Source organism: Anaeromyxobacter soli, assembly GCF_022808855.1.
GTDB classification, from domain to species: Bacteria; Myxococcota; Myxococcia; order Myxococcales; family Anaeromyxobacteraceae; genus Anaeromyxobacter; species Anaeromyxobacter soli.
In genome coordinates, this window is the sequence record NZ_JAKZLF010000006.1 from 54758 (window position 1) to 170100 (window position 115343).

Here is a 115343-nt window from a genome sequence, read left to right on the forward strand (position 1 = left end):
GTGGGACGAGAAGCACGGCGCCCTCTCCTGCCCGGTGCCGCACCGGGCGCGGGCGAAGTGAGCGCAGCCCGCGGAGGCCCCGCGACGCCGTCCCCGCGCCGCGCTACCGGACTGGGGGCCGCCCGTGGCGGGCGGCGCCACCGTCACACGCCTGCGAACCACTCGTAGCCCTGGTCTTCCCAGTACCCGCCGGTCCGCACCGGGAGGAAGCTCACCTCGGTGAGGTACTTCACCATCTTGTAGCCGAGCTTCACGGCGGAGTAGAGGCGCAAGGGCGCGCCGTGCTCCCGCTGCAGCGGCGCGCCGTTCATCCCGTACGCGAGGATCGTCTGCGGGTGGAGCGCGCTCTCGAGGTCCCAGGACGACCAGTACCCGGAGTCGAAGGAACGGAACTCGACGTAGCGCGCCCGCCGGTCGACGCCGGCGAGCCGGGCGAGCTCGGCGAGGCGGACGCCGTCCCAGGAGGCGACCGCGGACCACCCCTCTACGCAGTGGTGGCGAACGCGCGTGCGCGTGGCCGGGAGGCGCCGGAGCTCCGCGACGGACAGGGTGAGCGGGCGCGCGACGAGTCCCCGCACCGCGAGCGCCCAGCCGGCGGGCGCGACGGGGAGCTCCCTCGAGATCTTGTACGCCGGGAAGTCCTCGGGGGCGCTCTCCTCCCCCTCGGAGAGCTCGGGGGCGAGCCGGCCCGGATCGAACAGCGCGCGCTGGAAGCGCTCGTTGACGTTCTCCATCAGGCCGAGGAACCCCGCGTGCGGGCGATCGCCGTCGCACGCGAGCCCGCCGAGCGCGAGGAGCCCGGCCGAGCGGAGCCCACCCGAGAGGAAGTTCCGTCGCGTCGAGCTCATGGCGCCTCCTCCGGGAGCCGCGTCTCCCGCGGAGCCCGGCGCTCCTCCGGGCCGAGGTCCCGCCCGACCGTCATGCCGGCGAGCGTCCGCGGGTGAAGCACCACCTGGACCACGTGGACGACGGTGAAGAGCGCGAGCCCCGCGAGCACGAGCAGGTGAATGGCGCGGGCGGCGTCGTAACCGCCGAGGAGCGCGGTGAGGAGCGAGAGCTGCACCGGCTTGTACATGGCGAGGCCCGAGAGGACGAGGAGCGGAGCGGCCGCGAGGACCCCCGTGTACGTGAGCCGCTGCATGCCGTTGTAGAGGCCGACCGGCGGCGGAGCCTCCCTGCGCAGCCGCAGATCGTGGAGGAGGGTGCCCCACGCGTTCCGCGCGTCGCGGCGCGGGGAGAAGAGCCGCCGCCGCCACTCGCCGCTCGCGAAGAGATACACGCCGTAGACGAGCGCGTTCGCGACGAAGAGCCAGGCGAAGGCGAAGTGCCAGTGTCGCGCCCCGGCGAGCCACCCGCCGATCGTCAGGGCGTCGGGCGGGCGCATGCCCTGCAGCAGATACCAGCCGTAGTCCCGGCCGCGCTCGCCGAGGAAGGGGTACGCGGCCAGGATGCGGAGCCCGCTCCCGGCCATGACGACGAGGAAGACGAGGTTGGCCCAGTGGGTGGTCCGGATGAGCCAGGGCTGCTTGGAGCGAGGCATCGCTTCGGGAGGTACGAGGGAGGCGGGGTTTCGTTACGCGCCGGGCGGGGGTGCGGCGTACGGCGGGCCGCCAGAGCCCATCGGCTAGAATCCTCTAATGCCATCAACTCCCCGCGGCGCCCCGGGAGCGCCGATGCGAACGCTCGAGCGCGTGGTGATCTGCGGCGCGGGGGCGGTGGGCAGCGCCTACGCCGAGCGCTTCCAGGACACGGACGGCGCGGACCTCTCCGTCGTCGCGGGCGGTGAGCGCCGCGAGCGCCTCCTGCGGGAGGGACTCACCGTGAATGGACGGCGCATCGACGTGCGGGTGATCGCGCCCGGCGAGCCGGGTCCGCCCGCGGACCTCCTGCTCGTCGCGGTGAAGCACCCCCAGCTCGCCGCCGCCATCGAGGACGTTCGCTCCCGGGTGGGCGAGAGGACGATCATCCTCCCGCTCCTGAACGGCATCACGAGCGAGGCGGCCCTCGCGCGCGCGTTCGGGGCCGAGAAGGTGCTGCACGCCTTCGTGGTCGGCAACGACGTGGTCCGGGAAGGGACCCACGTCCGCTACGCGAACATCGGCCGGCTCGTCTTCGGCGCGCCCTCCAACGACCGGGGCGATCCGCGCGTGGTCGCGGTCGAGGCGCTCCTCGCGCGCGCCGGCATCCCCGCCGTGGTCCCCGCCGACATCCTCCGCGAGCAGTGGTGGAAGTTCATGCTCAACGTGGGGGTGAACCAGGTCTCGGCCGTCCTGCGGGTCCCCTATCGCGCGTTCGGCGCCGTCCCGGAGATCCGCGAGCTCACGCGCGCCGCGGCGCTGGAGGTGGTGGCGCTCTCCGCGCGCGAGGGGATCGCGCTCGGCCCCGAGGACGTGGAGCGCATCTTCCCCATCCTCGCGACCCTCGCGCCGGGCGGGAAGACCTCCATGCTCCAGGACGTGGAGGCCGGGCGGAAGACCGAGGTCGAGATCTTCGCCGGCGCGGTCGTCGAGCTCGGCCGGCGACACGGGATCGCGACGCCCGTGAACGCGCTCCTCGGCACGATGATCGCGGCGCTCGAGCGGCTCGCCGGGATCCCGGGCTGAGGCGCTCCGAGGCGCGCAAAGGCCCGGACCGGCCGGGCCGCGCGAGGTGCGCGGCCGGCCGGACCGGGGGAGCCCGCTCCGGGGGGAGGCGTGGCGGGCTCTCTCCCGTTGCGGCCGCTCGTGCTCAGGACGCCGCGTGGGACGCAGGCTTCGCGAGCCCCGCGAGGGCCGGGGCGACCACCGCGGTCCGGCCCCGGGCCGCGCGCAGCGCCTCGGCCGCCGTGTACACCGACGCGCCGAGCAGGACGAGGTCCTTCACGAGGAAGCCGAACGCGGGGCCCTGCGGCGACAGCCCTCCTGGCGTCGTGAAGAGGAACGAGAGCGTGGTCGCGAAGATGACGGTCGCGAGCGCGCTGCCGATCGCCGACGCCACGGGCGAGAAGCGCCGCGAGGCGAGGAGGAGCCCCGCCGCGAGCTCGATGACGCCGACGAGGTTCGAGACGCCCTGGACGCTCAGGATCGCGTACAGCCAGCTCATGAACGGGCTGTTCGAGACGAGCGGCTGGATCGCCTTCGCCTCGAACCCGGCGAACTTCAGCCCGCCGAACGCGAGGAGCAGGAACACGACTCCATAGCGCAGGATGGCGGTGCCTGCGGCCTCGATCTTCGCGATGCGGTGCTCGACGTCTGCTGGGTTTCGCTTGTCCATCTGGTCCTCCGAGGGTTCGGGATCGCGGGCGCTGCCCGGGTCATGGCGTCGGGTGTCTCCGGCCGCGGGATCCGTTACGTCGCGGGCGAGCGCCGCCCGGACACGGCGGACACGGATCGGGAAGCGACCTGCTCCGCCGAGGTCGTGCGCGAGCGGGCCGGGCGGGTGACAATGATCGGCGGTGATCGTGGGATGGGTTCACCCGGGCCAGCAGGCCCTTGCTCGAGGCGCGCCATGATCGAACGGGTCGAGCTCGAGGAGCACGTCGGGCTCGACGACTACACCCGGTTCCTGCATCTCGCCGAAGGCGTGCGGCAGCTTCGGTCCGAGGCCCAGCCGTGCGTCCCGAAGCTCGCCGGGCGAAGGGTCTGGATGCTGAGCTCGACGCGGCAGGGCGGCGGCGTCGCGGAGATGATGCCCCGGCTCATCTCCATCATGCGAGAGCTGGGGGTCGCCACCGAGTGGGTGGTGATGCGGACGGACCGCCCGGAGTTCTTCGCGCTCACGAAGCGCCTCCACGCGCTCCTCCACGGAGAGGGCGACCCGCGCCTCGGTCCCTCGGAGCGGGAGCTCTACGAGAGCGTGAGCAGCGAGTGCGCCCACGCGTTGCGTCCGCTCCTCGCCGCCGGGCGACATCCTCGTCGTGCACGATCCGCAGCCGCTCGGGGCGGGCGCGCTCCTGAAGGCGATGCCGGGGCTGCACGCGATCTGGCGCTGCCACATCGGCCTCGAGGTGGAGTCGCCCATCGCGAGCGCCGCGTGGACCTTCCTCCGGCCGTACGCCGAACGTCACGATCACGCGATCTTCTCGGCCCCCGAGTACGTCCCCGGGTTCCTCGCAGCGCGCGCCTCGGTGATGCGCCCCACCATCGACCCGCTCGGCCACAAGAACCGCGAGCTCTCCCCCCACAAGCTCGTGGGTGTCCTCTGCAACTCCGCGCTCGTCGCCGGCGCCCACCCCGTGCTGACCCCGCCGTTCGCGCACCCGGCGCTCCGGCTCCGGTCCGACGGCACGTTCGCGCCGGCGGATCAGCCGAGCGACATCGGGCTCCTGTTCCGCCCCGTGGTGACCCAGGTCTCCCGCTGGGATCGGCTGAAGGGGTTCCGGCCGCTGCTCGACGGGTTCCTCGCCCTGAAGCGCCGCGCGGGCGACGGGGCTCACCCTCCGAGGCACCGGCGCCGCCTGGAGATCGTGCGTCTCGTGCTCGCTGGGCCGGACCCCGCGGCGATCCAGGACGATCCCGAGGCGCGCGAGGTGCTGGCCGAGCTGACCGCCGCGTACCGGGCCCTCGAGCCGGGCGCGCAGGCGGACGTGGCCGTCCTGACGCTGCCGATGGCCTCGGTGAAGGAGAACGCGCTCATGGTGAACGCCCTCCAGCGCTGCTCCACGGTCGTGGTGCAGAACTCGCTGCGCGAGGGCTTCGGGCTCACGGCCACCGAGGCGATGTGGAAGGCGGTGCCGGTCCTGGGGACGCAGGCCTGGGGGCTGCGCCAGCAGATCCGCGACGGCGTGGACGGCCGGCTCGTCACGCACCCGGACGACCCCGAGGAGCTCGCGCAGGTCCTGGACGAGATGCTGGCGGACCCGAAGCAGCGCTTCGTCTGGGGGCAGAACGGGCAGCGCCGCGTCCACGACGCGTTCCTCGTGTTCGGGCAGGTGTCGGAGTGGCTGCGGGTGCTCGGCGAGTGCGACGGCCCGGCGCGGGCCGCCGCGAGCGACGCGGTCAGACCCGCCCGCGGACCGCGATGACGCGCGCGGGCAGCGAGAACGGCGCGGTCGGCGCGCCGAGGAGCTCGCGGTACGCCTCGCGGATCGCGGCGCGCCGCTCCTCGCGCTGGGCCACGAGGTAGCCGCCGGCCGGCCCGATCCCGAAGGCGAACGGCGCCCAGAGATCGTCGAAGTCGGCGTAGCGCTCCTCGAGATCGATGTGGCCGGTCGTGACGTCGCGGAGGCCGGCGCGCTCCCACAGCGCGACGAGCTCCGGCATGCGGCGGAAGGGGAGCCGGGCGTCGTCGGGTGCGTTCGGGTCGAAGCGCCTCGCGGCCTCCCAGAACGTCCGGACGAGGGCGAAGCCCTCCGCCTGGAACGTACAGGCCGCCGCGACGCCGCCGGGACGGACCACCCGGCGCAGCTCGGCCGCCATCCGGTCCGGCTCCTTGACGAAGGTCAGCACGAGCTGCGACAGGGCCGCCTCGAACGTGCCGTCGGCGAAGGGGAGCGCCTCGGCGGACGCGAGGCGGACGTAGGCGCCCGGGACGCGCGTGCGGCACGCGGCGACGAACGACTCGGAGAGATCGACCGCCGCGACCTTCACCGCCCCGAAGCGCTGCGCCATCACGGCGGTGAGCCCGCCCGGCCCGCACCCCACGTCGAGCACCGGCCCCGCCTGCACGCCCGCGAAGTCGAGGAAGCGCGGCGCGAGCTCGCGCGAGTAACGCCCGATGTACCGGTCGTACGCGTCGGCCGCGACTGCGAAGGTCATGGACCCGGAGTTGAGCGCCCCCGCGCGAACGCGTCAAGGCGTGACCCCCGGAAGAGCCCCGTCGCCGAGGCGCGGTCGATCAGCGTGGTCTTGCCTGGCCGGAGCGCAGCACGTCGGCGACCCTGCGACGCAGCTCTCCCGGATCGCCCTTCGGCACCCAGCCGTCGATCGCGAGCCTCGCCGCGACCTTCCTGAGCGCCTGCTCGTCGTTGGACGAGTGGAGGAGGATGCGCACGCCGCGCGTCTTCTCCCGCCCCCGGAGGACCGCCACGAGCCCCTCGCCGGAGAGCGCCGGCATGTTCACGTCCACGAGGACCAGGTCGGGCGCGTTCAGGAGCACCTGCTGCGTGGCGCCGAACGCGCCCACGTGGACGAGGACCTCGTAGCCCTCCGCCTCCAGCAGCTCCTTCGTGCAGACGAGGTGCATCTCGTCGTCGTCCACGACGAGGATCCTGGCTCGGCTCATGGCGCTCTCCTCGGGGGCGGGGTGCCCGGCAGGTGAACGGTGAACGTGCTGCCCTCGCCTCGCCGGCTCGCGACCTCGACCCGGCCGCCGAGGAGCTCCGCGAGGGAGCGGGTGATGACGAGGCCGAGCCCCGTCCCCGGGTGCGACTTCGTGGCCGCGTCCTCGAGCTGGCCGAACGGGACGAACAGGCGCGGGAGATCCGCCTCGGCGATGCCGCACCCGGTGTCGGCGACGGACACCGCGGCGCCGCCCCCCTCCCCCCTCCCGACCCTCACGCGGATCGCGCCGCGGTCGGTGAACTTCGCCGCGTTCGACACGAGGTTCACGAGGATCTGGCGGACCTTCTGCGCGTCCGAGGCGACGACGGGCGCCCCGGCGGCCTCGACCTCCACCCTCACCGGCTTCTCGCCCAGGAGCAGCCGCGCCGTGGCCGCCACCTCCGCCACGAGCTCGGCGAGGTCCACCGGGCCGATCGACACGTCCATCCGCCCCGCCTCCACCTTCGAGAGGTCGAGGATGTTGTTGACGGTGCCGCGGAGCGTGGCGGCCGCGCGGAGCAGCATCGGCAGCTTCGCCCGCACCTGCTCGAGGTTCTCCCGCTCGCAGGCCATCCGCACCAGCTCCGCGAGCGCCACGATGGCGTTCACCGGCGACCGGAGCTCGTGGGTGGCGTGGGCGAGGAACCGGGACCGGAGCTCATCCACCTTCTCGAGATCGCTCGCGCGCGCCACCGCCGCCTCGCGCTCGAGCGCGGTGCGCTCGAGGGCCGCGCCCTGCTCCTGCACCAGCTCGCGAACGGAGGAGTACCCGAGGTACCGGCCCAGCGCGTCCACGACGATCACCTCGTCGTAGACCGACGCCGCGTCGCGCTCGAGCGCGCGCTCGACCGCGGTGGCGAGCGGGACGTCGTGGGGCAGCACGAGCGGGGCGAGGTCGGCGATGCGGGTCACCGGCTTCTTCGCGTACAGCTCGTGGCCGAAGTTGCGCGCGAGCTTCACGAGGAGCCGGCCGCGCGTGAGGAGCCCCACGGGGCGCTCGTCGGCGACGAGGGCGACGGCCTCCAGCTCCGGCCGTCCGAAGAAGAGCTGCGCCACGTCCTGCACCCGCTCCTCGGGCGCGACCCACGCGTCCCCGGTGAGGAGCCGACCGAGTGACGGCGGCGACCCGTCGCGCTCGGCGTCGGGGGTCCCGTCGGCGCGCTCCGGCGGGCGACCCGCGGCGCCCAGGCTCAGCGGCTGCGAGGAGGCGAGGCTCACGCGCGCACCGCCGTCTCGCACTCGACCGCGGCGAGGGTCGCGGGCTCGATGCGGGTGCCGCGCCGCACGACGAGGCGCGTGCCCCGCCAGGCCACGTCGCGGCGGAGGAGTCCCCACATCCAGGCCCCACCGATGACGAGGTCCTTCGCCGGGACGAGCGCGAGCTCGCGCACCCGGAAGCCGCACGGCCTGAGCGCCCGCGCCGACGCCCCGTCGAGCGCGGCCTTCGCCGCGCAGGTCGTCGCGAGGAGCCCGAGCGAGGCCGGCGTGCGCTCGAGCAGGGCGGCCGCCGAGGCGAGCAGCACCGGGTTCAGGAGCGCCTGCGCGGAGTACACGAACGGTCCCACTGCCTGCCGCTGGAGCACGCTCCACCGTGCGTAGCGCGCCGCGAAGTCCCGGACCGTCCGGCGCTCGCTCACGTTCTGGATCGGCCGCTGCCCGACGGCGACGCGCTTCCCGAGCGCGCGGCCCACGAGGAGCCCGAGCACGTAGTCCTCGGCGAGGACGTCCTTCACCGCCTCGAAGCCCCCGAGCGCCTCGAGGTCGCGCCGCCTGAACGCCATCGACTTCCCCACCACGATGTCGCGACCGACGAGCCGCTTCGCGGCCACCACCCCCGGCGCGACCGAGCCGGCGAGGTGCAGGTGATCGAGGAGCGAGCCGACGCGCGCCTCGCCCACGCCGGCGATGGGGTGCGTCACGAGCCCGACGGCCTCGTCCTCGAGCAGGGCCGCGATGCCGGCGAGGTAGCCGGGCTCGACGCGCACGTTGGAGTCGGACACCACGAGCACGCCGTGCCGCGCGGCCCGCGCGAGCGTGACGAGCTGGTTCACCTTGGGGTTCAGGCCCGGCTCACCGCGCTGGAAGACGATCCGGAAGCGGCCCGGGAAGCGCTGCGCCGCCTCGCGCGCGGGCCCGAGGGCGAGGTCCTCGACGCTCCGGAGGCCGAGGAGCACCTCGTAGTCCGGGTAGTCGAGCGCGGCGAACGAGGCGAGGTTCGCGGCGAGGCCGTCGTCGAGCCCGCAGAGCGGCTTCAGGATGGAGATCGGCGGGGTGTGGCGCGGCGTCCGGGCCGGCTCCCGCAGGTGCCGCCGCAGGGCCACGCACTGCACCGAGAGGAAGACGAGGCCCACCGCCGCGGCCGCGAAGAGAGCGAGGGTCGGATGGCTCGGCAAGGAGGTCTCCCGTTCCGCGAACGCCGCGCGCGGGCGTCGCACCGGAAGATCCTGGACGGCCGGCGTGGCTCCGCCGCGACGGGCAGGTGACGGTTCAGCGTTGCTCGCCTGGGCGTGCCCGTCGCGCGCGGGCAGCGCCAGCGCCATCAGGCAGCGGCCGGCAGCGGCCGGGCGGCCGGCGCCGCGCTCGGGCGGTCGAGCTCGAGCCGGCGCTCGGCGACGATCCGGCCGTGCGCGTGGACGAGCACGCGGCAGGAGCAGAGCTCGGGCGTGCTCCCCGCGTTCATGACGTGGAGCGGCCGACCGGCGCGGGACGGCAGCACGACGGAGGACGCCGCGTGCCGGTGACCGTGGGCGACGAGATCGCAGCGGCCGGCGAGCGCCTCGAGCAGGTCCCGCCCGCGGGCGAGCTCCGCCGCGTTGGGCCAGCCGAGCCAGCTCGCGAGCCGCTCCGAGAGGTGATCCTCCGGGAGCGGGAGCAGGTGGTGGTGCAGCATGAGGGCGACGAGCGTGCCCGGCGGCGCCGCACGCACCGCGGAATCGACCGCGGCGATGTCGCCGTCCGAGAGCTCGCCATGAGCCGAGAGGAGCGCCCGGTTGTGGGGGGCCGTGGAGTCGAGCCGGACCACGTGCAGCCCGGGCCGCGCCTCGACGGCCACCCTGACGGGCGGCATGAGGCGGCGCGCGACGTCCTCGCCGAGCCGGTCGTGGTTGCCCGGCACGACGACGGTCCGGTCGCGGAGCGGCGCGAAGATCGCCTCGAAGGCGGCCAGCTCGGCGCGGCGTCCACGGTGGGTGACGTCGCCCGTCACGAGCACCGCGTCCACCTCGGCCTCGCGGAGGGCCACCGCCAGCCGGGCCACGTTCGCGTCCGTCCGCCGGTCGCGGCCGAGGTGCAGATCCGAGATGTGCGCGAGCGTTCGCTCCACCGGTCCTCCTGCCCCGGCAGCTCACTCCGCGCAGGTGACGCGCCGGTGGCGGGACGATCACGCCCTCGTGAATTCGCGCGCCGCGGACGGGTTCACGTCCCCGTCGCGTGCCCGTCCCGCTCTTTTCACGGAGCCCGCCTACCGTTCGCGCTCCCCCCCTGGAGGATCTCCATGACCGAACGCCGTATCCGACCCCTGCGGTCCCACGACTTCGCCGAGCTGATGCGCCTCGAGGAGGAGGTCTTCGGCGGGCACGGCGAGTCGGTGCTCGGGCCGTACTACGTGCGGCTCTGCTGCGAGTTCTTCGCGGACACCTGCTTCGTCGCCGAGGAGAAGGGGCGCGCGGTCGGCTACGTCCTCTGCTTCGTGCGCGGGCGCGAGGCGTACTGCACGACCCTGGCGATCGCCCCCGACCTGCAGGGGTCTCGCGTCGCCGTCCAGCTCCTCCGCGCGCTCGTCGCCGAGCTGGGGACGCGCGTCGACGCGTGCTGGTTCACGGTGAAGGAGGACAACGTCGCCGCGCGCGCGCTCCACGCCGCGCTGGGCGCCCGCGACGTCGAGATCCGGGAGGACTTCTACGGACCGGGCGACCGGCGGATCGTGTCGCGCATCGAGCGGGCCGCGTTCGAGCGCCTCGAGACGCGCATGCGCAGGCTCGGGATCGTGGAGCGCCAGGCGGTGATCGCGGGGGCGGCATGAGCGAGCTCGTCCGGCTCGCTCCCGCCGCCCGGGACCCCGCCTCCCGGCGCGTCGCGCGCGCGGGGGCGCGCCTCGCCGGGCTCGGCCTCACCACCCTCGAGACGGCCGGCCGGGTCCGCGGGCTCCCGAGCGTCGCATCGCAGGACGGCGCCCGAGAGCGCGCGCTCGTCCTCCGGGACGCGGCGCGCCGCGTGCTCGACCTCCACGGCATCGAGGTGGAGGCGGACGGTCCGCTGCCGTTCGGGCCGGTGATCCTCGCCGCGAACCACGTGAGCTGGCTCGATCCGCTGGTGGTCGCGAGCCTGCTGCCCTGCGCGCCCGTCTCCAAGCTCGACGTCGCGAGCTGGCCGGTGATCGGCACGATCGCGCGCGAGCTCGGGGTGGTCTTCGTCTGCCGGAGCGATCCGGCGAGCGGCGCGCGCGCCCTCGTCACCGCGGCGGAGACGCTCGCGCACGGGGTGAGCGTGCTCAACTTCCCCGAGGGCACGACGACGGACGGCACGGACGTGCTGCCGTTCCGGCCGGGGATGTTCGGGCTCGCCCTTCGCGCCCGCGTGCCCGTCGTCCCCGTGGCGCTCGCCTACGATCCCCCCAGCCTGGCGTGGGTCGGAGACGCCACGTTCCTCCCGCACTACCTGACGGTCGCGTCGCGCCGCCGCGCGCGCGCCGTCGTCCGACTCGGCACGTCGATCCTCCCCACCTCCGGCGATCGCGCCCGGGACCTCGCGCAGGCGGTCCATGCGGAGGTCGTACGTCTCCTGAAGGAGCCCTGATGCCACAGGCATCCGCGTTCGAGTACCTGAGCGGCGGGCAGATCCCGTTCTTCCGGCTGCCCACCGCTTCCGCCGCGAAGGTCCCGCCGGGGACGGCGGCGGTCCTCCTCGGCGTCTCGTTCGACGGCGGCACCACCTACCAGCCCGGCGCGCGGCTCGCCCCCTTCGCGGTGCGGCGCGTGAGCGCGCTCGTCCAGGGATACCACCCCGGCCACGAGCTGCAGGTGTTCGACGCGCTCCCCGCGGTGGACGGCGGCAACGTGGTGTTCCCGCCGTTCGACGCGGCGGCGATGCGCGAGGCGGTGCAGGCCTCCGTCGCGGGCGTGCTCGCGGCGGGCTGCGTGCCGTTCCTCGTGGGCGGAGATCACTCCATCGCCCTCCCCGCCCTGCGCGCCGTCGCCGCGCGCCACGGTCCCGTGGCGGTGGTCCACGTCGACGCGCACCTCGACACCTCCGGGCCCGAGACCTGGGGCGAGCGCTTCCACCACGGGACGCCGTTCCGACACGCGCTCGACGAGGGGCTCGTGGCGGAGGGGCAGCTCCACCAGATCGGGATCCGGGGGAGCTGGGGCGGCGCGGAGGATGCACACCCCGGGCGCTCGCGCGGCGCGCGCCTCCACCCCGTGGAGGTGATCTCCGAGCGTGGCGTCCGCCGGCTCGCCGAGGAGCTCCGCCTCGCGATCGGGGAGCGGCCAGCCTATGTGTCCTTCGACGTCGACGCGGTCGATCCCGCGTTCGCCCCCGGCACCGGCACGCCGGTACCCGGTGGGCTGTCCTCGCGCGAGGCCCTGGGGCTGCTCCGCGCGCTCGCGGGGCTGCGCCTCGTCGGCATGGACGTGGTGGAGGTCTGTCCGCCGCTCGATCACGCGGACCTGACGAGCCACCTCGCCAGCCACCTCCTCTTCGAGGGGCTGGCGCTCGCGGCGATCGCCCGGGCGGCCCGCCGCACCGCGACCGCGGAGGCCGGCCGGTCGGCGGCCCGCTGAGGAGCCACGTCGGGGAGCGCCCCGACCCGGCGGCGCGCGCGGAGCGCCGGCGTACTACACCCCGGGTGCACAGGAACGGAGGCGAACATGCCGGATCTGGGCTGGAAGAGGCTGCTCTGCCCGGTGGACTTCTCGCCGACCTCGGAGTCCGCGCTGCGCGTCGCCTCGGCGTTCGCGCGCGAGCTGGGCGCGGAGCTGACGCTGCTCCACGTGCGCAACGTTCCGGGCTCGTCGATCCCCGAGGGGATGCTCGAGCCCACCGGCGAGCTCGCGCACGACCTCTCTGCGCCCGCCGACCGGCCGCTCGAGGCGTGGAAGACCGCCGCCGAGGAGCTCGGCGTACGGCGGGTCGAGGCGGTCACCTCGGTGGGCGAGCCGGCCGTGGAGATCACGGAGCTCGCCCGCCGCGCCGCGTTCGACGCGATCGTGATCGCGACGCACGCGCGGTCCGGCCTGAAGCACGCGATCCTCGGCTCCGTCGCCGAGAAGGTGGTCCGGCTCGCGCCCTGCGTGGTGATCAGCGTGACGCCCGAGGCGGCGAGCCGGCAGGGCTGACCTCCGCGCCCCGCGACGCCGAGCCCTCCGCCCCGTACTGCTTCAGCTTCCGCTTGAGCGTGGCGAGCCCGATCCCGAGCTCCGCGGCGGCGCGCGTCCGGTTCCCGCCCGCCCCCTCCACCGCCGCGAGGATGTACTCGCGCTCGACGTCCTCGAGCGGGCGCGTTCGTCCCGCCGGCCTCGGCCGCGGCATCGCCGCCCGCAGCTCCTCCGGGAGATCCTCGACGTCCACGCGGCTGCCCCCGCTGAGCGCGACCGCGTGCTCGATCGCGTTCTGGACCTCCCGGACGTTCCCGGGCCAGTCGTGGCGGAGGAGCTGATCGGCGGCGCGCGGCGTGAACCCGGTGAGCCTCCGCTTCATGCGACGCGCGGTCTCCGCGAGGAACACCCGCGCGAGCGGCAGGACGTCCTCCGGCCGCTCGCGCAGCGGCGGCACTCGCAGCTCGATCACGCGCAGCCGGTAGAAGAGGTCCTGGCGGAACCGGCCGGCCGCCACCTCGTCGGCGAGGTTGCGGTTCGTGGCCGCCACGACCCGCGCGTCCACCGCGCGCGAGCGGGTCTCTCCCACGCGCCGGATCTCCCTCTCCTGCAGGGCCCGCAGCAGCTTCACCTGCATGCCCGGCGAGACCTCCCCGATCTCGTCGAGGAAGAGCGTCCCGCCGTTCGCCGCCTCGAAGAGCCCCGCGCGATCGCGGTCCGCGCCCGTGAAGGCGCCCCGGGCGTGGCCGAACAGCTCGCTCTCGAGCAGGGTCTCGGTGACCGCGCCGCAGTTCACCGCCACGAAGGGGCGGCCGGCCCGGGGCGACTCCTCGTGGATGAGCCGGGCGATCCGCTCCTTGCCCACCCCGCTCTCGCCCGTGATGAGCGCGGTGGACTCGACCTTCGCCACGCGCAGCGCGAGGTCGAGGACGCGGTGCATGGCCTCGCTCCGCACGACGAGGCCGGAGCGCTCCTCCGCGCCCGGGGCGAGGCGCGAGAGCTCCTGCCGGCGGGCGCGCAGCCGCCGCTCGGCGCTGCGCAGCGCGGCGCTGACGCCCTCGAGCGCGCGGTCCACCGACGCCTTGTCGTAGAACTCGAGGTCGGGCTCGATCGCCGCTCCCCACTCCTCGCGCGAGCGGCCGACGAGGTGGCAGGCCGGCGCCCCCGCGCCGCGGCAGCGATCCTCGACGCAGTAGATCGCGCGGCCGTTCGCGAACGAGAGGTAGCCGCTCGCGAACCCGGCGAGCGTCCAGCAGACGGGCGCGTCGGCCTGGCCGAGGTGGAGGAGGTGCTGCTCCGCCTCGTACGACTCGTGCCAGATCGCCTCTGCGAAGGGCGCGGGGCCGTCGGAGGCGGATCGGACCGGCTGCTCGATCACCACGAGCCCCTGCAGCATGTGGAGCCGCCCGCCGGCGATCTGCCACTCGCGCTCGCTCTCCCACGGGAACTCCGAGCGCAGGCTCTCCGCCGTGCGCCAGCCGTGGGCGTAGCCGAAGCGCGTGAGGATGCCGCGCGCCGCGGTGAGGCCGAGGGTGTCGATGAGCTCCTTGCGCAGGATGCCGAGCGCCACCGCGTCGAGCAGGAGCGCGCGCTGCCCGGCGAACCGGATGATCCCTCCCGCGGGATCGAAGGTGAGCAGCTCCCTGAGATCGAGGTCCATCGCGCGCATCGGCCGTCTCCCGCCCTGATCGAAGTGAGCCGGATCGTATCATTCTGAGCCGGTTCACGATCCCGGCCCTTCCGTGATCGCCAGTGTTTCCGACAGTTTACTGCCCCGGGGCCGTGGGCCCGCCAGGTGCAATCTCCTATCCCCGGACAACGAGCCCGGAAGGGCGACAGGAGAAAAGATGGCTCAGGAGAACTGGCAGGTCGACGGCGCGCACTCGGGCATCCACTTCACGGTCCGGCACATGGTGATCTCCAAGGTGCGCGGCAAGTTCACGCGCTGGAACGCGAGGCTCGCGCTCGACCCCGCGGACCTCTCCCGCTCGACGGTCGAGGCCGAGATCGAGGCGGCGAGCATCGACACCGGCGTCGCCGACCGCGACACCCACCTGCGCTCCGGGGACTTCCTCGACGCGCAGAAGCACCCCGCGCTGAAGTACCGGAGCCGCCGCGTCGAGGTGCTCTCGCCGGAGCGGCTGCGCGTCACGGGCGACCTCACGATCCGCGACACCACGCGCGAGGTCGTCCTCGACGTGGAGTACGGCGGCCGCGGCAAGGATCCGTGGGGCAACGAGCGGAGCGGCTTCACCGCGACCACCTCCCTCAACCGCAAGGACTTCGGCCTCACGTGGAACCAGGCCCTCGAGACCGGCGGCGTCCTCGTCGCGGATCGCGTGGACGTCGAGATCGAGCTGCAGGCCGTCAAGCAGGCCGCTGCGAAGGTCGGCTAGCGTCGTGACGCTCTGCCCCGAGCTGCGCCGCCTCGCCGGCGAGCACGCCCGCTGGCTCGCCAAGATCGCGGACCTGGGCGCGGCCGACGCGACGAGGAGCGCCGAGCGGCTCCTCGACCTGTGGGACGCGGAGATCCTGCCGCACTGCCGCGGCGAGGAGGACGTGCTCCTGCCCGAGCTGGCGCGGCGCGTCTCCGAGGCGGACGCCGTCATCGTGTTCACGCTCGGCGACCACGTGGTGCTGCGCCGTCTCGCGCGCGAGCTGCGCGCGGCGGCCGGGCCGGCGCGAGGGGCGGTCGCCGCGAGCCTCGCGCGCAAGCTCGAGGAGCACGCCGCCTTCGAGGAGCGGACGCTCTTCCCCGCCCTGCAGGAGACGCTCGGGTGCGCGCGCCTGGCGGAGCTCGCCGCGGAGCTCGCGCGCCGGGCAGGGAGCGCGGGCCCCCGGCGCGCGGCTAGATGAAAGGCTCGAGAGCCATGCACGACCCCACCCACCATGCGACCGGGCGCATGCCCGTCCTCTTCGTGGGCCACGGCAATCCCATGAACGCGATCGAGGACAACGCGTGGAGCCGCGGCTTCCGGGCGCTCGCAGCGGAGCTCCCCCGGCCGAAGGCGATCCTCTCGATCTCCGCGCACTGGTACGTGGACGGCACCTACACCACCGCGAACGACCGCCCCGAGACCCTCCACGACTTCGGCGGCTTCCCCGAGGAGCTCTACCGCGTCCGCTACCCGGCGCCCGGCGACGTCGCGCTGGCGCGGCACGTGGTCGGGCTCGTGGGCGAGCGGCGGTCGTCGCCGAGCCTGGAGTGGGGGCTCGATCACGGGACCTGGAGCGTGCTCGTGCACCTCCGGCCCGAGGCGGACCTCCCCGTCGTCCAGCTCAGCGTCGACGGCCGGCTCGCTCCGAACGAGCACCTCGCCATCGGACGCGCCCTCGCGCCGCTTCGCGACGAGGGGGTGCTCGTCATGGGCAGCGGCAACGTCGTCCACAACCTGCGTCACGCGTTCTCGGCGTGGTCCCGCGGAGACACGACGACGCCGGACTGGGCGCGCGCGTTCGACGCCGAGGTCGCGGACGCCGTGTCGCGCCACGATCGGACGGCCCTCGCCGGCCTGCTCGAGAGCGACCTCGGGCAGGCGGCGCATCCCACCCCCGACCACTACCTCCCGCTCCTGTACGCGGTCGGCGCGAGCGACCCCGGGGAGCCGGTGCGCTTCCCCATCGTGGGGTTCGACATGGCGTCGCTGTCGATGCGGTCGGTGGTGCTCGGCTGAGGATCGCTTCCCTTCCCCATCCTGCCCTCCTGCGTGACCGCGCCGGTCACAGTGTGGCCGGCCGCTCCCCTCCGCTGCGGCCGCCGCCCGGGGAATACGGGCCCGTTCGCGCGAATTTGGTCGGCACGCCTCCTGCTATCAGCCCCTCCGAACCGCGTCCGCCCAGGCGAACGCACATCCGACTGGAGAAGTCCCCGATGACCACCAAGTCCTTCCTCCTGCCCGTCGCGGCCGCGTTCGCCTTCGCGGCGGCGCCGGCGCTCGCCCAGCACGATCACGGCTCCATGCACGGCTCCATGCACGAAGGCGCGGCGCCCGCGAGCGCGGCGCAGGGCATCGCCGAGGGCACGGTCGCGAACGGCGTCCGCACGGTGAACCTCACCGTCACGGACAACGGCTTCGAGCCGTCGAAGGTGAAGGCGAAGAAGGGCGAGAAGCTGCGCCTCGTCGTGACGCGCAAGACGAACAGCACGTGCGCGAAGGAGATCGTCATCAAGGACCACGGCATCAACCAGCCGCTGCCGCTCGACAAGGCGGTCACGGTCGAGCTCGTGCCGGCGAAGTCGGGCGAGATCCGCTTCGCGTGCGGCATGGACCACGTCAGCGGCGTGGTCTTCGTCCCGTAACGCTCCGATCGGCCCGGCGCGGAGGTCTCGCGCCGGGCCGTCGTCTTCTCTCCGAGCTGCCGCGGCCCGACCTCCTCGCCGGCCGCGAGCGCCGCCTACTTCGCTTCCTTGCCGCGCAGCCGGTGGTAATCGGCCATCGTCTTCGCGTCCGCCGCCAGCTTGTCCGCGTCCTTGGCGAGCTGCGCGCAGTGCTTCTCCATCGTCGCGACGTCCTTGGGATCGCCCCGAGACTTCTTGTACTCCGCCGCCATCTTCCGGTGGATGTCGGCTTCCTTCCGCCACTCCGCCGCGTTCTCGTCGTAGATCTTCGCGAGCGCCGCGTGATCGGCCGGCGTCTCCGGCAACTTCATCATGCGGTCCTCGCGCGTGGGGTCGGCCGCAAGCCCCACGCTCGTCGAGATCAGGGCTGCCAGGAGCCCTGCCAGCATCACTGCCACGAGTCTCATGACTTCCTCCTGTTCCGGCGCGATCGCCTCCCCGCCGCTCCGCCTCACCCCGCGCCGCTCCTACCGGTACACCAGGGCGATCCCGATCTCTTTCCTGCATCAAGCGGGCGACACGGCGCCACTCCCGGTGGATTCCCCCGGGCGGCCGAGCCACGCGGAGCTTGCGGTCGCGACACCGAGACAGCCGGGGTGAGGGGCCTCACGCCGGCCGTCGGCCCGACCTCCGAGGCGTGATCCGCCGGGTTACGGTGTGGCCGCGCTGGCCGGGGCGACCGGCCCCGGGGCGCCTCCGGCCGCGCGGAGGGCCGCCGTTTCGCGCGATCCGCGCTCGGCCGGCCATGGCATGCCAGGTGCTAAAGGGGGCAGCGACCATGCAACCACACGATCCGACGGGCCACCCGCGACGACTTCTCGTGCGAGCGATGGCCGCCCTGCTCCTCCTCGCGCCTCAGGCGCGCGCGGACGCGCCGGCCGGGGCGGGCGCAGGCCTCGTGCTCCCGAGCGATCCGGTGCTCGCGGGCCTCCTCGAGCAGAGCCTCGCGGCTCGCCCCGAGCTCCGCCAGGCCGACGCCGCCGCGCGCGCCGAGCGAGAGCGCATCCCCCAGGCCGGCGCGCTGCCCGATCCCGTGCTGACCCTCGGGATCCAGAACGACGGCTTCGGCGAGATCATGGTCGGGAAGATGGAGACGAGCTTCTACCAGGTGATGGTGAGCCAGGGCCTCCCCTGGCCCGGCAAGCGCGGCCTGCGCACCGACGTCGCGCGCCTCGCCGCCGACGAGGCCGGCGCCTCGCTCTCCCGCGCCCGCCTGACGACGGAGGCCGACGTCCGCCGCGCCTACCTCGACCTCCTGCTCGCGCGGGATCGGCTGGACCTGCTCGCGCGCCTCGAGGGGATCTGGACCACGTCGGCCGGCTTCGCGCGGTCGCGCTACGAGTCCGGCGAGGGCGCCCAGTCCGACGTGCTCCGCGCCCAGCTCGAGCTGAACCGGCTGCGCCAGCGGCGCTTCGGCCTCGAGGCGCAGGAGCGGACCGCGGTCCAGACGTTGAACCGGCTGCGCGGCAGCCCCGTCGACGAGCCCATCCCGACCTCGACGAGCGTGCGCGACCTCACGCTCCCGGAGCTCCCTGCCGTCGACGCCGCGCTCGCGGACGCGCTCGCGCGCAGCCCGGAGCTGGCCCAGGCGAGGCTCGGGTCGGCGCGGGCGGAGAAGTCCGTCGCGCTCGCGCGGCGCGAGCGGTTCCCCGATCTGAGCGTGAACGCCGGCGTCATGCCGCGCGGGCAGCTCGAGCCGATGTGGCTGGCGAGCGTCTCCATCGGGTTGCCGGTGTGGTCGCACCGGAAGCAGAACCGCGCGGTCGCCGAGAGCGCGGCGCGGGCCGAGGCCGGCGCGAGCGCCGCCCAGGCGATCGAGCAGGTCCTCCGGCTGCGCGTCGCCGAGCGCCGCACGGCCTACGCGGCGGTCGCGGACACCGCCCGCCTCTTCCGCGAGGGCCTGCTCGTCCAGTCGCGCGCGACCGCCGAGAGCACGCTCGCGCAGTACCGCGTCGGCAAGGTCACCTTCGCCTCCGTGCTCGAGGCGAACGCCGGCTACGTCGCGGACGAGGACGGGTTCCTCGGGGCGGTCGCCGAAGCGCAGCGGATCGCCATCGGCGAGGCGGAGGTGAGCCTGGATCCGGTGGGCGCCCCGGGCGCCGGCGGAGCGATGGCGACGGGCGGGGTGCCCGGGGCGGGCGCCGCGGGCGGCGGAGGCGCGGGGGTGGCGAGCGCGGCGGCCGCGCCCTCCGCGGCGGCGGCCTCCTCGTCCGGCTCGATGACCTCAGGGATGTGAGACACGGAGAAACGATGAACACCGAGACGAACCACCCGAGCCCCGCTCACCGCCGCACCTTCGGCCTGCCTGCGCTCGTGCTCGCCGTCCTCGCCACCGCGGCGGTCGCCGGCGGCGCCGGCTTCTTCGTGGCGACGCGCGGGACCGGCGACGGCCACGCCCACGCCGGCGCGGCCACGGCGGCGAAGGAGCAGTGGCAGTGCCCCATGCACCCGAGCATCGTCCAGGACCACCCCGGCGACTGCCCGATCTGCGGCATGAAGCTCGTCAAGGTCGAGGCGGCCGGGGCCGGCGCCGCGCCGAAGAGCAGCGCGCCCACCGCCCCGCAGAAGGACCAGTGGCAGTGCCCCATGCACCCGAGCATCGTCCAGGACCACCCCGGCGACTGCCCGATCTGCGGCATGAAGCTCGTGAAGGTGGAGGGGACCGGCGCCGGCGCCGGTGAGCCGGACGAGCCCGCACCCGAGGGGCTCTCGGCGGTCACCATCGACGCCGCGCGCCAGCAGCTCATCGGGCTCAGGGTGGCGCACGCCGAGCGCGGAGCCGTGGGCGGGTCGTGGCGCACGAGCGGCCGGGTGGCGGTCGACGAGACCCGCGTGCACCACGTGAACGTGAAGTTCTCCGGCTTCATGGAGAAGGTCTACGCGGACTTCATCGGGCGCCCCGTGAAGGCGGGGGAGCCCCTCTACTCGATCTACAGCCCCGAGCTCCTCGCCGCGCAGCAGGAGTACCTCCTCGCGCTCGACACGCGGAAGCGGCTCGCGGCGTCGGGCGGCATGAGCACGGACGGCGACGCCCTCGTCGCCGCCGCGCGCCGCAAGCTCGAGCTGTGGGACGTGCCGCGCTCGGAGATCGCCCGCATCGAGCGCACCGGCGAAGCCACGCGCACCCTCACGTTCTACTCGCCGGCCGGGGGCGTCCTGACCAAGAAGGACGTGGTCCCGGGGATGCGGGTGAACGCGGGCGACATGCCCTTCGAGATCGTGGATCTCTCGCGCGTGTGGGTGCTCGCCGACGCGTACGAGTCCGACCTCCGGCACGTGAAGGTCGGCACGCCCGCCACGCTCGCGTTGAAGGCGTTCCCGAACCGCACCTTCAACGGGCGCGTGGCGTTCATCGACCCGCTCCTCGATCCGAAGAGCCGCACGGCGAAGGTGCGGGTGGAGGTCCCGAACCCCAAGGGCGAGCTCAAGCCGGAGATGTTCGGGGAGGTGGTGTTCCAGGGGACGAGCCGCGAGGGCGTGCGGATCCCCGCGGACGCCGTCATCCACTCGGGGACGAAGAGCGTCGTCTTCGTCGCGCGCGGGGACGGCAAGTTCCAGCCGCGCGAGGTGCAGCTCGGCGACGGCGACGCCGCGTTCGTCGAGGTGGTCTCCGGGGTCGAGGCGGGCGAGGGGGTCGTGACCCGCGCCAACTTCCTCGTCGACTCGGAGTCCCGCCTGCGCGCGTCGCTCGCGGCCCTCGCGTCCCCGGACGCGGCCGCGCCCGCGAGCGCCGGGCACGCGGGCCACGGCGGCGCCACGGCCGCGCCGCCCCCCTCCAGCCCGGCGCCGGCCGCCGCCGAACCCGCGGCGCCCGCCGCGAACCCGCACGCGGGACACGGACGGTAGCGCCCCATGATCAAGCGAATCATCCGCTTCTCGGCGGAGAACCGGTACCTCGTCATCGCCGCCACGATCGTCGCCCTCATGGGCTCGGTCTGGGCGATGCGGAACATCCCGCTCGACGCGCTGCCGGATCTCTCCGACACCCAGGTGATCGTCTACTCGCGCTGGGACCGGAGCCCGGACATCATCGAGGACCAGGTCACCTATCCCATCACCACCGCGCTCCTCGGCGCGCCGAAGGTGAAGGCGATCCGCGGCTTCTCGGACTTCGGGTTCAGCTACGTCTACGTCATCTTCGAGGACGGGACCGACATGTACTGGGCGCGAACGCGCGTCCTCGAGTACCTGTCGAAGATCACCTCCCAGCTCCCGCAGGACGTGAAGGTGGAGCTCGGCCCCGACGCGTCGAGCGTCGGCTGGGTGTACCAGTACGCGCTCGTCGACCGCAGCGGACAGCACTCGTCGGACGAGCTGCGCTCGTTCCAGGACTGGTTCCTGCGCTACTCCGTCCAGAGCGTCCCCGGCGTCTCCGAGGTCGCGACGGTGGGCGGACAGGTCCGCCAGTACCAGATCACCGTGAACCCGAACGCCCTCGCCTCGTACAAGCTGCCGCTCGAGGCGGTGATCAACGCGGTCCGCAAGGGCAACAACGACGTGGGGGGGCGCCTCGTCGAGTTCAGCGGCCGCGAGTACATGGTCCGCGGCCGCGGCTACGTGAAGAACATCTCGGACCTCGAGAGCCTCGTCTTGCGCTCGGAGGGCGGCACGCCCGTGCTCGTGAAGGACGTCGCCACGGTCGCGCTCGGGCCCGAGATGCGCCGCGGCGTGGCCGACCTCGACGGCGAGGGCGACGTCGTCGGCGGCATCGTGGTGATGCGCCAGGGCGAGAACGCGCTCAACGTCATCAAGCGCATCGAGAAGAAGCTCGAGGAGGTGAAGCCCTCGCTGCCGAAGGGCGTCGAGGTGGTGACGACCTACGACCGGTCGGAGCTCATCGACCACGCCATCGAGACGGTGAAGGGGAAGCTCGTCGAGGAGATCGTCATCGTCTCGATCATCATCCTCATCTTCCTCTGGCACGTCCCCTCCGCCATCATCCCCATCGTCACCATCCCGGTGTCCGTCGCGCTCGCGTTCATCCCCATGTACGCGATGGGCCTCAACGCGAACCTGATGTCGCTCGCGGGCATCGCCATCTCCATCGGCGTGCTCGTGGACGGCGCCATCGTCGAGGTGGAGAACGCCTACAACAAGATCCACCACTGGGTGAAGGACGGGAAGAAGGGCGACTTCCACCACGTCCGGCTCGAGGCGCTCCTCGAGGTGGGGCCAGGCGTCTTCTTCTCGCTCCTCGTGATCGCGGTCGCGTTCATGCCCGTGTTCACGCTGGTGGACCAGGAGGGCCGGCTCTTCCGCCCGCTCGCCTACTCGAAGAACCTGGCGATGGCGATCGCGGCGTTCCTCGCCATCACGCTCGACCCCGCGATGCGGATGCTGTTCGCGCGCATCGACGAGTTCAGGTTCCGGCCGCGCTGGCTCGCCTGGATCGCGAACCAGGCGCTGGTCGGGAAGTACTACTCGGAGGAGGCGCACCCGATCTCGAAGCTCCTCCACCGGCTCTACGAGCCGCCCTGCCGGTTCGTGCTCCGCCACCCGAAGGCGACCATCGCGGCGAGCATCGCCCTCGTCCTCACCACGATCCCGGTGTACCTGTCGCTCGGCTCCGAGTTCATGCCGCCGCTGCGGGAGGGGACGATCCTCTACATGCCCTCCGCGGTCGAGCCCGGCATGTCCGTCGCGGAGGCCCAGAAGGCGCTGCAGGTCCAGGACAAGATCCTGAAGACGTTCCCCGAGGTGGAGCGCGTGTTCGGCAAGGCCGGCCGCGCCAACACCTCCACCGACCCGGCGCCCTTCACGATGATGGAGACCACCATCATCCTGAAGCCCGAGTCCGAGTGGCGGGAGGCGCCGCGCTGGTACTCCTCCTGGGCGCCCGAGTGGGCGAAGTCCCTGCTCCGGCCGTTCTGGCGCGATCGCATCACGCAGGAGGAGCTCGAGAACGAGATGAACGCGAGGCTCCAGCTCCCCGGCATCTCGAACGCCTGGACGATGCCGATCAAGGGGCGCCTCGACATGCTCTCGACCGGCATCCGCACGCCCGTGGGGATCAAGATCAGCGGCGCGGATCTCGCGACCATCGAGCGCGTGGCGAAGGAGACCGAGGCCATCATCCAGAAGGTCCCCGGCACCCGCAGCGCCTATGCCGAGCGCGTCGCGGGCGGCTACTTCCTCGACTTCGTCCTGAAGCGCGAGCAGCTCGCCCGCTACGGGCTCACCGTCGACGACGCGAACATGATGGTGATGACGGCCGTGGGCGGGGACAACCAGTCCACCACGGTGGAGGGGCGCGAGCGCTACGGCATCAACGTGCGCTACGCCCGCGACTACCGCGAGGACCTGTCGGCGCTGCGACGGGTGCTCCTGCCGCTGCCCGGCGGCCAGGGCCAGATCCCGATGGAGGAGATCGCCGACGTCGTGCTCGCGCAGGGCCCGTCGATGATCCGAGACGAGAACGGGCTCCTCGCCGGCTACGTGTACGTGGACTTCGACACCTCGAAGATCGACGTGGGCTCGTACGTGACGGAGGCGAAGAAGGCGGTGGCGGCGGGGCTGAAGCTCCCGACCGGCTACAGCATGGTCTGGAGCGGCCAGTACGAGAACATGCTGCGCGTGAAGGAGCGCCTGAAGCTCATCATTCCGCTGACGCTCGTGCTCATCTTCGGGCTGCTGTACATGAACACGAAGTCGTCGTTCAAGGCCACGCTCGTCATGGCTGCGGTGCCGTTCTCGGCGGTCGGCGCGGTGTGGCTCCTGTGGGCGCTCGGCTACAACGTCTCGATCGCGGTGTGGGTCGGGCTCATCGCGCTCATGGGGCTCGACGCCGAGACGGGAGTGTTCATGCTCCTCTTCCTCGACCTCTCCCACGACGAGTACAAGGCGAAGGGCCTGCTCCGCACGAGGCGCGACCTCGTCGAGGCCATCGTCCACGGCGCCGTGAAGCGCGTGCGGCCCAAGGCCATGACGGTGTTCGCCGCGATGATCGGCCTCTTGCCGATCATGTGGTCGGTCGGCACCGGCGCGGATCTCATGAAGCGCATCGCCGCGCCCATGATCGGCGGCCTCGTGACCTCGTTCCTGATGGAGCTGCTCGTCTACCCCGCGGTGTACTACCTGTGGAAGAAGAAGGAAGTGAGCGACGAGGACACGATCACGGCGGTCGCCGCCTGAGGAACGCGGCGCCGGGCACGCGTTCCCGGGGCGCCGGACCCGGTCCGTCGCGGGGCGGGCCGGGGGCGGCGGGGTTGCCGGCCAGGGGGACACGGACTTGAGTGCGCTGACATCGCCTGCCGGGAGCCTCGCGATCGCGATCTCGGCCCTGCTCCTCGTCATCGGCTTCCGTCTGGCCGCGCCGGGGCGGTTGCGCGAGTGGCTGGCCGTCGCGGCGTACGCCGGCGCGCTGGCGGCGCAGGCGCTCGGGGCCCTCGGCCTTTTCGGGCCGGCGAGCGTGCCCGCCATGAGCCAGCGCATCGCCGGGGCGGCCTTCCTCGTCGCCGGGGTCCTGCTCGCCGGGGGCCCCTCGCGCGCGCGCAGGCGCACCGCGCTGGGCGTGCCCGCGTCGCAGGCTCCGGCTCCGCCGCGGGTGGATCCGGTGTACGCGGGGCTCGCGCTCGTCCTCGTCGGGCAGCTCCTGCGCGGCCCCTCTCGCGTCGGGGCCACCGCGGTCGCGGTGGCGTTGCTCGTGGCCGGCTGGGTCGCGCTGTCGCCGCGGGCGGGCGGCCGTGCCCGCGAGGCCAGCGCCCGTTGAACGCGTGAGGGAAGGGACGAGCGGGTTCGTGCGGCGCGCGACGGCGTACGAGCGTGCGGATTCGATCTTCTCGGACACACCGCGGATGCGGTCGGTCCGACGGCTCGCGACTCGTCGCGGGATTCACCGACATCCCGCAGGCGGGATCCCTGGCACGCGAGAGCATGCTCCACCTCCCCGAGGCTACCTCGGAGCCTTCTCGGCCCCGAGCTTCACGGTGTCGGCGCGAAGGCGCTCGCCGACGTGCGTCCCGCGGATCACCGCGCGCTGCCCCACCTGGACGTCCTCGCGCCTGGCCGGCTTCTCGCCCCGGAAGAATCGCGTCTCCGGCGTGACCGTGAACGCGACGGAGTGTCCGTCGGCCGTCTTCACGACGAGCTGCTGGGCGGTGACGCTCTCGACGACCCCCATCGCGCGGCCGCCCTGCTCGTGCGCGGCCGCTGCCGGTGCGGTGAGCAGCGTCGCCAGCAGCGTGAGCGTTCTCGTGCGCTTCATCTGTGCTCCTTCCCGTGCGGGTGGGCCCCGTCCCCGGGCGGACGCGCCGCCGGCTCCTCGCCGCGCAGGAACGCGTCCTCCTCCTGGAGGGCGCGCCACTCTTCGGGTGACCTCGGGTTGAGCGCCTCCATGGACGCCCTTTCCTCGGCGGTGAGCGTCGGGAGGTGGCGGATGAAGTGGACGAGGTGCCAGCTCTCCTCCGCGGTCCCCGGACCGCCCCACGCCGGCATCCCCGTGAGCCGCACGCCGTTCTCGATGATGTAGAAGAGCTCCCCGTCCGTGAGCCTCTGCGTCTCCGCGGCGCGCAGGTCGGGCGCGCGCGGATAGAGGCTCCTTCCGAGCTCGGTCTGGCCGCTGCCGTCGTTCGCGTGACAGGTGGCGCAGTGGTCTGCGAAGTGCGCGAGCCCCGACTCGAGCACGCGCGGGCTCGGCGCGATCGGGTTCGTCGCCTCGCGCGCCTCCCCCGGGATCGCCCAGCCCCGCAACGCGCGGGCGACGCGCGCCTCGAGCGCCGAGGGCCGTGCGCGCGCTGCGATCCCTCCGCGCAGCACGTGCGCGCTGCCGAGCGCCGCCAGGGCGATGATCACGAGCCCGATCCCACCCACGAGCCAGCACGCGCTTCGCATCCGCGGTCCTCCAGCGCCCCCTCGCCTGCTAACGCCCGCCGCGGGCCTCGAGGTCCTCGGCGCCCAGACGCTCCGCGCCACAGTCCTCGGGGCTCATGTCCGGCGGAGGCGCGCGGCGCGCGTCAACGTAGTGGCGCGGCCCCGCCGGCTCGGCGAGTGCACCCTCTTCGAGCGCTCGGGCGCTCGCCGCGCCGCCGGCGACGAGGGCGAGGACGCGGCGATGCGTGATCCCCTTCTCTCATTGCACGGCGCGCCTCTCATCGTGCGATCCTTTGGCGTTCCAAGCGATTTGGAGCGCGCCGCCGCGGAAGCTCCAGGCCGGCGACACTGGTGCCCGCGGGGTGCGATCGTCTGGAGGCGCGCGCTGCGGCGGCTCGAGCGAGCTGAACCGTTTCGCCACACGGCGTGTTCTCCCTGTCAGGAGATCTCATGCGAAATGACCTCAAAAGTCCGCCCCCCGAATTCCTCCCCGCCGCTCTCGGCGCGGTGCGCCGCGCCTCCCGACCGCTCGCCCTGCTCGCGATCGGGGCGGGACTCCTGCTCGCCGCGTGCGGCGGCGGCGGCGGCGACGGCGGCGGCGGCACCGGCGGGCCGGGCACCTCGGGCGCCACGCTCAGTGGAACCGTCGTGAAGGGGCCGGTGGGTGGGGCCGCGGTGACCGCGTTCGCCGTCGCGAACGGCACCAAGGCGGCGCGGCTCGGCACGGCGACGACGGATGCGCAGGGACGGTTCACGATGACCCTCGGGTCGCACACGGGCCCCGTCATGATCGAGGCGATCGGCGGGACGTACACGGACGAGGCGACCGGCGCGACGATGACGATGCAGGCGGGGAGCGTCATGACCGCCGTGATGCCCGCCGTGGACGCGGGAGCGGCGGCGGACGTCCAGGTGACGCCGCTCACCTCGATGGCCCAGGCTCGTGCGCAGAGCATGCCGGGCGGGATGACGGCGGCCAACGTCGGGACCGCGAACTCCGAGCTCGGTGGCTACTTCTCGGTCGGCGACCTCCTGCACACGATGCCCATGAATCCGCTCGCGCAGGGCTCCGGCGCGGCCGCGACGCAGGAGATGAAGAATTACGGGATGACGATCGCGGCCATGTCCCAGTACGCGGCCATGATCGGCATGACCACCTCGTCCTCGGGCGTCGTCACGGCGATGATGCGCGACGCCTCCGACGGCGTCATGAACGGCATGTCGGGATCGACGGCGGTCTCGATGAGCGGGATGGGCGGCATGATGGGCGGCAGCCTCGCGCCCTCGGCCGGCACGGCCGATCTCGCGGACGCGATGTCACGCTTCGTGAGCTCCGGGATGAACAGGTCGGGCGTCACGCTGGCGGACATGCAGGCGCTCATGGACAGGCTGCGCCTCTCCGACGGCCAGCTCTCGGGGACCGGCACCGGGACGACGAGCGGCATGCTGAGCGGCAGGGCCTTCATGGGCACGATGTCGGGCGGGACGATCGGCGCGTTCGCGGTCCAGAACGGCCAGGTCGGCGCGATGATCGCCAGCGTCGCGCTGGACTCGACGGGGAGCTTCAGCCTGCCGCTCGGCTCGTACACGGGGCCGATGATGTTGCGGGTGAGCGGCGCGTCGTACGCGGACGAGGCGACGGGCTCCAGGATGACGATGCTGCCGCGCGACGTGCTGACGGCGGGGATCCCCGCGGCCGCTGCGGGCATGAGTGACATCCAGGTCACCCCGCTCACCTCCATGGCCGAGCTCCGGGCGCAGGCGATGACGGGGGGAATGAGCGCCGAGAACATCGCGGCGGCGAACTCGGCCGTCGCCACCTACTTCTCGTGCGGCGACCTCCTGACGACCGCGCCGATGGATCCCTCCGCCGTGGGCTCCGGCTCCTCGGCGGACGCGAACAGCAGGAACTACGGGATGTCCATCGCGGCCATGTCGCAGTACGCCCAGATGATCGGGATGACCACGTCCTCTGGCATCGTCACGGTCATGATGGACGACGCCTCGGATGGCGTGATGAACGGCATGATGGGGACGACGCCCATCTCCATGACCGGGATGGGCGGGATGATGGGCGGCGGCGGCATGATGCAGCCCACGGTCGGTACGTCCGGCCTGGCGACGGCGATGACCACGTTCGTCGGCGACACGTCCGTCAACAGGTCGGGCGTGACGATGGCCGACATGCAGCCGCTCGTCGACCAGCTGGCGCGCTCCAACGGCGTGATCCAGTGACGCCGGCGGCCGACCCGGATCTCTGCGGGATTCCCCAGCTGTACGCCGGCGTCCTCGCGGTGACCGGGTCCCGAGCCGGCGTCCGCTTGACCTGACACCTCTCCGTTATCTAGGATGCCTCCGTTATCACGGACGGCGCGCCGCCATCCCGACGGCGCGCCCCCGTGTGGAAACGGGCAGGCATGGCGGTCGTCCCGACGTACCCCGCGAGCACGCTCTCGCACCTGGACTGGCTGGAGGCGGAGGCGATCCACGTCCTGCGGGAGGTCGCCGGTCAGTGCGCGAGCCCCGCGCTGCTCTTCTCCGGCGGCAAGGACTCGATCTGCCTCCTCCGGCTGGCCGAGAAGGCCTTCCGTCCGGGGCGCTTCCCCTTCCCGCTCCTGCACATCGACACCGGACACAACTACCCGGAGGTCCTCGCGTTCCGCGACCGCCGCGCGGCGGAGCTGCGCGAGCGGCTCGTGGTCCGCTCGGTCGAGGACTCCATCCGCGCGGGCCGCGTCGTGCTGAAGCACCCGCAGGAGTCGCGCAACAAGCACCAGTCGGTGACGCTGCTCGACGCGATCGCCGAGCTCGAGCTCGACGCGTGCATCGGCGGCGCCCGCCGCGACGAGGAGAAGGCGCGCGCGAAGGAGCGCGTGTTCTCGTTCCGCGACGAGTTCGGCGGCTGGGATCCCAAGAACCAGCGCCCCGAGCTCTGGAGCCTCTACAACGCGCGCGTCCACAAGGGCGAGAACGTGCGCGTCTTCCCGATCTCCAACTGGACCGAGCTCGACGTGTGGCAGTACATCGCGCGCGAGCGGCTCGAGATCCCGTCCATCTACTTCGCCCACCGGCGCCCGGTCGTCCGGCGCGCCGGCGCGCTCGTGCCCGTGACGCCGCTCACCCCGGCGCGGCCCGGCGAGGCGGTGGAGGAGGTCTCGGTCCGGTTCCGCACGGTCGGAGACATCACCTGCACCGCGCCGGTCGAGTCCACCGCCGACACGCTCGCGGAGATCGTCGCGGAGACCGCCACCACCACGATCACCGAGCGAGGCGCGACCCGCCTCGACGACCAGACCTCCGACGCCTCGATGGAGCAGCGCAAGAAGGAGGGGTACTTCTGATGCTCGCCGCCGAACGGCTCTCCGCCCCCGCCGCGGACGGCCTCCTCCGCTTCCTCACCTGCGGCAGCGTCGACGACGGCAAGAGCACGCTCATCGGGCGGCTCCTCCTCGACACGCGCTCCATCCTCGCCGACGCGCTGCACGCCATCGAGCGCACCTCGCGCAGGCGCGGCCTCGAGGCGGTGGACCTCTCGCTCCTCACCGACGGCCTCCAGGCCGAGCGCGAGCAGGGCATCACGATCGACGTCGCCCACCGCTACTTCTCCACCGGGACGCGCAAGTACATCATCGCCGACGCCCCCGGGCACGAGCAGTACACGCGGAACATGGTCACCGCCGCCTCCACGGCGGACCTCGCCGTCATCCTCGTCGACGCGCGCAAGGGCGTGCTCACGCAGACGCGCCGCCACTCCTACCTCGCGCACCTCGTGGGGATCCCGCACCTCGTGGTCGCCGTGAACAAGATGGACCTCGTCGGCTACTCGCCCGACGTCTTCGAGCGCATCCGCGCCGACTACCTCGCCTTCGCGGCGAAGCTCGGGATCAGGGACGGCGTGCACTTCGTCCCGTTGTCGGCGCTCGCGGGCGACATGGTCGTGGAGCGCGGCGCGAACCTCCCCTGGTATCAGGGCCCGACGCTGCTCGAGCTGCTCGAGGAGGCGCCGCCCGCGCGCGACGCGTCGCAGGGGCGGTTCCGGTTCCCCGTCCAGTGGGTGTGCCGGCCGCAGACGCTCGAGCACCACGACTTCCGCGGGTACACGGGCCGCGTCGAGTCCGGCGAGGTCCGCCCCGGCGACGCCGTGCAGGTCCTCCCCTCCGGCCAGACGACGCGCGTGAAGCAGCTCCTCCTGCACGACGCGCCGCTCGCGCGCGCCTGCGCGGGCCAGTCGGTCACGATCCTCCTGGAGGACGCCGTCGACGTCTCGCGCGGCGATCTCCTCGTCCGCGCGGGCGAGGCGCCGGAGCCGACCCGCAAGCTCGACGCGACGCTCTGCTGGCTCTCGGAGCGGCCCGCCCAGGCGGGCCGGAGGGTGCTCCTCCGCCACGGGACGCGCGAGGTGCGCGCCACGCTCGCCGAGCTCGCCTACCGCGTGGACCTCGCGGAGCTCGCCGAGGCGCCCGCCGCCGCGCTCGGCATGAACGACATCGCGCGCGTGTCGCTGCGGCTCGCGCAGCCCGTCGCCGCCGATCGCTACGCGGACAGCCGCGCCACGGGCGCGTTCATCCTGATCGACGAGGCGACGAACGACACCGTGGCGGCAGGGATGATCCTGTGAGCGGCCGCACGCGCGAGGAGCTCGCCCGCTGGGCGCGAGACCTGGAGGGGAAGCACCCGGCGGAGATCCTCGCGGAGGTCACCGCCGCCTTCCCGCGCGGCCGCGTCGGCTTCGCGACCGGCTTCGGTCCAGAGGGGTGCGTGCTCATCGACGTCGCCGCGCGCGCGGGGCTCCCCATCGACGTGTTCACCCTCGACACGGGCGCCCTCTTCCCCGAGACCTACGCGCTCTGGAACCGGCTCGAGGCGCGGTACGGGATCGCCATCCGGCGGGTGGCGAGCGCCGCGGCGGACGAGCTCGTGCCCGACGGCGCGCCCCCGCCGTGGGAGGCCGATCCGGATCGCTGCTGCGAGCTCCGCAAGGTGCTGCCGCTCCGCGCCGAGCTCGCCCGCTTCGACGCCTGGGTGACGGCGATCCGCCGCGACCAGACCGCCGACCGCGCGACCGCCGCGATCCTCGAGTGGGACGAGAAGTTCGGGCTCGTGAAGGTGAACCCGCTCGCGGCGTGGTCGAGCGCCGACGTGTGGCGGCACGTGCGCGCGCACGAGGTGCCGACGAGCCCGCTGCACGACCAGGGCTACGCGAGCATCGGCTGCGCGCCCTGCACGACGCCCGTCGGCGCGGGGGAGGATCCGCGAGCCGGCCGCTGGCGCGGCCGGTCGAAGAAGGAGTGCGGGCTGCACGCGAGGCCGGCGGCACGAACGACCGCGACCCCGACCCCGGCCCCGACCGCGACCTCGACCCTTCCCCTCGCACCCGAGCGCCGAGGCTTCATCCTGTGGCTCACCGGCCTCTCCGGCGCGGGCAAGAGCACGCTGTCGCGCGCGCTCCGGGGATCGCTCGCCTCGGAGCGGCCGGTCGAGATCCTCGACGGCGACGAGGTCCGCGCCTACCTCTCGGCCGGGCTCGGGTTCACGAAGGAGGACCGCGACACGAACGTCCGTCGCATCGGGTTCGTCGCGCGCCTGCTCGCGCGGAACGGGACCGCCGCCGTCACGGCGGCGATCTCGCCCTACGCCGCGACCCGGGACGAGGTGCGGTCGCTCGCCGAGCGCGACGGCGTCCCGTTCGTGGAGGTGTTCGTGTCCGCGCCGGTGGCGGCGCTCGCGGCGCGCGACGTGAAGGGGCTCTACCGCAAGGCCCTCGCCGGCGAGCTCGCGCGCTTCACGGGCGTGTCCGATCCCTACGAGGCCCCCGAGCGGCCCGACGTCGTCGTCCGGACGGACGTCGAGTCGATCGAGGAGTCCGCGGGCCGCATCCTCGAGCACCTCCGCGCGCGCGGGCTCGTCCGCGCGGCGGCCCCGCCCGCCGCCGCGGAGCGCGCCTCGTGAGCGCCGCCGCCCGCCGCGGTGTGCTGCCCGGGTTCGGGCTCTCGACGGGGTTCACCGTGCTGTACCTGTGCCTCGTGGTGCTCGTGCCGCTGTCGGCCGTCGCGCTCCGCTCGAGCAGCCTCGGGTGGCAGGAGGCCTGGAAGGTCGTCGCGTCGCCGCGCGCGCTCGCCTCCTACCGGCTCAGCTTCGGCGCGTCGCTCCTCGCGGCCGCCGCGAACGTCGTCTTCGGGGGGCTCGTGGCGTGGGTGCTCGCGCGCTACCGCTTCCCCGGTCGCGCCTTCGTGGACGCGCTGGTGGACCTGCCGTTCGCGCTCCCGACCGCGGTGAGCGGCATCGCGCTCACCGCCGTGTACGGTCCCACCGGCTTCATCGGGCGGCACCTCGAGGCGGCCGGCGTCCGGGTCGCCTTCTCGCCCCTCGGCGTGACCCTCGCGCTCACCTTCATCGGCCTGCCGTTCGTGATCCGGACCTTGCAGCCGGTCCTCGAGGACCTCGATCCCGAGGTGGAGGAGGCCGCGGCGGTGCTCGGCGCGTCGCGCTGGGAGACGTTCCGCCACGTCCTCTTGCCCGCGCTCGTCCCCGCCGCCACCACCGGGTTCGCGCTCGCGTTCGCCCGGGGGCTCGGCGAGTACGGCTCGATCGTCTTCATCTCCGGGAACATGCCGATGCGGACCGAGATCGCGCCGCTCCTCGTCATGACGCGCCTCGAGCAGTTCGACTACGCCGGCGCGGCCGCGCTCGCGACGGTGCTGCTCCTCGCGTCGTTCGTCCTGCTCCTCACGATCAACCGGCTCCAGGCATGGACGCGGACGCGCGCGGGGGCGGCGTGACGTCCCCCGCCCTCGCCGTCCCGGCGCCCGATCGCGAGGCCCCGCCGCGCCCGGCGCCCCCCGGGCCCGCCGCGGTCCCGGCGCCGCCGCGCCGGCGACCCCGGCGCGCCACGGAGGACCCGGCGCTCGTCCGCTGGGCCCTCGTCGCCATCGCGCTCCTCTTCGTCGGCGCGTTCGTGCTCGTGCCCGCGGCGACGGTGGTCGCCGAGGCGCTCCGCGGCGGCGTCGCGCTCTGGTGGAAGGCGCTCGTCGATCCCGACGCGCTCGCGGCGGTGAAGCTCACGCTGCTCGTCGCGGCCATCGCGGTGCCGCTCAACGCGCTCTTCGGGCTCGCCGCCGCCTGGTCCGTCACCCGCTTCCGCTACGCCGGGAAGAGCGTCCTCGTCTCGCTCGTCGATCTCCCGTTCGGCGTCTCGCCGGTCGTCTCGGGGATGGCCACCGTGCTCCTGTTCGGCGCGCACGGCTGGCTCGGCCCGTGGCTCCTCGCGCACGGCGTCAAGGTCGTGTTCGCCGTCCCCGGCATCGTCCTCGCGACCGTGTTCGTGACCTTTCCGTTCGTGGCGCGCGAGCTCATCCCGTTCATGGAGGCGCAGGGCGTGGAGGAGGAGGAGGCCGCGCTCGTGCTGGGCGCGAGCGGCTGGCAGATCCTCACCCGCGTCACCCTGCCGAACGTGAAGTGGAGCCTGCTCTACGGCGTCATCCTCTGCAACGCGCGGGCGATGGGCGAGTTCGGCGCCGTCTCCGTCGTCTCGGGGCACATCCGCGGCCTCACGAACACGGTCCCGCTCCAGGTCGAGATCCTGTACGGTGAGTACGCGTTCCAGGCGGCGTTCGCGGTGGCCTCACTCCTCTTCCTGCTCGCCCTCGTCACGCTCGTCGCGAAGAAGGGGCTCGAGTGGCACCACCGCCCCCGCCCGTCCGCCCTCCGGAGCGCCCCATGAGCATCGTCGTCCGCGAAGTCGAGAAGGCCTTCGACGCCACCCCCGTCCTGCGCGGCGTCTCCCTCGAGATCCCGGACGGCGAGCTCGTCGCGCTGCTCGGCCCCTCCGGCTGCGGGAAGACGACCCTGCTCCGGATCATCGCGGGGCTCGAGTCCGCCGACGCGGGCGAGGTGCGGCACGACGGCGAGGACGTCTCCGCGCGGAGCGCGCGGGAGCGGAACGTGGGCGTGGTGTTCCAGCACTACGCGCTCTTCCGGCACATGACCGTGGAGGAGAACGTCGCGTTCGCGCTGCGCGTGCGGAGGCGCCCGCGGGCGCAGGTGGCCGCGCGCGTCGCCGAGCTGCTCCGCCTCGTCCAGCTCGAGGGCCTCAAGGGACGTTATCCGCAGCAGCTCTCGGGCGGGCAGCGCCAGCGCGTCGCGCTCGCGCGCGCCCTCGCGACCGAGCCGCGGATCCTGCTCCTCGACGAGCCCTTCGGCGCGCTCGACGCCCGCGTGCGCCAGGAGCTGCGCCGCTGGCTGCGGCGCCTCCACGACGAGCTCCACGTCACGAGCGTCTTCGTCACGCACGACCAGGAGGAGGCGTTCGAGGTGGCCGACCGCGTGGTGCTCATGAACGCGGGGCGCGTGGAGCAGGTCGGGACGCCGGCGCAGGTGTTCGAGGAGCCCGCGAGCGCCTTCGTGATGCGCTTCCTCGGCGCGGTGAACGCCTTCAAGGGCTGGGTCGAGGGCGACCGCGCGTTCGTGAGCGGCCTCGACCTCGAGCTCGTGGCGCCCGCGTCCGCGGCGCACCGCGCGCGCGCACACGTCTTCGTCCGTCCGCACGAGCTCGACGTCCACCGCGCCCCCGTCCCCGGCTCGTTCGCGGCGAACGTGGACCGCGTGCTGCCGCTCGGCGCCGCCGTCCGGATCGAGCTGTCGGCGCCAGGGTTCGGCGGGATGGTGGAGGCGGAGCTCGACGTCCGCCGGAGCGAGGCGCTCGCGCTCGCTCCCGGAGACGCGGTGCACCTCTCCCCGCGCCGGGTGCGCGTGTTCCCCTCGCGCGAGGACGAGCTCGACAGCCTCACGGCGAGCGGCCTGTGACGCGCTCCCTCCGCCAGGGCGCTCGACGCGCCGGCCCGTGAGACGGGCGCGGTCGTGGGGTATACCGGACGCGAGGACCGGCAGACCCCACCGCCCCCGAAGGAGCCCGAGATGCCCGCGCCCACCGCCCCCTCCTCCGCAGACGGCGCGCTCGCCCTCGTCGGCGGCACGCCGATGGTCCGGGTGCGCCAGCTCGACACCGGGCCGTGCGAGCTCTACCTCAAGCTCGAGAGCGCCAACCCGGGCGGATCGATCAAGGACCGCATCGGCGTCTCGATGATCGCCGCCGCCGAGCGAGACGGGGAGCTTCACGCCGGGCAGCGGCACCTCGTGGAGGCGACGGCGGGCAACACGGGCCTCGGGCTCGCGCTCGTCGCCTCGCAGCGCGGGTACCGCCTCACCCTCGTCATCCCCGACAAGATGAGCCGGGAGAAGATCCTGCACCTCAAGGCGCTCGGCGCCGAGATCGTGATGACCCGCTCCGACGTCGAGAAGGGTCACCCGGAGTACTACCAGGACCTGGCCGAGCGGATCGCGCGGGAGGAGGGCGCGTTCTACGTGAACCAGTTCGGGAACCCGGCCAACCCGCTCGCGCACGAGACCACCACGGGCCCCGAGATCGCGGAGCAGCTCGGCGGCAAGCTCGACGCGATGGTCTGCGGCGTCGGCTCGGGTGGCACCCTCACCGGGCTCTCGCGCCACTTCGCGCGGGCGATGCCCGCCTGCGAGATGGTGCTCGCCGACCCGGAGGGCTCCGTCCTCGCGGGGTTCGTGGAGACCGGCACGGTGGGCAAGGCGGGGTCGTGGCTCGTCGAGGGCATCGGCGAGGACTTCGTGCCGCCCATCGCGGATCTCTCACGCGTGCGCCGGGCGTACCGGATCCCGGATCGGGAGAGCCTCGAGACCGCCCGCGACCTGCTGCGGAAGGAGGGCCTCCTCGGCGGCTCCTCCACGGGCACCCTCGTCGCAGCCGCGCTCCGCTACTGCCGCGAGCAGGACCGCCCGCGGCGGGTCTGCACGCTCGTCTGCGACTCGGGGAACAAGTACCTGTCGAAGATGTTCGACGACCTCTGGATGCTCGACCAGGGGCTCTCCGCCCGGCCGCTCGTTGGGGACCTGACGGATCTCGTGACGCGCCGCTTCGCGGACCGCGCGGTGGTGACGGTCGGCCCCGGAGACCCGCTCCTCGTCGCGCTGAACCGCATGAAGGCGAACGACGTGTCGCAGCTCCCGGTCGTCGACGGCCGCCGCATCGTCGGGATCGTGGACGAGTCGGACCTGCTGTCCGCCGCCCTCGAGGACGAGCGGCGCCTCGCGCAGCCGGTGCGAGACGTCATGGCCACGCGGCTCGAGACGGTGTCGCCCTCGACGCCGCTCCGCGAGCTGCTCCCGATGTTCGCCGCGGGGCTCGTCCCCATCGTGATGGACGGCGACGCGTTCGTGGGGCTCGTGACCCGGATGGACGTGCTCGGGCACCTCCGTCGCGCCGTGAAGGGGTGAGGCGAGCCCTGTCACGCGCGACGGCGGCGCTCTCCGGGCGCGAGCGGCGGGCGCCCCGCGGCCTCATGGCGCCACCACCCGCCCGCATGGACCTGCTGCGACGCACGCTGCCTGCCTGCGCCGGGCGGCCTCGTCGTTGCGCTCCTCGACGTGCCTTACAGGCCTGAGGATTCGTCACATCTTCGGCTGCTGACCGGGGGAGCGGCTTCGGTCGGCCGAGCGGCGCACCACGCGCTCCGGCTGGGCATCGACGGGTCGGCACGCGCACGCCGGGAACTCTCCGGGCGGAGCACTGCGGGCGGCAGAGCGGTGAGCGTCACCGGCGGGGGCGCAGGGGTTCGGAAGCCGGAAGTAAGCGAGCGGCGAGCCGTCGCTCCAGCCTGGCGACCATGCGAGACCGGCCCTCCGTTCTGCCTGGAAGTCCCGCCAGCTCCGTGGCGGCCGCAAATCACGGCGCCCACCTCCCCAGCTGCATGACCGGACGCAGAGGTGCCACGTCAGCGTGCGCGGGCGGCGTCGGCCCGTCGCCCGCGTCGCGGCGGAAGCGATCCATGTGCTCGCGCCCGAAGCTCCTCTCTGCGTGAAGCAGATTGTGGGCTCGGCAGGCGAGCCGCAGGTTGTCGACCGTCGATGGTCCCCCGAGGGAGGCGGGTTGAACGTGGTCGAGCTCGAGCTTCCAGCGGCTCTTGCAGCGGGAGCCGTCCGGGCCGACCCAGGCGCAGCGCCCGCCGTCGCGCTTCCACACGGCGCGGCGCACTATCGCCGGGATCGTGGTCCTCCCCTCCGAAGGCTTCGCCGCGGCCGCCGTCCCGGCCTGCTCATCCGTGGCCTGCTTCGCGCCCTTCGTCTCCCGCTCCGGCGCGACCGCGCCCTTGCGCTTGCCGTGCTTCTCGATGGCGCAGCGGATCGCCTCGCGGAGCACCGCCGCGAGGTCACCGTCCGGGACCTTGTGCGACAGGAGCGAGCGGAGCGTCTCGAGGTCCTCCTTGCAGGCACGGTCGAGGGTGACGCGGAGCGACCATTGGCTCTCCGAGACGGCGAGCGTCTCGGCCCTTCGCTTCGGCTGCGCGAGAGTGGGCGGGTGCGCCGGCAGCGCGCCGGCCGTGGGACCGGGGCCGAGGGTAGGCTCCGCAGGGCCGGGTGCGGTCGCCGCCTCGGCCCGCTCGGCCTGCGGGAGCTCTAGCGCTGCGCCCACCACGGCGGGCGCGCGTTCGGTGAGCTTGCGTAGGCCTGCGCGCGGAGCGGTGCGCGCCTGGATGGAGACGACGAGGTGCTCGACCTCGGCCCGGGTCCGGAAGGCGGCGCGAGCGAGGAGATCGCCCACGTTCTGCTCCGTGAGCACCTGGCCGAGGAGCGCCACGGTGGACAGGCAAAGACGCCCATCGCGCAGCGGAGCCTCGAGGATCGGGAAGCGGCGCAGCACCCGCATCGCCTGGATGCGCCGGCCGGCGGCGCCCTCCCGGAGGTGGAGCGCCTCCAAACAGTACGCCCAGAGGGACGCATGGCCGATCTCGACGAAGGCGCGGCGCCGATCGAATTCGTCGAGGTGCAGGAGGAAGTCGACCTGGACGTTCCGTTCCTCCCCGGCGAGCTCGCGCAGGCGCAGGGCGAGGACGTTCGACTCGAGAGAAGCGGGAGTGAGCGCAGACATGGGGATGCACCTCCAGTACACCCTTCGTAGCACGCGATTTTCGAAGCTCCGGAGACGCTCCAGGCTCGCGTCTGTGCGGCGTTCTCCGGCGCACCCTCGTCGTTGCCCCAAGGAGATCGGCGCGCGCTTCACGCGCGAGAAGCGTGCGCGAGAGCGGCCTTCCCGCGCCGCCCGTGTGCCTGAGCGCAATCGGGGCGAGAGGGCGTCAATGGGGAATGTTTCACCCACCGCAACTGGGACGCCTCACCTCGCCGCGAGAAGAGCCGCGACACCGGCCGGCACTGTCGCTGGCGATAGCTGTCACCGTGGGTGAATACGGTCGACCTTCCACGACGCTCCAGCCCGTGCTCCGGGGCGAGCTGCGGAGGCGTCTTCGAGAAGTCCGCGCGCACCCCGCGCGAAGTCACTCCGTCGCCCCCCCCGACACACGGCGAGACGCTCGCCTGCTCCACCGCCCTCCCGCGTTCGACGGGGTCCGAGCACGAGCGCGTGCGCGGACCCCGTCGATGCCCGAATCCGACATGCGCACTGAAGCCGTGGTCGAACCACCCGCCGCTCGTCCGGCGAGTACCTGCACTTGTGATGAATGATGAGGCCTTACAGGCACGCCTGCGGTGCTCACTCCTCGGGGCGCCCAGCTCGGCGACGGCATCGCGCGTCTCGCGACGGCTCCATGCAAGCGAGGGGCGCCATCAGCGCCTGCCGGCCTTGATGAACGTGCCCGCCTCGAGCTCCTCGAACGCGGTTCGCAGCTCCTCCTGCGTATTCATCACGATCGGCCCGTACCAGGCGACGGGCTCGCCGATCGGCTTCCCCGAGACGAGCAGGAACCGCACCGGCTGCGCCTCGGTCGTGACGGCCACCGCATCTCCGTCGCCGAAGAGCACGAGGTGCCCGTCGTCGATGAGGGCGTCGCGCTTCAAGTCGAAGTAGCCCGCCCCCTCGGCCTCGTAGGAGTAGGGATCCCGCTGCGGGCCGAACATGGCCTCGCCGCCGAAGACGTACGCGAAGACCGTGTGTCCACGCGGCGTCTCGCGGGAGAAGGTGACGCCCGGCGGCACGGTGACGTCGAGGTACTCGGGCTGCGTCACCACGTCGGTCACCGGCCCGGTGGTCCGGTTCACGGCGCCGGCGATCACCTTGATCGTGGCGCCGCTCCCGTCCTTCACCTCGGGGATCTGCGCCGCCGAGATGCCCCGGTAGCGTGGAGCCATCATCTTGTCCGCGGCCGGCAGGTTCGCCCACAGCTGGAAGCCGTACATCGCGCCCGACGGATCCCCCTTCGGCATCTCCTGGTGGATGATCCCGCTTCCGGCGGTCATCCACTGCACGTCCCCCGGGGAGATCACGCCGCGGTTGCCGAGGCTGTCGCCGTGCTCCACCTCGCCGCGCAGGACGTAGGTGATGGTCTCCATGCCCCGGTGCGGGTGCCAGGGAAAGCCTTTCCGGTAGTGCTCCGGCTCGTCCGAGCGGAAGTCGTCGAGCAGCAGGAAGGGGTCGTAGAGCTCCGGGGGACCGAAGCCGATGGCGCGGCGGAGGTGGACGCCGGCCCCCTCGACCGTGGCCCGGCTCTTCACGACCTTGCGGATGCGTCGCTCCTCGGCCACGGGCGGCCTCCCTCTCCGGCGCGCGTTCGACGCCCGCGCCCCAGCGCGTGAGATGTCTCCGCGGGCCGGGGCTGTCAACCGAGCCGCGAGGCTGGCCACGAGGAGGGAGCCCGCGCCCATCCCTTCGCTCGCACGGCCGTCACCGCAGAGTGGAGGTGACGCGCCCTTCGCCGTGACCGAGCCGGTGACAGCGTGACCGCTCCGGCCCCGCCGCGCCCGTCATCCATCGCCACGATCCGCGCGATTGGCGGGCGAGCGGCGCGCGGCGAGTGCGCGCTCGAGCTGGCACGGGGGTCGCAGTCTCGATCGCTCGAACCCGTTCTCAGGAGAAGCCGCACATGCTCGCCCGCCTCATCCCTTTCGGCCTCGCAGCACTCATGACGGCGTCGGTCGCCGCCGCGTCGGACCTGCCGCCTCACGCGGGCTCGCACGACGACGTCACCTACGGCGACATCTCTCGCTCCTCCTTCGACGTCGCCCTGGCCCGGCCCGACGGCGCGACCGGGGTCGGCTCCCCGTACGACGACACGCGCTACGCGGCCCCGGAGGAGAGGACGTCCGCGGTCGCGGCACGCGAGCGGCGCCCCCACGACCGCGCCGCGTGCACGTGCTGCAAGGCGTGATCGCCTGACGCGGGCTTCGCTCGGGTGGAGCCCGCCATGGGATCCATCCGAGCGAAGCCGTGAGGCTGCGTCGGGGGTCACAGCCGAGCGCGCCGCAGGAGCTGGGCGTTCACGGCGACGACCACGGTGCTGACGGACATGAGCACCGCGCCGATGGCCGGCGGGAGGAGGATGCCCCACGGCGCGAGGACGCCCGCGGCGAGCGGGATCGCGACGACGTTGTAGCCGGCGGCCCACCAGAGGTTCTGGATCATCTTGCGGTACGTCGCCCGGCTGAGCGCGACGATCCGCGGCACGTCGCGCGGGTCGCTCCGGACGAGCACGACGTCGCCGGCCTCGACCGCCACGTCCGTCCCGGCCCCGACGGCGATGCCGACGTCCGCGGTCACCAGGGCCGGCGCGTCGTTGACCCCATCCCCGACCATCGCGACGCGCTTGCCGCTCCGCTGCAGCGCCTCGATGACCTCGGACTTGCGATCAGGGAGCACCTCCGCGTGGACGGCATCGATCCCGAGCTCTCCGGCCACCGCGGTCGCCACCGCGCGCGAGTCGCCGGTGAGCATCGCGACCTCGAGCCCCATCTCGTGGAGGCGGCGGACCGCGGCCGGGGACTCGGGCCGCACCGCGTCCGCGACCGCGAACGCCGCGACCGCCCTCCCCTCCTCGACCAGGAACACCACGGACTGGCCGCGCTCCGCGGCCTCGCGCGAGAACGCGTCGAGCTCGGCGGGGGGCGCGACGCCGAGCCGCCGGAGCAGGTTCGGCCCGCCGACGTGCCGCTCGCGCCCGTCCACCCGCGCGCGCACGCCGTGGCCCGGGATGGCCGCGAACGCCTGCGCCTCGGGGACGGCGAGGCCGCGCTCGCGCGCCGTGCGCACCACGGCCTGCGCGACCGGGTGCTCCGAGTCGCGCTCCACGGCGGCGGCCACGCGCAGCGCCTCGTCCTCGCCCATCCCGGCGGTGGACCGCACGGCGACCACGCGGTGCTCGCCGAGGGTGAGCGTCCCCGTCTTGTCGAAGACGATCGTGGTGAGGCGCCTCGCCTCCTCCAGGCCCCGCCGATGGCGCACGAGCAGGCCCGAGCGCGCGCCGAGGGTGGTCGAGATGGCGATGACGAGCGGGATGGCGAGCCCGAGGGCGTGCGGGCAGGCGATGACGAGGACCGTCACCACCCGCTCGACCACGAACGCGCCGGGCGCGCCGGCGAGCCGCCACGCCAGCGTGGTGAGGAGCGCCGCCGCGATGGCGGCGATCGTGAGCAGGAAGGCGGCGCGGTCCGCCAGCGCCTGCGCGCGCGAGCGCGAGGTCTGCGCGTGCTCCACCAGCCGCATGATCCCGGCGAGCGCGGTCCGCTCCCCCGTGCCGGTCACCTGCGCGCGCAGGGATCCGGCGCCGTTCACCGTACCGGCGATGACGCCGTCGCCAGGCCGCTTCTTCACCGGGCGGGACTCGCCGGTGATCATCGACTCGTCGACGGCGCTCTCGCCGGACTGGACGCGCCCGTCGGCGGGCACGCGCGCGCCGGGCCGGACGAGCACGAGGTCGCCGTCACGCAGCGCGGCGAGAGGGACCTCCTCCTCGCGCCCGTCCACGACGCGCACCGCCGCCGAGGGGAGGAGCTTCGCGAGCTCCTTCAGCGCGCCCTGGGCCTGGGTGATGGACCGCATCTCGATCCAGTGGCCGAGCAGCATCACCGTGACGAGGGTGGCGAGCTCCTCCCACAACGGCATCCCGGGGTAGCCGAGCGTCACCGCGGCGCTGAAGACGAACGCGACGCCGATCGCGAGCGCGATGAGCGTCATCATGCCCGGGAGGCGGTCCTTCACCTCGCGGACGGCGCCCTGGAGGAACGGCAGGCCTCCGTAGACGAACACGACCGCCCCGAGGAGCGGCGGGATCCACGTCGACCCCGGGAACGCGGGGGCGTGCCAGCCGGTCACCGAGGTGAGCATGTGGCCCCACAGGACGGTGGGGATCGTGAGGGCGAGCGCGATCCAGAAGCGGCTGCGGAACATCGCCACGCTGTGGCCGGCGTGGCGGTCGTGCCCGCCGTGCGCGTGCTCCGCCGCGGCACGCTCGGGCGCGGCGGGCCCGGGCATCCCGTGCGCGTGCCCGTGCGCGCCGTGCCCGTGGCCCGCGTGTGCGCCCTGCGCCCGCTCCTCGCGCGCCACCTTCAGTCCTCGTCCACGTCGGCGCGCGCCCAGGGCACCGAGCGAAGCCGCTCGAACGGGATGGGCGCGCCGCTCCGCTCGCTCACGCCGTACGTCCCCGCGTCGAGCTTCGCGAGGGCTCGCTCGACCTCGGCGAGGAGCGCGCGCTCGCGCTCGACGACCCTCTGCTGGTGCTCTCCCTCCGTCGAGCGCTGCGCCACCTCCTCGAGCTCGGTGCGCTCGTCGTCCGACGGCGCGGCGCCCGCGGGCGCCGCCAGCACGCGGGCGATCCTCTCGCGCTCGACCTCGAGCGCGCGGCGTAGGGTCTCGAGCTGCGCCTTCGTGAGCACGGACGTGGAGCTCGCCACGGTCCCCTCCTCTCGCCTCCGCAGATCGCGCGGGCCGCTCACTCAGATGTTTGCGCGCCGCCGCGCTGTCAACGCGCCGCGCGGTCCGCCTCGGCCGGGACGCACGGCACGAGCGCTCGCCCGTCGGGCGGCCCCGGCCGTCCACACGACGCGCACCCAAAGGAAAGGCCCCCGGCGAACCGGGGGCCTCTCGGTGCTGCCACGCTGGACGTCCGCCGCGTTACGGCTCGACGGTCGCCACGTACTTCGGCGCGTTCTTCTGGATGCCGATGATGACCGCCGACTTCACCGGGTTGTGGTCGGCGTCGAGGCGGATGGTGCCGGTGACGCCCTGCAGCGACGTGGTCTTCTCGATGGCGTCGCGGATCGCCGTCGGCGTGAGGTCCGAGGCGCGCTTCATCGCGTCGATGGCGAGGAGCGCCGCGTCGTAGCCGAGCGCGCCGAACGCGTCGGGCTTCGCGTGGTACGCGGCCTCGTACTTCTTCGCGAACTCCTGGACCACCGGCGAAGGGTTCTCGACCGAGTAGTGGTTCGTGAAGAAGCTGCCGTCGAGCGCGCCCTGCGCGATCTCGTAGAGCTTCGCCGAGTCCCAGCCGTCGCCGCCCGCGAGCGCGACCTTCACGCCGAGCTCGCGGCTCTGGCGACCGATGAGCGCCACGTCGGTGTAGTAGCCGGGCACGTACACGATCTCGGGCTTCGCGAACTTCACCTTGGTGAGCTGCGCCTTGAAGTCCTGGTCGCCGGCCTTGTAGCTCACGTCGAGCACGATCTCGCCGCCGAGCTCCTTGAAGGTCTTCGCGAAGTAGTCGGCGAGGCCCATCGAGTAGTCGTTGCCCACGTCGCGCATGATCGCGGCGCGCTTCACCTTCAGGGTCTCGCGCGCGTACTTCGCCATCACGGTGCCCTGGAACGGGTCGATGAAGCAGACGCGGAACATGTACGCGCGCGTCTTGTCGCCGTCCTTCGTGACCTTGGGGTTCGTGGAGGCCGGCGAGATGGCCGGGATCTTGTTCGCCTCGGCGATGGGCGCGAGGGCGAGGGTGCTCGTCGAGCCGAGCTCACCGATGAGCAGCGTCGCCTTCTTCTCGTTGATGGCGCGGGTGGAGGCGATGGCGGCCTCCTCGGGCTTGCCCTGCGTGTCGTAGACCTGGAGCGAGAGCTTGCGGCCCTTCACGCCGCCCGCGGCGTTCGCCTCCTCGACCGCGAGCTTGACGCCGTTGTTGGCGCCCTCGCCGAACGTGGCGATGTCGCCGGAGAGCGGCATGACGTTCCCGATGACGATCGGGGCCGCCTCCGCCTGCGCGGCCGGGGCCGCCGCCTGCTGCTGCTGCTTCCCCTCGTCCTTCTTCGAGCACGCCACGCCGGCGACGAGCGTCGCGAGCGCCACAGCGCCCAGCTTCCGCATTGGTGATTCCTCCTTGTGCCGCGTCGCGCATGCGCCAGCGGGCGCTGGGCGCGGCCCGTCACGTGCATATCACGCCGGCCGGGAAAAGGGACTCGAGCGGGCCCCGCGAGGCGTGACTCGTCGCGGCATCCTGCGCCGAGCCCGGGCGCTCACGACTTCTGCCAGACGCGGACCCAGTCGACGTCCATCCTGGTGGTGCTGGTCACGCGCGAGCCGTAGCCGCCCGCCGGCACGTACCCTGCCCAGCTCGCGTCCGCGACCTCGCAGGTGAGCTGCAGGTACTCGCTCCGGTGCGAGAGCGCCGCGGCGGTCGTCCAGGCCGGCAGCCCGTCGACGTAGAACGTGTAGCCCGTCTCCGTCCACATCACCCCGAAGACGTGCCACTCCCCCTGGATCGGCGCGTTGCCGGGGAGCGACACGACCTTCTGGACGTTCTGCCGCGAGGACGCGGTGCGATCCCAGTTGAGGTTCATCGCCGACATGTCCTTCAGCGCCGTCCAGCCGTGGTCGTCCGTCGCGCGGTGCTCGACGACGTCGATCTCCACGCCCGCCTTGCCCGGGTCGCCCATCGGATCGCCGTTCGTCGGCGAGTCGATCCAGAACGCGCACCACTCTCCCGGCGAGTCGTTGAAGCGGATGCGAGCCTCGAAGTACCCGTACGTCATCTCGACCGTGCCCTGCGTGGAGAGGAAGCCGGTGTGGTGCTTGCCGGACGCGTCGGTGTAGGTCGTGAGCGTGAGGAGGCCGTCGTGCACCTGGGCGGCGTCGGGCGTGGCGATGGCGTCGAGGCGCGGGGCGGAGAGCGCGCTCCAGGCCGACCCGAGCGCGCTGCCCTCGAACTCGTCCTGCCAGACGAGCTTGTAGCCGGGCGGCGGCAGCGCGTCGGGGTTCGTGTTCGCCGGGACCTCCGTCGGAGGCGCCGTCGGCTGCTGGCGCGGCGGCTCGGGCGGCGGCGTGAGCCCGCACGCCGCCCCGAGCATCGCCAGAGCCACCGGGATCGCACTCTCCAGCCTCGATCGCTTCACGATCTCCTCCCAGCGCGCGCTAGAACGCGAGGTTCACGCCCACCGCGAGCACGCCGTTGTGGGACCAGCTCGTCGGTCCCCAGTCGTAGTAGGTGACGTAGAAGGTGCCCGGCCTCCAGTCCCACCGGCCGAACCCGTACACGACGCGCCAGCGCGGGGTGCCCGTGGGCCCCTCGAACACGCGCGGCACCGTCCACCCGATGCCGCCCATGGCGAACCACTTCCCCGCCACCGTGAGCGTCGCGCGCGCGCTCACGTAGGGACCGCCGCCGAAGGGGACCGTTCCGCCCAGGAGCGGCGAGAGGCAGAACGCGCCGCCGCAGAGGTTCGGGCCGCGGTAGCCGAGGTTGAGCTCGGCCCCGTGCATGGCGAGCCCGTCCCCGGGCCGGACCGGCCCCCAGTTGTCGAGGTGCAGGAAGAACGTCCGGCCCCGCCAGTCGTCCCAGCCGATCCCCCACAGCATCCGCGCGTTGCCGCCGGGCGAGAACGGCGTGCCCTCGGCGCCGAAGCGCAGGAACGAGGCGCGCCAGGGCCAGAGCGTCGCGACCGCCCCGGCGCCGGCGCGATCGACGCCGCGATAGTCGGTGAACAGGGAGAGCGTGAGCGGGTGCGCGTACAGCCGGGCCCGGTGCGGCGCAGTCGAGCCCTGCGTCACGGGCGAGATGGGCAGCGCCTCGGCGCGAGCGGCCTCGGGCGTCCCCGGGTAGCAGGCCCCCGCGACGCCCGGGAACGCGGCCGGGACCATGACCCCGCCGCGCCGGGCCGCGCGGGCCTGCGGCCCCCTCGGCCCGGCAGGCCACGGACCGTGCAGCGGGCCGGCGCGCGCGAACAGGATCGCCTCGAGGACGACGCCGTTCGTGTTCGCGTTGAGCGACCTGTTCATCCCGCCGCGCTCGTAGATCCCCGCGTACCAGCCGCGGGCGGGGTCGCGCGCCTGCGCGACGGCCTGGCGGAGCACGCGGGAGTACGGGTCCTCCGGGAAGAGCGCCGCCAGCGCGAACGCCGCCTTGGTGGAGAGCGCGCGGAACCGCCCGGCGTCCCCGCCGTCGGGCGTGAGCGCCTGCCAGGGGCCGCCGTCCGCCCAGATCGCGCCGTACACGAACCACGGCGCCTCGTCGACGTGGTCCTCGCTCGCGGCCGTCGGCACGCCGGTCTGCTCCCAGCGCCGTCGCTGCACCTCGAAGATCCGCCGCAGGAGCTCGCCCCGCTCGCCCCCGCGCCCGAGCTCGAACGCGCCGAGCACCCACGGATCGGTCACGAGGGCGTTCACGGCCCCGAACCGCCGCCTGTCGCGCGTGTCGTGGCGGACGGGGACGCCCAGGATCGGGGTGTCCGCTGCGAAGCGGTCGTAGTCGCGCGCGCGGGACACCGCGAAGCCGAGCCGGGCGAAGCTCTCCGCGGCGTACTGCTCGTACCCGAGCCGCCCTTCCTGGACGACCTGCACCTTGCCGCCCGCGTCGACGATCGCGCCGTGCAGCTCGCCGTCGCCGAGGAGCCGGCAGTAGCGCCAGCGCGCGAGGACGCGCGCCACCCCTGCGCGGTGCTCCGGGGCGCGCTCGGCGAGAATCGTCAGGGCCGAGGCCAGGCGGGCGAGGTCGATCGCGGAGAAGCCGATGCCGGTCGCGGTCGGCTTGTTCGCGTAGTCCGCCATCCGGCCCGTCGCGGCGTCGTACGTCTTGTTCGGCAGCTCACCCTGGAAGAGCGGCTGCATGGCCAGGGTCCAGAGGAGCGTGTCGATGCGCGCGTCGAAGGTGGAACGGTCGACGAGGCCGAGGTCGCGCGCGGCGAGCGTCGCGAGCACCGTCGAGCCGAGATCCCACATCGTCGTGTTCGGGTAGCCCTCGACCGAGTTCACGAGCCCGGTCGCCGGGTGGTAGTTCCGCTCGAAGTACCGCCAGGCGATCTGCGCCGCCTCGAGCTCGGGATCGACGGGGCGTGCCGGCTCCGCGGGAGGTGGCGCCGCCGGCTCGGACGGCGGAGGGATCTCCGACGCCGGCTCCGCGGCGAGGGCCTCCGGCGCGACGGCGTTGGGCCGCTGCGTCCCCGCGCCCGGCTCGGCCGCCGCCGCGGTTTCCGCCGCGGGCGGCGCGGGCGCTTCCGCGCGGACGGCGCCGCGTGGCGCGATCGCGAGCGCGGCGGCGAGGACGGCGGCGAGGACGCGGTCGCTCACCGGCGGGCCTCCGGGGCCTCGGGCTCCTCGGGCCGGAGCCACGGACCGCGCGCGCGGTACGCGAGCGCCTCCAGCACGAGCGCGTTGGTGTTGAGCGACAGCGCCCGGTTCACCGCGCCGTCCTGGTCGTAGCGCCCGGCGTAGAGCCCGCGCGCGTCCACGAGCGCCCGCGCCGCCGCGGCGAGGCGATCCGGGTACTCGCCGTCGAACAGCACGCCCCAGCCCACGGCCGCCTTGGTGGAGAACCCGAGGTCCTGCGGGACGGGGGTGCCGTCGGGCGCGAAGGCGGTCCAGCGCTCGTCCCCGTTCAGCACCGCCGAGTAGGCGAACCACGGCGCGCGGTCGAGCGCGTCCTCGGAGATCGCGGTGAGCTTCCCCGTCGTCGCGAAGCGCCGCTCCTGGACGCGCACGAGCGCCCGCGCGATGGGGAGCGTCGTCGCGTCGAACCCGTGCTCGAGGGCGTCGAGGATCCAGGGCTCGGAGAGGACGGCGGCGTGCGTGCCGCCGTACCGGCGCGGGTGGCGATCGTCGTGCGGGATCCGTTGCCCGAGGACCTCCGAGAACGCGAGGTGGGCGCGGTAGTCGATCGCGCGTGCGACCGGCACGCCCCAGGGCAGGAGCGCCTTGGCGGCGTACTGCTCGTAGCCGAAGCGGCCTTCCTGGTACCTCTCGACGGCGCCGTCCGCCCGCCGCTGCGCGCCGACCAGGGCACCCCCGTCGCTGAGCGCCCCGAGCCGCCAGCGCGAGACCGCGCGGCGCACGAGCGGCGTCAGCTCGGGGTGGCGCCAGGTCACGATCCACAGCGGGACGAGGACGCGGGCCACGTCGAGAGCAGACCAGCCGATCCCGTTCGGCGCCGGCCGGTTGTCGTACCCGACCATCTCGAGCGTGCGCGTGTCGTACGCCTTGTTGGGCAGCTTGCGATCGAACAGCGGGATCGCGCGGAGCGACTTCAGCGCCCGGCGCAGACGGAGCGCCGCCGCGTCCGTCGAGATGACGCCGAGGTCCTCCGCGGCGAGGATCGCCATGAGCTGCGAGCCGGTGTCCCACATGGTGGTGGACGGGTAGCCCTCGACCGAGCCGGCGAGGCCGGTCGCCGCGTCGGTGTTGCGCTCGAAGTAGCTCCAGGCCGCGCGCGCCATCCGCCGCTCGTCCGCGTCGAGCGGCGCGGGCCGGCGGAGCGCGAGCGCCTCGTCCGAGGCCAGCGCGGCGAGCCCCGGGGCCGGCCCGGACTCGGCGCGCGCGAGCTTCCCGGCGTAGTGCACCGTGAAGATCGCTGCGGCGAGCCCGACGAGGAACGCGAGGTGTGAGCGCGCGGTGAGGAGTCCACCCCAGAAGCTCAAGCGACGACCTCCTTCTGCCGCCTCGGCACGAGCGCCGCCATGACGAACGGCGCGAGGCAGGCGGCGTTGTGCAGGCTCCAGAACAGGTTGGCGGCGTACGCGGTCGCCTCGCCGGGCGCGGCCAGCGGTCGCGTGAGGAGCACGCCCCGGTAGACGAGCCCGGCCGCGATCGCGCCGAGGAGCACGAGGTGCGGCACGACGAGCCCGAGCGGGCGCCGCGCCGACGCGATCTTGGGCGTGACGGGGAACCGCAGCGGGCGCCGGGCGACGACGTGGACGAGCGCGCGGAGGTTCAGCCAGAACGAGGCGAGGTGGTACTGCTCGCCGCGCCAGGTCGGCACGCCCCAGGTCCCGACCATCACGGCGAGCCGGCTCGTGAGGAGGAACGGCACGATGCGGACGGCGAACTCGCCGTCGTACGCCCGCACGGGCGTCACCCCCGCGAAGAAGAACGCGAGCGGCGCGAGCATGAGCGGGAGGACCCACAGCGGCGCGAGGTACGCGTACATCGTCGCGCCGTACATCACCTTCTGCCAGGCGGTGAGACGGCGCAGGCGCAGCGGGTTGTCGTGGAGCGCGATGTCGAGCGTCCCGCTCGCGTACTTGAAGCGCTGGATGCTCCAGGCGAGCAGGTCCTGCGGCGAGAGCATGCGGGTGAGGACCCGCGGGTGGTAAACGGAGCGCCAGGGTCGCGGCGCCGCGTGGAGCCGGATGCTCGTGTAGATGTCCTCGGAGACGTGGAACTCGTACGGCGTGAGCTCGATGCGGCGCGCCGCCTGCGACGCGAGCGCGGTGGCGAGCGTCGCGCGGCGGGCGCGGTCCGGCACCCGCTCCGTGATCGGGCGAACGGCCGCCTCGACCGCGGCGCCGAACTCCGTCAGGGCGCCCTCCATCACCGCCTCGCGGCGGTGCACGCTGCCCGCGCCGCAGCAGAAGGCCGCGTTGCACCAGTTCCGGCAGCGCTGGACCACGTGGTAGAAGGCGCGCGGATCCGACCCGAGCCGGTCCGCGCCGACGGCGATCGGCCCGAACGCCGCCTCGATCGCGCGACCGACGGCGCGGCCGGCGCGCCCGAGCCGCGCGCGGCGCGCGAGCCAGTCCGGGAGGCGCACGCCGGGGTCGAGGTCGTAGAAGGACTGCGGCGTCTGCACCCAGGCGACGCTCGGATCCCGGAAGTACCCGAGCGTCTCCTCGAGCAGGGCGGGCAGGGGCCGCGTGTCTGCGTCGCAGATGACGACGAGGTCGCCGTCGCTGTGCTCCAGCCCGTTGCGGAGGTTGCCCGCCTTGTACCCCTCGTTCGTCGCGCGGCTGAGGTAGCCGACCCCCTCCTCCCCGGCCATCCGGCGCATCTCGGGCCGGCGCCCGTCGTCGAGCACGTATACGCGCACCGTGAGCGGGAACGGGTAGGTGAGCTGCTTCGCGTCGCGCACGGACAGGCGCACGAGCCCGACCGGCTCGTCGTAGGTCGTGATCATCACGTCGACCTTGATGGGCCGGTCGTGAGGGAGCGGCTCGTCGCGGAGCTCGTTCACCGTGCGCGGCGCCGGCTGCGCGGGGGGATCCTCGGCGCGCCAGATCGACAGGAAGAAGAGGACCGCCCCGAGGTACGCGAGGGTCTCCGCCGCCGCGATGACGACGGCGAACCCGAGCGCGTCCGGGTTGAGCGACGCGATCCAGCGCCAGGCGAGATACCAGCCCCCCAGCACCGTGGCGAGGACCGCCAGCACCTGGAAGGCGAAATTCCGCACCGCGTCGCCGCGCGCCCGCACGCCGGGCGCGGCGGTCTCGGGCTCGATCCGCGGAACGTACGAGGCGTCCAAGGCGATCACTCCCCGACGGCGGCGGCCAGATCGTCGAACTGCGGGAAGAGCTCGTCGAGCCGCGTCCGCTCGAGCAGCGCGCGGACGGACGGCGAGGCGTGGACGAGGCGCAGCTCGGCGCCGGCGTCCATCGCCTTGAGGAGCGAGATGAGCGCCGCGATCGCCGAGCCGTCCATGGCCGCCACGTGCTCGAGCGACACCACGACGCGCCGCCGCCCTCGCACCTGGTCGGCGACCCGCGCGCGCAGCTCCAGCGCGCACTCGGCGTCGAGCCGCGGCGCGAGCGGCGTGACGACGAGCGATCCGTTCCTGTGAGCGAAGCGGAGATGGAGCATGCGTGAGGATCCGGCCGGCCCCCCGCCGCACCGCATCCGCTCTGCAAACTGGAACGTCGCCCGGACGACGCAAGGGTTGACCGTTTCATCCGACCCTCGCCGGGAAGGCGCGCCGGGAGGCCCGGGCGCTGCGCACGTGGGAGCGTGGGCTCGCCGGCTCGCGCCTTCAGCGCAGCGTGCGAAACGGCCCTGTCGTCAGGGTCTTCGCCAGGGGTGGGCGTCAGCGAACGCTGACGAGGCTCGCGACGCGAAAAGGTCCTGCAGCGGACGCTCGCCCGCGGCGCGCGCGCCCCGTCGGGCGCGACCTCGCACGGGGTTCGGCCACCCGACTTCCCGGAGAGCGCTCGGTCCGCGTCGCGCGTGCTCGAGGCCTCGCTCGCTCGCGCCTGCAGCCAGCCGCCGCGCAGGCGGAGCCCCGCCAGCCGTGGCCGAAAGAGACGCCGATCACCGGGAGTCGCCGCCGGAGTCCCGGTCCGAATCCCGCCAGACGCGCCGCAGCCGGAGGAGGGAGAGCGCGACCGCCCCGAACGCGGCCACGATCGCCGCCGCGGCGGTGATCCACGGCGCGCCGAGCGACGGGAACGACGACGCGAGGACCCGCGGGACGAGCCCGACCGCGATCACCGCGAGGAGCCCCAGCCCGCCCACCTGGAGGAGCCCCAGGACGGTGAAGGCCCTTCGCCGCTCGGCCTCCTCCGCTCGCTGATCTCGCTTTTCGTCGGGTTCGCGCATGGTGGGTCCTTCCGGGCCTGCGGGACGCAGCTCGGCGTCATCGCCGCGCGGCGACGGCGGCGCGCTAGGGAGCGGCCCCGCGCGTCATGCCGGCCAGCGGGACCCGCCGGCGGTACCCCTCGAGCGCGGCGCGCGCGGCGTTCGCGTTCGCCGGATTGCCCGAGGCCTCCAGGATCGCGACCGCCCTCTGCTCCTGCTCGATCGCGCCGTCGAAGTCGCCGGTCGCCGCGTAGGCGACCGCGAGCGTCTCGAGCGAGCCCGGATCGCGGTCACCCGCCTCCTCCACCGCCGCGCGCGCGAGGCGCACCGCCTCGGGCGGATCGCGCAGGCTCGCGTCGGTCGCCAGCAGGAGGGCGAGGTGCTGCTTCGGCGCGGCGAGGTCCGGGGCGAGCTCCACGGCGCGGCGGAGCTGCGCCACGGCGTCCCCGGTGCGGCCCAGCATCGCCAGCGAGACCGCGAAGCGATCGCGCAGCGTCGCGTCCAGGGGCGACACCTGGAGCGCGTCCTCGTAGTGCTCCGCCGCCTCGCCCGTCAGCCCCTCCGCCTGCAGGATGTCGGCGAGCATCCTGTGGGCGGGTGCGAGGGCGGGGTCCTCGGCGAGCGCCTCGCGCAGCGCCGCGGTCGCGTCCGCCGTGCGCCCGCGCAGCGCGAGGACGCGGCCGAGATCGACGCTCGCCTCGACGAGCAGCGGGGACGCCTGGAGCGCGGCCCGGTAGAGGGCGATGGCGTTCTCGTAGTCCCCCCGCAGGTCGAGCCCCAGCGCGTGCGCGAAGATCGCCTCTCCGACGATCTGGTGGACCACGCCGAAGTCCGGCGCGTCGGTGAGCGCCCGCCAGAGCAACCCCTGCGCGCCGGTCGTCCCGCGCGCGTCGCCGACGAGCCCGTCGAGGAGATCGCCGACCGCCCGCGAGCTCGCCTCGAGCGCCGCGGCGTCCCCGCCGACCAGCGCGACGTCCCGGAGGCCTCTCCGGCGAAGCTGCGAGATCTCGGCGAGGTTCCCGGTGACCCGCTCGGCGTCCGCACCTGCGAGCGCTCCGGGCGGGTAGAACTCGAGGATGGGGCGCTCGCGGGAGTTCGTGGTGCTCCCGCCGGACACCCAGGCGCGCAGCGCCGCCGTGTCCGCGACGAGCAGGCTCGCCACGTCGGTGGCGCGGCGCCAGCCGTAGCGGCGGAGGTCGTCGGTCTCCGGCGCGTCGAGGACGCGCTGGACGTGGGCCATGTCGAGGGTCAGCGCCTGCTTCGAGCCGACGAGGAAGCTCGAGTGATGGCCCAGCCACATGTACGCGTGGGGGAACACGCCCGTGAAGGTGCGGACGATGATCTGCAGGTCCTCCGGCTCGACGTCGAGCGGCACCCACTGGATCATCGTCCCGTCCGCGGCGAGGTGGTCGAGCGCGCTCCGGTAGTAGTCGCTCGAGTAGAAGAGCCCGTTCCCAGCGTGCCCCGAGCGCGACTTGCCGTCCGAGATGATGGCGTCGTAGCGGGCGCGGCTGCGCTCGAGGTAGTTGACCCCGTCGTCGTTCACGACGCGGATGGCGGGGTGCTCCAGGGCGCCGCCGTTCCAGGGCGCGAACTCGCGCGCCGCCTCGATGACCGAGGGGGAGAGCTCGACGCACTCGACGCTCGCGACGCCCGGATGGCGCGCGACCTCGCCGACCAGGATCCCCGTCCCGAGCCCGATCGACAGCACGTGCTCCGGGGTCCTCCGCGAGAGCATGAAGGGCAAATGGGCGAGGACCTGCTGCTTCATGTCCACGCCCGCGCTGCTCTGGCCGATCGTGACCCCGTCCACGGCCATGACGAGCTGACGCCCGTCCCGCGCGCGCCGGAACACCTTCACCGTCGAGACCGGCCCCTCCTGATAGAAGAGCACCGGATCCAGGGCCTCGCCGCCGCTGGCGGGCAGCGGCTGGGGCCGCCACGCCCACAGGAGGACGACGCTGCTGCACAGGCACACCGCGACGGGCGCCGCCCGGAGCAGCCTCGCTCGCCAGGGGCTCCGCTTCAGCTCTTCGGAGAGCCCCCAGCCCGCGCCGAAGAGGTTGAACGTGGCGACGAGCGCGATGCCCTTCTGCATCCCGAGCAGCGGCAGCACCACGAACCCGCCGAGCGCGGCTCCGGCGACGTTCCCCAGGGTGTTCGCGCCGTAGAGCTGGCCGAGGCGCCGGCCCAGCGTGTCCACCGAGCGCGCCCAGATCACCGCCGCGATGGGCAGCGTCGAGCCGATGAGCGTCGTCGGCACGATCATGATGAGGAAGCTGAGGGCGAACCTGCCCCACAGGGCGGTGGTCCAGCCCGGCTCGGCGGCCTCGAACCAGCGCTTCCCGTACTCGAGCACCCAGCGGGTCAGGGGGATCGTGGCGAGCGTCGACGCCGCGATGGCGACCTGGATCCAGCCGAGCGTGCGGCGCGGCTGGCGCAGGCGATCGACGAACGCCCGCGCGACGAGGCTGCCGAGCGAGATGCCGACGAGGAACGTCGAGAGCATCGTCACGAAGGCGTACGTCGAGGTGCCGACGAGGACGGCGAGCATCCGCGTCCAGAGCACCTCGAGGCACAGCGAGGCGACGCCCGAGAGCATCATGACGACGAGCAGCCGCCGGTCGGTGCTGCCGGGCGCCGCGTCGGAGACCCCCGGCGCGGACCGCGGCTCGGACGTGCGGGAGGGCTCGGCGCCCGGCGCCCTGCGACGAAGCGCGGCGACGCCGAGCGCCGCGACGCCCACGGCGCAGTTCACCGCCACCGCGATCCACAGCGTCCCGTGGACGCCCAGCGCGCGGATGAGCACGAACCCCGCGGCGACGCTGCCCAGCACCGCGCCGGCGGTGTTGAGCCCGTACAGGAGGCTCAGCCCGCGCCCGAGGTTCCCGATGCGCTGCACGAGCGCGCGGGTGATCGCGGGCAGGGTCGCCCCCATGAGCAGCGTGGGCGGGAGCACCACCACGGACGCGAGCACGATCCGGAACAGGAGCAGGGCCGGCGAGCCCGGCGGGAGCTGGGCGGCGGCCCACGTGTGCACGGGGTGGAGCAGGCGGATCGCCACGGTGCCGGCGATCGCAGTGGCGGCGATCCCGAGCTCGAGCCACCCGTAGACGCGGAGCGGGTCGCGACTCCGATCCGCGACCGGGCCGAGCGCCCATCCCCCGAGCGCGAGGCCGCCCAGGTACGTGGCGAGGACGGCGGTGATCGCATGGATGCTGACGCCGAAGACGTCGTTCAGCATGCGCGACCAGACGACCTGGTAGACGAGCCCGGCCGCACCGGAGACGAGGAAGATCGCGGAGACGACTGCGAGATCGCGTCGGCGTTGCATGGAGCGCGGACTGTACCCGTTCGGCGCGGCCGACCCAAGCCGCGCCGTGCCGCCGCCCGGCGGCTGCGGCGAGGCGGGCGAGCGCCCGCGCCCTACCCCACCCGCACGGCCAGCCGCTCCCGCGCGGCCCTCCCCGCGCGAGCGGAGCGCGCCGCCTCAGCGACCGCGGCGGACGACGAGGGCGACGAGGAACATCCCGGCCGCGATCGAGATGATCACCGGGCCGGTCGCCCGGTGGAGGCGCGAGGCCAAGAGCTCGCCGGCGAGCGTGGAGGTGACCGCGACGCCGACCGAGATCGCGAACATCTGGTCGAGGGTGCGCGCGAGGTGCTTCGCCGTCGCGGCGGGGATGATGACGAGCGAGCCCATGAGCAGGACGCCGAGGTAGCGAAGCCCGAGGGCCACGGTGAGCGCGAACGCGAGGAGGAAGAGGAGCTCGAGGCGCGCGACGCGGATCCCGGAGGTCCGCGCGATGTCGGCCGAGACCAGCGTGATGACGAGCCGGTTCCGCTGCGTCAGGACGAACGCGACCACCGCGGCGGCGCCTGCGAGCCCGAGCGCCAGCTCCCACCCGCCGAGGGTCCCCGGCGCGCCGAGGAGCGCGTCCACCAGCTCGTCTCCGGTGGCGAGCATGCTCCCGAGCGCGAGCGCCAGCGAGAAGACCACGCCGATGACCGTCTCGGTGGAGCTGCGGGTCTGTCGCTCCAGCCCCCAGACCAGGAGCGTGCCGGCGAACAAGGCCGCGAGCCCGCCCAGCACCGGATGGAAGTGGAACACCAGGGCGAGCCCGATGCCGGGCAGCGCGACGTGGGACATCGCGTCCGACGCGAGCGCCATCCGGCGCATCAGCGCGAAGCAGCCGACGAGGCCGGCGGCCACCGCCATCCCGATCGAGAGCGTGAGCCCGGTCCACTGCATCAGTGGTGATGGTACTTGAGCGGCGTGCCGTACACCTGCTCGATCCGCTCGGGCGTCAGGATCTCCTCCGGGGCCCCGAAGCACGGCGCCTCGCGCGAGAGGCACAGCACGTTCGTGGCGTACCGGTAGACCACGCTCAGCTCGTGCGAGATGAGGAGCAGCGTGAGCCGCTCGGTCTCCTGGACCCGGTGGATCATCTCGTACAGCCGCTCCTCGCCGGGCTCGTCCACGCCCGCCGTCGGCTCGTCGAAGAGGAGGACCGTGGGCTCGCCCAGGAGCGCGGACGCGAGGAGCAGGCGCTGGAACTGGCCGCCGGAGAACGCCCCGATGGCCAGGTCCGCCGCGCTCGGCGGCAGGTTCACGAGCTCGAGGGCGCGCGCGAGGTCGGCGCCGGGGGCACCCGACACGTGGGCCTTGGCGCGGAGGAAGTCGCGCCCGGTGACGGGGAGGTCGCGCTCGATGTCGAGCTTCTGCGGCACGTACCCGATGCGCGTCCCGGGCGCCCAGCGGACCACGCCGCCGTGCGGCAGCGCCCCGATGAGCGCGCGGAAGAGGACCGTCTTCCCCGCGCCGTTCGGCCCGATCACGGCGAGCGCGCTGCCGCTGCGGACGCTGAAGCTGAGCTCGCGCAGCACCTCGGTCCCGCCGAGCCGCACCGAGAGCCCCTCGACCTCGAGCGCGTTCTCCATGCCTCAGCCCCTCTCCTCGCGCCGCCCATCACGAGCGCCCGACGTCCGCCCGACGGCGGCCCTCGCGACGGCGAGCCCCGCGAACGCGCACAGTGTGCCCCACGCTGCGCCGGCGAGCACGTCCGTCGGCCAGTGCACCCCCACGTACACGCGGCTCAGCGCGACCGCCGCGGCGATCGCCAGCGCCGCGACCCCGGCGCGCCGGTCCGCCGCCCACGCGACGACGCCCATGGCGAAGAAGTTCGCGGCGTGGAGGCTCGGCAGCGACCCGACGTCGCTCGCCGGCGCGAGCCACCGCACCGCTTCACCCAGCGCGAAGCACGGACGCATCCTGGCGAACAGCGGCCGGAGGATCCGCGCCCCCAGGAAGTCGCTCGTCGCGAGGGCCGTCGCGAAGGCGAGCAGCAGCGCGCGCCGCCTCGTGCCGCTGGCGACGAGGATCGCGACGACGATCGCCGCCCCCACGACGGCTCCGAACCACCGGCTGGAGAGCGCCACCGCGAGCGCGTCGAGCGCGCGCCCGCCGTCGAGGTTCAGGGCCCGGAAGATCTCCTCCTCGAGTCGCGTGTGGTGATCGGACGTCATGCGTTCCTTCATTTCACGAGACGCGCCTCCTGCCTACGCCTTGGGAGGCAGGGGGCGGCGGGAGCGCGACCCGGAGGCGGACGGAGACGTCGACCGTTCCCTCGCGGTGCCCCCAGTGCCGAACCGCGGCCCGGGTGCGCACGCTCATGCCATGAAGACGCTGCTCAAGCTGGGCGCGGGCGTCGGTCTCTGCGCGGGTGCGTACGCGCTGCTCGTTCGCCCGCGCATGCTCCGGTGGGGCGCGACGCGAGAGGAGGTCCAGAGGCGATCCCCGGGCGACGACCTCCTTCCGGACGGCAAGCGCGGCTCGACCATGGCCGTCACCCTGGACGCCGCGCCCTCCGCCGTGTGGCCATGGCTCGTGCAGATGGGGTTCGGCCGAGCGGGGTGGTACAGCTGGGACCGTCTCGATCACTTCGGCCGGCCGAGCGCGAGCCAGATCCATCCGGAGTGGCAGTCGCTCTCCGTCGGAGACCGTCTGCCCGCCACTCCGGACGGCAGGTACTGGTTCGACGTGGCGGCGGTGGATCCCGGGCGCTTCCTCGCGCTGCGCGTCCTCACCTCCGGCGGTCGCCAGCACGACTCGGCGGATCCGCGGCCACGCTCCGCGAAGGACTTCGTCGATTCGCTCTGGGCGTTCCAGCTCGACGAGCTGCCCGGCGGGCGGACGCGGCTCGTCGTGACCGTCCATTCCGCCGGCCGGCCGCGGCTCCGCGACACCGCGCTCGGCTTCGTCTTCTGGGAGCCCGCCCACTTCATCATGCAGACCCGCCAGTTCACGAACCTCGCGCGCCGAGCCGGGGGCGCGCTCCGCGAAGCGCGGCGAGAGCGCTCCGCGGGGCCGCCGGATGAGGTGCCGCTCGCGCCGCACCCGCAGACCTGACGAGGCGGGAACCACCGGCCACAGCGCGTCGAGCTGAACCGGTCTCGGAAGCCACGGGACCCGGCTCGCTCCGCCGCAGCCTCATCCGGCTGCGGGCTGCGCTTGTGCCCGGTCACGAGTCTCGACGCCGCGCCGCGCTGCGCGAGCTTCGCCTGATCGCCGACAAGCTTTTTCTCCGCGCAATGCGGCACCGTGTCTCATGCCCTTCGGGCACGCTTCACGCGTAGTCTCGTAGCCTGATCGGCACCGCCGTCCCCACACAGAGGTCCTCCATGCGCCAACTGCTCGCCGCGACGATCGCGGTGTGTTGCGTCGTCGTCTGCCTGAGCTGCGGCTCGGGCGTCCCGGGCAAGGACGAATCGTCGACCGTGACCGCCGGCCGCTTCTCGATCACGGTGCAGGGCGCAGAGCGCGCTCCGGAGGCGGCTGCCGCCGGGCGGAGCGACCGTGGCGCCGAGGAGCCCCCGACGTCGGCTCCGGGACGCCTCATCGTCAAGTTCCGGGACACGCTCGGCGAGCCCGCCGACGTCATCCACCGGTTCGGCCTGAGGTTCGCGGCGAACGCGCGCTCCGGCGGCGCCGACCTGGACCGGCTCGACGCCGAGTACCGCGTGAGCGCGGTGAGGCCGGTGTTCTCGTCCCTCTTCGCGCGCGCGATCTCCGCCCCTGGCAAGGGCGCGATCGCGGATCGGCGGAGGAAGCTCCTCGAGACGGTGAACGCGTCCAGGGCCCGGTTCGCCGCGAGGGCTTCGCGCGCAGGACGCGCCGAGCTCCCGGACCTGGTCCGCACCTACGTGTTCGAGGTCCCCGCGGACACCGACGTCGCGAAGATGGCGCTCGATTACGCGGCCAACCCGAACGTCGAGTACGCCGTCCCGGATCGCCTCGCGAAGACGCAGGCCCTCCCGGACGATCCGTATCTCCAGTCCTCCGGCTCGTGGGGACAGGCCTACGGCGATCTCTGGGCCCTCGCCAAGATCGGCGCACCGGCCGCCTGGGACGTCGCGACGGGCGCCGGCTCCGTGGTCGCGGTCGTGGACACGGGGCTCGACTACAACCACCCCGACATCGCCGCGAACGTGTGGGCCAACCCGGCCGAGCTCGGCGGCGTTCCGGGCGTGGACGACGACGGGAACGGCTACGTGGATGACGTCCGCGGATGGGACTTCGCCTACGGCGACGCCGACCCGATGGACCGGATGGGCCACGGAACCCACGTCTCGGGGACGATCGCCGCAGCCGGGAACAACGGCGCCGGGGTGATCGGGGTCGCGTACCAGGCCCGGATCATGCCGGTGAAGGGGCTCGACGACTCCGGCTACGGGCCGTTCTCGACCCTCGCGGCCGCCGTCACGTACGCCGCGATGAACGGCGCGGACGTGATCAGCAACAGCTGGGGCTGCTACGGCACCGGCTGCACCGACGCCGCCATCGCCGACGCCGTCGCGCTGGCGCGGAGCCTCGGCTGCGTGATCACGTTCGCCGCCGGCAACGACGACGCCGACGTCAAGGATGCCTTCCCCGCGAAGCTACAGGACGTGATCACGGTCGCGGCGTCCGGCGCCGACGACTCGAAGGCGTCCTTCTCGAACTGGGGCTACCTCGTCGACGTCGCCGCTCCCGGCGGCGGCCCCGACGCCGCCTCCCCCTACGCCGCGGCCCGCAACATCCTCTCGCTGCGCGCCGCGGGCACCGGCGATGCGAACCTCGTCGTCGGCGGCAGCTACCTCCGGCAGGCCGGCACGTCGATGGCGACGCCTCACGTCTCCGCCGTCGCCGCGCTGGTGCTGTCCGCCAACCCGCAGCTGACGGTGGCGCAGGTCGAGTCGATCATCCGTCACACGGCGCGAGACGCGGTCGGGGACCCGGCGCTCGACACCGCGGGGTACGACCCCTACTACGGGTGGGGCAGGCTCGACGCCGCCGCCGCGGTCGCCAGGGCGTTCGATCCGCCGGCGGACCCGCCCCTCCTGAAGGTGCTCGCGGAGCCGCTGGAGTTCGACGTCCCGGCGACGGCGTGCGCGGGCCAGCAGTGGACGCTGCCGGTGGACGTCTACAACCTCGGCGGCGGTACGCTGAGCTGGTCGGCGGACGCTCCCGCCTGGCTCACCGTGCAGGCCTCCACGGCGACGACGCCTTCGTTCACGTCCGTCTCGTTGAGTCGCCTCGAGGACGCCACCGGCGTCCTGACGATCCACTCTCCCGAGGACCCGGGTGGCTCCACGGCGCTGCCGGTGATCGCGCGCCTGGCCTCCGGCATCACGATCAGCAACTGCAGCACCGCCCTTTCGAAGGCGTACTCCACCCAGCAGTGGGATCCCTTCCACCACCTCAGCACGCAGCCCCCTGGCGTCCCTGACGGCGCCGGAGGGGCGTTCTACGTCTGGACCGACACGCGGTACGGGAACCCCGATCTGTTCATGCAGCGGGTGGACGCCTCCGGGAATCCGCTCTGGAGCACGGACGGGATGGCGTTGACCTCCGCCTCGCCGGGAGCGGAGATCCGCCCCGCGATCGTCTCCGACGGAGCAGGAGGCGCGATCGTCGCCTGGGTCGAGGGCGCCAACACGGGCAACGTCTACGACAAGCACATCCGGGCCCAGCGGGTGAGCGCCACCGGGCAGAAGCTCTGGGGGACCTACGGGGTCTGGGTGTGTCAAGCCTCCGGAGGACAGGAGCGGCCGACCCTGCTCTCCAAGGGCAGCGGGACGGCGATCGTCGCCTGGACGGACTATCGCAACGGCAATGCGGACATCTACGCGCAGAAGATCGACGCGAGCGGAACGATGGCGTGGCAGACCGACGGCGTTCCGGTGGTGCAGGCGGCCAGCTCCCAGTCCGAGGTCGCGATCGCGACGGACAACTACGGCGGCGCGATCCTGACCTGGGTCGATGCGCGCACGGGCTACCAGACCGTCTACGCCCAGCGCCTGACCTCGCTCGGCCAGGCCCTCTGGGCTCAGAACGGCCTGCTCCTCACGCCGGAGACGTCGATGACCCCGGGCGTGCCGGAGATCGCCCTCGGGCCCAGCATCCTCCCGGATGGCCAGGGCGGCGCGATCATCGCCTGGCACGACTTCCGGAACTTCCCCTTCAAGCCCGGCCCCAACTTCCTCTCGCGGAGCGACCTCTACGCGGTGCGGGTGGACCACCTCGGCCAGAGCCTCTGGACGCCCGGCGGCGTTCCGCTCACGTCGGGCCTGACCGCCACTCCGAGCACCTTCGTGCCCGGCTATTCTCCCTCCCGGCTCACGATGGCGCCGGACGGCCGGGGCGGCGCGTTCGTGGTGTGGCACGACAGCCGTAACGCCAGCTGGGACGTGTACACGCAGCGGTTCGACCGAGACGGGAACCGGCTGTGGGGCACGAACGGCGTGCCGGTCACGACGGCGGCGGGCAATCAGCTCGCGCCGTCCGTCGCGTCGGACGGCGCGGACGGCGCGGTGTACGCGTGGAGCGACGATCGGCCGGGCCACCAGGACGTGTTCGTGCAGCGCCTCGGGCCGACGGGCGCGCCGCTCGCGCCGCCGAACGGCCTGTGGATCGAGGGCAAGCCGGGGGACCAGTCCTATCCGTACGTCGTGCCGCTCGCGCGCGGCAAGTTCCTCGTCACGTGGGACGATTCGAGCAACTGCGCTCCCACGGGGTGGTGCGCCGGGACCGGCATCGACTTCGTCGGCAAGGTGATCGACATCGGGACGGGGTTCCTGCTCGACGTCTCCCTCACCGGCGACGGCGTGGGGACGGTCACCTCGACTCCGGCCGGGATCTCCTGCGGCGTCACGTGCTCGGCCGACTTCGCGGCCGGCACGTCCGTCACGCTCACCGCCCAGCCGGCGTCCGGCTCGATCTTCTCCGGCTGGAGCGGCGCCTGCGCCGGCACGGCTCCGACCTGCACCGTCAGCATGGACGCCGCGCGGACGGTGGCCGCGAGCTTCTCGCTCGCGAGCTACCCGCTCACCGTCGAGCTCTCGGGCTCGGGACAGGGCACCGTGACGGGCGACGGGATCTCCTGCCTGACCCCTGGGGCGGCGGGGTGCACGGCCACGGTCCCCAACACGTCGCCGCCGGCGACCGTGACGCTCACCGCGACGCCGACCGCGCCGTCGGTCTTCGCGGGCTTCACCGGGTGCACGTCGGTCTCCGGAAACGTCTGCACGGTCTCGATGACGGGGGCGAAGACGGTGACCGCGACGTTCCACTCGGTCGCGCTCCTCACGGTGAGGACGTCCGGGCTGGGCCGCGGGACGGTGACGGGCGAGGGCATCGCCTGCACCACCGGCTCGACGGACGGGTGCACGGCCTCGGAGCCCCTCACCTCGCCGGCGACGACCGTGACGCTCACGGCCTCGCCCGACGCGACCTCGCTCTTCTCGAGCTGGACCGGCTGCACCTCCGTGTCCGGGAACGTCTGCACGGTCTCGATGACCGGCGCGAGGACCGCGACGGCGACGTTCCAGCCGGCGACCTGGCTCCTCACGGCGAAGACGGCCGGAACCGGGCGCGGGACGGTGACGGGCGAGGGCATCGCCTGCACCACCGGCGCGACGGACGGATGCACGACATCGGTGCCCAACACGACGCCTGCGACGACCGTGACCCTCACGGCGACGCCGGACGCGACCTCGGTCTTCTCGACCTGGAGCGGCTGCACCTCGGTGTCCGGGAACGTCTGCACGGTCTCGATGACCGGCGCGCGCACCGCGACGGCGACGTTCCAGCCGAGCACGTATGCGCTCACCGTGAAGACCGCCGGGACGGCCTCCGGCGGGGCCGTCCAGGGTGACGGCATCGACTGCAGCTCCACGACGGGGTGCACCTACGTCGAGCCGAACGGGGCCACGATCACGCTGACGGCGGTCCCTGACGCGACGTCGCTGTTCAAGAGCTGGACCGGGTGCACGACGACGAACGGCGCGACCTGCACGGTCACCATGGCGTCGGTGAAGACGGTCACGGCGACGTTCCAGCCGAGCACGTACGCGCTCACCGTCAAGACCGCGGGCGTGAACGCCAGCGGCACGGTCCAGGGCGACGGCATCGACTGCAGCTCCACGACCGGCTGCACCTACGTCGAGGCGAACGGGGCCACGATCACGCTGACCGCGACGCCGGGAGCGGCGTCGGTCTTCGCGAGCTGGACCGGCTGCACCTCGTCGTCCGGCAACGTCTGCACGGTCTCGATGACCGGGGCGAAGACGGTCACGGCGAACTTCCAGCCGAGCACGTACACGCTCACGGTGAACGCGACGGCCCAGGGTGGGGCCGGGACGGTGACCGGACCGGGCATCGCCTGCACCACGGGGGTCACCGGAGGTTGCACCACCGGCGTCGCGAACGGCACGACCGTGACCCTGACCGCCGCCCCCGACGCGAGCTCGATCCTGAAGAGCTGGAGCGGCTGCACCTCCGTGAGCGGCGCGACGTGCACGGTGTCGATGACCGGAGCCAAGACGGTCACGGCGACGTTCCAGCCGAGCACGTACGCCCTCACCGTGAAGACCGCCGGGACGGGCGCCGGCGGCGCCGTCCAGGGCGACGGCATCGACTGCAGCTCCACGACCGGCTGCACCTACGTCGAGGCGAACGGGGCCACGCTCACGCTGACGGCGGTGCCGGACGCGACCTCGCTGTTCAAGAGCTGGACCGGGTGCACGACGACGAGCGGCGCGACCTGCACCGTCTCGATGTCCTCGGCGAAGACGGTCACGGCGACGTTCCAGCCGAGCACGTACGCCCTCACCGTGAAGACCGCCGGCGTGAACGCCAGCGGCAGCGTCCAGGGCGACGGGATCGACTGCGGCTCCACGACCGGCTGCACCTACGTCGAGGCGAACGGGGCCACCCTCACGCTGACCGCGACGCCGGGGGCGGCGTCGGTCTTCGCGAGCTGGACCGGCTGCACCTCCGCGACCGGCGCCACGTGCACGGTCACCATGACGTCGGCGAAGACGGTCACGGCGAACTTCCAGCCGAGCACGTATGCGCTCACCGTGAACGCGACGGCCCAGGGTGGGGCCGGGACGGTGACCGGACCGGGCATCGACTGCACCACCGGGGTCACCGGAGGTTGCACCGCCGTCGTCGCGAACGGCGCCACCGTGACCCTGACCGCCACCCCGGACGCCAGCTCGATCGTGAAGAGCTGGACCGGCTGCACCTCCGCGTCCGGGAACGTCTGCACGGTCACGATGACCGCCGCGAAGACGGTCACGGCGACGTTCCAGCCGAGCACGTACGCGCTCACGGTCAAGCCGGCCTCGAGCTACGGCGCGACCGGCACGATCAGCGGGGCGGGGCTCGTGTGCAGCGATCCGGCCGGTTGCGTGACGACCGTCGCGAACGGCAGCGCGGTGACGCTCACGGCCTCGCCCGCGGCAGGCGCCCTGCTGAAGAGCTGGACCGGCTGCACGAGCTCGAGCGGCGACACCTGCACCGTCACGATGTCGTCGGCGAAGACGGTGACGGCCACGTTCCAGCCGAGCACGTTCCGCCTCACCGTCACGCCGGCGGGGACCGGCTCGGGCACCGTCACGGGCCCTGGCATCGCGTGCACGTCGGGCAGCGCCGACGGCTGCGCGGCGGACGAGAGCACCGGCTCGTCCGTCACCTTGACGGCGACGCCGGGCGCCTGCGCCACGTTCACCTCGTGGAGCGGCGCGTGCTACGGCACCGCGAGCCAGTGCACCGTCACGATGTCGGTGGCCAGGTCGGTCACGGCCACGTTCGCCGCCGGCACCTGCCCGCTGTCCGCGGCGGCGCGCTGAGGACGGCCGGGGACGGCGGCTCGCCGTCCCCGGCTCCCATCGCAGCGGAGGGGCGCTCGCCTCGTCGCGTGATCAAGCGGTGGGCGTGCAGTCGGAGCGAGGCCACGTGAGCGTGAACGTCGTGCCAGCCTCGCGGGATGAGCTCACTGCGACCGTTCCGCCGTGCGCGCGCATGATCTCGCTGACGATGTAGAGCCCGAGGCCGAGCCCCTCTCGGTTGCCTGCACCTGCTTCGCCGCGCTGGAACGGATCGAAGAGCCTCAGCAGGCGATCCTCGGTGATGGGCTCACCGTGATTCGTGACCTGCACGACCGCGCCTTCACTTGCACATGCCGCAGTGACGACCACCGGCCCCTCACCGTAATTCAGGGCGTTCGCGAGGAGATTGCCGACCGCCTGGAACGCACGGTCGCGATCCCATTGACCCCAGAGATCACCGCTGGCGTTCAGGATGATCTCTCGATCAGGATTCGTGAGGATCGCGTCCTCGACGGCGGCGTGGCAGACCTCGCCCAGGTCCACGCGCGTCGTCGTGTCGACCGGGATGCCGTCGCCGAGGCGCCCGCGGGAGAGGTCCAGCAGGTCGCGCACCATCCTGCTCATCCGCTCCGCGTTGCGGGCGATACGCCCGGCGGCGCGGTCGAGACCCGGCGCGAGGCGGCCCGATCGCAGCATGTGGTCTGCGCTCATCAGGATGGCGCTGAGGGGCGAGCGGAGGTCGTGGCCCAGCACCCCGATGAAGCGCTCGCGGATTCGCTCCCGCTCCTCCACGAAGTATTCGACGGAGTCGCTGATCGCCTGATCGAGGCCCGCGTTCAGCCGCGCGAGCTCGACGACGCGGCGCTCCATTCCTTCCATGAGATCGACGGAGCCTGCCTGTTCCTCGGCCTCGGCGTGCAGCAAGAGCCGCAGGATCGTCGCTCTCAGTACGCGGAACTCGGTGATGAGCTGGGCGAGCTGGTACGCGTGCTTCAGGCGCTGCTTCGCATGCGTGATGGGAAGGCCCTGGAGCATGCCACCGGCAGGTGCATCCGGCGCCTTCATCCAGGTGGCCAGCGCGTCGAGGAACTCCGGAAGATCGTTCCGGAGGGCCGAGTCCTCCAGCGGGATGGGTCTCGGCTCCGCGTGGATCGCGCGCTCCCACTCCGCCATGATGCGGTCGCGTTCGCGCGTCAGAAACTCGTGTGTGATCAAGGTCATGCTCCGCTCCGCGAGCCAGCAATCCTGGGTGGGCGGAGTAGTACACCATGAGGGCGCAGGCGGCTGCGAGCTCGCCGGCTTTCATGCGACTGGGGACTGGTTACTGCCCGGCGAAAGCCTAATATTTACAGCCAAGATGCCTGGCACCCGGCGCGTTCCTGCCGGGCACGAGCAGGTCGTGAGCCTCTACGACTTCATCACCAGCGACAAGAACGACATCCTCTCTCTCGCCCGAGCGAAGATCATGGCGAGGAGGTGGCCCACCGTCTCCGCCCTGGAGCTGGAGCACGGGCTACCGCTCTTCTTGTCCCAGCTCTCGGAGACCCTGCGACTGCGGTCGAGCTCCGAGCCGTTCTCAAGCACCGCCATCGGGAACAGCGCAGGCAAGCACGGCGGCGAGGCGCTGGCGAAGAACTTCAGCGTGGCTCAGCTCGTTCACGACTATGGGGACCTCTGCCAGGCCATCACGGAGACGGCGGTCGTCAAGCACGTGGCGATCAGCGCGAAGGACTTCCAGACCCTGAACGGCTGCCTCGACGACGCCATCGCCGGAGCGGTGACCGAGTTCAGCCGCCAGCGAGAGGAGGCGCTCGGCGATGGCGAGGCGGAGCGGCTCGGCTACCTGACGCACGAGCTGCGCAACCGTCTGTCGACGGCGATGCTCTCGTTCGCGGCGGTGAAGAGCGGGCGGGTGGCGGTCGCCGGGAGCACCGGGTCCATCGTCGAGCGCAGCCTCGCGGCGATGCGCGACCTCCTCGACACGACGATCTCCGAGGTGCGACTCGCCGCCGGGAGCCAGGAGCCGAAGCGGATGTCCATCGCCCGGTTCCTGCACGAGGCGGAGGGCGCGGCGTCGTTGCAGGCGGCGCAGCGCGAGATGAACGTGACCTTCGCCGACGTGCCGGACGACGTGATGGTCAAGGCCGACCCGCAGCTCCTCTCGTCGGCGCTCTTCAACCTCATCCAGAACGCCTTCAAGTACTCGGTCCCCCACGGCTACGTGACGGTGCGCACCGTCTGCGCGGACGCGCTCGTCTCCATCGAGGTGGAAGACGAATGCGGCGGGCTCCCCGAGGGGAACTCCGAGGCGTTCTTCACGCCGTTCGGCAAGCGGCGTGGCCAGGACCGCACGGGGCTGGGGCTCGGGTTGAACATCAGCCGCAAGGCGGTGAAGGCCTTCGGCGGAGACATCACCGTCCGCAACCTGCCCGGCAAGGGCTGCATCTTCACCATCACAGTGCCGGTCTCGGCGTAGCCCGACGGCTCCCTTCGTCGCTGTCCCGCCGGTCATGCCGCTGCCAATCCCTGCCGCCAGCTCGGGTGTGCCGGACGCCACGCCAGCTCGCGCTTGGCCTTGGCATTGGAGGCGCCGCGAAGCTCGGTCATCATCACCACGCCGGCCTCACCTGCGAACAGCCGTCCGACGAACCGCGGCACCCGCATCGGCTTCCTGGCGCCCAGCGCCTGCGCCAGCGCCGGCAACCACTCGGCGACCGGGGCGGGGTCATCGTCCACCACGTTGTAGACACCGCGGCTGCCGTGCTCGACCGCCGCCACGGTCGCCTCCGCGGCGTCGGCGACGTGGATGAAGGACCACACGGCGCCACCGTCGCCGACCAGCGGGAACTTGCGCTTGCGGACCAGCTCGAACTGCTCCTCGCCCGGAGCCATCGATGTGCCCGGCCCGTAGAACCAGCCATAGCGGAGCACGATCCCCTCCGTCCAGGCGGCGCCGAGCACCGCCGTCTCGAGGTGACGCATCGCCTCCAGGTTCGCGCGCATCTGCCGGGCGGGTGATGGGTCGAGCGGGTCCTCCTCGCTCTTGACGGCTGCGCCGGTGCGCGCGTACGCGGCGATGTGGCTCTGCGCCACGAACCGCCGCACTCCGACGGCCCGGCCGGCCGAGAGCAGGTGATCCGTGCCCTCGGTCCGCAGACGGTTGGTCGCCGCGAAAGAGCGCTCCATGTGACGCGTGTCCACCGCTCCGATCGCCGTCAGCTGATGGACGATCACGTCAGGCCTCGCCCTGCCCACGGCCTCCGCGACCTGATCGCGATCGAGCGCGTCCGCGACCACCGGCACAGCGCCCAGCTCGCGGAGCATCGCCTGCTTGGATTCGCTGCGGGTCATGCCATGAACCTCATGACCCGCCGCCACGAGACGCGGCACGAGCTGCTTTCCAATCGCGCCCGTCGCTCCAGCCACGAACACTCTCATCGTCGGCCTCCTCGCTCGAGGGGAGTCCACCGGACCGCTGGGGCTCGCGCGGCGGAATAGCCGGCTCGTCCATTGCGTGTGCGGTGCCCTGCCCGCTTCTGTCCTCACGTCGTGTCGTCATGACCACGAACGACAGGGGCTGAAGGTTACAGAACCCTTTCCTGGGAAGCGGTGGCCGCGAGGCGCTGACCGTCGCGCGGCTCGGTCATCCCACGTATCGCGAGCTGCTGCCGTCCCGCTCGCTCGTTCCAGCTCTCGCCGCGTCGATGATCCGCGCGACGTTCTCCTCGGACATGAACTCGGGGAGGGGCGTCGCACCGGTCATCGCCGACAGGTAGGCATCCGTCGCGGGCTGGTTGTGTTGCAGCGCGGCGAAGAGCGCCTGGAGCGGGGGCGGCGGCGGCTCGAGCGTGGCGATCTCGTTGGTGAGCTCGTACATCGGTCGAACGCGCTCGTTCCGGGCCGCCTCGTGAGCGGCCAGGAGGTCCTCGAGCGGGCCGCGGCCGGACAGGCCTGCATCGAGCGCCTCGACGAGCCGCTCGGCGTCGATGAAGGAGTCGCTGATGCCCTGCGCCGTCATCGGGTCCTTGCAGTAGCCGGCGTCGCCGACGAGCGCCCACCCGGCGCCGTACGGCCGCCGGAAGTAGCCGGGCACGCCGGCGACACCGTACCAGCGCTCCTCGCGCGTTCCCTGCGATACCCGGGCGCCGAAGTCCGACGCCAGCGCGAGCGCCTGCGCGACGTGGGCCTCGACGTCGGCCCGCACCTCGGCGAAGCGCCGGGCGGGCCAGTTCACCATCACGAGGTGGAGCCCGTCGTGGGTGGGGGCTCCGCCGAACGCGCAGCGCTCGCGCAGATACAGCTCGAGGTCTTCCTGCCGAACGCCGCTGAAGTAGGAATAGTAGGCGCAGACGGCGATCGGGCGCGTGTCGTACTCGGGGGCCCGCACGGCCGCGGCGACGAAGGAGTGAACGCCGTCAGCGCCGATGACGATCCGGGCCCGCTCCTCGACCTGCTTCCCCCCGGCGCCTCGCCCCCGGAGCCCGACGACCGCGCCGTCTGCGAAGAGCAGGTCGTCGACCGTGAAGGACTCGCGCACCTCGGCGCCGCTCCGCGCCGCGGCGTTCACGAGGAGGCCGTCGAGGATCGTGCGCCTCGGACAGAATCCCCCCCGGCCGCCATTGGCGCCGCGGATGGTGCCCCGGAGCACGAAGGGGCCGACGTCGAGGGACATGCGCCGGCAGATCGGCGGAAGCCCCGTGGCCGCGAGCGCGTCGAGGAGACCCCACCGCGCCAGGGCCTCGGCACCGTGGGGCCAGAGAATGTGCGTGGAGATGGTGTCGCTGGGAAACCTCGCCCGATCCACCAGCAGCACCCTGTAGCCCTTCCGTGCAAGCAGCATGGCGGTGGGCGATCCGGCGCAGCGGGCGCCGACGACGATGGCATCGTACATTCCGTCCTCCCGGTGAAGCCCAATGCGACAGGGCGAAGCGCTCTTCGACCTGACCATGCGTAGGAAGGAGCCGCGCCGCCGGCATCGGGAGAACCACCCACCACCGCTGCCAGGGCGATGGGTGGTTCTCCGCACTCCCGGCGGAGCGGATCAGACGAGCTCGTGCTCGTACGCGAAGGCGGTCGCGGCCGCCCGCGAGGGGACGTGCAGCTTCCCCAGGATGCTGCTCACGTGTCGGTCCACCGTCTTCTCGCTCAGGCGGAGCGCGGCGGCGATGGCCTTGTTGGTCTTGCCCGCAGCGACGAGGCGGAGGACCTCGAGCTCCCGTGGCGTCAGGCCGTGAGGGCGGCGGGAGCTGTCGAGCCTCGCGAGCGAGTCGACGTGGGCGGCGTCGGGCGCGGCTCCGAGCTTCGCGAACATCCGCCGCGCCGCCTCCAGCTCCAGCCGGCCCCCCTCGTCGTCGCCGAGCGCGCGGCACGCCAGCCCGGTCACCAGGCGCGCCTGCGCAGCTTGATAGGGCGCCTCCATCTCGGCCCAGATGCTCCAGGCCCTGCGCACCAGGTCGAGCGCCGCCGTCGCGTTCCCCTCCGCAAGCTCGACCGTGCCGCGCGCCTGCAGCGCCAGCGCGCACAGCACGCCCGTCTCGAAGCGCTGCGCGATGGCCTGCAGCTCGTCGCTGGCGGCGCGGGCCTCCTCCACCTTGCCGCCGGCGAGCAAGATCTCCACGTAGGCCGGGAGCAGGCGAGTCCGGACCAGGGGATCTGCCGTCCCTCCCACCACTCGACGGAGGGCGGCGACTGCGGCGCCGACGCGCCCCTGCGCCAGGCGCAGCAGGGCCAGCCCGGGTTGAGGCTCTCGCCCCTCCTCGTTCGCGCTGAGGAACCACGCCTCGGCAGCCGCCTGCTCGCCACGCAAGCGGCTGATCTCGCCCAGCTGATAGGCTGCCTCAGCAGCCGACGGCCGATCGGTCGCGGCCCGCTCGCGGGCGCGCCGCGCCTCGTCGATGGCCGCTGACCAGTCGCCGCCCAGCTGCAGCACCTCTGCCCGGTGGACGCGGCAGGCTCCGGTGAACGACACCATCTCCGGCTGGCCGTCACACCAGCGTGCCAGCGCGGCCGTCCATTCCCTGGCGCGCTCCAGCGCGTGAACGCTGCGGCAGCATTCGACGATGCTGCAGTACAGAAGCCCGGTAGGAATGGGCGACAGCTCCCCGGAGGTCACCGCCAGCATGGTCTCGTCGAGGAGCGCCAGCCCTTCCTTCACCCGCCCTTCGTGCAGCCGTGCCCGTCCCTGCAGGTGACGGGCGATGGCCACGAGGTCCTCCTCGCCAGAGCGCTCGCCCGTGTTCGCGGCCGCGCCGGCGATGGAGAACGCACCCTGCGTGTCGCCCGACCGGAGCCGCTGCTCCGCGACCGGCAAGAGCATGTAGCCGCGCTCCACGCATTCGCTGCTCTCATGCTCGAGCAACCGTCCCGCGCGCGCGTGCCATGCGGTCGCCCGTCCGGCCTCTCCCCGGAGCAGGAATCGCAGGCCGATCCAGAACGCGCACCGGGCGGCGCGAGCCGACCTCGATGCGGCGAGGTGGGCGCGGTAGGCGTGGTCGAGGGCATCCAGGTATTCGCCGTCCCGGCCGACGAGGTACGCCGACACCGCCAGGAGCTCGAGATCCTCGGCGCCGAGCGGGGAGCGCCCATCGGCGCGGGTCAGCGAGGTGTACGCCTCGCCCCAGGCCTTGAGCCGGTAGTGCTCGCGCCCGCGAGCGAGGTCGCCGGTCGAGTCCTCCATGAGACGGTCCTTAGGGTGACCGGCAGCGACGCGCACGCGGACGCGCCTCCCATCGCCCACCGCGTGGCGGCCACGTCGAGGCGAGACCTCGCTGCACCGTCATCGACCGGAGGTCCGTCTCACGGCAGTCCCACGACCTCCGTCGGCACGTCTCGTGGGCTGGTCGAGTCGTCGCCCAGCTGGCCGGCGCCGTTGGCGCCCCAGCAGTAAAGGGTCCCCGAGGTCGCACGGGCACAGGTGGCGGTAGCCGGCATCCAAGGCGTTGAATGAGAGATCGCCTGCGACCGCCGAGGGCGCGAACCTATCGATCGTGGAGTCGTCGCCGACCTGCCCCAGCTCGTTTTCGCCCCAGCAGTACGCCTTTCCGCTCGCCGTCAGCCCACAGGTATGGCCGATGAACCCACCGGCTATCAACTGGACGAAGGCCAACCCGCCGGACACAGGGACTGGCACGAAGCTGTCGCCCACCGAAGGATTACCCAGCGCACCGAAGCTGTTCTGGCCCCAGCAATAGGCAGAACCCGCGGCGGTCACTCCACAGGTGTGACTGGCAAGCCCGGTGGTCAGCGCCACGAACTTGATGTCCCCGGAGACGGGCGCGGGCACTGGGTGCGCAGTGAGGTCGCGCCCTCCGATCCCGAGCTGCCCCGACTCGTTATCACCCCAGCAGTACGCCGCGCCGGTGAGGGTGAGCGCACAGCTCTGGCCGATCCGATAACCCGGTTCGGAGACTTCGAAACCGCCAGCCGCTATCTGCTGGAAGGTGTGGCCGCCAGTCACGGCCACGGGTACGGAGCTGGAGCTCGTCGTCCCGGTGCCCAGCTGCCCCCGGTCATTGGCTCCCCAGCAATACGCGGCGCCATCACTGGTCAGCCCACACGTGTGCTGGGCACCCGCGTCGATGGCGACGAACCTGAGCTCGGTCGCGACGGGTACCGGAGTGTCGCGATTGTTGCTGGAGCTGTCGCCGAGCTGGCCACTCACATTGTTTCCCCAACAATGCGCCACCCCCTCGTTCGTTAGACCGCACGTATGGGAGCCGCCCGCCGCCAGCTGCGCGAACGCGAGCCCGCCCCCGACCGCGACCGGGACACGGCTGCACGGAAACGTCCCCGTCTGCAGTTCGCACGTCGTCGTCGGAATCGGTATCCCGAGCTGCCCGCTCTCACCGCGACCCCAGCAGAACGCAGATCCCCCCGTCGTGAGGGCGCAGGTGTGAGCGCCGCCAGTCGCAAGCGACGCGGATCTCGGAAGAGCGACCGACACCGTGACCGTGGCGCTGCCGCTCTTTCCCTCCGAGCTGGCGGTGATCGTCGCCGACCCTGCACCGACGGCCGTCACGTTGCCCGCGTCGGAGACGGTGGCGACCGCTGGCTCGGTGCTCGACCAGGTGATGGCCCGTCCGGTCAGTGGATTACCGGCCTCATCTCGGACACTCGTCGTCAATTGCTGCGATGCGCCGACCACCAACGTGAGCTCGCCCGGCGTGACCGTGACAGAGCCGACCGGCGTCTGTGGACCGCTTTGCTCGCCCTTACCACCACCACCACACGAGGCGAGGCTCAGCATGCATGCGAGCATCCAAGGTCCGAGGAGCCGCTGCATGGGGTACCTCCTGCGCGCGCCCACGAGAGGTCGTTCACCGGACGGGCCGCGGCGCCGCCGCCGACGACCACTGCGGGTCGCTCTCCCGCTCGGGCTCCGCGATCCCGCTTCACGCGAGTTCGAGGCCGCCCTCTGTCTCTATTGGTCTCGAGGGTGAGGGCGATGCCCAGGCAGGGCCGCCCGTCGGCAGGGCCGTCCGCGCCGCCGGTGACGACCGCGCGTCACCCCGGCATGTCGTAGGGCATCGCGGTCCAGTACGCGTAGAACGCGTCGTCGAGCTTCCGCCAGGCCGCCGCGACCTCGGGCTGGTGCTCCCGCGTCCACCGCAGAAAGTGCGGACGCGTCCCGTCCGCGTCGGTGACGCCGTACTCCTCGCCGAGATCCCAGGACGCGAAGACCCGCCCGCTCTTCGCGGCGACGTTCGGGTCGGCGGCGAGCGCGGCGATCCCTCGGCCGACGAAGAGCGGCGTCTCCGACGCGATGAACGGCTTCACCTTCTTCGCCGCGTCGCGCCAGTTCGCCTCCGTCACCCCGAAGTGATCGAGCATCCACTCCGAGCGGAGGAACCCCGGCGTCACCGCGAGCGCCGTGACGCCGCGGCCGCTCAGCTCCTGCGAGAGCGCGAACGCCATCCGGATCACGGTCGTCTTCACGAGGTCGTAGAAGAAGTGGCCGCGGTAGAAGTAGCCGTCGCCGTCGGTGATCTCCACCACGAGCCCTCCCCGACGGATGCGCGGGAGGCCGTGGTAGCTCGTGATGACGTGCGTCTTGATCGCCCGGTCGATGAGGGTGAGGCCGTCCTCGAGCTTCGTCTCCCAGAGCCGCTTGCCCCACGCGACGAGGTCGTCGCCGCCCCAGATGTCGTTCACCAGGATGTCGAGCTCGCCCACGCGCTCGAACAGCCGCGCCACCTCGTCCGGCACCGTGTGATCGACCCGGACGGCGATGCCCCGGCCGCCGCGCGCGGTGACGAGGGCGGCGGTCTCGTCGATGGTCTCCGGCCGCCCCTTCATCCCGGGGCTCCCGGGGACGCTGCGCCCGGTGCAGTAGACGGTGGCGCCCGCCTCGCCGAGCGCCGTCGAGATGCCCCTCCCCGCCCCGCGCGTGGCGCCCGCGACGACGGCGACCTTTCCCTCGAGCGGTCTCATGGAATCCCCCCAGTTGCGCCTCGCGCATAACCGGAGCTCGGCGCTGGCGCAGTCGCGCGGCGGGTCCCCAGATGAGCGGCCGCGGTCGGTCCGCGCGCCGGGACTTCACGGCGAGCGGCGCGCCGGCCGTTCGCCGCCGAGCGCGACGAACGTCAGGCCGAGCACCAGGACCTGACCCTGGGGGCGGGTCCGCGCGCCGAGCTCGCGCTCGTAGCGGACCGAGAGCCTGGACCGGATTGGCGGCACGAGGACGTTCACCTCGGGCCCCACGCCGAAGATGCGGTCTCGCGCGCCGCGCAGGACGCGCGGCAGGTCCGACCCGGCGTCGTCGCGGACCTGCCACAGCGCGTAGCCCGCGATCCCGACCTGGAGGAACCGGAGCAGCGTCTTCCCCGCGCCACCCTGGAGCTGGACCGTGTCGCCGCGAGTGAGGTCGATTCCTCGCTTGCGCTCGTTGTGATCGTAGCTCGCGAGCACCGACGCGCTCCAGGTCCTACGGTCGAGGTAGGCGGTCCCGCCGGCCGAGAGCTGGTGAGTCCAGTGACCGCGGCCGACGCCCTCCTTGCCGCCCGGCTCGAAGCGCCCGGTCGGCGCATAGAAGCCGTATCCGATCCCGAGGTCGAAGCGGGGCCAGCGCCAGCCCAGCTTCACGGGCTGCACGTACACGTCTCCCAGGCCGAACCGGTCGACGCTCGCCTCCGGTCGCTGGGTCGACACGGTCACGTGCGCGACGGGGATTGCGACAGCGGCGGTGAGATACGTCGAGAGCGGGCGGACCTCGACGACGCCGACCACGCCGAGCGCGTTCCCGAACGCGTCGAGCTCGAGGTCGACGGGGATCCGGTCGCCGTTCCGATCCCTCGCCTCGTCCGCGTCGTAGAACAAGGCACGCTCGACGACGTAGAGGCCCGGCTCCGCTTGTGACCCGGCGTCGAGCCCGGTCGTGCCGAGCGTCTTGTGCCCGAGATCCTGCTGCGCCGCGGAGAGCGCCGGCAGCAGCGCGAGCAACGACACGACGTGCAGGCGCGGCGCGTTCATGGTCACGAGGAGCTTCGCGCAACCACCGCCATCACCACCGCGCCTGGTGCGGTTCCTACCCAGCCAAGCACGCTCAAAGGAGGCTCCGTCGGCACCGTCACGGGGCTTTCTGATGTGGCGCCTGGAGCCGCGGCGCGCGCGCCGCGCGCACCAACCGGGGATCGCGGCACGCCGTAATTCGATGATGGCGCTCGGAAATCCGAGGTGGCGAGCTGAGGGCGGGCGGAGCACATCCGCGGAACGCCGCGCACTCGACCCTCCGCGCGCGGCGGATTCCGGGTCTGCGTAAACCCCGGGTTATTTTGACGTCACACGATCATGGTGCTTCTCGGTCGGCATTCGTGCTCCGCCGCGCGGCATGGCGGCGTCCTGCGTGCAGCAGGGGGCCCCGCTGCACGCGGGATGAACCCGCAGCAGGGGCGGTCTCCGAGCCCCCTCATCGCCGGGCGAGTCGCCCGGAGAAGGGAACACGATGCACCGGATCAAGCACCTCGCCGTCGTCGCCGTACTCGCCGGGGTTGTTGCCGCGCCGCTCTCTGCGAGCGCGCTCTCCACGTACCTCTCGACGTTCAACTCCAAGTACGGGACCTCCGGCACGGCCCTCGACAGCTGCACGACCTGCCACGGCAGCGGCGGAACGAGCACGTTCAACCCGTATGGCACCGACGTGCGCGCCGGGATCGCCTCCGGCATCACGTCAGCGCTCACGGCCGCCGAGCCCAAGGACTCCGACGGCGACAAGGTCACGAACGTCGACGAGATCACCGCGCGCACGCTGCCTGGAGACGCGACGAGCTTCCCGGTCGCGCCCGCGGCGAAGATCGCGGTAGCGCCGACCTCCATCGCGTTCGGCACCGTGGCGGTCGGCAGCTCCGCCACGCAGACCGCGACGGTGTCGAACACGGGGAGTGCGGATCTCACGGTGACCTCGGTGTCGAGCTGCACCGGCACGTCGGCCGAGTTCAGCGCGTCGCCCTCCGCCTCGTTCACGGTCGCGCCCGGCGGCTCCCAGACGCTCACCGTGAAGTACGCGCCGGCCGACGCGTCGGCGGACAGCGGGTGCTTCCAGATCGCGAACGACGACGCGGCGACCGGGACGGTCCAGCTCACCGTCAGCGGCACGGGCCAGAGCCAGCCGAGCGCGGTGGTGGACGTGGACGTCACCCGGTTCTCGGTGCCGAAGCGGCTCGACCTCTCGCGCGGCGGCACCGCTGCGCCGAAGGTGTCGGTCGTGAACGCCGGGACGGTCGCCGGGACCGTGGCGGTCCACGTGGAGGGTTCCGTCACCGACGCCCAGGGCGTGACGGAGATCGTGTACTCGGCCAGCCAGGACGTGACGCTCGCGCCCGCAGCCACCGCGAAGGTGTCCTTCCCCACCTACGCGCCGGCGGGGCCAGGGGTCGTCACCTGGACCGCGACGGTGGTCGACCCGGATCCCGACGCCGACGTCGCGACGGCGACGAGCAAGGTCGTGCCGTAGCAGGTCTTCGCGGATGGTGAACGAGGGGGAGGGCGCCAGCGCGGCCCCTCCCCCTCTGCTTCTCACGGCGCTGCGTCCCTTCTACCGGGCGCTTTCGAGCGGCTCGGGGGGGGTGCGGCCACCGCAGAGGAGCGCCTGGCTGCGCGTCGCCGAATCGAGCATCGGGCAGCGCGAGTCGCTCATCCCGCTTACCTACCGGTCGCGCCACCCGCTGCGCAGAGGAGGCGCTGCAAGTACGCCCGGCCGTCTGTTGCGTGTCGGGCGTGGTCGCGAGGAGATCGCAGAGAGGAGCTCCGGTGCCTCGATTGCTCTCGGTGAATGTCGGTCTGCCGCGCGATGTCGCCTGGCACGGGCGCATGGTCCATACGTCCGTCTGGAAGGCTCCCGTCACCGGCCGCCGCATGGTGCGACGCCTCGACGTGGACGGGGACGCCCAGGGAGACCTCATGGGGCACGGCGGCGAGCACCGGGCGGTGCTCGTCTACCAGATCGCATCGTATCGGTACTGGGAACGAGAGCTGGGCCGCGGTCCGTTGGACCCTGGACAGTTCGGTGAGAACTTCACGGTCGAAGGGCTCGCCGACGACGAGGTGTGCATCGGCGATCAGTACCGGATCGGAGGTGCGGTCTTCGAGGTGACGCAGCCCCGCGTGACCTGCTTCCGCGTCGGGATGCGCATGGGGGAGCCGCGCATGGCGGCCCTGCTCGTGGCCCACCACCGGCCCGGCTTCTACTTCCGCGTGATCCAGGAGGGCGAGGTCGGAGCGGGCGACGACATCATCCGCGTCGCTCGGGGCCCGGAGGAGATGACCGTCGCCGAGATCGACGCGCTCCTCTACCTGCCCGGGCACCCGGCCGATCGTCTGGAGCGGGCGTTGCGCATCCCGGCGCTGAGCGCCGGATGGCAGGGGTCCTTTCGCGCGCTCCTCGCGCAGGAACGAGCGGGCGGGCCGCCGGCCGGCAATTCCGGGCTCGCACCCGACGTCGCGCCGGCGCCCGCGTGGCAGGGCTTCCGACCGATGCGCGTCACCCGGCTGGTGCAGGAGAGCGCGAGCATCCTCTCGCTCACCCTCGAGGCCGTGGACGGATCACCGCTGGCCGTGCCGCTCCCCGGGCAGTTCGTGGTCTTGCGCGTCCGCCCGGATCCTTCCGCACCGCCGGTCGTGCGCAGCTACTCGCTCTCCGACGTCCCCAGCGCGGAGCGCTACCGCGTGAGCGTGAAGCGCGAGGTGAACGGTGTGGCGAGCGGCTACATCTTCGACCACGTCCACGCCGGCGACACGCTCGACGTGAGCGCGCCTCGCGGGAGCTTCACGCTCCGTCCTGGAGGGAACGCAGTGGTGCTGGCCAGCGCGGGGGTCGGCGCCACGCCGGTGCTCGCGATGCTGCATGCGCTCGCGGCCGCGCGCACGCCACGCCACGTCTGGTGGCTGTTCGGTGCCCGCGATCGCGCGAGCCATGCCTTCGCCGCGGAGTCGCGGGCGCTCCTCCGAGCGCTCCCGAACGCCCACGCGCACGTGCGCTACAGCCGGCCCGCCCCGACCGACCGCCTGGGCGTCGATTTCGACGCGCCCGGGCACCTGACCGTCTCGGCGTTCGAGGAGCTCGGGGTACCCCACGACGCCGACTTCTACCTGTGCGGGCCCCCGGCGTTCCTCGCCGACCTGCGGGCTGGCTTCGCGGGCCAGGGCGTCGCGCCCGGCAGGATCCACACCGAGGTCTTCGGTGCCGGACCGTCCTTGACGCCTGGGATCGCTCCTGGGGCCCGCGTTCGTCCGCATCAGCCCGAGGGCCGCCCCGGTGAAGGGCCGATCGTGTCCTTTGCCCGGAGCGGGCTCGAGACGCGCTGGTGTTCGCGGTTCCAGAGCCTGCTGGAGCTCGCGGAGGCGTGCGACGTGCCCGTGCGCTGGTCCTGCCGGACGGGCGTCTGCCACAACTGCGAGAGCTTCCTCGTCTCCGGCAGCGTCCGCTACGAGCCCGAACCCGTCGAGCCGCCGGGCCCTGGCGCCGCGCTCATCTGCTGCTCGCGACCGGAGGGCGATGTGGTGCTCGACCTGTGAAGCTCGACCCGACGATCGCCGTGGCGCTCACTCACTTCTCGCGGCCAAGTCCCGCCGGATCCCTGCCCTGTCGCAGGGAGTCGCGGGCGGGCGGCGCCGGGTGACACCGGACGCGCGTGCACAGCGCACGCGCCCGGGCGAGCTCCGGCAGGTCGCGGTCGGCGTTGCGCCAGTCCGAAAGGAATCTCTGCACGAGGCCGCGCGCCTCGTCCACCTGGCCCTGCCGCTCCAAAACCTCAGCGAGGAGCAGCGCCGAGCGGGGAAACATCCAGTTCTGGAACAGGACGACCGGCGAATGGTCCGTCCTGTACTGCCGCAGCGCAGCGACGGCGCATCCGAGATCGCCGTCCTCGGCGCACGCCTGTCCGAGGGCGAACGCGCAGACGAGTCGCGCCTTGAAGCGCCGTGATGCCACGAGGTCGCGGAGCATGGCGCGGCCCGTCGCTGGATCGCCGCGCGCACGCGCGGCGACTGCTCGGACGAAGGTCGCGACGGAAAGGACCTCGTCCGGAAAGACGGTGCTGCCCGGATCCGCTTGGTCGCGCGACAACGCCCCCGCGTAGCGCTCGGCCTCCGGCACGTCGCCCGCGAGCGCGAGAGCGAGCGCGGCGAGCCAATCGAGTGACGGCTGGGCGGCGACCAGCGCCCGGGCGCGCGCGCGGAGTCGCTCGGTCGGTCCATCGGCGGCGGCGATCCCGAGGGCGGCGTAGGCTGCCAGCGAGCCGCCGCGCGAGGCCTCTTCCAGGACCGCGAGCGCCTCTCTCCTGCGCCCCTGGTACGTGAGCGACACCGCGAGCCAGCCGATTCCCTTCCCGGATCGCTCGATACGCTCGCGTGCCACCCGCTCGGCCTCGACGTACTCGCCCCGGGCCAGGTGAATCGCCTCGAGCGTCGATCGACCCGGGGACAGGAGGTCCTCGCGCTTCGCAGCCTCGAGCGCACCGTCGAGATCACCGGCGGCCGCGAGGGCCAGCGCCGCCGCCCCCAGGCGACGAGGTGCCGGCGGCTGCGCGAGCCACGTACGCGCGAGCGGGAGCAGCTCCGCCTCGCGACCGAGGTCACGCAGGGCACCGACCATCTGCTCCTGTGCCGGGACGTACATGGGATCGGCCAGGAGAGCCCGTTCGAGATACGCGAGCGCCTCCTCGGGCGAAGCCGCCACCGACGCGTACAACGCGAGGGCCTCCTTGTCGTCGGGATGACGATCCAGGACCTCCTTGAAGAGAGCTCGAGCATCGGCCACGCGCCGCTCCACGATCGCGTTCCAGGCGCGGATCAGCCGTGCCTCGCGCCAGGGGGCGCGGTCGGCCACCTGGATCGCCGCGGTGGCGATCGCCCCGAGCTCGCCGATGGGGGCCTTCTCCCGAGACGCCGCGGTGACGAGCGCGAAGTGGGCGAGCGCGAACTCGGGGTCGAGCTCGATCGCCTCGCGGTAAGCGTCCTGTGCGCCGGGGAGGTTCCGCTCCTCGAGCGACCTTCCCGTCGCGTAGTGCCGATACGCCTCGAGGTTCGGCGTGACGAGCCGTGCGATGGGTGCCGAGTAGGTCGAAGGACCGCGATCCCCGAGGAACTGCTGCCTCGCCCGGACCGCGAGTCGATCGACGAGCGCCAGCACCTCGGACTTGCCCCGCGCCTGTTCGCGGTGCGTGAAGAGGTACTCGTCGCGCTGCGGATCGATCGCTCGCAGCTCCACGAGGACCAGCTCGCCCATGCGGCTGACGGAGCCCACGAGCAGCCCCCCGACCCCCGCGCGCTTCGCGATCTCGCGCCCCGTCGACTCGTCGATGCGGTCCCCACCCTCGTCTCCGATCGTGCGCTGGAGGTCGCGCATGCGGCTGCGGGTGAGCACGCGCAGTCCCGGCGACTCCTGGAGCGCGGTTCCGACGAGGCCCCCCAGGCCGTCGAGATCGGGGTCCCCCGTCTCGTTCGTGAAATCGGCGACGGCGACGAGCGGCGGCCGTGCGGGAACGAGCGACCGTGGCCCCGGAACGAATCGCCAGGCGAACACCGCCGCCGCGGCCAGGATCGACAGCGCCGCCGCAGCTCGCCGGACGGTGCGAGGCACCCTGCGCCGGACGCGAATCGTCGCCCGCCCCTGCCGCGCCTCGATCGTGCGCACGATCGGCTCGAGGGCCTGCACGACCTCCGTCGCGTCCCGCGGCCGCTTCACCGGGTCGTGCTCGAGCATCCGCTCGAGGAGCGCCATCAGCTGCGGTTCTTCCTCGATGGTGAGCCGGTGTCCTGCTGGGTCTCTGCCCGCCAGGGCGCGAAAGAGGATTGCTCCGAGCGCCCAGACGTCCGTGCGCTCGTCCTCCGGGGCCCCGCGTCGCTGCTCGGGTGCCATCCACCCCGGCGTCCCGCCCTCGATCGTCCGGCGCCTTCCGAAGATGCGGGCGAGGCCAAAGTCGAGCACCTTCACCCGACCGTCCGCGCAGAGGAACACGTTCGAGGGCTTGAGGTCGCGATGGACGACCGCATTCCGGTGGGCGTGCGCGACCCCCTTCGCCACCTCGAAGACCATCCGCGCCGCCTCGTCCACCGGCATCGGACCGCGCTCGAGCCGGCTCGCGAGCGGCTCTCCCTCGAGCCTCTCGAAGACGAGGAAGGGTCCTGCGTCGCTCACCCCGGCATCGTGCAGGTCCACGATGTTGGGGTGTGCGAGCTGCGCGACCGCCGCCGCTTCCGCCAGCTCGGGGCCGCCCGCATCGACGCGCCGGCCGGGCCTGACGAGCTTCAGCGCGACGCGACGATGAAGCAGTGGGTCCCTCGCCTCGAGCACCACGCCGAACCCGCCGCGCCCGAGCTCGCGCACGACCTCGAACCGGCCCACCTTCTCGCCGGGGCCGGGCGGAACGCCGGCGAGGCTGCTCGGAGCCGTGTCGCGCGCGAGCGCCTGGAGCAGGGCCGATAGGGTGAACGGCTCCGGCGACCTCGGGGTTGGCGGAGGCTCCCCGGTCATGGCGTCTGACGGAGTGTATGCCGCCCGGGAGCCGCCGGACGCGAGCCTCCCACCCGGGGTCAGGTGGATGGGGAGGAGGCGAGCGCGCAGCAGCATCCCGCGAAGCCGCACCGTCACCCGGTGCCCCGGTCCGGCGCCGCGCCCGGGGACGCGGACGAGAGCAGACACACCGACATGGGGAAGCGGGACCGCGCCGAGCCGCCGCCCATCAGCGGCATCGAGGAGTGACCCGCGCGGCGGCGGGATCGCCCCGTCGCCCGGCGGCGCGCGGGGCGAGCGCCGGCTCTCGCGCTCAGTAGGTCCCGATGCCGATCCCGTACGGCCCGCCCGCGTCCCTGGCGCCGACCTGGAACCACGCGGTCTCGCCGGTGCGCAGCGCCACGGACGCCGACTCGGACACGCCCACGCCGCCCGCGTCCACGAGGGGAGGGCACGACGCCGGAGTGCACCCGTCGGCGCTCGGGCCCCACGCGCGGAGCACCGCATCGAACCCGGTCGGCGACACGGAGACCGTGACGGTGCCGGGCTTCGTCCCGGTCCACGTGTACTTGTAGTAGACGTCCGGACCCGTCGAGGCGCACGCCGCGAGCGGATCCGCGAACGCGAGCGAGAGGTCGTCCTTCTCGCCCACGACGATGGCCTCCGCGCCGGAGCAGAGGTCGTTCGCCGGCGGTGCGACGAAGTCGGCGCGCACCGTGTACGGACCGTCGGCCTGCCCGGAGTCGACCCAGAACGCGGTCGAGGTCCCGTCCACCTTCAGCGCCGCCACCTCGCGGCCGCCGATCCCGGTCGCGTCGACGCAGCTCGGCTCGGGCGCGCCCGAGCACGCGGGATCGAGGCGGATGACGGGATCGGAGCGGAGGGTCGAGGTCGTCGAGAACGTATCCTGCCCGGCCACGTCGAGCTTCACCGTGCCGCGTCCGGGGAGCACCGCCCGGAACGCCGCGTCGCCGCCGGAGCCCGCCGACGCGGGGCCGCAGCTCCCGCCGACGTCGTCCGCCGCCCCGCGCGTGTCGCCGACGACGCGCGCGACCGTGCTCGAGACGAGGTCGAGCGTCGTCGCGGTCGTGCACGTGTCGTTCGGGACGGGCGGATAGCTCGGCTCGCCGAGCGTGACCTGCACGTCGTAGGCGTCCGACACCGCGACCCCGACCCAGTAGTCGCCGGGCGGGAGCGCGTCGAAGCGCAGCTCGGAGACGGAGTCGCCGCCGGGGTACGGGTTCTGGTCGCAGGCGAGCGAGTCCGCCGCGGCGGTGCCGCAAGCCTTCAGCAGCGTGAGCAGCGGGCGCGACGTGGCGGTCGCGGCCGTGGCGCGGATGACGGCGGAGCGGTCGCCCAAGCTTGCCGTCGAGAAGGAGAAGAACTCGTCGCACCAGTAGGAATTCCCTCCGCAGCCGCAGCCGCTGCCGGTCGCGTACCTCCCGTCGCCCTGCGCGGTGGCGGCGCCGGAGGCCAGGACGAGCGGCGTCGCCGCGCCGCAGGTGTCGTTCGTCGCCCAGGGCTCGACGCGGCCCTTCAGCGTGTACGGGTGGCCGTCCAGATCGTCGAGATCGCCGTGCACCACCACGGCGTACGTGCCCGCCTCGAGCGGCTGCGAGACCTGGAACCGACCGAACTCGAGCTGGCTCGACCGGATCGGGAACTGGTTGCAGGAGAACGCGTTCGTCGGCGCGGAGCAGTCGGTCTTCAGCTCGACGGTGGGGTAGTCGCCGGAGCCCGCCACGCCCGCGACCGAGAGGAGCACGTACGAGCGCTCCGGAAGGTCGAGCCGGTATGCCACCTCCGGGATGCCCCGCCCCTCGCCCGTGCACTGCTCGTCCGGCACGAACTGGTAGCGGCCGGTGAGGTCGCCCGAGACGTCGATCGCGCCGCTCGCGTCGGGCACGAGCGGGAGCGGCGCCTCGCAGCTGTTCCCCGGGGCCCCGTCGGGCGCGGCGAAGCGGAGCCGGACGGCGTAGCGCGCCGTCGCGGCGTCGGAGAAGAGCACGACGAAGTACTTGCCCGCTGGGAGGTAGCGCGGGGCGAGCGTCTTCGCCTCGGACCAGGGCGTGAACAGCGCCTCGACCACGCTCGTCGCGCAGTCCGCGCGGAGGATCCACACCCGGGAGCTGCCGATGAGGCCGTCCTGGAAGTCGGCGTCGCCCGTGAGCACCCGCGGCTCCGCGAGGTCGAACGCGAACACCGCCTGGTAGCCGTCGGCGCCCGACCCGAGCACGTCCGACGTGAACGGTTTTCCCCCGAAGTCCCCCATCAGCGCGATCGGCCCGGGCAGGAGCGCGTCGATGGACGCGGCGGCGTCGCAGGTCGCGCCCGACGCCGGGCAGGAGACATTGACGTCGCACACGGTGCACGCCCCGAAGAAGCACGCGCCCGCCGTGCACGTCGAGGACGAGCACGCGGTCGAGGACGCCTTGCACACGCCCGCGCCGCTCGACAGGTCGCAGACCTGACCCGCCGGGCAGGGTCGCTCCATCGAGCACGCGCCGCCGCTCGGGACGCACTGGTTCCGCGAGGGGTCGCAGAGCTGTCCCGCCGGGCACGCGCCGGACTGGCACGACACGGGTCCGCCGCCTCCGCTGCCGTCGCCTCCTCCGCTGCACGCGGCGGCGAGGGTGAGGGTCAGGGCGAGCGGGATCGCGGTCGCGAGGCGTGGCGTGGGCATGATCGGGGACTCCGTCGTTCACCGAACGTGCCGAGCATGCTACGCGGCGGATCGCACGGGTCAAGGAGGCGCCGTCACGGTGCGTGTGGCGTGGGGGTGCGCCGGTATCGCACTCCCCGTCCACGCGGCGCCCTGCGCGTCGCGCTGCGCGGCGGGAGCGCGGCGCGGGTTCCATCGCATCGCTCACTCCGAGCGGAGCGACGCCTTCTGGCGCGAGCTCGGCGCTCGGCGCTCGCCGCGGCTTCGGGCGAGGCCCTGCATGAGCAGCTCCAGCTGATGCTCGAGCTGCGCCCGAGCGAGGTCGGGCGTGGGGAACGCGCCGTTGAGGTAGCCAACCAGCCCGAACACGTACAGCGCGAACGCATGAGTAGCCGCTTGCATGGGATCCACGGACGGCTCGATCTCGCCGCGTTCCTTCGCGCGGGCGACGAGCTCCGCGACGCGCGCGACGAAGCCCAGCGTCAAGGCGAGCATGTCGTCGCTCTCTCCCACCTCGAGGAAGAGGAGCTCCTTCATGAACACTCGAGAGAGGCGAGGGTCCCTGGCGTAGTAGGCGTAGAAACTGCCGAAGACGTGCCCGATCTGCTCCACCAGCGGCGCGTCGCCCGGCACCGACGCGAGAGCCTTCTCCTGGACGGCGGAGACCTCGTCCTTGAAGAGGTGAAACAGGAGCTCGCGCTTCTCCTTGAAGTAGAGGAAGAAGGTGCCGGCGGCGACCCCAGCCTTCGCCGCGATGGCCCGAGTCGTCGTCTCGTCGAATCCCTTCTGGACGAAGAGCGCCCGTCCCGCGCGCACGATCCGCTCGAGCTTCTGCTCCTTGTTGCGCTCCCGAAGCCCCGAGCGGGCGCCGCCGCTGGGAGCGCGGCGACCGGGCCGACCACGATGACTCATGTGAACCCTCGATCCGTGCGGAACGCCTGAGCGCATCGCTCCGCTGCCGCACTTCGGCGACAGCGAGTTATCCCGGACGGGCGCCCGCACCGTCAACGGCTCTCGAGACCTTGACCGGCGCCGCGCTTCGCGTTACTGAGCATGCTCATTTCTGAGCATGCTTACATGCTCGTCGAACGCCGGTCAAGGGCGCGCCGGGCGTCGGGAGGGGTCGAGAATGGCCGCTCAGCGGATGGCTCGCGGGCTCGGAGGTGACGTCGCGCTTTCCCACACGAGCCGGCTCGACGACCTCATCAACCTGGCCCGCGAGAGCTCGCTCTATTTCCTGCTCTTCGGTCTCGCGTGCTGCGGCATCGAGATCATGCAGCTCGGCGGTCCGCGGGCGGACGTGATGCGCTTCGGAGCGATTCCGCGAGCGTCGCCGCGCCAGGCCGACCTCATCATCATCGCCGGCACCCTCACGTACAAGATGGCCGAGCGGGTGAAGCTCCTGTACGAGCAGATGCCGGAGCCGAAATACGTCATCTCGATGGGCTCCTGCTCGAACTGCGGCGGGCTGTTCCAGAACGCCTATTCCGTCTGCAAGGGCGTCGACAAGGTGATCCCGGTCGACGTCTACGTGCCGGGGTGCCCACCCCGGCCCGAGGCCGTCATCGAGGGCCTCCTTCGGCTGCAAGAGATCATCCGCGGCGAGCGCTGGGCCACGCGGCGCCGCCCAGCAGCTGCGTCGCGCTAGCAACCGAGAGGACATCGACATGGACGAGCGAGCGGACCGTACCGAGTCCACCATGCTGGTCAACTTCGGCCCGCAGCACCCGGCCACGCACGGCGTCATCAACTTCCTCGTCGAGACGGATGGCGAAGTGCTGAAGCGGGCGACCCCGGAGGTCGGGTATCTACACCGCTCGATCGAGAAGTCTGCCGAGGGAATCGGGTACGCCGCCTTCGTTCCCTTCACCGACCGGGTGGACTACCTGGCGGCGATGTTCGCCAACGAGGGCTACGCGATCGCGCTGGAGAAGCTCCTCGGCGTGGAAGTACCGTCTCGCGCGCAGTGGCTGCGTGTCATCTCCTGTGAGCTGAATCGGATCGCGAGTCACCTCGTGGCCGCAGGCACGATGGCAATGGACGTCGGCACCTTCACGGGCTTCCTGCACGGGGTGCGCGAGCGCGAGGCCATCAACGATCTCATGGAAGAGCTCTGCGGCGCCCGCCTGACGTACAACTATCACCGGATCGGCGGCGTCGCGTTCGACCTGCCGACGGGGTGGAGGGACAAGGCCCTCCGGTTCCTCGACCACTTCGACAAGTTCCTCGTCGAGTTCGATCGGCTCATCTCGTTCAACCAGATCTTCGTGAAGCGCCTCGCGAACGTGGCCGTCATCCCGGGCCCGACAGCGATCGACTACGGCCTCGTCGGGCCGAACCTGCGCGGTTCGGGGGTGGACTGGGACCTCCGCCGCGACATGCCGTATGGCGCCTACTCGCACTTCGAGTTCTCGGTGCCCGTGGGCAAGGGGTTCTGCGGCACCGTCGGCGACTCTTTCGACCGCTATTACGTTCGCTGCCTCGAGATGGCGGAGTCCTCCAGGATCGTACGCCAGGCGCTCGAGACCATTCCGGAGGGCGAGATCCGGGCCAGGGTGCCGAGGAACGTCAGACCAGACGCAGGCGAGACCTTCTCCCGGGTCGAGTCCGCGCGCGGGGAGATGGCGTACTACGTCGTGTCCGACGGCTCGAACACCCCGTGGCGCGTACGCATCCGCACCGGGAGCTTCGCGGCGATGGGGATCATCGAAGCCGTATCACCCGGGCTCATGGTCGCAGACCTGGTCGCGCTCATCGCCAGCCTGGACGTGATCGCTCCCGAGATCGATCGCTGACCCGCTGCTCCCCTCTCGGCGGCCGGCCGCGCGCTGCGCGACATCCACGCGTCCCTCGGCGCCCTGACCGAGAGTACCGCGCAGCGGACCGACCGCCCAAGGCGCGACCCTCTCCTGCGGACCTCGTCTCGTTAACGGTTCGCAACGACATGCCCCGGCGACGGCACGCTGCCTGCCTTGCCGCCATCCCCATGACTGCGCCTCGCCGCGTTCTGCCCGGGACCGTCTACCTCATCACGCGTCGTTGCTCGGAACGCCGCTTCTTCCTTCGGCCGTCCAAGATCGTCAACGAAATCTTCCTTTATGTCCTAGCGCTCGCGGCGCAACGACACGGCGTTCTCGTCCACGTCCTCTGCGTCCTCTCGAACCATGCGCACCTCATCATCACCGATCCCCAAGGACGCCTTCCGTCGTTCATGCAGTACCTCGACTCCCTCGTCGGCCGCGCGGTGAACGCCTCGCTCGGGCGCTTCGAGGGTTTCTGGGCCACCGACGGGAGCTACAGCGCGGTCGAGCCCCTCGGCGCCGAGGACGTCCTCGCGAAGGCGGCCTACGTCCTCGCGAACCCCGTCGCTGCCGGGCTCGTCCGACGCGGCGCGGAGTGGCCGGGCCTCTGGACTGCACCCGAACAGATCGGCACCACCAAGCTCATGGCCCGCAGACCGAAGATCTTCTTCGACCCCAAAGGCTACCTCCCGGAAACAGTCGAGCTCGAGCTGACGGCTCCGTCGGGCTTTTCCTCCGCGGCCGAGTTCCGCACGCTGCTCTCGGCCGCCGTCCAGGAACTCGAGCAGAAGCACCACCAGGAGAGCGCGACCAACGGCCGTCGGTTCCTCGGCGTCGGGCGGGTCCTAGCGCAGAATCCGTTTGCGCGACCACCTGCCGGCGGCGAGCCTCGCTTCGAGCTCAAGCCCCGGATTGCCGCGCGCGACAAGTGGAGAAGGATCGAGGGCCTCCTTCGCCTGAAGTCCTTCGTCCTCGAGTACCGGCACGCCTTGGTCGAATGGTGCTCGGGCTCACGGAACGTGGTCTTCCCCGCCGGCACCTACCACCTACGCGTCCTCCATGGTGTGCAGTGCGCCGGCGCTGCGTAGAACCTTTCCGCTCGATCTCACCCCCTCAGCCGTGTCGGTGCCGCGCGCGACTCACCGTGGCAGCGGTGTGCCCGCAGACAACGATCTTCGCGTGCGCGCGCGCCCAAAGCGCGTCAGATGCCCTCGCGTTTGGCGTGAGTCGCCCGGACTGCCAATCTTCCACGCCCGAGTTGGGCATCTAACGTCCTCTCGCGCCCTGTCCGTCGATGGATACTCTCGGTCGGGCTCGCTAGATGGATACTCTCGGTCGGGCTCGCGCTACTCCAGCGCCCGCTCCAGCTCGTCGGGGTTCAGTGGCTTGGCGAGATGGCCGTCGAAGCCCGCGTCCTGGGCGCGCTGCCGGTCCTCCGGCTGCGCGTACCCGGTGACCGCGACGAGCCGCGTCCCGCGGAGCGCCTCGTCGCGCCGGAGCGCGCGGGCCACCTCGTAACCGTCCAGGTCCGGGAGCCCGATGTCGCAGAGGATCACCTCCGGGCGCAGCTTCCTCGCCGCCTCGATCCCGGAGCGCCCGTCGCGCACCACCGTGACCCGGTGACCGCCCAGCTCCAGGATGTCCGCGAGGCTCTGCGCGGCGTCCAGGTTGTCCTCGACGACGAGGACCGACCGGCGTCGGCTCGGCGCGCGCGCGCCCGCCTCGCCATCGGACGCGGCGGCGGCCGCCGCGAGGGGAAGCCTGATCGCGATCTCGGTCCCGTGCCCCACCCCGTTGCTCCGGGCCTCGACACTCCCGCCATGCAGCTCGATCAAGCCCTTCACCAGCGCGAGCCCGAGGCCGAGCCCGCCCTTCGTCCTCGCCAGCGACTGCTCGGCCTGCGCGAACGGCTCGAAGACGCGCGCGAGCATCGCCGGCTCGATCCCGATCCCGTCGTCGCGCACCGTCAGCCAGGCGCTCCCGTCCCGCGCCGTCAGCGCCAGCTTCACGGAACCGCCCGATGGCGTGAACTTGACCGCGTTCTGCAGCACGTTGCCGATGACCTGCGCGACGCGCACCGGATCCGCCTCGATCCAGATCGGGGTGTGCCCGTCCTCCACCGCGAGCTCGACCTTGGCCTGCACGAACAGCGAGTGGAAATCGCTCGCGGTCTTCCGGGCGAGGTCGCGCAGGTCGAGGCGCGCCTCGTGGAGCACGATCTTGCCGCGCGAGATCCGGGTCACGTCGAGCAGGTCGTCGATGAGCCGCGTGAGGTGCTCGGTCTGGCGCGCGATGACCTCCCGGGCGCGGCGCGCCTGCTCGCTGCCCGCAGGCGCACGATCGAGCAGGTAGATGCTGTTCCGGATCGGCGCGAGCGGGTTGCGCAGCTCGTGCGAGAGCACGCCCAGGAACTCGCTCTTGCGCTGGTCGGAGTCGCGCAACGCGGACTCGGCCCGCTTGCGGTCGGTGATGTCTTGCCACACGTTCACGAAGCGCAGCTCGCCGCCAATCCGGACCGGGCGCGTGCGGACGAGCACGTTGCGGATCTCGCCGGACTTCGTCCGGTGCCTCACCTCGTACTCGGCGCCCCCTCGAGCGGTGATCTCCGTGATGTGGTTGCGGACGTCGACCGGCTGCTCCTCGGCGTCCACGTCGGCGAGGTGCAGTCGCGCGAACTCCTCGCGCGTGTAGCCGAGCTGCTCGTGCGTCTGGTCGTTGAACGCGAGGATCCGCCCCTCCGCGTCGTTAAGGACGACGCCGCTCGGCGCGAGCGTGAACAGCGAGCGGTACAGGTCCTCGCTCTCGCGCAGCGCCCGCTCGGCGTTCTTGAGGTCGGTGATCTCGACGCCCATCAGGCCGACGCCGCGCTTGCCGCCCGGAAGCTGCACCGGGAAGCACGACGAGCGCCAGTACGCGAGCTCGGCTGCCCGGCCCCGCCACGCGATCTGCGCCTCCTGGTTCAGCGCCGGCTCTCCCCTGTCGATGACCCGCCTCAGCACGGGACCGAGCTCTTCGATCAACGCCGGCGCGAGCTCCGCGACCCGCTTTCCGACGATGCTCTCGCGCGTGAGCCCGAAGTACGTGGGCGTCGTCGCGTCGGTCTTCACGTACCGGAACTCCTCGTCCGCGAGGACGAGGAGCCCGGGGGAGTTCGCGAAGAACGCGTCGAGGGCGGCCTCGGACCGCCGCAGCTCCTCCTCGGCTTGCTTCCGCTTCCGGACGTCGCGGAAGAAGATCGCGATCCCGCCGCTGCTCGTCGGGTACGCGGTCACGCTGCTCCAGAGGTCGAGCGGCGCGTAGTAGTTCTCGAACGCGACGGGGACGCGTTCCTCCATGCAGCGGTGGTACTCGCGCCACCACGGCGAATCCGGGCGCGCCGACTCCGGCCAGAGCTCCCAGTGCGTCCTCCCGACGGACTGCTCGCGAGGCGTCTTCGTGAGCTGCTCCTGGCGCGCGTTGACGCGGACCAGCCGGTACTCCGAATCCAGCTCGCAGAACGCGTCCCCCAGGTCCAGCAGCTCGGACGCGTGCCGGAGCGCGTCCTGCTTCCGCTGCTCGTCGGTGACGTCGTGGAAGATGACGCAGGCGTACTGCTCGCTCCCCTCCACCATGATGAGCGACGACGACGCCTCGACCGGGAACACCGTTCCGTCGTTGCGCCGCGCGGTGATGCGCCCGTGCGCTGCTCCCGTTCGCTCGCGCTCGGAGAGGAATGCCTCCAGCGCTGCGTCGCGGACGACGTAAGCCGCCCGACCTCGCCCGCAGACCTCAGACTCGGGCGCGCCGTACACGCGACACGCCGCCGGGTTCGCCCGCACCACCGTCCCGTCGGTCCTGGTGATGATGACGCACTCCGGGCTGTGCTCGAACAACGCCGTGTAAAGGTCATCGAGGGCCGGCGCGTCCGGCTCGGTGCCCACGCGGTCGCGGCGTACGTCGTGCGTCACGTCGCGCGTCGTGATCAGCAGCCCCGTCCCCCCCTCCATCGCAACGGGATCGAGGGTGCCTTCCCACCTCGTCTCGCGCCCGTTCACGACCTGCACGTGCCGGGGGACGTCGACGCGGAGCCCCGCGCGTGCACGGGCATGCATCTCCAGCACCGTCTCGCGCGTATCGGGGAAGAGCTCGACCATGCTCTGCCCGACGACCTGCTCCTCGGTGAACCCCGTCGAGCGCAGCCACTTGGCGTTCGCGCGCAGCACCGTCCCGTCGGGTGCGACGAGGCAGAGGCCGACCTCTTCCTTCTCGAACAGCAGGTCGGTGAGGGTCCGCGATGGGGTGGTGGGCGCCACCGGCATGGCTCTGGATCCTGCGCGCAAAGAGGGAGAACTTACCACTCGCGTTCGTCGTTCGCGGTTCCCTCCTGCGGCCGCGGCGTGGTGACGCGGGGCGTTCGCGCTCGAGTGGCCCGGCGCGACGTCGCGGGTGCCCTCGTCAGGGGAACCGCGGCGGCGGGTCCCCGGTCGCCGCCCGGAACGAGAGCACCGCGAACGCAGCGATCGAGTCCATGAACCCGAGGCTGTCCGGGTTCGATACCGGGTAGAGCAGCTCCCCCGCGAGCGCGATGTGCGGCCACAGTCGCCAGTAGGTCACGGGCCCGATCATCACCAGTGGATCTCCGCCACGACCGGACTCGAAGGCCCACAGCGCGCGCCCGCCCAGGAGCGCCGTCCCGCCGCGGAGCGACGCGAGCCAGCCGGCGCTCACCGTGCCGAGCCAGTCCGGACGGTAAACGATCCTGTACAGCTCGTCGTACAGGTGGACGTCCCCGTGTGACGAGAGCTGCCGTACGCCGGCCACCTCGTAGATCGCGAAGCCGGGGCCAAGCGGAAGGCCTCCCTTCGCGGAGAGGTCGAGGACCCGCGACTCGAATCCATCGCCGCCGGGGATACGGGTGTGCCGGCGCTGGACCGGGAGAGGCAGGTGCTCGAACGTACGGACCCACCGAACGCCTCCTTCGAGCGCGAGGGCCTCGAGGTCGACCTTGGCGCCTACGCGCGCCGCGGCGGAGTTGAGCGTGAGGTAGCCGTGGGCGATGAGGCCGCCCCAGCGCGCGTCGGGCTTCCCGTACCCCGCGGCAAGGGCGACGTGCTGGGAGGTACCGAGATCCACGCCAGCGGAGAGGAACCGACGCGGCTCCGTTTCGTCCCCGCGGTTCCTCGGCTCGTCGGCGAGCGCGGCCGAGCACGCGGCGGCGAGCAGCGCGCCCAGGAGCGCGCGACGATCACGAAGGCGCGTCGTCGACCGGAGGTCCTTCTCACGGCCGCCCCGACACCGTCGTCGGCACATGTCGTGAGCTGGTCGAGCTCGTGCCAAGCTGGCCGGCCCCGCTGGAGCCCCAGTACGAGACGGATCCCGTGGTGGCACGGGCACAGGTGTGGCGGAAGCCCGCATCCAAGGCCTCGAACGAGAGATCGCCCGCAACCGCCGAGGGCGCCCGCCCGTCGATGCTGGACGCATCGCCGACCTGCCCCCGCTCGGCTCTCGCCCCAGCAGTATGCCTTTCCGCGGTCGCGCGCGTGGAGGCGGGTTGGAGGCGCTGAAGGGCTGAAAGAAAAAGGCCCCGGCGAACCGGGGCCTTTAACTGGAGCGGGAAAAGGGATTTGAACCCTCGACCCTCGCCTTGGCAAGGCGATGCTCTACCACTGAGCTATTCCCGCAGAATCCGTGCGAAGGACGCCGGTTATAGAGGCGCTCCGGGATGGTGTCAAGCGTCCATCTCTCGGGTGCGGCGGGGAGCGCCGGAGCCCGCCGGTGCTAACATCCGCGGCCCTCGTGACGACCCGGAACGCACCCAAGGACCCGCCCTCCTCCGCCCTCGCGCAGCTCCGCGAGGCCTCCCGCAAGAGCGCCGAGGACAAGCGGCTCCGCGCGCGCGTGGGCGGCGGGAAGAGCCGCGGCGCCGCGGGGAACGCGCTCCGGGCCCTCGGCCGCGCCCTCGTGCTCGGCCTCGCGAACCTCCTCTGGCCGCGTCCCCGCGCGGCGCAGCCGCCGCTCGCCTCCATCCGCAAGATCCTCGTCATCCGAGTGGACGAGCGCGTCGGGAACCAGCTCCTCACCACCCCGCTCCTCCGCGCCCTGAAGCTCGGGCTGCCTCGCGCCGAGCTCCACCTCCTCGCGCCGCGGCAGGGCCACCTCGTCGGCTCGCCGCACGTGGACCGGGCGATCCTCTGGCAGAAGCGGGACGCCTTCCGCGCGCCCGGGCGGTTCCTCGGCCTCGTGCGCGCGCTGCGACGCGAGCGCTACGACCTCGTGGTCGAGGCGGGCCACTGGTCGGCCTTCTCGCTCACCGCCGCGCTCCTCGCGCGCATCGTCGGCGGACGCGCAGGCTTCATCGTGGGCCACGACCGCGGCGACTCTGCCCGCTTCCTCTCCCACCCCGTCGCCCACGATGCGGCGAACGCCGTCGAGGTGCCCGCCAAGCTCGAGCTCCTCCGCCCGCTCGGGCTCCCGCCGAGCGGCCTCGAGCTCGACACCTCGCTCGGCGAGGATCTCGGCCCGGCCGACGCGCTGCTCGCGGGCGCGGGGCTCGCCGGCCGGCCGTTCGCGCTCCTCAACCCCGGCGCGCGGCTCGCCGACCGGCGCTGGCCGCCGGAGGCGTACGCAGCGGTCGCGCGCGGCCTCGCGGCGCGCGGGCTCGCGGTGCTCGTCGTGTGGGGTCCGGGCGAGGAGCCGCTCGCGCGCGCCATCGCGGAGGGCTCGGGCGCGACCCTCGCACCGCCCACCGATCTCGCGCTCCTCGCCGGGCTGATGCGCCGTGCGCGGCTCGTGGTGTCGAACAACTCGGGCCCGATGCACCTCGGCGTCGCCGTGCGGACGCCCACAGTGGGCGTCTTCTTCCGCGGCGACTCCGCGCGCTGGGGTCACCGCGTGCCGGGCTTCGCCGCCGCGGAGGTGCGCGCCGAATCCGAGACGGACGCGGTGCTCGCCGCCTGTGACCGGCTGCTCTCCGCCTCGCGCGGGTAGCCGGCCGCGCGGTCGCGTCCGTCGGAGCGCGCCGGGGTGCGGTAGACCGCCTCGATGAAGCTGGTGAAGTACTTCAGCGCCGACCAGACCGAGAAGAAGAGCGAGATGTAGAGCAGCCACGTCCCGACGCGGTTCGCGTCGAGGTCGAACGAGAAGAAGATCGCGTCGATCGGGTACGTGTAGTGCAACAGCAGGAAGGTGATGGAGGCGACCTGGAAGGCCGTCTTGTGCTTCCCCTCCTGCCCCGCCGCGATGACGATCCCCTCGCTCATCGCGATCGTGCGCAGGCCCGTCACGATGAACTCGCGGGCCATGACGACGATCACCACCCAGGCGGAGACGCGCCCGAGGTGGACGAGCATCACGAGCGCCGCCATCACGATGAGCTTGTCGGCGAGCGGGTCGAGGAACTTCCCGATCACCGTGACGAGGTTCTTCTTGCGCGCGACCCAGCCGTCGAGGAAGTCGGTCGCGCCGGTGACCGCGTAGACGACGCAGGCGATGAAGCTGTCGACGCGCGACTCGTGGAAGGTGAACCAGAGGAACACCGGGATCATCGCGATCCGCGTGAGCGTGATCGCGTTGGGCGCGTTCAGGAACTCCCGCGCGAGCGAGCGGCTCATGGCGCCCCTCGCTTGCATGGAGCCGTCGCGAGACGCGCGATGCCGTCGCCGGGCCGGGCGCCCCGAGGAGTGAGCACCGCAGGCGTGCCTGTAAGGCACGTCGAGGAGCGCAACGACGAGGCCGCCCGGCGGAGGCAGGCAGCGTGCGTCGCAGCAGGCTCCCTGCGGGCGGGTGGCGCCATCATGGCGTGCCCCCGCCCCCACGCTCCGCCACCGCCTCCGGATCCGCGAGCGCCCGCCCCTCGCCGGTCAGCTCCACCGCGAGCGGCGCGCCCTCGGCCTCGTCGGCGAGCGGCCCGAGCCGCGGCGTGAGGGCGCCGGTCCAGCCGACGAGCGCGGTGAGCGGGAGCCGCACCGGCGTGCCGGGCACGACGTCGATCGCGACGGGCTCGCCGCGAGACGCGACGAGCAGCGCGCCCTGCCCGCGGATGTGTACGAGGTTCAGCTCGCCCGCGGACGACGGCACCCTCCCGTTCTCGAACGCGAGGCCCGCGTCGAGGCCGCACACCGCGTCCTCGCGGAAGTAGGCGGCCTCGCCGCCGAGCTCCAGCGCGGTGAGGCGCCGGTCGCCGGCGCGCAGGAGGAGCACGCCGTCGCCGCTCGCGTGGTACATGCGCGCGGCACCCTGGCCGAAGGGCGTCTCGGTCACGCGCCCGCGGAAGCGCTTCACGTCCCCGGCGAGCGCGACCTGCCCGCGGATCGCGAACAGGCCCTCGAGCCGGACGCGCAGCTCGCCGCGCACCGCGACCGCGAGGACCCCGTCCTGCACCGCGAAGGGAGCGGCCCCCTCGAGCGCGAGGACGCGGGAGGCGGCCCACGCGGAGAGCGCCGGGGGCGAGGCCTGCGCGATCGGGGCAGGAGGAGCGGCGCGCTCGTCCTCTGCCGCGAGGGCCGCGGACGCCGCGTCGAACGCGTCGGATCCGGAGAGCGGAGCTTCGGCGGCGAGATCGGCGACCGGCACCGGCGTCGCGAGCGGCTCGAGCTGCTCAGCGGGTAGCGGTTCGCCGGGGGCGCCTTCGTCGGCGACGGCAACGGGCGGCGCGGCCTCCTCCTCCGCGCCGGCGGGGCCGGCGAGGAGCGCGTCGCAGCGCGCGATCATGTGCTCGGCGCCGGTCCGCTCGAACCAGGCGCGCGCGGCGGCGGGGTCGCCTCCCTCGAGCAGCGCGAGGCCGAGGTAGCCCATCGCCTTGCGGTGGTCGGGGTTGAGGTCGAGCGCGATCTGGAGCTGCCGGGCCGCGTCGGCGTGGCGCTTCGCCTTGAGGCGCGCGAGCCCGAGGTTCACGCGCGCCGCCGGCTCGACCGGGCTCTCGTCCACGAGCACCTGCCACACGTCGCCCGCGTCCTCGAATCGGCCGAGGCGGTAGTACGCCTGGCCGAGCAGGCCCAGGACCTTCACGTCCTTCGGGCGCAGCGTGCGCGCCCGCTCGAGGGCGGCACGCGCGCCGTCCGCGTCGCCGGCGCCGATGAGCTCGGTCCCGCGCGAGAGGTGGAACAGGAACTCCTCGTCGAGTCCCTCGACCTCGTGGGTGCCGCCGCGCCTGGCCAAAGGGTTCACTTCCCGGCCTTGTAGGCCTCGTACAGGGCGACGACCTTGCGGACGTACTCGCGCGTCTCCGGGATGTTCGGGACGTCGCCGCCTGCGCGGCGGACCGCCTCCGGCCCGGCGTTGTACGCCGCGAGCGTCCTCATGAGATCGCCCTGGTACTGGTTCGCGAGGATGCGCAGGTAGCGCGCCCCGCCGTCGATGTTCTGGCCCGGGTCCCAGGCGTCGGACACGTACATGTCCTTCGCCGTCCCGGGCATGAGCTGCATGAGTCCCATCGCGCCCTTCTCGGACACGGCGCGGTGATCGAAGTTCGACTCGACCGACATCACCGCGAGGAGCAGCGCCTCGGGCAGCGCGTAGCGCGCCGCCGCCGAGGTGATGTGGGCGCGCCACTGCGTGTAGCGCTCGTCAGCGGACGCCGCCGGGCGCGCGCGCGCCTGCGACCCGGAGCGATAGACGCCGCCGCCGCTCCTCGCGCGGTTCACCCGGCGGTAGCGCGGGTCGTTCGGCGCGTTCGAGAAGTGCACCACGCCGTCCGAGTCGACGTACGAGTAGACGTCTCCGCCCCGCGCCAGCGCGGGCGCGCAGAGGAGCCCCACGAGGGCGAGGCCGACGAGGGAGCGAGGGCCGGACATGCGGTGGGAAAAACCTACCAAGAGCACGTCGGGACGGACAACTTTATTCCCCCACCGGCACGCACACACATGCGCTACACAATGACGCCATGAATACCCTCTCCCCGCGCGAGCACGTCGACTTCCTCGTCCTGGGCGGCGGTGTCGCCGGCCTGACGTTCGCCCTCGAGGCCGCGAATCACGGCTCGGTGCTGGTCCTCACGAAGCGGCAGCGCTCGGAGGGCTCCACGCAGTACGCCCAGGGCGGCGTCGCCTCGGTGCTCGGGCCCGACGACGACTTCGAGCTCCACATCCAGGACACGCTCGTCGCCGGCGCGGGGCTCTGCCGGCGCGAGGCGGTGGAGGTGACCGTCCGCGAGGGACCCGATCGCATCCGCTGGCTGATGTCGCTCGGCGTGGAGCTCGATCGGGAGGCCCCGGATCGGCTGCACCTCACCCGTGAGGGCGGCCACTCGCGCCGTCGTGTCGCGCACGCGAAGGACACGACCGGCCGGGAGATCGAGCGCGCGCTCCTCGCCGCCTGCGACGCGCGCGGGATCCGCATCGAGGAGGACCACGTCGCGGTCGACCTGGTGACGAGCGGCAAGGCCGGCATCGGCGGCCCGAGCCGGGTGCTCGGCGCGTACGTGCTCCACCGCGACACCGGCGTCGTCTCCACCCTCTCGGCGGGCGCGACCATCCTCGCCACCGGCGGCTCGGGCAAGGTCTACCTCTATACCTCGAACCCCGACGTCGCGACCGGCGACGGGGTCGCCATGGCGTACCGCGCCGGCGCGACGGTCGCGAACATGGAGTTCTTCCAGTTCCACCCGACCTGCCTCTTCCACCCGCAGGCGAAGAGCTTCCTCATCAGCGAGGCGCTCCGCGGTGAGGGCGGCATCCTCCGCAACGCCGCGGGCGACGCATTCATGGTGCGCTACGACCCGCGCAAGGAGCTCGCGCCGCGGGACGTCGTCGCGCGCTCCATCGACGCGGAGATGAAGAAGCGCGGCGACGACTGCGCGTTCCTCGACATGACGCACCTGCCGAAGAGCTTCCTGCTCGAGCACTTCCCGCACATCTACGCGACGTGCAAGGAGTTCGGCATCGACATGGCGGCGCAGCCGATCCCCGTCGTCCCGGCCGCGCACTACCAGTGCGGCGGCGTCGTAACGGATCTCGTCGGCCGCACCTCCATCCCGCGCCTCTATGCCATCGGCGAGGTCTCCTGCACCGGCCTGCACGGCGCGAACCGGCTCGCCTCCAACTCGCTCCTCGAGGGCCTCGTGTTCGGCCGGCGCGCCGCGCTGCGCGCCGCGGACGAGCTCTCCGAGGGGAGCGGGCCGCCGCCGCACATCCCGGACTGGAACCCGGGCTCGGCGCTCGCGCCCGAGGAGGGCGTCGTCGTCGCGCACAACTGGGACGAGCTCCGGCGCGTGATGTGGAACTACGTCGGCATCGTGCGCACGCAGAAGCGGCTCGAGCGCGCGCGCACCCGCATCGCCATGCTGCGGAGCGAGATCCGCGACTATTACTGGCAGTACAACCTCACGCCGGACCTCGTCGAGCTCCGGAACCTCGCCGACGTCGGGATGCTCATCGTCGAGTGCGCCCGCCAGCGCAAGGAGTCGCGCGGGCTGCACTACATCCTCGACTACCCCAAGAGCGACGATCGCTGGCTGCGCGACACGCTCATCACGCGCGGCGATCTCGAGTAGCGGGGCCGCTCGCGCGGCGGCCGCGCCGCGAAGGTCAGCGCCCCTCGGGCGGCGACGGCTGGATGAGCGGCGTGGGGAGCGGCGGCGAGGTGTAGTCGAGCTCGAGCACGCCGAGCGCGCTCGCGATCTCGAGCACGTAGCCCTCGTCCGCGAGCGGTCCCTCCTTCGGGACGGGGAACTGCACCCGGTAGACGGTGTCGAACGGGCCCACCCAGGGGAAGAGGCCGTGCAGCTCGTCGTCGGCGTCGGCGATGTGCGCGCCGACGCTGACGAGCTCCCCCGCCTCGCTCTTCACCGCCACGTGCCAGATGCTCCTCGGCGCGTCGAGGTCGTTCGCCCTCGACGAGGGCGTGTAGAAGACGAGCAGGAACTCCTCGCCGGCCGCCGCCTCGGCGCGCTCCCTCGCGAGCCGCTGCTCGAGCTCCTCCGCCGTCCACCCCTTCCACTCGGCGAGGCGGCGCGCGCGCGCCTCGCGCACCGGGAGCGACAGGTGGGTCGCGGTCGCGGTCGCGCGGTGATCGAGGCCGTCGTAGAGCAGGTCGCGGCGGGTGGCCTGGTCGCGCTTCTCCGCCCACTCGCCCTGGTCGGTGCGGGGATACGGCGTGCGCGAGCGGATCGTGCAGCCGGCCGCCAGGAGCGCGAGCCCCAGCAGGGCGCGGACCACCGCGGCGCGGGTCATCCGAGGAAGTCCTGGCGCGTGAAGAGCGCCTGGAGCGGCACGCCCTGCGCCTCGATCGCCTCGCGGCCGCCCTCCATCCGATCCACGAGCGCGAGGCACGCGACCGGCTCGAGCTTCTCCGCCCGGCAGCGCTCGATGGCCTTGAGCGCGCTGCCGCCCGTGGTCACCACGTCCTCGATGACGACGACGCGGCTGCCGTCCGGGATGGTCTTGCGCCCCTCGATCCACTGCCCGGTGCCGTGGCCCTTCGGCTCCTTGCGGACGATGAACGAGTCGACCGTGCCGGGGGGATGAACGCCTCCCAGACCGCCCGCTCGCTCGTGCTCCAGGAAGCTCGTGAGCGCGATCGCGCTGGCGATGGGATCGGCGCCGAGGGTGAGGCCGCCGACGCCGCGCACGAGCGGCTGGATGCGGCGGACGCGGTCGAACAGGAGCCGGCCGACGAGGACGTGCCCCTCGGCGGTGAGCGTCGTCCGCTTGCAGTCCACGTAGAAGTCGCTCTCCTTGCCGGAGGCGAGGATCACCTTCCGGCGCTCGAAGGAGAGCTCGCGCAGGAGCTCGAGGAGCCGGGCGCGATCGGTGTCGAGGCTCATTCTTCCTCTCCCTCGAGGTGCGGCAGGAGCGCCGCCACCCAGCGGGCCTGCGCCAGGATCTGGCGGCGGCCCTCGGGCGGCAAGTCTGCCCAGGCCCCCACGGCGAGCGCGAGATCCTGGTTGAGCTCCCAGAAGCGCCGCGCCACGTCCTGAGCGAGCTCGTCCGGGGTGACCTCCACGGGGACCTCCTCGGGGACCAGGCGCTCGGCCTCGTCGGCCTCCTGCTCGCGCTCGAGCGCGGCGTCCTCGTCGGGCGCGGGCGCCGGGGCCTCGGCTGCGGCGGGCGCGCCCGCCTCGAGGAAGGCGAAGAAGCGCTCGCGCAGCTCGGGCTCGAGCGGCGCGCGCACGCGCGCCTCGTCCACGAGTTCGTCCGCCCACGGCGCGACTCCCGTCCCGGCGAGCCGCTCCCGGAGCGCGCCCAGGGCCGCGCCGTCGAGCGGCTCGGTGAGCAGGGCCTGCCCGAGCGCGACGCCCCAGGCGTCCTCCTCGGAGAGCTGCTCGTGCACGCGCGCGAGCACCCGCTCGCGCATGAGCATCCGGAGCGCGGCCAGCCGGCGGAAGCCGGCGACGACCTGGTAACGGCCCGGCGCCGCCGGGTCCGGCCGGAGCTCGACGGGCGAGAGCTGACCGAGGCGGCCGATCGAGGCCGCGAGGTGCGACACGTCGCCCTCCGGGCGCACCCGGAAGGTCGCGTCGTCGGTGACGGCGGCGAGGGGTACGAACGCGACGGCGCCCGTCGCATGGGCGGGCGCCGTCGTGCGCGGCTCGAGCTCCACGGCGAGCCTCGAGACCGGCTACTTCCGCTTCACGATCACCTTGCGCTTCACCGCGCCCATCGCGACGGGCGCAGGGGGCGCGGGCGGCTTCGGCGCGGCGACGGCCACGGTCTTCTCCTCCATCTTGCGCTCGATCGGGACCGGGCGCGGCGCGGGGCGGAGGGCCGGGCGCGACGGCAGCGGGGCCGGGCGCGAGACGACGGTGCGCGTCTCGCGCTCCGCCTCCACGTCCACCTCGCCCATGTCGATGCGGCCGCGGAAGCTCGCGCCGTCGACGATGATCACGCGCGGCGCGCTGATGTCGCCGACCATCCGGCCTTCCCGGGAGATCTCGACCGACTCGGTGGCGGTGACGTTGCCGACGATGGCGCCGGAGATGATGCAGTTCTTGACCTGGACCTCGGCCTTCACGACGCCGGTCGGCTCGACCACGAGGGTCTTCGTGAGGGTCAGCGTGCCCTCGACCCGGCCGCGGACCGTGAGGTCCTCGTCGCCGTTGAGGGAGCCGCTGATGAGGATGGACTCGCCGATGATGGTGCTGCCGTCGATGGTCGCCACGGTCACTTCCCCTTCGTTTCCTTGACGTCCATGTCCACGTTGCCCTTGAAGAGGGCGCCGTCGGCGATGAGGATGCGCGGAGCGCGGATGTCGCCCACGACCTTGCAGTCGGCCTTCAGCTCGACCTTGTCGCTCGCGGCGATGTTGCCCGTCACCTGGCCCGACACCTCGACGTTCGCCGTCTCGATGTCCGCCTCGATGACGCCCGAGCCCTCGACGTAGAGGCTCTCGCGCAGGCTGATGCGGCCCTTGACCGTGCCCTGGATGACGAGGTCCTCGTCACCCGAGATCTCGCCGTCGATCACGATCGAGCTTCCGATCACCGTGTGTGCGCCGCTGCGCGGCGACGGGACCTTCTCGATGCCAGCCATTTTCAGACGTCCTCCGGGAGCTTCACGTCCGTCGCGGACCCGCGTGGAGTGAAAGACCGGGGCAGGATAGAGGGCCTCTCCAGGGGGCGTCAACCCGCCTGAACGCCTCTTCACTTGGCGTGGGAGGAGAGCCACGCGATCGCCTCGGCGATGGGCCGATCGCGCTCCACCTCGTTGAAGATCTCGTGTCGGAACCCGTCGTACACCACGAGCCGCTTGTCCCTCGATCGCGCCGCGTCCACGAACGCGCGCGCGGCGGCCACGTCGGCGATGCGGTCGGCGCCCGCGGCGAGGACGAGCAGCGGCGCCTCGAAGCGCGCGGCGCCCCGCAGCACCGCGGCCTGCGCCCGGGTGGACTCGGCGAACCAGCGCGGCGTCGTGGCGCGGCCGTAGAGGGGGTCGTGGTCGGTCCAGCGCTGCAGCTCGAGGTCCGAGGTGAGGTCGGCCACGTCGAGCCCGGCCGACATCCGCAGCCAGGGGACGACCCGCCCGGCGAGCTTCGCGGCCAGGAGCTTCACCGCCGGCGGGTGGAACGCGAGGCGGAAGTACGGCGACGACAGCACGAACCCGTCCACCTCGCCGCCGCGGGCGAGCCCCCACGAGGCCGCCACGAGCGCCCCCTGGCTGTGCGCGAGGACGAACAGCTTGCCGGCGACGCCGTCGGCCCGGAGCTTCGCCACGAACGCGCCGAGGTCGGCGAGGTAGTCGGAGAACGCGTCCACGTGCCAGCGCTGGCCGTCGGACTGGCCGTGGCCGCGCAGGTCCACGAGCGCCACCTGGAACCCCGCGCGCACGAGCGCGGAGGTGACGGCCGGGTAGCGGCCGGAGTGATCGCCCGCGCCGTGGAGCACGATCACCGTGGCGCGGGGCGAGGGCGGCGTGTAGCGCTGCCAGTAGAGGCGAAGGTGGTCCGCCGAGTTGAGGAAGCCCTCCTCGTGGCGCGCCTCCGCCTCGGAGGGAAAGGAGGGGACCGGCATCCGCGGACGCTAACGGCGCGCCGCCGCGGGGTCAAGGCGTGGAGGGGGAGCGCGCCGTGGCCGCGAGCTCGCGCAGCTTCCGCTCGATCCCGGCCTTGCGCCCGGCGTCCGCCGCGCCCTCGTCGTCGTCGCCCGGGTCCGCCCCGAGCGCGCGGCGGTAGGCGCGAGCGGCGTCCCCCGTCCGCGAGAGCGCGCCGTAGGCGTCCCCGAGGTGCTCGAGGATGACCGCGTCCGGCCCGGCGAGCGCGTCGGCCTGCTCGAGGAGCTCCGCCGCGCGGGCGAACTCGCCGCGGCGGAACAGCACCCAGCCGAGCGAGTCGAGCACGTGGCCGGATCGCGGCCTTAGCTCGAGGGCGCGGCGCAGGAGCCGCTCCGCCTCGTCGAGCCGGTCGCCGCGCTCCGCGAAGGCGTAGCCGAGGAAGTTCAGCGCGTCGGGGTAGTCGGGGTGGAGCGCCAGGAGCGCCTGCATCTGCGCCACCGCCGTGTCGGGCTGGCCCGCCTGGTGGTACGTCGCGCCGAGCGCGTAGAGCAGCGCCTCGTCCCGCGGCGACGCCGCGAGGGCCGCCCGCAGCGCGGCGATCGCCTCCTGCGGCCTGCCCGCCCGCACGAGCGCCTGCGCGAGCGCGGTGGTGAGGTCGGCCACGTCCGCCCTCGCCGCCTCCCCGCGCCGCGCCTTGTCGGCCACGGCGGCGCGCAGGACCGCGATCCCCTCTCCGCGGCGTCCGGCGCGGGCGAGCACCGCCGCGCGCGCGAGGAGCAGCCGGACCTCTCCCGGGAAGGCGTCGAGCGGCGCCGCGAGCGCGCGGTCCGCCTCGGCGTGGCGCCCGGCGCGGGACAGCGCGTCCGCGAGCGCGGCGCGCGCCGGCACCCAGCTCGCCCCGGCGCTCGGCGGCACCGTCGCGAGCGCGGCGGCGGCCTCGGCGAAGCGCCGCAGCTCCCGCAGCGCGAGCCCCTCCACGAAGCGGAGCCGTCCGTCGGGGCCCGCCTCCCGCACTCCTTCTCGCGCGGCGGCGAGCGCCTCGACGGGCCGGCCGGCGTCGAGCCACTCGAACGCGATCCGCAGCTGCGCCTCGACGCCCTCGCCGGCGGCGCGGGCGTAGCGCTCGAACCACTCGCGCGCCCGCGCGAGCTCTCCCGCCTGCGCCGCGAGCCTCCCCATCGCCGCGAGCGTCGCGGCGTCGTCCGGCTCCCGGCTCAGGATCGCGAGCCGGTCGTCGCGCGCCTCGCCCGGGCGGCCGAGGGCGTCGTGCGCCGCCGCGAGCAGGCGGAGGGACTCGAGCTCTCCCGGCTCGAGCTGCGCGGCACGGCGGAGGTGGCGCTCGGCGAGCCCCGCCTGGTCCCGGTCGAGCAGCGTCCGGCCGAGCTCGCGGAAACCCGCGCTCGCCTCCTCCGGCGCGCGCGCCGCGAGATCCTCGAGCGTGCGGGTGGCGGCCGCGTCGTCGCCGGTGTCGAGATACAGATCGGAGAGGACCCGCCACGGCGTCGGATCGACCTGCTCGCCGCGCGCCGCGAGCCCAGTCTCGACGCGGATGGCCTGGCGCAGGGCGAGCGTCGCCTCCTCGAGCCGGTCGCGCTCCACGGCGAGCCGCGCGAGGAGGACGTGCGCCTCGGAGGCGGCCCGGCCGGCGTCCCCTGCGCGCTCGACGGCCGCGCGCGCCTCGGTCTCGGCCGCGTCGAACCGCTCGAGCTCGAAGAGGGCGCCGGCGAGCGACACGCGCAGCTCCGGGCTCGCCGCGTCGTAGGCGACCGCGAGCGCCAGCGCGTCGGCCGCCCCCTGCGCGTCGCCGGCTCGCAGCCGCCGGTGTGCGTCCAGGTAGCAGGCGATGGCGCGCGCGGAGGCCCAGCGGCGCCCGCCGCCGTCGGAGCCCTCCGCTTGCCCGGCGCGGGGTGCCGTTTCGCCCGGGCCGGAGGCGGCGAACGCGGTCCCCGCGGTGCTCGCCAGGACGAGCACAGCGGCGACGAGGGCGGGGCGCGCGGCGGCGTTCATGACCGTGAGCAGGCGAGGGAGCGAGCGCTTCAGGAACGGGATCGAGCATAGCGACCCCCTTCCGGCGCATCAATCCGAGAGGGGGCGGCGCGGGGGGCGCCGGGTGCGGGTGGAGGTGGGCGAGCGCCCGCCATCGGCGCCGCGCTTCCCCGCCGGCGCGAGCGCGCTCGCGACGGCGCCCTCCAGCGCGCCGTCCGCGGGCGGAGCAGCCACGACCTCGGCACAGCCCGCCTCGCGCAGCGGCGCGAGCCAGTCGGGGTGCCCGACCGCCACGATCGGCGTCGCGCCGAGCTCGCGATCGGTGCGCAGGGAGCGCAGCACCTCGCCGCCGTCCGCCGCGGGCGCGTGGATGACGAACACGTCCGGCGTGAACCGCGCCGCGGCCGCGCCGGCGGCGAAGCCCGGCGACGCCTGGTCCACCGCGTAGCCGGCCGCCGCGAGCTGCCGCGCCGCGCCCTCGCGCGCCGGCCCGGGCTCGGCGATGACGAGCGCCTTGCGCCGGGCGTGCGCCGCGTCGTCGAGATCCGCAGGCAGCGGCATGCCGTGGCGGATCATGAACGTCGCGAGATCCTCGCGGGCGATGCGCCGGTGTCCACCCGGAGTGCGGTGCGCCTTGAGCCGGCGCGCCTTGATCCAGTTCACCACCGTGGGCAGCGAGACACCGAGGAGGCGGGCGGCCTCGAACGTCGTGTAGTAGCGGTTCATCGCGCCTCGAACATGGTAAGGACATCGACATGGCGCCGTCCGCTTACCTCATGGGCGCGGTCCAGATGACCTCCACCGCCGACCGGGCGCGGAACCTGGAGGTGGCGCTGCGTCTCGTCGAGGACGCGGCCGATCTGGGCGCGCGGCTCGTCGCCCTGCCAGAGAACTTCTCCTACATGGGCCCCGAAGAGGGGCGGATCGCCGGCGCCGAGCCGCTGGAGGGGCCCACGCTCGGCGCGCTCCGCGAGCTGGCCAGGCGGCGCGGGATCTTCGTCGTCGCCGGCTCCATCTCCGAGAAGGTGGACGACCCGCGACGCACGGCGAACACCTCGGCGCTCATCGCCGACGACGGCCAGATCGTCGCCGCGTACCGCAAGATCCACCTCTTCGACGTGAACATCCCCGACGGCGCACGCTACGCCGAGTCGGAGGGCGTCGTGCCGGGGGACAAGGTCGTCATCGCGCCCACGCCGCTCGGGCGGGTCGGCCTCACCATCTGCTACGACCTGCGCTTCCCGGAGCTGTACCGGAAGCTGGCGAGCCTCGGCGCGGAGGTGATCACCATCCCCGCGGCGTTCACGCTCTTCACCGGCAAGGATCACTGGGAGGTGCTCGTGCGCGCGCGCGCGATCGAGAACCTCGCCTACGTCATCGCGCCGGCGCAGGTGGGCCGCCACTCGGCGAACCGCCAGACCTTCGGGAACGCGATGATCGTCGACCCCTGGGGCGTCGTGCTCGCGCGCTGCCCGGACGGCGAGGGCGTGTGCGTCGCGCCGTTCCGGCGGGACCGGCTGGAGAAGGCGCGCCAGGAGCTGCCGGCGCTCAAGCACCGGAAGCTCTAGGTGCGGCGCACGAGGCCTGCCTGCGCCGGGCAGGCTCAACTTCAAAACACCAGCATCAGGCCGCCCTGCAGCGAGACGCCGTCGGTCGAGAGGTTCCAGCTCTTGCCGCTGCCGAAGTCGTCCACCTGGGCGCGGGTGACGTCGAAGAACAGGTACGTGTGGTTCACGCCCGTGTCGTTGTCGAGCTCGCGCGCGAGCCCGGGGTCGAAGGCGTCGAGGAGCAGCGCGGCGCCGCCCGTGACGGACCAGCCGTTCGTCGCGCCCTTCTTGGACCAGTCGCCGGTGCCCCCCGTCACCCACCAGTTGTAGCGCTCGAAGGCCGCGCGCCCGTAGAACGACAGCGGCACGAAGCGGTAGTGCTCGGCGAGCCAGTCGAGGCGGAGCGTCACGGTCGCGCTGGTCGGGACGATGGCGAGGGTGGTCTTGTCCGGCGACGGGACGAGGACCGTGGTGCCGTCGGGGTTCGCCTGCTCGATGAGCCCCTTGCCGTTCTTCTGGAAGTACCCGGTCCGCAGCCCGACCTCGATCGCGCCGAGGTCGTTCGCGAAGATCGCCTTGGAGGCGCCGAGGCGGAACATCCAGCCGCTTCCGCCGCCGAGGATCCGCTCGTACGGCCCTGGCCTGGTCGCGAACTCCGAGTCGAGGTCGGGCGTGTAGGTGCCCGCGCCGATCTCGAACGAGCCCCACTTCGGGGAGCGGTCCTGCGCGGCGGCGGGCAGCGCGAGCGCCGCGAGGGCGAGGGCGAGGAGGAGCTTCGCGTTCACTTGCGCCTCCGGAACGCCAGCGCGAGCGCGGCGCCGAGGATGCCGAGCGCGCCGGCGGGGCCGCTCGCGCAGCCGCCCTGCTCCTGCCCGCCGCTCGAGTGGTAGTACTCCCAGAAGTCCTCCACCGGCTGCGGCGTCCCGGTCTTCGGCTCCGACGGCTGGCTCGCGTTGTCCGCCGAGGAGTAAGCAACCACGGTCACCTGGTACTCGACGAGGTTCGTGAGCCCGTCGATCCGGCCGCTGACCCGGCCGGTCTCGTCGAGGATCTTCCCGGACCAGTGATCCCGGGCGTCCTTCGTCGCGTCGGTCGCCACCGCGTGGATCTTGAAGTAGCTCGCGTCGGCCGCGCCGCCCGTGCCGTGATCCCACGAGACGCGCAACCCCTGCTCTCCCGGCTCGACCGTCACGTTGGCCGGGCTCGCGGGAGCCTTCAGGTCGAGCTTCATCGAGCCGTTCGCCGAGGCGCTCGCGTCGGTCTGGCCGGAGGGGACGAAGTGGACGCAGACGTAGATCGTGCGCGCCGTCGTCTCCGCGCAGGAGTAGCCCGTCGCGAGCACGAAGTCGGCGGTCCGGAAGTCGGCGCTCTGCGGGTTGGCGGTGGCGCTGATGTCCTCGCCGATCTGGGCCGCGCGCACGCTGTCCGCCGGGACGTCGCTCGTGTCGCAGAGCTTGACCGCGTTCGTGGTCGTGGAGGTCGGCGCGCGCGAGGACGCGTAGACGCGATAGGTCCCGCCCGCGACGCCGGTGGCCGCCACCGCCCACGAGAGGCTCACGGTCGTCGTGCTCGCGGGATCGCAGTCCGCGGAGCCGAGGAGGTTGTCGGGCGTGAACGTGACCGTGCCCGCCGTCTGGGCGCGGACCAGCGCGGGCAAGGCCAGCGCTGCGAGGAGGAGTGCTCGGCGCATGATGGGCGCCGATTCTGCAACCGGAGCGCCAGGGGGGCAAGGGAACGATCCCCCCCGACTCCCTCGCGATTTCCGGCTCGCTCGAGCCGCGCGGGCGCCGGCGGGGCGCCAAAATGGCAGCGCCCGCGCGGGCGGGCTGACAATTTGGCAGAGGCTAGAGGTGCTGCTCGGCGAGGACCCGCGCGATCTGCAGGGCGTTCGTGGCGGCGCCCTTGCGCGTGTTCTCGACGACCAGGAACAGGTCGAGCCCGCGCGCCTGCGAGCGGTCCTCGCGCAGGCGGCCCACCAGCACGGCGTCCTCGTTCGCCGCGAGCATCGGCATCGGGTAGATGCCCTCCCCCGGCGTGTCCACGACCTTCACGCCCGGCGCGGCCCGCAAGAGCTCCCGCGCCTCGCTCACCCCGAGCTTCTCGCGCGTCGTGACGTTCACCGCGACGGCCTCGCCGTAGAAGACCGGCACCCGCACCGCGGTCGCGGTCAGGCGCAGCTCGGGCGCGCCGAGGACGCGGCGGGCGTCGCGGACGATCCCCTCCTCCTCGTCGGTCGCGCCGCCCTCGCCGAAGGCGCCCACCTGCGGGATCAGGTTGAACGCGAGGCGGTGCGGGAAGCGCGCCGCGGGGTCCGGCTCCTTGAGGCCGAGCAGGTCCCGCGCCTCGCGCTCGAGCTCTGCGACGCCCGCGCGGCCGGCGCCGGAGGCCGGCTCGTACGTCGAGACGACGACCCGCTCGATCCCCGCGGCGCGGAGCGGCGCGAGCGCCAGCGCCACGGCCGTCGCGGTCGGGCCGGGCGTCGCCACCACGCCGCGTGCGCGGAAGGCGGCGATCGCCTCGGCGTTCAGCTCGGCGACGACGAGCGGCACCTCGCCGTCGGCGCGGAACGCGGGCGAGACGTCCACCACGGCGCAGCCCTCCGCCCACGCCCGCGGCGCCCACTCGCGCGCGACCTCGGCCCCGGCGCAGAAGAGCGCGACGTCGCAGCCGCGGAACGCGCCGTCCGCGAGCGGTGCGACGCGCAGGTCGTCGCCCTGGAACTCGACGAGCTCGCCCGCCGAGCGGGGCGAGGCGAACGGGCGGAGCGCCTTCACGGGGAGGTCGAGCTGGTCGAGCGCGTCGAGCGCGGCGCGCCCGACCTCGCCGGTGGCGCCGACGAGGGCGAGGGTCATGGGGAGCTTGGGCACGGCGGTTCTCCTGGGCGCGAGGTTCGGGATGCGGTCGAGGCGGGCGTCGGTGAGGTCGAGGTCGAGGGGGCTGCCCTCAGCTCCCGAGCAGCTCCCTGAGCGCGGCCTCGAGGGTCGGAAAGCGGAAGCGGTAGCCGAGCTCGAGCGCCTTGCGCGGCACCACCCGCTGGCTCCCGAGGACGGCCTCGGCGGCCTCGCCCACCGCGAGCCGCACGGCGACCTCCGGCGCGGCGAGGAAGCTCGGGCGTCCGAGCACCTTGCCGATCGCGCGCGCGAGGTCACGGTTGCGGACCGGCTCGGGCGCGCAGGCCGCGAGCGGCCCCTCGACGCGCGCGTCCTCGAGCGCGAAGCGCACGATCCCGACCTCGTCGGCGAGGTGGATCCAGGGCATCCAGAAGTCGCCCCTCCCGAGCGGCCCGCCCGCGAAGAGGCGGAACGGCCGGACGAGCTTCGGGAGCGCGCCGCCGGCGGGAGAGAGGACGATCCCGGTGCGCAGGAGCACGAGGCGCGCCCGCGCCGCGGCCGGCGTGGCGGCGGCCTCCCACTCGCGGCAGACGTCGGCGAGGAACCCCTCCCCGCCGGAAGAGCCCTCGTCGAGGAGCTCGTCCCCGCGCGAGCCGTACCACCCGACGGCGCTGCCGGAGACGAGCACCCGCGGCCCGCCCGCGCGCACGACGGCGGCGATGCGCTCCGTCGCGCGCACCCGGCTCTCGCGGATGCGCCGCTTCTTCGCGGCGGTCCAGCGCCCCTCGACGATGGGCTCGCCCGCGAGGTTCACGCAGGCGTCGCACGCCGCGAGCGCCTCCTCCCAGCCGCCTCCCTCCGCCGGATCGCCGGTGAGGACGCGCGTACCCGCCGGCAGGATCCGGTCGGCGCCGCGGCTGCGGGACAGCGCGGTGACCGCGTGCCCGGCCTCGAGGAGCGCGCCGCAGAGGGCGCGCCCGATGAGCCCCGTGGCGCCGGTGACGAAGACGTGCATGGTCAGGACAGGATCTGCGCGGCGACGTTCGCCCCCGGCACGTGCGACATGAAGTGCACGAGGGCGAGCAGCCCCGCCGCGAGCGCGGCGTAGCCGACGCCGAAGAGCGCCATCTCGAGCGGCCGGAGCGGCGCGGCCTTCGCGGCCTGCTCCATCCGCTGGAGGTCGCGCACGAAGAACGCCTCGGACGGCGAGCCGAGCGGCGGCCCCGCCACCGCGCGCAGGTAGCGGAACTGCGCGGGCCCGAAGCGCGCGCGCTCGGGCAGGAGCCGCAGCGCCCGCCCGCCCGCGCGCGCCTGCGCCTCCGCGACGAGCTCGAGCGCGCCGAGGAGCGCGATGATCCAGACGAGCTCGTAGCCGAGCGTCGTCCCCACCGCGACCGCGGCGCCGAGGCCCAGGATCGTGAGCGCGACCCCGAGGGTCGAGGAGAACGAGAACGCGAAGGCCTGCATGACGCGCCCGCCGTCGAGCGGGGCGATGGGGAGCAGGTTGAAGAGGTTGATCACCGCCCACCAGGTGGCCACGGCGGCGAACATGGGATCGCGCGTCCAGAGCCAGAGGGCGGCGGGGAGGAGGGCGAACAGGGAGCCCCACAGCGGCCCGTTCAGCGCGACGTACGCCTGCTGGCGGCGCGAGGTGAACGCGTCGTCGGTGACGGCGATCGCCCCGAGGAACGGCACGAAGTACATGCCGCGCACGCTCATGCCGGTCCTCCGCATCGCGTGGACGTGGCCGTACTCGTGGACGAAGAGCTGGACGAGGAGCGCCACCGCGAACTTCCAGGAGAAGAGGACGCCGTAGGTCGCCGCAGAGGCGGCCGCCCAGCCGAGGTTGGCGGTCTTCGCGGCCTTGGCGACCGTCCCGCCCAGCTTGCCGAGGAGGCCGAGCAGGCCCACCCGAGATCGCCGCTCTCCCGCGGCCGGCGCCCCGGTGGGCGCGGGCGCCGCCTCGACGACGGGCGGAGCGAGCAGGGCCGGCGGCAGGACGTGCCACGCCGGAGCGCGCTGGACCACGAGGGCGAGCAGGAGCGGGGCGTCGCGCAGGTCCTCGATCTCGACGTCGGCGCCGTCGAGCCCGCGCACCGCCTCGCACCCGCGCGCGCCGGCGAGGTCGGCGAACGCGAAGGAGCGGCCGCGCGCGTCCGCCACGATGGCGTAGGGCTGCCAGGAGCCGTCGGGGCGCGGGCTCCTCCCGAACCCGAGCCGCAGCTCCTCCCAGCGCGCCGAGAGCCCCGCGTCGCGGCCCTTCACCGCGAGGCCGCCGGCCGTCGCGACGACGCGCAGGCCGGTGAGCTGGCGGAAGGCGAGCGCGAGGGCGGCGGCGACCGCCCCGAACGCGAGCGAGAGCAGGAACGGCGCACCCGCGACGACGCCGAGGACGACGCCGCCGGCGGCGCCGGCGACGAGGGAGAGGAGGACGTTGCGCAGCGCGGGGCGAAAGACGGCGGCTTCCATGGGGGCGTCGGGCGTTTGGCCTTCGCGGCCTGTCGGGACCGGTCTGGGGCGGAGGTGGGAAGATAGCCGAGTCGGGGCGTCCGCGCTCGGCGCGCCGGCGCACCATAGGTCGCGCGCCGCAGGCGCAAGGAGCGAGGACGCCCGCCGCAGGCCGGGATCGTGCGCCGAGTCAGCGATCCGCGCCGGGGCCGAGCCCCTTCGGAAACTTCAGCTCCGCCTCGCTCGGGCGGACGTAGTGCGGCTCGAGCGCGAAGAGCGCCTGCGGGTCGAAGCTCGCGCCGGCGAGCCTCGGTCCGGCGAGCGCGGCGACCGCCGCGGCGGTGGGCGCCGCGATCGCGGTCTCGAGCCGCGCGAGGTGCCCCTCGAGCGCGGCGGCGTACGCCGCGTAGCCCTCGCCGAACGCGGCGGCGCCGGGCACCGTCGCGACGCGCTCGAGCAGCGCCGCCGGGGGAAGGGCCGCCTCGGGCAGCACCGCCTCCACCGCCCCGCCCGCCGCGCGGTAGAAGCCCGCGTAGACCTCGCCCTTCTTCGCGTCGAGGAGCGGCACGAGCACCTCGCCCGGGCGGGCGTCCGCCTCCGCCGCGAGCGCCATCGCCGCGAGGCTCGACACGCCCGCGATCGGGCGGCGGTTCGCGTAGGCGAGCCCCTTCCACGTGGCGAGGCCGATGCGGAGCCCGGTGAACGAGCCCGGCCCGATGCCGATGGCGAAGCCCTCCACGTCGGCGAGGCGGAGCCCCTCCGCGTCGAGGAGCGCGACGAGCGCCCCGGGGAGCCGCCCGCCGTGCCCGCCGGTCGCGCCGGGGGCGGGGCGCGCCGGCGCGTGCTCGGTGCGCTCGCAGCGGACGCGCGGCGCCGCGCCCGGGAGGACGTCCACGAGCGCGACGGAGAGCGTGAGCGTGGCGGTGTCGAGGGCGGCGACGAGCATGCCGCGCTTCTTACCCCACGAGCCGCACGATGTCGTTCTTGAACACGAAGAGCATGAGCGTGAAGAGCAGGACGATCCCCACGATGTTGGCGATCTCCCGCGCCCGGAGGGACAGCGGCCGCCGCGTGACGGCCTCGACGAGCGCCTGCGCGATGTGCCCGCCGTCGAGGACCGGGATCGGCAGGAGGTTCATGAGGCCGAGGTTCACGCTGATGAGGGCCATCTTGAAGAGGAACGACGCCCAGCCCTCCTGCGCCGCCTCGGAGGCGATGGAGAACAGCATGATCGGCCCGCCCACCGTCTTGAAGCTGATCTGGCCGGTGACGATCCGCTGGATGCCGAGCACGGTGAGGCGCACCACCTCGGAGAGCTGGCGCCACGCGAGCCCCGCCATCTCGACGGGGCCGCGCGAGAGCGGGACCTCGTCCACCACGAGCGCGCGCGCGTCCACGAGCGCCCGGCGATCGGGCTGGAACCCGAGCACGAGCCGCTCCTTCCGCTCCTTCGTGAGCTCGTCGACGTAGCTCTCCTTCGCGGGGACGAGCGTGGGGGTGCGGCCGTCGGCGAGGGTGAGCGCCACCGGCTTGCCCACCTGGAACTCGCGGGCGAGCGCGTTCACGTCGCGCATGAACGAGCGCACCGGCTTCCCGTTGATCGCGGCGATGGCGTCGCCGCGGCGCAGCCCGGCCTTGTCGGCGGGGCTGCCGGGGACCACCGCCGCCACGAACGTCGAGAGCGACGGGTCGGCGGGGAGGAACGCCGGGCGGCCGCCGGCGCAGGTGGGGACCGCGTCGAGCTTCACCGGATCGAAGGACGCGAGCGTCGCCCCGGGGAGCTTCTCCGCCCGCTCGCGGACGACCTCGAGCGACACGGGCTTGCACGCGGCGTCGCGGACCGCGTGCTCGAGCTCGCCGAGGTGGCGGACCTTCGTCCCGTTCACCGCGACCACCAGATCGAACGGCTCGAGCGGGCCGGCGGCGCCGGCCGTCGCGGGCGCCACCACCGCGGGGGCGTAGAACGCCGTCACGCCGATGACCCCGCGGCGCGTGGTCTCGATGGGGTTCGCCTCCTCGTCCGCGGCGGGCACGATGGTGACCGGCCCGACGGGAGCTCCGTCGCGCTCGACGCGGAACGTGAGCGGCTCCCCCGCGTGCGGCGACACGAGGTCGCGCAGGTCGCCGAAGTAGCGCACCGGCGCGGGCGCCGTGCCGGGCGCCTGGACGGAGAGGATCCGGTCCCCGGCGCGCAGCCCTGCCTCCGCGGCGGGCGAGCCGGGGGCCACGGTGCCGACCACCGGGCCCGCGGTGGGCTCGCCGTTCTGCCCGATCATGAGGGCGAAGTAGATGAGGCCGGGGAAGACGAGGTTCATCGCCGGCCCGGCGAACGCGATGAGGAGCCGCTTCCAGGGCGGCTGCTCGAGGAAGCCGCGGCCGCGATCCTCCGGCGCGAGCTCCTCGCTCGGATCGTCGCCCGCCATCTTCACGTAGCCGCCGAGCGGAAGGAGCGAGATGCGGTACTCGGTCTCGCCGCGCCTGAACCCGAACAGGCGGGTCCCGAACCCGATGGAGAAGCGGACGACCTTCACCCCGAGCGCCTTGGCCACGAGGAAGTGGCCCAGCTCGTGGACGAAGATGAGCCCGCCCAGCAGGAGGACGATCGATCCAGCTTTGAGGAGGAGATCCGGCATGTCACTCCCATCGTACCGGGCGGCCGGGCGATTCGCCCGGACCCGTGCCGAAACTTTGGTCGCCTTGATGGAGCCAGGAAGGCGCGGCGGGGGGCGCGGAGACGGCTAACCCCCCGCGCGGGCGACGCGCTTCTCCGCCTCGCGGCGCCCCCAGTCGCTCGCGGCGAGCGCCTGCTCGACGCTCCTGACGGGCTCGACGGCGTGGGCCTCGAGGACGGAGGCGCAGATGTCGGCGATGTCGGGAAAGCGGCACCGTCGGGTGAGGAACGCGGCGACCGCAGCCTCGTCCGCCCCGGACAGCACCGCGGGGGCGGTGCCGCCCAGCTCGAGGGCGCGGTACGCGAGCATGAACGCCGGGAAGCGCGCCGGGTCGGGCTGCTCGAAGGTCAGCTTGCCCAGGCGGGCGAGGTCGAGCGGCGGGAGGTCGAGTGGCAGCCGCTCCGGGTGGGTCATGGCGTAGCTGATGGGGCCGCGCATGTCCGACACGCCGAGCTGCGCGACCATCGAGCCGTCGATGTACTCCACCATCGAGTGCACTATCGACTCGGGGTGAACGACGATGTCGATGCGGCGCGGCTCCACGCCGAACAGCCAGCGCGCCTCGATCACCTCGAGCCCCTTGTTCATCAGGGTCGCCGAGTCGATGGTGATCTTGTCCCCCATCGACCAGTTCGGGTGCTTGAGCGCGCGCTCCGGGCCCACGTCGGCGAGCTCGGCGGCGGGCACCAGGCGGAGCGGACCGCCCGAGGCGGTGAGGATGAGGCGGCGCACCTCGCGCCGGTTGTGGCCGGCGAGCGACTGGTAGATGGCGCTGTGCTCGGAGTCCACCGGCAGGATGGGCACGCCGCGCGCCGCGGCGCGCGCGGTGAGCAGCTCGCCCGCGAGCACGAGCGACTCCTTGTTCGCGAGGCCGACCGGCTTCCCCGCCTCGATGGCCGCGGCGGTGGAGCGGAGGCCCGCGCCGCCGGAGATGGCCGCGAGCACGAAGTCCACGTCCGGGTGCGAGGCGACCGCGACCGCCCCCGCCTCGCCGACGAGCACCTCGGTGCCGGGCGGCGCGAGCTCGCGCACCTCGCGCGCGGCCGCCGCGTCCGCGACGGACACGAGCCGCGGGCGGAAGCGCCGGACCTGCTCGGCGAGCCGGGCCGCGTTGCGCCCCGCGGCGAGGCCGACCACCTGGAAGCGGTCGGGGAAACGGCCGACGACGTCGAGCGCCTGCACGCCGATGGAGCCGGTGGAGCCGAGGATCGCGACGCGCTTCACGGGGCGAATCTCTATCACGGGCAGGCGAGGCGCGACCGGACGGCCCTACCGGAGGTACGCCGCGCAGACGTACACCCACGGCGCGACGAACAGGAGCGCGTCGATGCGGTCGAGCAGCCCGCCGTGGCCTGGGATGATCTTGCCGGAGTCCTTCACCCCCGCCGCGCGCTTCACCATCGACTCGGCCAGGTCGCCGAGCGGTCCGAGCACCGCCCCGCCGATCCCCACCGCGATCGCCAGCCCCACCGGGAGCTCGTCCGACAGGAGGAGCGCGCGCGTGACGAGCGCGCCCACGACGCTGCCCACCGCCCCGCCGGCGAAGCCCTCCCACGTCTTCTTGGGCGAGATCCGCTCGAGCAGCTTGTGCCGGCCGAGCGCGTGCCCGGTGAAGTAGGCGAAGGTGTCGTTGCCCCACGTCACCACGAACGCGAGGATCACCCAGCCCACGTCGAACCGGAGCC

The 115343-nt window shown here is 73.1% G+C and carries 93 protein-coding genes, 1 tRNA gene and 3 pseudogenes (2 of these 97 running past the window's edge); 37 read left to right on the forward strand and 60 right to left on the reverse strand.

Annotation, left to right across the window (positions count from 1 at the left end; genetic code table 11):
• Positions 1-61 carry the end of a peptide-methionine (S)-S-oxide reductase MsrA gene (gene msrA / locus MLV88_RS06495; RefSeq protein WP_242338262.1) on the forward strand. Its footprint begins 596 nt before the window's first position, so 61 of the gene's 657 nt are visible here — the last part of the coding sequence; its start codon lies beyond the left edge, outside the window; it ends in the stop codon at positions 59-61.
• An 82-nt stretch (positions 62-143) separates the two neighbouring features.
• Here the strand turns inward: msrA and MLV88_RS06500 are convergent, their stop codons facing one another.
• On the reverse strand, positions 144-848 hold the full coding sequence (locus MLV88_RS06500) for a molybdopterin-dependent oxidoreductase (RefSeq protein ID WP_242338260.1): 705 nt from the start codon (positions 846-848) through the stop codon (positions 144-146).
• Entirely contained in the window at positions 845-1540 is a 696-nt protein-coding gene (locus MLV88_RS06505) for a cytochrome b/b6 domain-containing protein (RefSeq protein ID WP_242338258.1), read from the reverse strand. The genes MLV88_RS06500 and MLV88_RS06505 overlap by 4 nt, the downstream gene beginning before the upstream one ends.
• A 133-nt stretch (positions 1541-1673) precedes the next feature.
• Here MLV88_RS06505 and MLV88_RS06510 point away from each other — a divergent pair, with 133 nt between their 5' ends.
• Entirely contained in the window at positions 1674-2603 is a 930-nt protein-coding gene (locus MLV88_RS06510) for a ketopantoate reductase family protein (RefSeq protein ID WP_243337097.1), read from the forward strand.
• Positions 2604-2727: 124 nt separating this feature from the next.
• Here the strand turns inward: MLV88_RS06510 and MLV88_RS06515 are convergent, their stop codons facing one another.
• Positions 2728-3252, reverse strand: a complete 525-nt coding sequence (locus MLV88_RS06515; protein ID WP_243337099.1) for a YkgB family protein — start codon at positions 3250-3252, stop codon at positions 2728-2730.
• A gap of 435 nt (positions 3253-3687) precedes the next feature.
• Between MLV88_RS06515 and MLV88_RS24795 the strand changes: the two are divergent.
• Both MLV88_RS24795 and MLV88_RS06525 read left to right on the forward strand, forming a co-directional pair.
• A pseudogene (locus tag MLV88_RS24795) lies at positions 3688-3804 on the forward strand (hypothetical protein); the annotation flags it as partial.
• 91 nt (positions 3805-3895) lie between these two features.
• Complete coding sequence (locus MLV88_RS06525) at positions 3896-5002, forward strand: glycosyltransferase (RefSeq protein WP_243337103.1); 1107 nt, start codon at positions 3896-3898, stop codon at positions 5000-5002.
• On the opposite strand, the gene MLV88_RS06530 is transcribed toward MLV88_RS06525, so the two are convergent.
• The 5 genes from MLV88_RS06530 to MLV88_RS06550 all read right to left on the reverse strand — a co-directional run bounded on the left by MLV88_RS06530 (position 4977) and on the right by MLV88_RS06550 (position 9561).
• Positions 4977-5735, reverse strand: coding sequence for a class I SAM-dependent methyltransferase (locus MLV88_RS06530; RefSeq protein WP_243337105.1), 759 nt, complete (start codon positions 5733-5735; stop codon positions 4977-4979). The genes MLV88_RS06525 and MLV88_RS06530 overlap by 26 nt on opposite strands.
• Positions 5736-5814: 79 nt before the next feature.
• Positions 5815-6201 (reverse strand): response regulator, encoded by a 387-nt coding sequence (locus MLV88_RS06535; protein WP_242338249.1) that lies wholly within the window; start codon positions 6199-6201, stop codon positions 5815-5817.
• A complete protein-coding gene (locus tag MLV88_RS06540) occupies positions 6198-7457 on the reverse strand; it encodes a sensor histidine kinase (RefSeq protein WP_242338247.1) in 1260 nt (419 codons plus the stop codon). The genes MLV88_RS06535 and MLV88_RS06540 overlap by 4 nt, the downstream gene beginning before the upstream one ends.
• Positions 7454-8632 (reverse strand): glycosyltransferase, encoded by a 1179-nt coding sequence (locus MLV88_RS06545; protein ID WP_242338245.1) that lies wholly within the window; start codon positions 8630-8632, stop codon positions 7454-7456. Before MLV88_RS06545 ends, MLV88_RS06540 begins: the two co-directional genes overlap by 4 nt.
• A 146-nt stretch (positions 8633-8778) precedes the next feature.
• Positions 8779-9561 carry a metallophosphoesterase family protein gene (locus MLV88_RS06550; RefSeq protein ID WP_242338243.1) on the reverse strand — a complete coding sequence of 261 codons (783 nt, stop codon included), beginning with the start codon at positions 9559-9561 and terminating at the stop codon, positions 8779-8781.
• A 171-nt stretch (positions 9562-9732) separates the two neighbouring features.
• On the opposite strand from MLV88_RS06550, the gene MLV88_RS06555 reads away from it, so the two are divergent.
• From MLV88_RS06555 to MLV88_RS06570, 4 genes are all read left to right on the forward strand, one after another.
• The gene (locus tag MLV88_RS06555; RefSeq protein ID WP_242338240.1) at positions 9733-10260 is read left to right on the forward strand and encodes a GNAT family N-acetyltransferase; all 528 of its coding nucleotides are present in this window, start codon (positions 9733-9735) and stop codon (positions 10258-10260) included.
• Positions 10257-11033: a lysophospholipid acyltransferase family protein gene (locus tag MLV88_RS06560; protein WP_242338238.1), complete on the forward strand. Its 777-nt coding sequence runs from the start codon at positions 10257-10259 to the stop codon at positions 11031-11033. Before MLV88_RS06555 ends, MLV88_RS06560 begins: the two co-directional genes overlap by 4 nt.
• Complete coding sequence (gene speB / locus MLV88_RS06565; RefSeq protein ID WP_242338236.1) at positions 11033-12019, forward strand: agmatinase; 987 nt, start codon at positions 11033-11035, stop codon at positions 12017-12019. Before MLV88_RS06560 ends, speB begins: the two co-directional genes overlap by 1 nt.
• Positions 12020-12106: 87 nt before the next feature.
• The gene (locus MLV88_RS06570) at positions 12107-12574 is read left to right on the forward strand and encodes a universal stress protein (RefSeq protein WP_242338234.1); all 468 of its coding nucleotides are present in this window, start codon (positions 12107-12109) and stop codon (positions 12572-12574) included.
• On the opposite strand, the gene MLV88_RS06575 is transcribed toward MLV88_RS06570, so the two are convergent.
• A complete protein-coding gene (locus MLV88_RS06575) occupies positions 12537-14222 on the reverse strand; it encodes a sigma-54-dependent Fis family transcriptional regulator (protein WP_242338232.1) in 1686 nt (561 codons plus the stop codon). The two genes, MLV88_RS06570 and MLV88_RS06575, sit on opposite strands and share 38 nt — an antisense overlap.
• Positions 14223-14400: 178 nt before the next feature.
• On the opposite strand from MLV88_RS06575, the gene MLV88_RS06580 reads away from it, so the two are divergent.
• The 4 genes from MLV88_RS06580 to MLV88_RS06595 all read left to right on the forward strand — a co-directional run bounded on the left by MLV88_RS06580 (position 14401) and on the right by MLV88_RS06595 (position 16853).
• Entirely contained in the window at positions 14401-14949 is a 549-nt protein-coding gene (locus MLV88_RS06580) for a YceI family protein (RefSeq protein WP_242338230.1), read from the forward strand.
• A gap of 4 nt (positions 14950-14953) precedes the next feature.
• Positions 14954-15409 carry a hemerythrin domain-containing protein gene (locus MLV88_RS06585; protein ID WP_242338229.1) on the forward strand — a complete coding sequence of 152 codons (456 nt, stop codon included), beginning with the start codon at positions 14954-14956 and terminating at the stop codon, positions 15407-15409.
• 14 nt (positions 15410-15423) lie between these two features.
• Entirely contained in the window at positions 15424-16227 is an 804-nt protein-coding gene (gene ygiD / locus MLV88_RS06590) for a 4,5-DOPA-extradiol-dioxygenase (RefSeq protein ID WP_242352987.1), read from the forward strand.
• Positions 16228-16424: 197 nt separating this feature from the next.
• Entirely contained in the window at positions 16425-16853 is a 429-nt protein-coding gene (locus MLV88_RS06595; RefSeq protein WP_242338225.1) for a cupredoxin domain-containing protein, read from the forward strand.
• A gap of 95 nt (positions 16854-16948) precedes the next feature.
• Here MLV88_RS06595 and MLV88_RS06600 read toward each other — a convergent pair whose 3' ends face one another.
• Entirely contained in the window at positions 16949-17299 is a 351-nt protein-coding gene (locus MLV88_RS06600; RefSeq protein WP_242338223.1) for a hypothetical protein, read from the reverse strand.
• Between the two features lie 422 nt (positions 17300-17721).
• Here MLV88_RS06600 and MLV88_RS06605 point away from each other — a divergent pair, with 422 nt between their 5' ends.
• The 4 genes from MLV88_RS06605 to MLV88_RS06620 all read left to right on the forward strand — a co-directional run bounded on the left by MLV88_RS06605 (position 17722) and on the right by MLV88_RS06620 (position 24600).
• Complete coding sequence (locus MLV88_RS06605) at positions 17722-19128, forward strand: TolC family protein (RefSeq protein ID WP_242338221.1); 1407 nt, start codon at positions 17722-17724, stop codon at positions 19126-19128.
• Between the two features lie 14 nt (positions 19129-19142).
• Positions 19143-20738 (forward strand): efflux RND transporter periplasmic adaptor subunit, encoded by a 1596-nt coding sequence (locus MLV88_RS06610; protein WP_243337107.1) that lies wholly within the window; start codon positions 19143-19145, stop codon positions 20736-20738.
• 6 nt (positions 20739-20744) lie between these two features.
• Positions 20745-24023 (forward strand): efflux RND transporter permease subunit, encoded by a 3279-nt coding sequence (locus MLV88_RS06615; protein WP_242336100.1) that lies wholly within the window; start codon positions 20745-20747, stop codon positions 24021-24023.
• A gap of 97 nt (positions 24024-24120) precedes the next feature.
• Positions 24121-24600 (forward strand): hypothetical protein, encoded by a 480-nt coding sequence (locus MLV88_RS06620; protein ID WP_243337108.1) that lies wholly within the window; start codon positions 24121-24123, stop codon positions 24598-24600.
• Positions 24601-24783: 183 nt separating this feature from the next.
• Here the strand turns inward: MLV88_RS06620 and MLV88_RS06625 are convergent, their stop codons facing one another.
• Positions 24784-25095, reverse strand: coding sequence for a DUF5666 domain-containing protein (locus MLV88_RS06625; protein ID WP_243337110.1), 312 nt, complete (start codon positions 25093-25095; stop codon positions 24784-24786).
• On the reverse strand, positions 25092-25721 hold the full coding sequence (locus MLV88_RS06630; protein WP_242336109.1) for a c-type cytochrome: 630 nt from the start codon (positions 25719-25721) through the stop codon (positions 25092-25094). The genes MLV88_RS06625 and MLV88_RS06630 overlap by 4 nt, the downstream gene beginning before the upstream one ends.
• Before the next feature lie 429 nt (positions 25722-26150).
• Between MLV88_RS06630 and MLV88_RS06635 the strand changes: the two genes are divergently transcribed.
• The 9 genes and pseudogenes from MLV88_RS06635 to MLV88_RS06675 all read left to right on the forward strand — a co-directional run bounded on the left by MLV88_RS06635 (position 26151) and on the right by MLV88_RS06675 (position 36002).
• A complete protein-coding gene (locus MLV88_RS06635; protein ID WP_243337113.1) occupies positions 26151-27935 on the forward strand; it encodes a carboxypeptidase-like regulatory domain-containing protein in 1785 nt (594 codons plus the stop codon).
• 182 nt (positions 27936-28117) lie between these two features.
• Complete coding sequence (gene cysD / locus MLV88_RS06640) at positions 28118-29041, forward strand: sulfate adenylyltransferase subunit CysD (RefSeq protein WP_243337116.1); 924 nt, start codon at positions 28118-28120, stop codon at positions 29039-29041.
• The gene (locus MLV88_RS06645; protein WP_243337118.1) at positions 29041-30318 is read left to right on the forward strand and encodes a sulfate adenylyltransferase subunit 1; all 1278 of its coding nucleotides are present in this window, start codon (positions 29041-29043) and stop codon (positions 30316-30318) included. Before cysD ends, MLV88_RS06645 begins: the two co-directional genes overlap by 1 nt.
• Positions 30315-30995 (forward strand): annotated as a pseudogene (locus tag MLV88_RS06650) (phosphoadenylyl-sulfate reductase); the annotation flags it as partial. The gene MLV88_RS06645 and the pseudogene MLV88_RS06650, both read left to right, overlap by 4 nt.
• 90 nt (positions 30996-31085) lie before the next feature.
• Positions 31086-31649: pseudogene (gene cysC / locus MLV88_RS06655) on the forward strand (adenylyl-sulfate kinase); the annotation flags it as partial.
• Positions 31646-32479, forward strand: coding sequence for a sulfate ABC transporter permease subunit CysT (gene cysT / locus MLV88_RS06660; protein ID WP_242336121.1), 834 nt, complete (start codon positions 31646-31648; stop codon positions 32477-32479). The pseudogene cysC and the gene cysT, both read left to right, overlap by 4 nt.
• Positions 32449-33420: a sulfate ABC transporter permease subunit CysW gene (cysW, locus tag MLV88_RS06665; protein WP_243337120.1), complete on the forward strand. Its 972-nt coding sequence runs from the start codon at positions 32449-32451 to the stop codon at positions 33418-33420. The genes cysT and cysW overlap by 31 nt, the downstream gene beginning before the upstream one ends.
• Positions 33417-34502: a sulfate/molybdate ABC transporter ATP-binding protein gene (locus MLV88_RS06670; RefSeq protein ID WP_242336124.1), complete on the forward strand. Its 1086-nt coding sequence runs from the start codon at positions 33417-33419 to the stop codon at positions 34500-34502. Before cysW ends, MLV88_RS06670 begins: the two co-directional genes overlap by 4 nt.
• A gap of 111 nt (positions 34503-34613) precedes the next feature.
• On the forward strand, positions 34614-36002 hold the full coding sequence (locus MLV88_RS06675) for a pyridoxal-phosphate dependent enzyme (RefSeq protein ID WP_243337122.1): 1389 nt from the start codon (positions 34614-34616) through the stop codon (positions 36000-36002).
• Positions 36003-36450: 448 nt separating this feature from the next.
• On the opposite strand, the gene MLV88_RS06680 is transcribed toward MLV88_RS06675, so the two are convergent.
• Positions 36451-37653 carry an HNH endonuclease gene (locus tag MLV88_RS06680; protein WP_242336130.1) on the reverse strand — a complete coding sequence of 401 codons (1203 nt, stop codon included), beginning with the start codon at positions 37651-37653 and terminating at the stop codon, positions 36451-36453.
• A 692-nt stretch (positions 37654-38345) separates the two neighbouring features.
• A complete protein-coding gene (locus MLV88_RS06685) occupies positions 38346-39260 on the reverse strand; it encodes a pirin family protein (RefSeq protein ID WP_243337124.1) in 915 nt (304 codons plus the stop codon).
• A 338-nt stretch (positions 39261-39598) separates the two neighbouring features.
• On the opposite strand from MLV88_RS06685, the gene MLV88_RS06690 reads away from it, so the two are divergent.
• Positions 39599-39883, forward strand: a complete 285-nt coding sequence (locus tag MLV88_RS06690) for a hypothetical protein (protein ID WP_242336136.1) — start codon at positions 39599-39601, stop codon at positions 39881-39883.
• Between the two features lie 77 nt (positions 39884-39960).
• Here MLV88_RS06690 and MLV88_RS06695 read toward each other — a convergent pair whose 3' ends face one another.
• The 13 genes from MLV88_RS06695 to MLV88_RS06755 form a co-directional block, all read right to left on the reverse strand.
• Complete coding sequence (locus MLV88_RS06695) at positions 39961-42054, reverse strand: heavy metal translocating P-type ATPase (RefSeq protein ID WP_243337125.1); 2094 nt, start codon at positions 42052-42054, stop codon at positions 39961-39963.
• A 2-nt stretch (positions 42055-42056) separates the two neighbouring features.
• Positions 42057-42401 carry a TraR/DksA family transcriptional regulator gene (locus MLV88_RS06700; RefSeq protein WP_242359827.1) on the reverse strand — a complete coding sequence of 115 codons (345 nt, stop codon included), beginning with the start codon at positions 42399-42401 and terminating at the stop codon, positions 42057-42059.
• Positions 42402-42621: 220 nt separating this feature from the next.
• Positions 42622-43806 (reverse strand): ABC transporter substrate-binding protein, encoded by a 1185-nt coding sequence (locus MLV88_RS06705; protein WP_242359828.1) that lies wholly within the window; start codon positions 43804-43806, stop codon positions 42622-42624.
• Between the two features lie 149 nt (positions 43807-43955).
• Positions 43956-44798 (reverse strand): glycoside hydrolase family 16 protein, encoded by an 843-nt coding sequence (locus tag MLV88_RS06710; protein WP_242359829.1) that lies wholly within the window; start codon positions 44796-44798, stop codon positions 43956-43958.
• A 52-nt stretch (positions 44799-44850) separates the two neighbouring features.
• Positions 44851-47001 carry a DUF3131 domain-containing protein gene (locus MLV88_RS06715; protein ID WP_243337126.1) on the reverse strand — a complete coding sequence of 717 codons (2151 nt, stop codon included), beginning with the start codon at positions 46999-47001 and terminating at the stop codon, positions 44851-44853.
• Positions 46998-48344: a DUF3131 domain-containing protein gene (locus MLV88_RS06720; protein WP_243337128.1), complete on the reverse strand. Its 1347-nt coding sequence runs from the start codon at positions 48342-48344 to the stop codon at positions 46998-47000. The genes MLV88_RS06715 and MLV88_RS06720 overlap by 4 nt, the downstream gene beginning before the upstream one ends.
• A complete protein-coding gene (locus MLV88_RS06725) occupies positions 48341-50164 on the reverse strand; it encodes a glycosyltransferase (protein WP_242359831.1) in 1824 nt (607 codons plus the stop codon). The genes MLV88_RS06720 and MLV88_RS06725 overlap by 4 nt, the downstream gene beginning before the upstream one ends.
• A gap of 5 nt (positions 50165-50169) precedes the next feature.
• Complete coding sequence (locus tag MLV88_RS06730; RefSeq protein WP_242336162.1) at positions 50170-50499, reverse strand: STAS domain-containing protein; 330 nt, start codon at positions 50497-50499, stop codon at positions 50170-50172.
• A 444-nt stretch (positions 50500-50943) separates the two neighbouring features.
• Positions 50944-51231 (reverse strand): hypothetical protein, encoded by a 288-nt coding sequence (locus MLV88_RS06735; RefSeq protein WP_242354369.1) that lies wholly within the window; start codon positions 51229-51231, stop codon positions 50944-50946.
• 64 nt (positions 51232-51295) lie between these two features.
• Positions 51296-54544: a fused MFS/spermidine synthase gene (locus MLV88_RS06740; protein WP_243337131.1), complete on the reverse strand. Its 3249-nt coding sequence runs from the start codon at positions 54542-54544 to the stop codon at positions 51296-51298.
• A 156-nt stretch (positions 54545-54700) separates the two neighbouring features.
• Positions 54701-55462, reverse strand: coding sequence for a metal ABC transporter permease (locus tag MLV88_RS06745; RefSeq protein WP_242336171.1), 762 nt, complete (start codon positions 55460-55462; stop codon positions 54701-54703).
• Complete coding sequence (locus tag MLV88_RS06750; protein ID WP_242336174.1) at positions 55462-56151, reverse strand: metal ABC transporter ATP-binding protein; 690 nt, start codon at positions 56149-56151, stop codon at positions 55462-55464. Before MLV88_RS06750 ends, MLV88_RS06745 begins: the two co-directional genes overlap by 1 nt.
• A 3-nt stretch (positions 56152-56154) precedes the next feature.
• Positions 56155-56736 carry a phosphatase PAP2 family protein gene (locus MLV88_RS06755; RefSeq protein WP_243337132.1) on the reverse strand — a complete coding sequence of 194 codons (582 nt, stop codon included), beginning with the start codon at positions 56734-56736 and terminating at the stop codon, positions 56155-56157.
• 151 nt (positions 56737-56887) lie between these two features.
• Here MLV88_RS06755 and MLV88_RS06760 point away from each other — a divergent pair, with 151 nt between their 5' ends.
• Both MLV88_RS06760 and MLV88_RS06765 read left to right on the forward strand, forming a co-directional pair.
• Positions 56888-57619, forward strand: a complete 732-nt coding sequence (locus MLV88_RS06760) for a hypothetical protein (RefSeq protein ID WP_242336180.1) — start codon at positions 56888-56890, stop codon at positions 57617-57619.
• Between the two features lie 272 nt (positions 57620-57891).
• A complete protein-coding gene (locus MLV88_RS06765; RefSeq protein ID WP_243337134.1) occupies positions 57892-64386 on the forward strand; it encodes an InlB B-repeat-containing protein in 6495 nt (2164 codons plus the stop codon).
• 72 nt (positions 64387-64458) lie between these two features.
• Here the strand turns inward: MLV88_RS06765 and MLV88_RS06770 are convergent, their stop codons facing one another.
• Positions 64459-65586, reverse strand: a complete 1128-nt coding sequence (locus MLV88_RS06770; protein WP_243337136.1) for a sensor histidine kinase — start codon at positions 65584-65586, stop codon at positions 64459-64461.
• Positions 65587-65722: 136 nt separating this feature from the next.
• Between MLV88_RS06770 and MLV88_RS06775 the strand changes: the two genes are divergently transcribed.
• Positions 65723-66841, forward strand: a complete 1119-nt coding sequence (locus tag MLV88_RS06775) for a sensor histidine kinase (RefSeq protein WP_243337138.1) — start codon at positions 65723-65725, stop codon at positions 66839-66841.
• Positions 66842-66873: 32 nt separating this feature from the next.
• Here the strand turns inward: MLV88_RS06775 and MLV88_RS06780 are convergent, their stop codons facing one another.
• The 6 genes from MLV88_RS06780 to MLV88_RS06805 form a co-directional block, all read right to left on the reverse strand.
• A complete protein-coding gene (locus tag MLV88_RS06780; RefSeq protein ID WP_243337140.1) occupies positions 66874-67803 on the reverse strand; it encodes an NAD-dependent epimerase/dehydratase family protein in 930 nt (309 codons plus the stop codon).
• Between the two features lie 205 nt (positions 67804-68008).
• Positions 68009-69256: an NAD(P)/FAD-dependent oxidoreductase gene (locus MLV88_RS06785; protein WP_243337141.1), complete on the reverse strand. Its 1248-nt coding sequence runs from the start codon at positions 69254-69256 to the stop codon at positions 68009-68011.
• A gap of 150 nt (positions 69257-69406) precedes the next feature.
• Positions 69407-71041: a helix-turn-helix transcriptional regulator gene (locus MLV88_RS06790; RefSeq protein WP_243337143.1), complete on the reverse strand. Its 1635-nt coding sequence runs from the start codon at positions 71039-71041 to the stop codon at positions 69407-69409.
• Positions 71042-71140: 99 nt separating this feature from the next.
• Positions 71141-72610, reverse strand: a complete 1470-nt coding sequence (locus MLV88_RS06795; RefSeq protein ID WP_243337144.1) for an Ig-like domain-containing protein — start codon at positions 72608-72610, stop codon at positions 71141-71143.
• Between the two features lie 257 nt (positions 72611-72867).
• Positions 72868-73794 (reverse strand): SDR family oxidoreductase, encoded by a 927-nt coding sequence (locus MLV88_RS06800; RefSeq protein ID WP_243337145.1) that lies wholly within the window; start codon positions 73792-73794, stop codon positions 72868-72870.
• Positions 73795-73899: 105 nt separating this feature from the next.
• Entirely contained in the window at positions 73900-74832 is a 933-nt protein-coding gene (locus tag MLV88_RS06805) for a SphA family protein (RefSeq protein ID WP_243337146.1), read from the reverse strand.
• Between the two features lie 472 nt (positions 74833-75304).
• On the opposite strand from MLV88_RS06805, the gene MLV88_RS06810 reads away from it, so the two are divergent.
• A complete protein-coding gene (locus tag MLV88_RS06810; protein WP_243337147.1) occupies positions 75305-76312 on the forward strand; it encodes a choice-of-anchor D domain-containing protein in 1008 nt (335 codons plus the stop codon).
• Positions 76313-76668: 356 nt separating this feature from the next.
• Positions 76669-78372, forward strand: a complete 1704-nt coding sequence (locus MLV88_RS06815; protein WP_243337148.1) for an MOSC and FAD-binding oxidoreductase domain-containing protein — start codon at positions 76669-76671, stop codon at positions 78370-78372.
• 31 nt (positions 78373-78403) lie between these two features.
• Here MLV88_RS06815 and MLV88_RS06820 read toward each other — a convergent pair whose 3' ends face one another.
• The 3 genes from MLV88_RS06820 to MLV88_RS06830 form a co-directional block, all read right to left on the reverse strand.
• Positions 78404-81331 (reverse strand): protein kinase domain-containing protein, encoded by a 2928-nt coding sequence (locus tag MLV88_RS06820; protein ID WP_243337150.1) that lies wholly within the window; start codon positions 81329-81331, stop codon positions 78404-78406.
• Positions 81332-81623: 292 nt separating this feature from the next.
• Complete coding sequence (locus MLV88_RS06825; RefSeq protein WP_243337152.1) at positions 81624-83993, reverse strand: hypothetical protein; 2370 nt, start codon at positions 83991-83993, stop codon at positions 81624-81626.
• A gap of 183 nt (positions 83994-84176) precedes the next feature.
• Positions 84177-84884, reverse strand: coding sequence for a TetR/AcrR family transcriptional regulator (locus MLV88_RS06830; RefSeq protein WP_243337154.1), 708 nt, complete (start codon positions 84882-84884; stop codon positions 84177-84179).
• A gap of 217 nt (positions 84885-85101) precedes the next feature.
• On the opposite strand from MLV88_RS06830, the gene nuoB reads away from it, so the two are divergent.
• The 3 genes from nuoB (at position 85102) to MLV88_RS06845 (ending at position 87861) form a co-directional block, all read left to right on the forward strand.
• On the forward strand, positions 85102-85620 hold the full coding sequence (nuoB, locus tag MLV88_RS06835) for an NADH-quinone oxidoreductase subunit NuoB (RefSeq protein ID WP_408628791.1): 519 nt from the start codon (positions 85102-85104) through the stop codon (positions 85618-85620).
• Positions 85621-85639: 19 nt separating this feature from the next.
• Entirely contained in the window at positions 85640-86767 is a 1128-nt protein-coding gene (locus tag MLV88_RS06840; protein ID WP_243337155.1) for an NADH-quinone oxidoreductase subunit D, read from the forward strand.
• A gap of 191 nt (positions 86768-86958) precedes the next feature.
• On the forward strand, positions 86959-87861 hold the full coding sequence (locus MLV88_RS06845) for a hypothetical protein (RefSeq protein WP_242336271.1): 903 nt from the start codon (positions 86959-86961) through the stop codon (positions 87859-87861).
• 258 nt (positions 87862-88119) lie between these two features.
• Here the strand turns inward: MLV88_RS06845 and MLV88_RS06850 are convergent, their stop codons facing one another.
• The 3 genes from MLV88_RS06850 to MLV88_RS06860 all read right to left on the reverse strand — a co-directional run bounded on the left by MLV88_RS06850 (position 88120) and on the right by MLV88_RS06860 (position 92433).
• Positions 88120-91071 (reverse strand): PAS domain S-box protein, encoded by a 2952-nt coding sequence (locus tag MLV88_RS06850; RefSeq protein WP_242370702.1) that lies wholly within the window; start codon positions 91069-91071, stop codon positions 88120-88122.
• A 136-nt stretch (positions 91072-91207) separates the two neighbouring features.
• Complete coding sequence (locus MLV88_RS06855) at positions 91208-91885, reverse strand: hypothetical protein (protein ID WP_242354405.1); 678 nt, start codon at positions 91883-91885, stop codon at positions 91208-91210.
• 473 nt (positions 91886-92358) lie between these two features.
• Positions 92359-92433 (reverse strand) — tRNA-Gly (locus tag MLV88_RS06860).
• A 115-nt stretch (positions 92434-92548) separates the two neighbouring features.
• On the opposite strand from MLV88_RS06860, the gene MLV88_RS24520 reads away from it, so the two are divergent.
• Positions 92549-93739 (forward strand): glycosyltransferase family 9 protein, encoded by a 1191-nt coding sequence (locus tag MLV88_RS24520; protein ID WP_243337156.1) that lies wholly within the window; start codon positions 92549-92551, stop codon positions 93737-93739.
• On the opposite strand, the gene pgsA is transcribed toward MLV88_RS24520, so the two are convergent.
• From pgsA to MLV88_RS06880, 3 genes are all read right to left on the reverse strand, one after another.
• A complete protein-coding gene (gene pgsA / locus MLV88_RS06870) occupies positions 93637-94362 on the reverse strand; it encodes a CDP-diacylglycerol--glycerol-3-phosphate 3-phosphatidyltransferase (RefSeq protein WP_242336234.1) in 726 nt (241 codons plus the stop codon). The two genes, MLV88_RS24520 and pgsA, sit on opposite strands and share 103 nt — an antisense overlap.
• Positions 94363-94543: 181 nt before the next feature.
• Positions 94544-95917, reverse strand: coding sequence for a tetratricopeptide repeat protein (locus MLV88_RS06875; protein ID WP_242354426.1), 1374 nt, complete (start codon positions 95915-95917; stop codon positions 94544-94546).
• Positions 95914-96543, reverse strand: a complete 630-nt coding sequence (locus MLV88_RS06880; protein WP_242336240.1) for a lytic transglycosylase domain-containing protein — start codon at positions 96541-96543, stop codon at positions 95914-95916. The genes MLV88_RS06875 and MLV88_RS06880 overlap by 4 nt, the downstream gene beginning before the upstream one ends.
• 89 nt (positions 96544-96632) lie before the next feature.
• Between MLV88_RS06880 and nadB the strand changes: the two genes are divergently transcribed.
• Entirely contained in the window at positions 96633-98240 is a 1608-nt protein-coding gene (gene nadB, locus MLV88_RS06885; RefSeq protein WP_242336243.1) for an L-aspartate oxidase, read from the forward strand.
• A gap of 34 nt (positions 98241-98274) precedes the next feature.
• Here nadB and MLV88_RS06890 read toward each other — a convergent pair whose 3' ends face one another.
• From MLV88_RS06890 to MLV88_RS06925, 8 genes are all read right to left on the reverse strand, one after another.
• Positions 98275-98919 carry a hypothetical protein gene (locus MLV88_RS06890; protein ID WP_242336246.1) on the reverse strand — a complete coding sequence of 215 codons (645 nt, stop codon included), beginning with the start codon at positions 98917-98919 and terminating at the stop codon, positions 98275-98277.
• Positions 98916-99512: an orotate phosphoribosyltransferase gene (gene pyrE / locus MLV88_RS06895; RefSeq protein ID WP_242336248.1), complete on the reverse strand. Its 597-nt coding sequence runs from the start codon at positions 99510-99512 to the stop codon at positions 98916-98918. Before pyrE ends, MLV88_RS06890 begins: the two co-directional genes overlap by 4 nt.
• Positions 99509-100288, reverse strand: a complete 780-nt coding sequence (locus MLV88_RS06900) for a ParB N-terminal domain-containing protein (RefSeq protein WP_242336251.1) — start codon at positions 100286-100288, stop codon at positions 99509-99511. Before MLV88_RS06900 ends, pyrE begins: the two co-directional genes overlap by 4 nt.
• Positions 100289-100306: 18 nt before the next feature.
• Complete coding sequence (locus tag MLV88_RS06905; RefSeq protein ID WP_243337161.1) at positions 100307-100846, reverse strand: bactofilin family protein; 540 nt, start codon at positions 100844-100846, stop codon at positions 100307-100309.
• A gap of 2 nt (positions 100847-100848) precedes the next feature.
• Complete coding sequence (locus MLV88_RS06910) at positions 100849-101217, reverse strand: bactofilin family protein (protein WP_242336257.1); 369 nt, start codon at positions 101215-101217, stop codon at positions 100849-100851.
• Between the two features lie 110 nt (positions 101218-101327).
• On the reverse strand, positions 101328-102194 hold the full coding sequence (locus MLV88_RS06915; protein WP_242336260.1) for an alpha/beta hydrolase: 867 nt from the start codon (positions 102192-102194) through the stop codon (positions 101328-101330).
• A 31-nt stretch (positions 102195-102225) separates the two neighbouring features.
• Positions 102226-104181, reverse strand: a complete 1956-nt coding sequence (locus MLV88_RS06920; protein WP_242359835.1) for a tetratricopeptide repeat protein — start codon at positions 104179-104181, stop codon at positions 102226-102228.
• A 69-nt stretch (positions 104182-104250) separates the two neighbouring features.
• On the reverse strand, positions 104251-104886 hold the full coding sequence (locus MLV88_RS06925; protein WP_242338506.1) for an excisionase family DNA-binding protein: 636 nt from the start codon (positions 104884-104886) through the stop codon (positions 104251-104253).
• A gap of 29 nt (positions 104887-104915) precedes the next feature.
• Between MLV88_RS06925 and MLV88_RS06930 the strand changes: the two genes are divergently transcribed.
• Entirely contained in the window at positions 104916-105728 is an 813-nt protein-coding gene (locus MLV88_RS06930; RefSeq protein ID WP_242338507.1) for a carbon-nitrogen hydrolase family protein, read from the forward strand.
• Between the two features lie 41 nt (positions 105729-105769).
• Here the strand turns inward: MLV88_RS06930 and MLV88_RS06935 are convergent, their stop codons facing one another.
• The 9 genes from MLV88_RS06935 to MLV88_RS06975 all read right to left on the reverse strand — a co-directional run.
• Entirely contained in the window at positions 105770-106492 is a 723-nt protein-coding gene (locus MLV88_RS06935) for an MXAN_2562 family outer membrane beta-barrel protein (protein ID WP_242355380.1), read from the reverse strand.
• Positions 106489-107397, reverse strand: coding sequence for a fibronectin type III domain-containing protein (locus MLV88_RS06940; protein WP_242338511.1), 909 nt, complete (start codon positions 107395-107397; stop codon positions 106489-106491). The genes MLV88_RS06935 and MLV88_RS06940 overlap by 4 nt, the downstream gene beginning before the upstream one ends.
• 154 nt (positions 107398-107551) lie before the next feature.
• On the reverse strand, positions 107552-108574 hold the full coding sequence (locus MLV88_RS06945; protein WP_242338513.1) for an aspartate-semialdehyde dehydrogenase: 1023 nt from the start codon (positions 108572-108574) through the stop codon (positions 107552-107554).
• A gap of 76 nt (positions 108575-108650) precedes the next feature.
• Positions 108651-109553 carry a TIGR01777 family oxidoreductase gene (locus MLV88_RS06950; protein WP_242338515.1) on the reverse strand — a complete coding sequence of 301 codons (903 nt, stop codon included), beginning with the start codon at positions 109551-109553 and terminating at the stop codon, positions 108651-108653.
• Between the two features lie 2 nt (positions 109554-109555).
• Entirely contained in the window at positions 109556-111007 is a 1452-nt protein-coding gene (locus tag MLV88_RS06955) for a site-2 protease family protein (protein ID WP_242338517.1), read from the reverse strand.
• Between the two features lie 169 nt (positions 111008-111176).
• The gene (gene tsaB, locus MLV88_RS06960; RefSeq protein ID WP_242338519.1) at positions 111177-111932 is read right to left on the reverse strand and encodes a tRNA (adenosine(37)-N6)-threonylcarbamoyltransferase complex dimerization subunit type 1 TsaB; all 756 of its coding nucleotides are present in this window, start codon (positions 111930-111932) and stop codon (positions 111177-111179) included.
• A gap of 10 nt (positions 111933-111942) precedes the next feature.
• Positions 111943-113619, reverse strand: a complete 1677-nt coding sequence (rseP, locus tag MLV88_RS06965) for an RIP metalloprotease RseP (RefSeq protein WP_242338521.1) — start codon at positions 113617-113619, stop codon at positions 111943-111945.
• A 105-nt stretch (positions 113620-113724) separates the two neighbouring features.
• Positions 113725-114882 carry a 1-deoxy-D-xylulose-5-phosphate reductoisomerase gene (locus tag MLV88_RS06970; RefSeq protein ID WP_242338522.1) on the reverse strand — a complete coding sequence of 386 codons (1158 nt, stop codon included), beginning with the start codon at positions 114880-114882 and terminating at the stop codon, positions 113725-113727.
• A 45-nt stretch (positions 114883-114927) separates the two neighbouring features.
• Positions 114928-115343, reverse strand: the 3' end of a protein-coding gene (locus MLV88_RS06975) for a phosphatidate cytidylyltransferase (protein ID WP_242338525.1). It continues 418 nt past the right edge of the window; 416 of the gene's 834 nt are visible here — the last part of the coding sequence; the start codon falls outside the window, past its right edge; it ends in the stop codon at positions 114928-114930.

Excerpts from the sequence above, each read along its gene's own strand:
- MLV88_RS06500 (WP_242338260.1), bottom strand. The coding sequence starts at position 848 with ATGAGCTCGACGCGACGGAACTTCCTCTCGGGTGGGCTCCGCTCGGCC.
- MLV88_RS06505 (WP_242338258.1), bottom strand. The coding sequence starts at position 1,540 with ATGCCTCGCTCCAAGCAGCCCTGGCTCATCCGGACCACCCACTGGGCC.
- MLV88_RS06510 (WP_243337097.1), top strand. The coding sequence starts at position 1,674 with ATGCGAACGCTCGAGCGCGTGGTGATCTGCGGCGCGGGGGCGGTGGGC.
- MLV88_RS06515 (WP_243337099.1), bottom strand. The coding sequence starts at position 3,252 with ATGGACAAGCGAAACCCAGCAGACGTCGAGCACCGCATCGCGAAGATC.
- MLV88_RS06530 (WP_243337105.1), bottom strand. The coding sequence starts at position 5,735 with ATGACCTTCGCAGTCGCGGCCGACGCGTACGACCGGTACATCGGGCGT.
- MLV88_RS06535 (WP_242338249.1), bottom strand. The coding sequence starts at position 6,201 with ATGAGCCGAGCCAGGATCCTCGTCGTGGACGACGACGAGATGCACCTC.
- MLV88_RS06555 (WP_242338240.1), top strand. The coding sequence starts at position 9,733 with ATGACCGAACGCCGTATCCGACCCCTGCGGTCCCACGACTTCGCCGAG.
- MLV88_RS06560 (WP_242338238.1), top strand. The coding sequence starts at position 10,257 with ATGAGCGAGCTCGTCCGGCTCGCTCCCGCCGCCCGGGACCCCGCCTCC.
- speB (WP_242338236.1), top strand. The coding sequence starts at position 11,033 with ATGCCACAGGCATCCGCGTTCGAGTACCTGAGCGGCGGGCAGATCCCG.
- MLV88_RS06570 (WP_242338234.1), top strand. The coding sequence starts at position 12,107 with ATGCCGGATCTGGGCTGGAAGAGGCTGCTCTGCCCGGTGGACTTCTCG.
- MLV88_RS06575 (WP_242338232.1), bottom strand. The coding sequence starts at position 14,222 with ATGCGCGCGATGGACCTCGATCTCAGGGAGCTGCTCACCTTCGATCCC.
- MLV88_RS06580 (WP_242338230.1), top strand. The coding sequence starts at position 14,401 with ATGGCTCAGGAGAACTGGCAGGTCGACGGCGCGCACTCGGGCATCCAC.
- ygiD (WP_242352987.1), top strand. The coding sequence starts at position 15,424 with ATGCACGACCCCACCCACCATGCGACCGGGCGCATGCCCGTCCTCTTC.
- MLV88_RS06595 (WP_242338225.1), top strand. The coding sequence starts at position 16,425 with ATGACCACCAAGTCCTTCCTCCTGCCCGTCGCGGCCGCGTTCGCCTTC.
- MLV88_RS06600 (WP_242338223.1), bottom strand. The coding sequence starts at position 17,299 with ATGAGACTCGTGGCAGTGATGCTGGCAGGGCTCCTGGCAGCCCTGATC.
- MLV88_RS06605 (WP_242338221.1), top strand. The coding sequence starts at position 17,722 with ATGGCCGCCCTGCTCCTCCTCGCGCCTCAGGCGCGCGCGGACGCGCCG.
- MLV88_RS06610 (WP_243337107.1), top strand. The coding sequence starts at position 19,143 with ATGAACACCGAGACGAACCACCCGAGCCCCGCTCACCGCCGCACCTTC.
- MLV88_RS06615 (WP_242336100.1), top strand. The coding sequence starts at position 20,745 with ATGATCAAGCGAATCATCCGCTTCTCGGCGGAGAACCGGTACCTCGTC.
- MLV88_RS06625 (WP_243337110.1), bottom strand. The coding sequence starts at position 25,095 with ATGAAGCGCACGAGAACGCTCACGCTGCTGGCGACGCTGCTCACCGCA.
- MLV88_RS06630 (WP_242336109.1), bottom strand. The coding sequence starts at position 25,721 with ATGCGAAGCGCGTGCTGGCTCGTGGGTGGGATCGGGCTCGTGATCATC.
- MLV88_RS06635 (WP_243337113.1), top strand. The coding sequence starts at position 26,151 with ATGCGAAATGACCTCAAAAGTCCGCCCCCCGAATTCCTCCCCGCCGCT.
- cysD (WP_243337116.1), top strand. The coding sequence starts at position 28,118 with ATGGCGGTCGTCCCGACGTACCCCGCGAGCACGCTCTCGCACCTGGAC.
- MLV88_RS06645 (WP_243337118.1), top strand. The coding sequence starts at position 29,041 with ATGCTCGCCGCCGAACGGCTCTCCGCCCCCGCCGCGGACGGCCTCCTC.
- cysW (WP_243337120.1), top strand. The coding sequence starts at position 32,449 with ATGGACGCGGACGCGCGCGGGGGCGGCGTGACGTCCCCCGCCCTCGCC.
- MLV88_RS06670 (WP_242336124.1), top strand. The coding sequence starts at position 33,417 with ATGAGCATCGTCGTCCGCGAAGTCGAGAAGGCCTTCGACGCCACCCCC.
- MLV88_RS06675 (WP_243337122.1), top strand. The coding sequence starts at position 34,614 with ATGCCCGCGCCCACCGCCCCCTCCTCCGCAGACGGCGCGCTCGCCCTC.
- MLV88_RS06680 (WP_242336130.1), bottom strand. The coding sequence starts at position 37,653 with ATGTCTGCGCTCACTCCCGCTTCTCTCGAGTCGAACGTCCTCGCCCTG.
- MLV88_RS06690 (WP_242336136.1), top strand. The coding sequence starts at position 39,599 with ATGCTCGCCCGCCTCATCCCTTTCGGCCTCGCAGCACTCATGACGGCG.
- MLV88_RS06705 (WP_242359828.1), bottom strand. The coding sequence starts at position 43,806 with ATGCGGAAGCTGGGCGCTGTGGCGCTCGCGACGCTCGTCGCCGGCGTG.
- MLV88_RS06730 (WP_242336162.1), bottom strand. The coding sequence starts at position 50,499 with ATGCTCCATCTCCGCTTCGCTCACAGGAACGGATCGCTCGTCGTCACG.
- MLV88_RS06735 (WP_242354369.1), bottom strand. The coding sequence starts at position 51,231 with ATGCGCGAACCCGACGAAAAGCGAGATCAGCGAGCGGAGGAGGCCGAG.
- MLV88_RS06740 (WP_243337131.1), bottom strand. The coding sequence starts at position 54,544 with ATGCAACGCCGACGCGATCTCGCAGTCGTCTCCGCGATCTTCCTCGTC.
- MLV88_RS06745 (WP_242336171.1), bottom strand. The coding sequence starts at position 55,462 with ATGCAGTGGACCGGGCTCACGCTCTCGATCGGGATGGCGGTGGCCGCC.
- MLV88_RS06750 (WP_242336174.1), bottom strand. The coding sequence starts at position 56,151 with ATGGAGAACGCGCTCGAGGTCGAGGGGCTCTCGGTGCGGCTCGGCGGG.
- MLV88_RS06755 (WP_243337132.1), bottom strand. The coding sequence starts at position 56,736 with ATGACGTCCGATCACCACACGCGACTCGAGGAGGAGATCTTCCGGGCC.
- MLV88_RS06760 (WP_242336180.1), top strand. The coding sequence starts at position 56,888 with ATGAAGACGCTGCTCAAGCTGGGCGCGGGCGTCGGTCTCTGCGCGGGT.
- MLV88_RS06765 (WP_243337134.1), top strand. The coding sequence starts at position 57,892 with ATGCGCCAACTGCTCGCCGCGACGATCGCGGTGTGTTGCGTCGTCGTC.
- MLV88_RS06770 (WP_243337136.1), bottom strand. The coding sequence starts at position 65,586 with ATGACCTTGATCACACACGAGTTTCTGACGCGCGAACGCGACCGCATC.
- MLV88_RS06775 (WP_243337138.1), top strand. The coding sequence starts at position 65,723 with ATGCCTGGCACCCGGCGCGTTCCTGCCGGGCACGAGCAGGTCGTGAGC.
- MLV88_RS06780 (WP_243337140.1), bottom strand. The coding sequence starts at position 67,803 with ATGAGAGTGTTCGTGGCTGGAGCGACGGGCGCGATTGGAAAGCAGCTC.
- MLV88_RS06785 (WP_243337141.1), bottom strand. The coding sequence starts at position 69,256 with ATGTACGATGCCATCGTCGTCGGCGCCCGCTGCGCCGGATCGCCCACC.
- MLV88_RS06790 (WP_243337143.1), bottom strand. The coding sequence starts at position 71,041 with ATGGAGGACTCGACCGGCGACCTCGCTCGCGGGCGCGAGCACTACCGG.
- MLV88_RS06795 (WP_243337144.1), bottom strand. The coding sequence starts at position 72,610 with ATGCTGAGCCTCGCCTCGTGTGGTGGTGGTGGTAAGGGCGAGCAAAGC.
- MLV88_RS06800 (WP_243337145.1), bottom strand. The coding sequence starts at position 73,794 with ATGAGACCGCTCGAGGGAAAGGTCGCCGTCGTCGCGGGCGCCACGCGC.
- MLV88_RS06805 (WP_243337146.1), bottom strand. The coding sequence starts at position 74,832 with ATGAACGCGCCGCGCCTGCACGTCGTGTCGTTGCTCGCGCTGCTGCCG.
- MLV88_RS06810 (WP_243337147.1), top strand. The coding sequence starts at position 75,305 with ATGCACCGGATCAAGCACCTCGCCGTCGTCGCCGTACTCGCCGGGGTT.
- MLV88_RS06815 (WP_243337148.1), top strand. The coding sequence starts at position 76,669 with ATGGTCCATACGTCCGTCTGGAAGGCTCCCGTCACCGGCCGCCGCATG.
- MLV88_RS06820 (WP_243337150.1), bottom strand. The coding sequence starts at position 81,331 with ATGACCGGGGAGCCTCCGCCAACCCCGAGGTCGCCGGAGCCGTTCACC.
- MLV88_RS06825 (WP_243337152.1), bottom strand. The coding sequence starts at position 83,993 with ATGCCCACGCCACGCCTCGCGACCGCGATCCCGCTCGCCCTGACCCTC.
- MLV88_RS06830 (WP_243337154.1), bottom strand. The coding sequence starts at position 84,884 with ATGAGTCATCGTGGTCGGCCCGGTCGCCGCGCTCCCAGCGGCGGCGCC.
- nuoB (WP_408628791.1), top strand. The coding sequence starts at position 85,102 with ATGGCCGCTCAGCGGATGGCTCGCGGGCTCGGAGGTGACGTCGCGCTT.
- MLV88_RS06840 (WP_243337155.1), top strand. The coding sequence starts at position 85,640 with ATGGACGAGCGAGCGGACCGTACCGAGTCCACCATGCTGGTCAACTTC.
- MLV88_RS06845 (WP_242336271.1), top strand. The coding sequence starts at position 86,959 with ATGACTGCGCCTCGCCGCGTTCTGCCCGGGACCGTCTACCTCATCACG.
- MLV88_RS06850 (WP_242370702.1), bottom strand. The coding sequence starts at position 91,071 with ATGCCGGTGGCGCCCACCACCCCATCGCGGACCCTCACCGACCTGCTG.
- pgsA (WP_242336234.1), bottom strand. The coding sequence starts at position 94,362 with ATGAGCCGCTCGCTCGCGCGGGAGTTCCTGAACGCGCCCAACGCGATC.
- MLV88_RS06880 (WP_242336240.1), bottom strand. The coding sequence starts at position 96,543 with ATGTCCGGCCCTCGCTCCCTCGTCGGCCTCGCCCTCGTGGGGCTCCTC.
- nadB (WP_242336243.1), top strand. The coding sequence starts at position 96,633 with ATGAATACCCTCTCCCCGCGCGAGCACGTCGACTTCCTCGTCCTGGGC.
- MLV88_RS06890 (WP_242336246.1), bottom strand. The coding sequence starts at position 98,919 with ATGACCCGCGCCGCGGTGGTCCGCGCCCTGCTGGGGCTCGCGCTCCTG.
- pyrE (WP_242336248.1), bottom strand. The coding sequence starts at position 99,512 with ATGAGCCTCGACACCGATCGCGCCCGGCTCCTCGAGCTCCTGCGCGAG.
- MLV88_RS06910 (WP_242336257.1), bottom strand. The coding sequence starts at position 101,217 with ATGGCTGGCATCGAGAAGGTCCCGTCGCCGCGCAGCGGCGCACACACG.
- MLV88_RS06915 (WP_242336260.1), bottom strand. The coding sequence starts at position 102,194 with ATGCCGGTCCCCTCCTTTCCCTCCGAGGCGGAGGCGCGCCACGAGGAG.
- MLV88_RS06920 (WP_242359835.1), bottom strand. The coding sequence starts at position 104,181 with ATGAACGCCGCCGCGCGCCCCGCCCTCGTCGCCGCTGTGCTCGTCCTG.
- MLV88_RS06925 (WP_242338506.1), bottom strand. The coding sequence starts at position 104,886 with ATGAACCGCTACTACACGACGTTCGAGGCCGCCCGCCTCCTCGGTGTC.
- MLV88_RS06930 (WP_242338507.1), top strand. The coding sequence starts at position 104,916 with ATGGCGCCGTCCGCTTACCTCATGGGCGCGGTCCAGATGACCTCCACC.
- MLV88_RS06940 (WP_242338511.1), bottom strand. The coding sequence starts at position 107,397 with ATGCGCCGAGCACTCCTCCTCGCAGCGCTGGCCTTGCCCGCGCTGGTC.
- MLV88_RS06950 (WP_242338515.1), bottom strand. The coding sequence starts at position 109,553 with ATGCACGTCTTCGTCACCGGCGCCACGGGGCTCATCGGGCGCGCCCTC.
- MLV88_RS06955 (WP_242338517.1), bottom strand. The coding sequence starts at position 111,007 with ATGGAAGCCGCCGTCTTTCGCCCCGCGCTGCGCAACGTCCTCCTCTCC.
- tsaB (WP_242338519.1), bottom strand. The coding sequence starts at position 111,932 with ATGCTCGTCGCCGCCCTCGACACCGCCACGCTCACGCTCTCCGTCGCG.
- rseP (WP_242338521.1), bottom strand. The coding sequence starts at position 113,619 with ATGCCGGATCTCCTCCTCAAAGCTGGATCGATCGTCCTCCTGCTGGGC.